This window comes from Kineococcus sp. AC630, assembly GCF_979255925.1.
This window is the reverse complement of record NZ_CEEDMJ010000005.1, coordinates 115,344-229,354: the sequence shown is the minus strand read 5'-3', so window position 1 is coordinate 229,354 and position 114,011 is coordinate 115,344. Positions and strand designations below refer to the sequence as shown.

Annotated in this window: 113 protein-coding genes, 5 tRNA genes, 1 pseudogene and 1 riboswitch (2 of these 120 cut by a window edge); of the genes and pseudogenes, 76 read left to right on the top strand and 43 right to left on the bottom strand. The window is 72.5% G+C overall.

The features are described from left to right. From AC0I8G_RS07720 to AC0I8G_RS07685, 8 genes are all read left to right on the top strand, one after another. Positions 1-250, top strand: partial view of a prephenate dehydrogenase gene (locus AC0I8G_RS07720; protein WP_471729392.1) — the 3' portion only. The gene continues 863 nt to the left of window position 1, outside the view; the window shows 250 of its 1,113 coding nt (coding positions 864-1,113); the start codon falls outside the window, past its left edge; the stop codon is at positions 248-250. A 136-nt stretch (positions 251-386) separates the two neighbouring features. Beyond that, positions 387-1,121, top strand: coding sequence for a (d)CMP kinase (gene cmk, locus AC0I8G_RS07715; RefSeq protein ID WP_380256046.1), 735 nt, complete (start codon positions 387-389; stop codon positions 1,119-1,121). After that, positions 1,118-1,873 (top strand): lysophospholipid acyltransferase family protein, encoded by a 756-nt coding sequence (locus AC0I8G_RS07710; protein ID WP_471729391.1) that lies wholly within the window; start codon positions 1,118-1,120, stop codon positions 1,871-1,873. Before cmk ends, AC0I8G_RS07710 begins: the two co-directional genes overlap by 4 nt. After that, entirely contained in the window at positions 1,870-3,357 is a 1,488-nt protein-coding gene (gene der, locus AC0I8G_RS07705; protein ID WP_328295781.1) for a ribosome biogenesis GTPase Der, read from the top strand. The genes AC0I8G_RS07710 and der overlap by 4 nt, the downstream gene beginning before the upstream one ends. Positions 3,358-3,415: 58 nt before the next feature. Further along, a tRNA-Pro gene (locus tag AC0I8G_RS07700) sits at positions 3,416-3,492 on the top strand. Between the two features lie 717 nt (positions 3,493-4,209). Further along, positions 4,210-4,896, top strand: coding sequence for a hypothetical protein (locus tag AC0I8G_RS07695; protein WP_471729390.1), 687 nt, complete (start codon positions 4,210-4,212; stop codon positions 4,894-4,896). Between the two features lie 259 nt (positions 4,897-5,155). Continuing rightward, positions 5,156-5,842: a hypothetical protein gene (locus AC0I8G_RS07690; RefSeq protein WP_471729389.1), complete on the top strand. Its 687-nt coding sequence runs from the start codon at positions 5,156-5,158 to the stop codon at positions 5,840-5,842. Positions 5,843-6,235: 393 nt separating this feature from the next. Continuing rightward, positions 6,236-7,756: an APC family permease gene (locus AC0I8G_RS07685; protein ID WP_471729388.1), complete on the top strand. Its 1,521-nt coding sequence runs from the start codon at positions 6,236-6,238 to the stop codon at positions 7,754-7,756. A 12-nt stretch (positions 7,757-7,768) separates the two neighbouring features. Here AC0I8G_RS07685 and AC0I8G_RS07680 read toward each other — a convergent pair whose 3' ends face one another. The 3 genes from AC0I8G_RS07680 to AC0I8G_RS07670 form a co-directional block, all read right to left on the bottom strand. After that, on the bottom strand, positions 7,769-8,344 hold the full coding sequence (locus AC0I8G_RS07680; RefSeq protein ID WP_471729387.1) for a TetR/AcrR family transcriptional regulator: 576 nt from the start codon (positions 8,342-8,344) through the stop codon (positions 7,769-7,771). A gap of 52 nt (positions 8,345-8,396) precedes the next feature. Then, positions 8,397-8,732, bottom strand: coding sequence for a YnfA family protein (locus tag AC0I8G_RS07675; protein ID WP_380256058.1), 336 nt, complete (start codon positions 8,730-8,732; stop codon positions 8,397-8,399). A gap of 71 nt (positions 8,733-8,803) precedes the next feature. Further along, on the bottom strand, positions 8,804-9,955 hold the full coding sequence (locus tag AC0I8G_RS07670) for a glycerol dehydrogenase (RefSeq protein ID WP_471729386.1): 1,152 nt from the start codon (positions 9,953-9,955) through the stop codon (positions 8,804-8,806). 127 nt (positions 9,956-10,082) lie between these two features. Here AC0I8G_RS07670 and AC0I8G_RS07665 point away from each other — a divergent pair, with 127 nt between their 5' ends. From AC0I8G_RS07665 to AC0I8G_RS07645, 5 genes are read left to right on the top strand one after another with little or no spacing between them, the layout of a single operon-like run. Then, a complete protein-coding gene (locus AC0I8G_RS07665) occupies positions 10,083-10,961 on the top strand; it encodes an ABC transporter ATP-binding protein (protein WP_471729385.1) in 879 nt (292 codons plus the stop codon). Then, positions 10,958-11,719, top strand: coding sequence for an ABC transporter permease (locus AC0I8G_RS07660; protein ID WP_471729384.1), 762 nt, complete (start codon positions 10,958-10,960; stop codon positions 11,717-11,719). The genes AC0I8G_RS07665 and AC0I8G_RS07660 overlap by 4 nt, the downstream gene beginning before the upstream one ends. Before the next feature lie 20 nt (positions 11,720-11,739). Beyond that, positions 11,740-12,837 (top strand): ABC transporter substrate-binding protein, encoded by a 1,098-nt coding sequence (locus AC0I8G_RS07655; protein WP_471729383.1) that lies wholly within the window; start codon positions 11,740-11,742, stop codon positions 12,835-12,837. Then, a complete protein-coding gene (locus AC0I8G_RS07650; protein WP_471729382.1) occupies positions 12,834-13,892 on the top strand; it encodes an LLM class flavin-dependent oxidoreductase in 1,059 nt (352 codons plus the stop codon). The genes AC0I8G_RS07655 and AC0I8G_RS07650 overlap by 4 nt, the downstream gene beginning before the upstream one ends. Further along, positions 13,889-14,524, top strand: coding sequence for a cysteine hydrolase family protein (locus AC0I8G_RS07645; protein WP_471729381.1), 636 nt, complete (start codon positions 13,889-13,891; stop codon positions 14,522-14,524). Before AC0I8G_RS07650 ends, AC0I8G_RS07645 begins: the two co-directional genes overlap by 4 nt. Here the strand turns inward: AC0I8G_RS07645 and AC0I8G_RS07640 are convergent. The 5 genes from AC0I8G_RS07640 to AC0I8G_RS07620 all read right to left on the bottom strand — a co-directional run bounded on the left by AC0I8G_RS07640 (position 14,514) and on the right by AC0I8G_RS07620 (position 18,063). Continuing rightward, positions 14,514-15,308 carry an anti-sigma factor domain-containing protein gene (locus AC0I8G_RS07640; RefSeq protein WP_471729380.1) on the bottom strand — a complete coding sequence of 265 codons (795 nt, stop codon included), beginning with the start codon at positions 15,306-15,308 and terminating at the stop codon, positions 14,514-14,516. The genes AC0I8G_RS07645 and AC0I8G_RS07640 overlap by 11 nt on opposite strands. Then, entirely contained in the window at positions 15,295-15,897 is a 603-nt protein-coding gene (locus AC0I8G_RS07635; RefSeq protein WP_380256070.1) for an RNA polymerase sigma factor, read from the bottom strand. Before AC0I8G_RS07635 ends, AC0I8G_RS07640 begins: the two co-directional genes overlap by 14 nt. Positions 15,898-15,947: 50 nt before the next feature. After that, positions 15,948-16,616 carry a class F sortase gene (locus AC0I8G_RS07630; RefSeq protein WP_471729379.1) on the bottom strand — a complete coding sequence of 223 codons (669 nt, stop codon included), beginning with the start codon at positions 16,614-16,616 and terminating at the stop codon, positions 15,948-15,950. Continuing rightward, positions 16,597-17,442 (bottom strand): DUF4397 domain-containing protein, encoded by an 846-nt coding sequence (locus tag AC0I8G_RS07625; RefSeq protein WP_471729378.1) that lies wholly within the window; start codon positions 17,440-17,442, stop codon positions 16,597-16,599. Before AC0I8G_RS07625 ends, AC0I8G_RS07630 begins: the two co-directional genes overlap by 20 nt. Before the next feature lie 129 nt (positions 17,443-17,571). Continuing rightward, positions 17,572-18,063 (bottom strand): hypothetical protein, encoded by a 492-nt coding sequence (locus AC0I8G_RS07620; RefSeq protein WP_471729377.1) that lies wholly within the window; start codon positions 18,061-18,063, stop codon positions 17,572-17,574. 222 nt (positions 18,064-18,285) lie between these two features. Between AC0I8G_RS07620 and hrpA the strand changes: the two genes are divergently transcribed. Continuing rightward, positions 18,286-22,437: an ATP-dependent RNA helicase HrpA gene (gene hrpA / locus AC0I8G_RS07615; protein ID WP_471729376.1), complete on the top strand. Its 4,152-nt coding sequence runs from the start codon at positions 18,286-18,288 to the stop codon at positions 22,435-22,437. 79 nt (positions 22,438-22,516) lie between these two features. Here hrpA and AC0I8G_RS07610 read toward each other — a convergent pair whose 3' ends face one another. Next, positions 22,517-23,272 (bottom strand): SDR family NAD(P)-dependent oxidoreductase, encoded by a 756-nt coding sequence (locus AC0I8G_RS07610; RefSeq protein ID WP_471729375.1) that lies wholly within the window; start codon positions 23,270-23,272, stop codon positions 22,517-22,519. Positions 23,273-23,468: 196 nt separating this feature from the next. On the opposite strand from AC0I8G_RS07610, the gene AC0I8G_RS07605 reads away from it, so the two are divergent. The 9 genes from AC0I8G_RS07605 (at position 23,469) to AC0I8G_RS07565 (ending at position 29,225) form a co-directional block, all read left to right on the top strand. Continuing rightward, entirely contained in the window at positions 23,469-24,053 is a 585-nt protein-coding gene (locus AC0I8G_RS07605) for a CDP-alcohol phosphatidyltransferase family protein (RefSeq protein WP_380256082.1), read from the top strand. Beyond that, positions 24,050-24,904, top strand: coding sequence for a DUF881 domain-containing protein (locus tag AC0I8G_RS07600; protein WP_471729374.1), 855 nt, complete (start codon positions 24,050-24,052; stop codon positions 24,902-24,904). Before AC0I8G_RS07605 ends, AC0I8G_RS07600 begins: the two co-directional genes overlap by 4 nt. A gap of 70 nt (positions 24,905-24,974) precedes the next feature. Next, a complete protein-coding gene (locus tag AC0I8G_RS07595; RefSeq protein WP_328295812.1) occupies positions 24,975-25,307 on the top strand; it encodes a small basic family protein in 333 nt (110 codons plus the stop codon). Next, a complete protein-coding gene (locus tag AC0I8G_RS07590) occupies positions 25,304-26,071 on the top strand; it encodes a DUF881 domain-containing protein (protein ID WP_471729373.1) in 768 nt (255 codons plus the stop codon). Before AC0I8G_RS07595 ends, AC0I8G_RS07590 begins: the two co-directional genes overlap by 4 nt. 41 nt (positions 26,072-26,112) lie before the next feature. Further along, positions 26,113-26,496: a glycine cleavage system protein GcvH gene (gcvH, locus tag AC0I8G_RS07585; RefSeq protein WP_328295814.1), complete on the top strand. Its 384-nt coding sequence runs from the start codon at positions 26,113-26,115 to the stop codon at positions 26,494-26,496. Positions 26,497-26,805: 309 nt separating this feature from the next. Beyond that, positions 26,806-27,222 carry an FHA domain-containing protein gene (locus tag AC0I8G_RS07580; RefSeq protein WP_471729414.1) on the top strand — a complete coding sequence of 139 codons (417 nt, stop codon included), beginning with the start codon at positions 26,806-26,808 and terminating at the stop codon, positions 27,220-27,222. Between the two features lie 41 nt (positions 27,223-27,263). Then, positions 27,264-27,977, top strand: a complete 714-nt coding sequence (ftsR, locus tag AC0I8G_RS07575; protein WP_380256092.1) for a transcriptional regulator FtsR — start codon at positions 27,264-27,266, stop codon at positions 27,975-27,977. A gap of 25 nt (positions 27,978-28,002) precedes the next feature. Then, entirely contained in the window at positions 28,003-28,482 is a 480-nt protein-coding gene (locus tag AC0I8G_RS07570) for a bifunctional nuclease family protein (protein WP_380156816.1), read from the top strand. A gap of 143 nt (positions 28,483-28,625) precedes the next feature. Next, positions 28,626-29,225 carry a MerR family transcriptional regulator gene (locus AC0I8G_RS07565; protein WP_380256094.1) on the top strand — a complete coding sequence of 200 codons (600 nt, stop codon included), beginning with the start codon at positions 28,626-28,628 and terminating at the stop codon, positions 29,223-29,225. 78 nt (positions 29,226-29,303) lie between these two features. On the opposite strand, the gene AC0I8G_RS07560 is transcribed toward AC0I8G_RS07565, so the two are convergent. Together AC0I8G_RS07560 and AC0I8G_RS07555 are read right to left on the bottom strand one after the other, a co-directional pair. After that, positions 29,304-29,969: an SMI1/KNR4 family protein gene (locus tag AC0I8G_RS07560; protein ID WP_471729372.1), complete on the bottom strand. Its 666-nt coding sequence runs from the start codon at positions 29,967-29,969 to the stop codon at positions 29,304-29,306. Positions 29,970-30,111: 142 nt separating this feature from the next. Beyond that, positions 30,112-30,873, bottom strand: a complete 762-nt coding sequence (locus AC0I8G_RS07555; protein ID WP_380256097.1) for a ParA family protein — start codon at positions 30,871-30,873, stop codon at positions 30,112-30,114. A 60-nt stretch (positions 30,874-30,933) separates the two neighbouring features. Continuing rightward, positions 30,934-31,035, top strand: a riboswitch (glycine riboswitch). A gap of 83 nt (positions 31,036-31,118) precedes the next feature. Between AC0I8G_RS07555 and gcvP the strand changes: the two genes are divergently transcribed. The 6 genes from gcvP (at position 31,119) to AC0I8G_RS07525 (ending at position 38,417) form a co-directional block, all read left to right on the top strand. Then, a complete protein-coding gene (gcvP, locus tag AC0I8G_RS07550) occupies positions 31,119-33,992 on the top strand; it encodes an aminomethyl-transferring glycine dehydrogenase (RefSeq protein ID WP_471729371.1) in 2,874 nt (957 codons plus the stop codon). 194 nt (positions 33,993-34,186) lie between these two features. Beyond that, positions 34,187-34,699 carry a VanZ family protein gene (locus AC0I8G_RS07545; RefSeq protein ID WP_471729370.1) on the top strand — a complete coding sequence of 171 codons (513 nt, stop codon included), beginning with the start codon at positions 34,187-34,189 and terminating at the stop codon, positions 34,697-34,699. 199 nt (positions 34,700-34,898) lie between these two features. Continuing rightward, positions 34,899-35,372, top strand: a complete 474-nt coding sequence (locus AC0I8G_RS07540) for an NfeD family protein (RefSeq protein WP_471729413.1) — start codon at positions 34,899-34,901, stop codon at positions 35,370-35,372. Further along, positions 35,372-36,442, top strand: coding sequence for an SPFH domain-containing protein (locus AC0I8G_RS07535; RefSeq protein ID WP_471729369.1), 1,071 nt, complete (start codon positions 35,372-35,374; stop codon positions 36,440-36,442). Before AC0I8G_RS07540 ends, AC0I8G_RS07535 begins: the two co-directional genes overlap by 1 nt. A gap of 56 nt (positions 36,443-36,498) precedes the next feature. Beyond that, complete coding sequence (locus tag AC0I8G_RS07530; RefSeq protein WP_471729368.1) at positions 36,499-38,013, top strand: cryptochrome/photolyase family protein; 1,515 nt, start codon at positions 36,499-36,501, stop codon at positions 38,011-38,013. Continuing rightward, the gene (locus AC0I8G_RS07525; RefSeq protein ID WP_471729367.1) at positions 38,010-38,417 is read left to right on the top strand and encodes a PPOX class F420-dependent oxidoreductase; all 408 of its coding nucleotides are present in this window, start codon (positions 38,010-38,012) and stop codon (positions 38,415-38,417) included. The genes AC0I8G_RS07530 and AC0I8G_RS07525 overlap by 4 nt, the downstream gene beginning before the upstream one ends. 37 nt (positions 38,418-38,454) lie before the next feature. Here AC0I8G_RS07525 and AC0I8G_RS07520 read toward each other — a convergent pair whose 3' ends face one another. From AC0I8G_RS07520 to AC0I8G_RS07505, 4 genes and pseudogenes are all read right to left on the bottom strand, one after another. Continuing rightward, on the bottom strand, positions 38,455-39,171 hold the full coding sequence (locus tag AC0I8G_RS07520; RefSeq protein WP_471729366.1) for a RibD family protein: 717 nt from the start codon (positions 39,169-39,171) through the stop codon (positions 38,455-38,457). A gap of 4 nt (positions 39,172-39,175) precedes the next feature. Beyond that, positions 39,176-39,766, bottom strand: a pseudogene (gene ribA, locus AC0I8G_RS07515) (GTP cyclohydrolase II); the annotation flags it as partial. Between the two features lie 76 nt (positions 39,767-39,842). Beyond that, positions 39,843-40,256, bottom strand: coding sequence for a SufE family protein (locus AC0I8G_RS07510; RefSeq protein ID WP_471729412.1), 414 nt, complete (start codon positions 40,254-40,256; stop codon positions 39,843-39,845). Between the two features lie 71 nt (positions 40,257-40,327). After that, the gene (locus AC0I8G_RS07505; protein ID WP_471729365.1) at positions 40,328-41,236 is read right to left on the bottom strand and encodes a sulfurtransferase; all 909 of its coding nucleotides are present in this window, start codon (positions 41,234-41,236) and stop codon (positions 40,328-40,330) included. 155 nt (positions 41,237-41,391) lie between these two features. Between AC0I8G_RS07505 and zapE the strand changes: the two genes are divergently transcribed. Next, positions 41,392-42,432: a cell division protein ZapE gene (gene zapE / locus AC0I8G_RS07500; RefSeq protein WP_471729411.1), complete on the top strand. Its 1,041-nt coding sequence runs from the start codon at positions 41,392-41,394 to the stop codon at positions 42,430-42,432. On the opposite strand, the gene AC0I8G_RS07495 is transcribed toward zapE, so the two are convergent. The 5 genes from AC0I8G_RS07495 to glgX form a co-directional block, all read right to left on the bottom strand. Then, on the bottom strand, positions 42,397-43,479 hold the full coding sequence (locus AC0I8G_RS07495; RefSeq protein ID WP_471729364.1) for a HoxN/HupN/NixA family nickel/cobalt transporter: 1,083 nt from the start codon (positions 43,477-43,479) through the stop codon (positions 42,397-42,399). The genes zapE and AC0I8G_RS07495 overlap by 36 nt on opposite strands. A 53-nt stretch (positions 43,480-43,532) precedes the next feature. Further along, positions 43,533-44,180 (bottom strand): NUDIX hydrolase N-terminal domain-containing protein, encoded by a 648-nt coding sequence (locus AC0I8G_RS07490; RefSeq protein WP_471729363.1) that lies wholly within the window; start codon positions 44,178-44,180, stop codon positions 43,533-43,535. A gap of 4 nt (positions 44,181-44,184) precedes the next feature. After that, on the bottom strand, positions 44,185-45,924 hold the full coding sequence (treZ, locus tag AC0I8G_RS07485) for a malto-oligosyltrehalose trehalohydrolase (RefSeq protein WP_471729362.1): 1,740 nt from the start codon (positions 45,922-45,924) through the stop codon (positions 44,185-44,187). A 97-nt stretch (positions 45,925-46,021) separates the two neighbouring features. Next, positions 46,022-48,445 (bottom strand): malto-oligosyltrehalose synthase, encoded by a 2,424-nt coding sequence (gene treY / locus AC0I8G_RS07480; protein WP_471729361.1) that lies wholly within the window; start codon positions 48,443-48,445, stop codon positions 46,022-46,024. 14 nt (positions 48,446-48,459) lie between these two features. Further along, the gene (gene glgX / locus AC0I8G_RS07475; protein ID WP_471729360.1) at positions 48,460-50,601 is read right to left on the bottom strand and encodes a glycogen debranching protein GlgX; all 2,142 of its coding nucleotides are present in this window, start codon (positions 50,599-50,601) and stop codon (positions 48,460-48,462) included. A gap of 199 nt (positions 50,602-50,800) precedes the next feature. Here glgX and AC0I8G_RS07470 point away from each other — a divergent pair, with 199 nt between their 5' ends. After that, on the top strand, positions 50,801-51,748 hold the full coding sequence (locus tag AC0I8G_RS07470; protein WP_471729359.1) for a YihY/virulence factor BrkB family protein: 948 nt from the start codon (positions 50,801-50,803) through the stop codon (positions 51,746-51,748). Between the two features lie 13 nt (positions 51,749-51,761). On the opposite strand, the gene AC0I8G_RS07465 is transcribed toward AC0I8G_RS07470, so the two are convergent. The 6 genes from AC0I8G_RS07465 to AC0I8G_RS07440 form a co-directional block, all read right to left on the bottom strand. Beyond that, positions 51,762-52,691, bottom strand: a complete 930-nt coding sequence (locus tag AC0I8G_RS07465) for a hypothetical protein (protein WP_471729358.1) — start codon at positions 52,689-52,691, stop codon at positions 51,762-51,764. 71 nt (positions 52,692-52,762) lie between these two features. Beyond that, positions 52,763-53,998, bottom strand: coding sequence for a glycosyltransferase (locus AC0I8G_RS07460; protein ID WP_471729357.1), 1,236 nt, complete (start codon positions 53,996-53,998; stop codon positions 52,763-52,765). Between the two features lie 216 nt (positions 53,999-54,214). After that, a tRNA-Val gene (locus AC0I8G_RS07455) sits at positions 54,215-54,289 on the bottom strand. Between the two features lie 35 nt (positions 54,290-54,324). Then, positions 54,325-54,398 (bottom strand) — tRNA-Cys (locus AC0I8G_RS07450). Positions 54,399-54,432: 34 nt separating this feature from the next. After that, positions 54,433-54,505 (bottom strand) — tRNA-Gly (locus AC0I8G_RS07445). 194 nt (positions 54,506-54,699) lie between these two features. Further along, entirely contained in the window at positions 54,700-55,128 is a 429-nt protein-coding gene (locus tag AC0I8G_RS07440) for an SsgA family sporulation/cell division regulator (RefSeq protein ID WP_328295838.1), read from the bottom strand. Between the two features lie 370 nt (positions 55,129-55,498). Here AC0I8G_RS07440 and AC0I8G_RS07435 point away from each other — a divergent pair, with 370 nt between their 5' ends. From AC0I8G_RS07435 to AC0I8G_RS07410, 6 genes are all read left to right on the top strand, one after another. Further along, positions 55,499-56,053 carry a TIGR02611 family protein gene (locus AC0I8G_RS07435; protein WP_471729356.1) on the top strand — a complete coding sequence of 185 codons (555 nt, stop codon included), beginning with the start codon at positions 55,499-55,501 and terminating at the stop codon, positions 56,051-56,053. A 70-nt stretch (positions 56,054-56,123) separates the two neighbouring features. Then, a tRNA-Val gene (locus AC0I8G_RS07430) sits at positions 56,124-56,195 on the top strand. Positions 56,196-56,212: 17 nt separating this feature from the next. After that, on the top strand, positions 56,213-56,767 hold the full coding sequence (locus AC0I8G_RS07425) for an MOSC N-terminal beta barrel domain-containing protein (RefSeq protein ID WP_471729355.1): 555 nt from the start codon (positions 56,213-56,215) through the stop codon (positions 56,765-56,767). Positions 56,768-56,818: 51 nt separating this feature from the next. Further along, positions 56,819-58,801 carry a threonine--tRNA ligase gene (thrS, locus tag AC0I8G_RS07420; RefSeq protein ID WP_471729354.1) on the top strand — a complete coding sequence of 661 codons (1,983 nt, stop codon included), beginning with the start codon at positions 56,819-56,821 and terminating at the stop codon, positions 58,799-58,801. A gap of 1 nt (position 58,802) precedes the next feature. After that, entirely contained in the window at positions 58,803-59,387 is a 585-nt protein-coding gene (locus AC0I8G_RS07415; RefSeq protein ID WP_471729353.1) for an HIT family protein, read from the top strand. Next, positions 59,384-59,752 carry a thiol-disulfide oxidoreductase DCC family protein gene (locus AC0I8G_RS07410; protein ID WP_471729352.1) on the top strand — a complete coding sequence of 123 codons (369 nt, stop codon included), beginning with the start codon at positions 59,384-59,386 and terminating at the stop codon, positions 59,750-59,752. Before AC0I8G_RS07415 ends, AC0I8G_RS07410 begins: the two co-directional genes overlap by 4 nt. Here the strand turns inward: AC0I8G_RS07410 and AC0I8G_RS07405 are convergent. Together AC0I8G_RS07405 and AC0I8G_RS07400 are read right to left on the bottom strand one after the other, a co-directional pair. Continuing rightward, entirely contained in the window at positions 59,701-60,561 is an 861-nt protein-coding gene (locus AC0I8G_RS07405) for a hypothetical protein (protein WP_471729351.1), read from the bottom strand. The two genes, AC0I8G_RS07410 and AC0I8G_RS07405, sit on opposite strands and share 52 nt — an antisense overlap. Beyond that, positions 60,558-61,028 (bottom strand): hypothetical protein, encoded by a 471-nt coding sequence (locus tag AC0I8G_RS07400; RefSeq protein WP_471729350.1) that lies wholly within the window; start codon positions 61,026-61,028, stop codon positions 60,558-60,560. The genes AC0I8G_RS07405 and AC0I8G_RS07400 overlap by 4 nt, the downstream gene beginning before the upstream one ends. Positions 61,029-61,128: 100 nt before the next feature. On the opposite strand from AC0I8G_RS07400, the gene pgsA reads away from it, so the two are divergent. From pgsA to AC0I8G_RS07370, 6 genes are read left to right on the top strand one after another with little or no spacing between them, the layout of a single operon-like run. Beyond that, positions 61,129-61,746 (top strand): phosphatidylinositol phosphate synthase, encoded by a 618-nt coding sequence (gene pgsA, locus AC0I8G_RS07395; RefSeq protein ID WP_471729349.1) that lies wholly within the window; start codon positions 61,129-61,131, stop codon positions 61,744-61,746. Beyond that, positions 61,743-62,687 (top strand): phosphatidylinositol mannoside acyltransferase, encoded by a 945-nt coding sequence (locus AC0I8G_RS07390; RefSeq protein ID WP_471729348.1) that lies wholly within the window; start codon positions 61,743-61,745, stop codon positions 62,685-62,687. Before pgsA ends, AC0I8G_RS07390 begins: the two co-directional genes overlap by 4 nt. A 3-nt stretch (positions 62,688-62,690) precedes the next feature. After that, positions 62,691-63,791, top strand: a complete 1,101-nt coding sequence (locus tag AC0I8G_RS07385; RefSeq protein WP_471729347.1) for a glycosyltransferase family 4 protein — start codon at positions 62,691-62,693, stop codon at positions 63,789-63,791. Beyond that, positions 63,788-64,321, top strand: coding sequence for a hypothetical protein (locus AC0I8G_RS07380; protein WP_471729346.1), 534 nt, complete (start codon positions 63,788-63,790; stop codon positions 64,319-64,321). Before AC0I8G_RS07385 ends, AC0I8G_RS07380 begins: the two co-directional genes overlap by 4 nt. Before the next feature lie 48 nt (positions 64,322-64,369). After that, positions 64,370-65,284 (top strand): pyridoxal 5'-phosphate synthase lyase subunit PdxS, encoded by a 915-nt coding sequence (gene pdxS / locus AC0I8G_RS07375; RefSeq protein WP_471729345.1) that lies wholly within the window; start codon positions 64,370-64,372, stop codon positions 65,282-65,284. Next, entirely contained in the window at positions 65,281-65,823 is a 543-nt protein-coding gene (locus AC0I8G_RS07370) for an NUDIX hydrolase (protein ID WP_471729344.1), read from the top strand. The genes pdxS and AC0I8G_RS07370 overlap by 4 nt, the downstream gene beginning before the upstream one ends. A gap of 2 nt (positions 65,824-65,825) precedes the next feature. Here AC0I8G_RS07370 and AC0I8G_RS07365 read toward each other — a convergent pair whose 3' ends face one another. Beyond that, positions 65,826-66,671 carry a PIG-L deacetylase family protein gene (locus AC0I8G_RS07365; protein ID WP_471729343.1) on the bottom strand — a complete coding sequence of 282 codons (846 nt, stop codon included), beginning with the start codon at positions 66,669-66,671 and terminating at the stop codon, positions 65,826-65,828. A 213-nt stretch (positions 66,672-66,884) separates the two neighbouring features. Between AC0I8G_RS07365 and AC0I8G_RS07360 the strand changes: the two genes are divergently transcribed. The 5 genes from AC0I8G_RS07360 (at position 66,885) to ruvC (ending at position 71,298) form a co-directional block, all read left to right on the top strand. Continuing rightward, positions 66,885-67,961 carry a lysylphosphatidylglycerol synthase domain-containing protein gene (locus AC0I8G_RS07360; protein WP_471729342.1) on the top strand — a complete coding sequence of 359 codons (1,077 nt, stop codon included), beginning with the start codon at positions 66,885-66,887 and terminating at the stop codon, positions 67,959-67,961. Continuing rightward, positions 67,958-69,130, top strand: a complete 1,173-nt coding sequence (locus AC0I8G_RS07355; RefSeq protein ID WP_471729341.1) for a glycosyltransferase family 4 protein — start codon at positions 67,958-67,960, stop codon at positions 69,128-69,130. The genes AC0I8G_RS07360 and AC0I8G_RS07355 overlap by 4 nt, the downstream gene beginning before the upstream one ends. Continuing rightward, a complete protein-coding gene (gene pdxT, locus AC0I8G_RS07350) occupies positions 69,127-69,807 on the top strand; it encodes a pyridoxal 5'-phosphate synthase glutaminase subunit PdxT (RefSeq protein WP_471729340.1) in 681 nt (226 codons plus the stop codon). Before AC0I8G_RS07355 ends, pdxT begins: the two co-directional genes overlap by 4 nt. A 21-nt stretch (positions 69,808-69,828) precedes the next feature. Then, the gene (locus tag AC0I8G_RS07345; protein ID WP_380256163.1) at positions 69,829-70,590 is read left to right on the top strand and encodes a YebC/PmpR family DNA-binding transcriptional regulator; all 762 of its coding nucleotides are present in this window, start codon (positions 69,829-69,831) and stop codon (positions 70,588-70,590) included. A 75-nt stretch (positions 70,591-70,665) separates the two neighbouring features. Beyond that, positions 70,666-71,298 carry a crossover junction endodeoxyribonuclease RuvC gene (ruvC, locus tag AC0I8G_RS07340; protein ID WP_471729339.1) on the top strand — a complete coding sequence of 211 codons (633 nt, stop codon included), beginning with the start codon at positions 70,666-70,668 and terminating at the stop codon, positions 71,296-71,298. On the opposite strand, the gene AC0I8G_RS07335 is transcribed toward ruvC, so the two are convergent. Continuing rightward, positions 71,217-71,933 (bottom strand): dienelactone hydrolase family protein, encoded by a 717-nt coding sequence (locus AC0I8G_RS07335; RefSeq protein ID WP_471729338.1) that lies wholly within the window; start codon positions 71,931-71,933, stop codon positions 71,217-71,219. The two genes, ruvC and AC0I8G_RS07335, sit on opposite strands and share 82 nt — an antisense overlap. Before the next feature lie 108 nt (positions 71,934-72,041). Here AC0I8G_RS07335 and ruvA point away from each other — a divergent pair, with 108 nt between their 5' ends. From ruvA to AC0I8G_RS07300, 7 genes are all read left to right on the top strand, one after another. Next, positions 72,042-72,632, top strand: coding sequence for a Holliday junction branch migration protein RuvA (gene ruvA / locus AC0I8G_RS07330; protein ID WP_328295856.1), 591 nt, complete (start codon positions 72,042-72,044; stop codon positions 72,630-72,632). Further along, on the top strand, positions 72,632-73,702 hold the full coding sequence (ruvB, locus tag AC0I8G_RS07325) for a Holliday junction branch migration DNA helicase RuvB (protein ID WP_471729337.1): 1,071 nt from the start codon (positions 72,632-72,634) through the stop codon (positions 73,700-73,702). Before ruvA ends, ruvB begins: the two co-directional genes overlap by 1 nt. A gap of 173 nt (positions 73,703-73,875) precedes the next feature. Next, positions 73,876-74,238: a preprotein translocase subunit YajC gene (gene yajC / locus AC0I8G_RS07320; protein WP_471729336.1), complete on the top strand. Its 363-nt coding sequence runs from the start codon at positions 73,876-73,878 to the stop codon at positions 74,236-74,238. Between the two features lie 95 nt (positions 74,239-74,333). Next, on the top strand, positions 74,334-76,343 hold the full coding sequence (secD, locus tag AC0I8G_RS07315; RefSeq protein WP_471729335.1) for a protein translocase subunit SecD: 2,010 nt from the start codon (positions 74,334-74,336) through the stop codon (positions 76,341-76,343). Further along, positions 76,343-77,335: a protein translocase subunit SecF gene (gene secF, locus AC0I8G_RS07310; protein ID WP_328295860.1), complete on the top strand. Its 993-nt coding sequence runs from the start codon at positions 76,343-76,345 to the stop codon at positions 77,333-77,335. The genes secD and secF overlap by 1 nt, the downstream gene beginning before the upstream one ends. Continuing rightward, positions 77,332-77,889: an adenine phosphoribosyltransferase gene (locus tag AC0I8G_RS07305; RefSeq protein WP_471729334.1), complete on the top strand. Its 558-nt coding sequence runs from the start codon at positions 77,332-77,334 to the stop codon at positions 77,887-77,889. The genes secF and AC0I8G_RS07305 overlap by 4 nt, the downstream gene beginning before the upstream one ends. Before the next feature lie 75 nt (positions 77,890-77,964). Then, positions 77,965-80,403: a RelA/SpoT family protein gene (locus AC0I8G_RS07300; RefSeq protein ID WP_471729333.1), complete on the top strand. Its 2,439-nt coding sequence runs from the start codon at positions 77,965-77,967 to the stop codon at positions 80,401-80,403. Here the strand turns inward: AC0I8G_RS07300 and AC0I8G_RS07295 are convergent. After that, the gene (locus AC0I8G_RS07295; RefSeq protein WP_471729332.1) at positions 80,375-81,004 is read right to left on the bottom strand and encodes a hypothetical protein; all 630 of its coding nucleotides are present in this window, start codon (positions 81,002-81,004) and stop codon (positions 80,375-80,377) included. The genes AC0I8G_RS07300 and AC0I8G_RS07295 overlap by 29 nt on opposite strands. Positions 81,005-81,066: 62 nt before the next feature. After that, a complete protein-coding gene (locus AC0I8G_RS07290) occupies positions 81,067-82,731 on the bottom strand; it encodes a DUF349 domain-containing protein (RefSeq protein ID WP_471729331.1) in 1,665 nt (554 codons plus the stop codon). 119 nt (positions 82,732-82,850) lie between these two features. Between AC0I8G_RS07290 and AC0I8G_RS07285 the strand changes: the two genes are divergently transcribed. Continuing rightward, complete coding sequence (locus tag AC0I8G_RS07285; RefSeq protein ID WP_380256187.1) at positions 82,851-83,543, top strand: MBL fold metallo-hydrolase; 693 nt, start codon at positions 82,851-82,853, stop codon at positions 83,541-83,543. 2 nt (positions 83,544-83,545) lie between these two features. Here the strand turns inward: AC0I8G_RS07285 and AC0I8G_RS07280 are convergent, their stop codons facing one another. After that, a complete protein-coding gene (locus tag AC0I8G_RS07280; protein ID WP_471729330.1) occupies positions 83,546-84,232 on the bottom strand; it encodes a pentapeptide repeat-containing protein in 687 nt (228 codons plus the stop codon). Between the two features lie 51 nt (positions 84,233-84,283). Continuing rightward, the gene (locus AC0I8G_RS07275) at positions 84,284-84,955 is read right to left on the bottom strand and encodes a hypothetical protein (protein ID WP_471729329.1); all 672 of its coding nucleotides are present in this window, start codon (positions 84,953-84,955) and stop codon (positions 84,284-84,286) included. A gap of 512 nt (positions 84,956-85,467) precedes the next feature. On the opposite strand from AC0I8G_RS07275, the gene AC0I8G_RS07270 reads away from it, so the two are divergent. Then, positions 85,468-85,629, top strand: coding sequence for a hypothetical protein (locus AC0I8G_RS07270; RefSeq protein WP_471729328.1), 162 nt, complete (start codon positions 85,468-85,470; stop codon positions 85,627-85,629). Positions 85,630-85,894: 265 nt separating this feature from the next. On the opposite strand, the gene AC0I8G_RS07265 is transcribed toward AC0I8G_RS07270, so the two are convergent. Next, entirely contained in the window at positions 85,895-87,625 is a 1,731-nt protein-coding gene (locus AC0I8G_RS07265; RefSeq protein WP_471729327.1) for an HD-GYP domain-containing protein, read from the bottom strand. Between the two features lie 258 nt (positions 87,626-87,883). Further along, positions 87,884-88,135, bottom strand: coding sequence for a GNAT family N-acetyltransferase (locus AC0I8G_RS07260; RefSeq protein WP_471729326.1), 252 nt, complete (start codon positions 88,133-88,135; stop codon positions 87,884-87,886). 13 nt (positions 88,136-88,148) lie between these two features. On the opposite strand from AC0I8G_RS07260, the gene AC0I8G_RS07255 reads away from it, so the two are divergent. The 7 genes from AC0I8G_RS07255 to AC0I8G_RS07225 all read left to right on the top strand — a co-directional run bounded on the left by AC0I8G_RS07255 (position 88,149) and on the right by AC0I8G_RS07225 (position 93,554). After that, positions 88,149-88,421 (top strand): hypothetical protein, encoded by a 273-nt coding sequence (locus AC0I8G_RS07255; protein WP_471729325.1) that lies wholly within the window; start codon positions 88,149-88,151, stop codon positions 88,419-88,421. A 158-nt stretch (positions 88,422-88,579) separates the two neighbouring features. After that, a complete protein-coding gene (locus AC0I8G_RS07250) occupies positions 88,580-89,092 on the top strand; it encodes a GNAT family N-acetyltransferase (RefSeq protein WP_471729324.1) in 513 nt (170 codons plus the stop codon). Between the two features lie 474 nt (positions 89,093-89,566). Further along, positions 89,567-89,935 carry a hypothetical protein gene (locus tag AC0I8G_RS07245; RefSeq protein WP_471729323.1) on the top strand — a complete coding sequence of 123 codons (369 nt, stop codon included), beginning with the start codon at positions 89,567-89,569 and terminating at the stop codon, positions 89,933-89,935. Between the two features lie 118 nt (positions 89,936-90,053). Continuing rightward, positions 90,054-90,653, top strand: coding sequence for a GTP-binding protein (locus AC0I8G_RS07240; protein WP_471729322.1), 600 nt, complete (start codon positions 90,054-90,056; stop codon positions 90,651-90,653). Next, complete coding sequence (locus AC0I8G_RS07235) at positions 90,650-91,039, top strand: roadblock/LC7 domain-containing protein (protein ID WP_380156736.1); 390 nt, start codon at positions 90,650-90,652, stop codon at positions 91,037-91,039. Before AC0I8G_RS07240 ends, AC0I8G_RS07235 begins: the two co-directional genes overlap by 4 nt. An 86-nt stretch (positions 91,040-91,125) precedes the next feature. Beyond that, positions 91,126-92,916 carry an aspartate--tRNA ligase gene (gene aspS / locus AC0I8G_RS07230; protein ID WP_471729321.1) on the top strand — a complete coding sequence of 597 codons (1,791 nt, stop codon included), beginning with the start codon at positions 91,126-91,128 and terminating at the stop codon, positions 92,914-92,916. Continuing rightward, positions 92,913-93,554 (top strand): phosphatase PAP2 family protein, encoded by a 642-nt coding sequence (locus AC0I8G_RS07225; RefSeq protein WP_471729320.1) that lies wholly within the window; start codon positions 92,913-92,915, stop codon positions 93,552-93,554. The genes aspS and AC0I8G_RS07225 overlap by 4 nt, the downstream gene beginning before the upstream one ends. Here the strand turns inward: AC0I8G_RS07225 and AC0I8G_RS07220 are convergent. The 6 genes from AC0I8G_RS07220 to AC0I8G_RS07195 all read right to left on the bottom strand — a co-directional run bounded on the left by AC0I8G_RS07220 (position 93,492) and on the right by AC0I8G_RS07195 (position 100,267). After that, complete coding sequence (locus tag AC0I8G_RS07220; RefSeq protein WP_471729319.1) at positions 93,492-93,722, bottom strand: hypothetical protein; 231 nt, start codon at positions 93,720-93,722, stop codon at positions 93,492-93,494. The genes AC0I8G_RS07225 and AC0I8G_RS07220 overlap by 63 nt on opposite strands. Before the next feature lie 129 nt (positions 93,723-93,851). Further along, the gene (locus AC0I8G_RS07215; RefSeq protein ID WP_471729318.1) at positions 93,852-95,924 is read right to left on the bottom strand and encodes an ArnT family glycosyltransferase; all 2,073 of its coding nucleotides are present in this window, start codon (positions 95,922-95,924) and stop codon (positions 93,852-93,854) included. Further along, on the bottom strand, positions 95,921-97,240 hold the full coding sequence (locus AC0I8G_RS07210) for a bifunctional glycosyltransferase family 2/GtrA family protein (protein WP_328295876.1): 1,320 nt from the start codon (positions 97,238-97,240) through the stop codon (positions 95,921-95,923). Before AC0I8G_RS07210 ends, AC0I8G_RS07215 begins: the two co-directional genes overlap by 4 nt. 86 nt (positions 97,241-97,326) lie before the next feature. Beyond that, positions 97,327-98,847 carry a sensor histidine kinase gene (locus AC0I8G_RS07205; RefSeq protein ID WP_471729317.1) on the bottom strand — a complete coding sequence of 507 codons (1,521 nt, stop codon included), beginning with the start codon at positions 98,845-98,847 and terminating at the stop codon, positions 97,327-97,329. Positions 98,848-98,875: 28 nt separating this feature from the next. After that, positions 98,876-99,631, bottom strand: a complete 756-nt coding sequence (locus AC0I8G_RS07200) for a response regulator transcription factor (protein ID WP_471729316.1) — start codon at positions 99,629-99,631, stop codon at positions 98,876-98,878. A gap of 159 nt (positions 99,632-99,790) precedes the next feature. Then, positions 99,791-100,267 carry an STAS domain-containing protein gene (locus tag AC0I8G_RS07195; RefSeq protein WP_471729315.1) on the bottom strand — a complete coding sequence of 159 codons (477 nt, stop codon included), beginning with the start codon at positions 100,265-100,267 and terminating at the stop codon, positions 99,791-99,793. A gap of 100 nt (positions 100,268-100,367) precedes the next feature. Between AC0I8G_RS07195 and AC0I8G_RS07190 the strand changes: the two genes are divergently transcribed. From AC0I8G_RS07190 to AC0I8G_RS07160, 7 genes are all read left to right on the top strand, one after another. Then, positions 100,368-101,747 carry a replication-associated recombination protein A gene (locus AC0I8G_RS07190; RefSeq protein ID WP_471729314.1) on the top strand — a complete coding sequence of 460 codons (1,380 nt, stop codon included), beginning with the start codon at positions 100,368-100,370 and terminating at the stop codon, positions 101,745-101,747. A 17-nt stretch (positions 101,748-101,764) separates the two neighbouring features. Further along, positions 101,765-102,304, top strand: coding sequence for a type II toxin-antitoxin system PemK/MazF family toxin (locus AC0I8G_RS07185; RefSeq protein ID WP_471729313.1), 540 nt, complete (start codon positions 101,765-101,767; stop codon positions 102,302-102,304). 155 nt (positions 102,305-102,459) lie between these two features. After that, positions 102,460-105,141: an alanine--tRNA ligase gene (gene alaS / locus AC0I8G_RS07180; protein ID WP_471729312.1), complete on the top strand. Its 2,682-nt coding sequence runs from the start codon at positions 102,460-102,462 to the stop codon at positions 105,139-105,141. A gap of 2 nt (positions 105,142-105,143) precedes the next feature. Next, entirely contained in the window at positions 105,144-105,710 is a 567-nt protein-coding gene (gene ruvX / locus AC0I8G_RS07175; protein WP_471729311.1) for a Holliday junction resolvase RuvX, read from the top strand. Between the two features lie 8 nt (positions 105,711-105,718). Then, entirely contained in the window at positions 105,719-106,813 is a 1,095-nt protein-coding gene (gene mltG / locus AC0I8G_RS07170; RefSeq protein WP_471729310.1) for an endolytic transglycosylase MltG, read from the top strand. Positions 106,814-106,834: 21 nt separating this feature from the next. Beyond that, positions 106,835-107,695 carry a shikimate dehydrogenase gene (locus tag AC0I8G_RS07165; protein ID WP_471729309.1) on the top strand — a complete coding sequence of 287 codons (861 nt, stop codon included), beginning with the start codon at positions 106,835-106,837 and terminating at the stop codon, positions 107,693-107,695. A gap of 134 nt (positions 107,696-107,829) precedes the next feature. Next, on the top strand, positions 107,830-108,378 hold the full coding sequence (locus tag AC0I8G_RS07160) for a Uma2 family endonuclease (RefSeq protein WP_471729308.1): 549 nt from the start codon (positions 107,830-107,832) through the stop codon (positions 108,376-108,378). Positions 108,379-108,384: 6 nt separating this feature from the next. Here AC0I8G_RS07160 and AC0I8G_RS07155 read toward each other — a convergent pair whose 3' ends face one another. Continuing rightward, complete coding sequence (locus AC0I8G_RS07155; RefSeq protein ID WP_471729307.1) at positions 108,385-109,023, bottom strand: hypothetical protein; 639 nt, start codon at positions 109,021-109,023, stop codon at positions 108,385-108,387. Positions 109,024-109,317: 294 nt separating this feature from the next. Here AC0I8G_RS07155 and AC0I8G_RS07150 point away from each other — a divergent pair, with 294 nt between their 5' ends. The 5 genes in view from AC0I8G_RS07150 to AC0I8G_RS07130 are tightly spaced (at most 48 nt apart) and all read left to right on the top strand, a layout consistent with a single transcriptional unit that may run on beyond the window. Then, on the top strand, positions 109,318-110,688 hold the full coding sequence (locus AC0I8G_RS07150) for a type IV pilus twitching motility protein PilT (RefSeq protein WP_471729306.1): 1,371 nt from the start codon (positions 109,318-109,320) through the stop codon (positions 110,686-110,688). Between the two features lie 13 nt (positions 110,689-110,701). Next, the gene (locus AC0I8G_RS07145; RefSeq protein ID WP_471729305.1) at positions 110,702-111,949 is read left to right on the top strand and encodes a type II secretion system F family protein; all 1,248 of its coding nucleotides are present in this window, start codon (positions 110,702-110,704) and stop codon (positions 111,947-111,949) included. A gap of 48 nt (positions 111,950-111,997) precedes the next feature. Then, a complete protein-coding gene (locus AC0I8G_RS07140; protein WP_471729304.1) occupies positions 111,998-112,630 on the top strand; it encodes a type II secretion system protein in 633 nt (210 codons plus the stop codon). Positions 112,631-112,652: 22 nt separating this feature from the next. Next, entirely contained in the window at positions 112,653-113,114 is a 462-nt protein-coding gene (locus tag AC0I8G_RS07135) for a type II secretion system protein (protein WP_471729303.1), read from the top strand. A 37-nt stretch (positions 113,115-113,151) separates the two neighbouring features. Beyond that, a protein-coding gene (locus AC0I8G_RS07130; RefSeq protein WP_471729302.1) for a type IV pilus modification PilV family protein crosses the window boundary here: on the top strand, positions 113,152-114,011 show its 5' portion. 370 nt of this gene lie beyond the right edge of the window; only the first 860 of its 1,230 coding nucleotides appear in the window; its start codon is at positions 113,152-113,154; the stop codon falls past the right edge of the window.

Sequence of the window (114,011 nt, the reverse complement as noted above, 5' to 3'; positions counted from 1 at the left end):
CCGGATCCCGGGCAAGCACGGCAGCGCGCCGACGGCCTACACCACCGTCGTCGTGGTCGTTCCTGACCGTCCCGGGGCGTTGGGACGGTTGTTGACGGAGGTCGGCGAGGCGGGCGTGAACCTCGAGGACCTGCGGCTGGAGCACTCCGAGGGGCAGGCCGTGGCGCTGGCCTCCATCGACGTCCTCCCCGCGTCCGCCGACCCGCTCACCGAGGCCCTGCGGGCGCGCGGGTGGACGGTTCCCCGCTGAGCCCGGCCACGACGCCGGGCCGGCCGGCGACGATTCACGGCGGGGTGCCCGCGTCGACTAACCTCGACCGGTGTCCTCCTCGTCCGCTGCCAGTGGCCCCGTCGCGTCCGCAACCGTCCCCGACGAGGTGTCCGTGGTGAGCAGTTCCCTCGTCGTGGCCGTCGACGGCCCCTCCGGCAGCGGCAAGTCCAGCGTGAGCCGCGCCGCGGCCCGTGCGCTCGGCGTGGCGTTCCTGGACACCGGTGCGATGTACCGCGCGGTGACCTGGGCGGCGATGCGGGACGGGATCGACCTGGGCGACGCGGCCGCCGTCGCCACGCACGTGCGCAGCGTCGCCCTCTCGATGGGCACGGACCCCGCGGCGCCCACGGTCGCCGTCGTCGGCGCGGACGGGGCCGAGACCGACCTCACCGAGGCCGTGCGCTCCGCCGAGGTCACCGGCAACGTCAGCGCGGTCGCCTCGGTGCCCGACGTCCGCCACGACCTGGTCCTGCGTCAGCGCGCGCTCATCGAGTCCGCCTGCGTCGCACCGCTCGCCGGACGCAACGCGGGGGTCGTGGCCGAGGGTCGCGACATCACCACGGTCGTCGCCCCGGACGCGGACGTGCGGATCCTGCTGACCGCCGACGAGAGCGTGCGCCTGGCCCGCCGTGCGCAGCAGGACCTCGGGGCGGCCGACGAGGCCGCCGTCGCGGCGACCCGCCACGCCGTCGTCGAACGGGACCGCGTGGACTCCCGCACGACGGCCTTCACCTCTGCCGCCGACGGTGTCGTGACGCTCGACTCCACCCACCTCGACTTCGAGGGCACCGTCGCCGCCGTGCTCGAGGTCGTCGCGCGGGCCACCACGCCCTCCGGGGAGCGGCCGTGAACAAGGCTCCCGTGGGCGGTTCGCACCCCGACGCGCCGAGGCCCTGGACCCGGGCCGTCGGCACGCTCTTCGCCAAGGGCCTCTGGAACTCCAGGGTCATCGGCGCGGAGAACGTCCCGACGACCGGTCCGGTGCTCTTCGCCGCCAACCACGCCTCGATCATGGACGGCCCGTTGCTGTACGGCATCACGCCGCGGGCCGCGCACTTCCTCGTGAAGAAGGAGATGTTCGAGGGCTCCGCGCTCAACCGCTTCGTCGGCTGGTCGCTCCTGCAGGCCGGGCAGATCCCGATCGACCGGACCCGCGGCGACCGCGACGCGCTGCAGTCCGTGCTCGCCGTCCTCGCCGCGGGCGGCGCCGCCGGGGTGTTCCCCGAGGGCACCCGCGGTCGCGGTGACGCCGCGAGCGTGCGCAGCGGCATCGCGTGGATCGCGTTGCAGTCCGGCGCCCCCGTCGTGCCCGTCGCCTGCCTCGGTGCGCACCGGGCCGGCGAGAAACCCCGCTCGGTGCCCCCGCTGCGCCGCAAGCTCAGCTTCTGCTTCGGCGAACCCTTCACCGTGGTGAAGGACCCCGGCGTACCAGGGCGTGTCGCCCTGGCCGACGCCGTCGAGCAGGTCCGGGTCAAGCTGTCCAGCCACGTGCTGGACTCCTTGCAGCGCACCGGCATCCAACTACCCGAAGACCAGGACGGTGTCGACGAGCTGGGGCTCGGCGAGATGGCGTCCGACGACGTGCCAGGAGGCACCCGGTGAGCACCACCCCCGAGAACCCCGAAACTCCCGACGAGACCCAGGTTCCCGACGAGAACGTCGAACGCGCCCTGCGCGTCGGCCTCGACGACTACGACCTCTCGCCCGAGGACGTCGCCCTGCTGGAGTCCGACGGCTCCGACGACGGTGACGACGCCCCCACCGGCCCGCTGCCGGTGCTGGCCGTCGTCGGCCGGCCCAACGTCGGCAAGTCGACGCTGGTGAACCGCATCATCGGCCGCCGCGAGGCGGTCGTCGAGGACGTGCCCGGCGTCACCCGCGACCGCGTCGCCTACCCGGCGAACTGGGCCGGGCGCGACTTCACCCTCGTCGACACCGGCGGCTGGGAGGCCAAGGCCGAGGGCCTCAACCTCGCCGTCGCCGACCAGGCGGAGCTCGCGATCGAACTCGCCGACGCGGTGATGTTCGTCGTCGACGGGACCGTCGGCGCGACGGCCAGCGACGAGCAAGTCGTCCGCCTGCTGCGCAAGTCTGGTCGTCCCGTGACCCTCATCGCCAACAAGGTCGACGGCCCCCGCCAGGAGGCCGACGCGACGGAGCTCTGGGGCCTCGGCCTCGGTGAGCCGCACCCCGTCTCGGCGCTGCACGGCCGCGGCACGGGCGACGCCCTCGACGCCGCGGTGAAGACGCTGCCGGCGGTCTCCGCGGTCGGTGGCGGCTACCAGCTGGAGGGTGGCCCGCGGCGCGTCGCGCTGCTCGGACGTCCCAACGTCGGCAAGTCCTCGATGCTCAACAAGCTCGCCGGGTCCGACCGCGTGGTCGTGCACCCCACGGCCGGCACCACCCGCGACCCCGTCGACGAGCTCATCGAGCTCGGTGGACGCACCTGGCGCTTCGTCGACACCGCAGGCATCCGTCGTCGCGTGCACCTGACCAAGGGCGCCGACTTCTACGCCTCGCTGCGCACCCAGACCGCGCTGGAGAAGGCCGAGGTCGCGGTCGTCCTCGTCGACGCCAGCGAGCCGCTGGCCGAGCAGGACATCCGCGTCATCTCCACCGTCGTGGAGTCCGGGCGTGCCCTCGTCGTCGCCTACAACAAGTGGGACCTGACCGACGAGGAGCGCCGGCACTACCTCGAGCGCGAGATCGAGAAGGAACTCGTCCAGATCCCGTGGGCGCCCCGCGTGAACGTGTCGGCCTTCACCGGTCGGCACATGGAGCGTCTCGTCCCCGCGATCGACATCGCACTGGACTCGTGGGAGATGCGCATCCCGACCGGGCGTCTCAACGCGTTCCTCGGCTCGATCGTCGCCGCCCACCCGCACCCGGTGCGGGGCGGCAAGCAGCCGCGCATCCTCTTCGGGACCCAGGCCTCGACCAAGCCGCCGCGCTTCGTCATCTTCGCCAGCGGCTTCCTCGAGGCCGGGTACCGCCGGTTCATCGAGCGTCGTCTGCGCGAGGAGTTCGGCTTCGAGGGCACGCCGATCGAGGTCAGCGTCCGCGTGCGGGAGAAGCGCAAACGATGAGGTAGGGTTCTACCCGGCCCGCAAAGAACGGGGCTGGGTGGTCGCTCCTCGGAGCGATCGGGCTGTGGCGCAGCTTGGTAGCGCACTTGACTGGGGGTCAAGGGGTCGCAGGTTCAAATCCTGTCAGCCCGACCAGCGGAAACGCAGGTCAGAGCGGGTGTTCGTCTTCGGACGGGCACCCGCTTCGTCGTTCCGACCGCAACGAGACGCGGACCGTGAGGTTCACCAGCCGGCGGCCTGGTCGAGGCGGTCTGCGGCCTCCGTCGGTCGAGTTCCCGAGGTGTGCAGGCTGACGTCTTCCCGCCCGCCTCCCTCTGCGCGCGACGGAGCGTCGGGTGACCAGCGCGCCGAGGTTCCGGGTCACCAGCCCGTCCTCACCGCGATGTCGAGGGAGTCCCGAGGGCGCGGTGCCCGGTGGGCAGGGCCGGCCCGACAGGAACGCAGTGCGCTTGACGACGATCAGCGTCTCGACGTCGGCCGGAGGCTCGACGCCCTCTTCCTGCCCGACAGCGGGACGAGGTGCTTCGTCGACGTCCCGCGTCCAGGTCTCAGGTGGGCCTCGCTCGACCACTCGCCCCGCGCTCGGTCACTCCCGCACTCTGCTGCGCCGAAGTCGATCCAGCTCCTCGGCTTCCACCGCAGGAACTCCTCGGCGAGACGGGAACGAACAGGAGGCCGTGGCCGGACGAACGCCCCGGGGCAGGGCCGACGGACACCGAGGCGGGGAGCCGGCAGTGGAAGCGAGCTGCTGGCGAATGCCCTGGCTGACCACAGGAGCACCACAGGCTCGACATCGATACATGGATCGAGGCGGGCCGGGACCGACCCGGCCACCCCGACGTGAGGAACACCATGAAGATCAGCAAGAGGTCCGTGGCGGCAGGCACCATCGGCGCAGTGGCCGCCAGTGGACTCGGGTTGGTGCTGCTGGGTGCCCCATCGGCCCTGGCCGCCGCCACCACCGACAGCTCCGGAACCAGCGCGAGCTCCGGCACCGACAGCCGCCTGCAGGCGATCGAGGACGCTCTCGCCGGACTGGTCACCGGTGGAACCCTGACGCAGTCCCAGGCCGACGAGGTCGCCACCACGTTGGACTCCTCCGACGCCCTGCGCGGCGGTGGTCGTGCTGGGCACGGCGGTGGCCGCGTCGTGGACCTGGACACCGCTGCCACCACGATCGGTCTCAGCACCGACGACCTGCGCACCGCTCTGCAGGCCGACGGCGCCACCCTGGTGACCGTCGCGAGCGACCACGACGTCACCGAGCAGATGCTCGTCGACGCCTTGGTGGCCGCGGCCAAGACCCACCTCGCCGAGGAGGTCACCGAGGGCGACCTGACCCAGGCCGAGGCCGACGAACGGATCGCCGCCCTGCCCACCACGGTGAAGCAGGCCGTGGAGTCCACCTTCGCCGGCCGCGGCGGCCACGACGACACCGACAGCACCGGAACGACCGGCACCGGAACGTCGAGCAGTTCCTCGAGCAGCTCCTCGAGCAACACCAGCCACACCACCACGGCCAAGGCCGTGTCGGTGTGAGGTAGCAGCTGGGCCCAGCCCAGACCGCGAGGACCCACCGCTTCTCCTCCTCCCGAGGCGGTGGGTCCTCGCCGGCGTCCCGACTCGAGCTCAGCGGATGCTGTTCCGGAGAGCCACTCAGCTCACACCAGCGGACAGCGCTGATCGCTCACCGGCGACGCTCAACGCCTCGTGGAGGCGGACGCCGCAGATCCTGCGAACACCCGCAGCCGGCGATGTCGACCCCAGTGGAGAGAGAATCCAGAGAGGACCTGCGGTCATGGGACACGAGCACGACTTCACGACAGGTCACCACGGCGAGGGGATCCCGGCCGCCTGGGGAGCATTCGGACTGATCGCGTCCCTTCTCGTCCTCAGCATCGTGCTGGCTCGCAACGCCGTGGTCAGAGCGCGTCTCCTGGCGTTCTGGGAGCTGGTGCGCCAGCATCCGGCCGTCACGGCCGTCTGGGGGAACGAGCGCCCTGCCGGTCAGCCCGTCACCGACGAGGGGAGAACGCTCGCTCCGGCTCCCAGCGCCTCGGCACCCGTCACCGCCGACCCTCGGCGGCTCGATCCCGTCGTCATCGCTCCGTTCCCGCCGGAGTTGCGCGAAGTTCTGCTGCGCACCGATGAGCTCGCCGCGGGATTGACCGTTCCCGCGGCCGAGGGGACCTGGCCGGGTCGGGCACTGGCTGAACACCGCTTGGAGACGGTCAGGGTCGCACTGGTCGACCTGGTCGACACCTTCGTGCAGATCCCTCCTGATCTCGCGGTCCAGCCTGCGGCCTGCACCGGTACCTCACCGCTGGAGGATGCGCTGGCCGCTGCCGGCCTGTTGGAGCAGGAGAGCAGAGACCTGCGCAACGATCTCCTGGCTGAGGTGGCCGCCGAGCTGAGGCGACAACGTGCGTTCCTGGCCGACAAGTACGGACCCTCGGAGGAGTCGTCAACGCTCCACCTGCCCTGACGGGCGCCGACCGTCCGCGGTCGGGAAGGACGCGGGATCGCGTGTGCGTCGGCTTTCTCCGCGGAGCCCTGGGCCGGTGGCGGAGCGGCTCAGGGGCGGGCCAGCCCGCCCACGACGAGCCCCGTGCCCTGCAGGTCGTGTCACTACCCCGCTGCGGGCGCGAACCCCGCACACACGCCGGAGGGGTCGAGGGGTAGCAGGTTCGAACCCTGTCAGCCCGACCAGCGGAAACGCAGGTCAGAGCGGGTGCCCGTCGTCGGACGGGCACCCGCTTCGTCGTTCCCGGGGTCTCCCTCCGGGCAGCGGCCGGCCACGGGGCGAACGGGTGGGTCCGAAACCTGCCGGAAACACGCTTGGGCCACACTGCGCTCCACCCTCGAGCATCGGAGCACAGTGACCCACGAACGACGCGGCGGCCCGGACCTGTCGGACCCGCTGGACCCGGTGCACGGCGTCCAGAAGAGCCGCCTGGTGAAGACGTTGCGACGCGGCGACATCGTCCTCTTCATCGTCGCCGCCGTGATCAGCGCGGACAGCATCGCCGTCCTGGCCGCCGGCGGACCCGAGGGTCTGGTGTGGTCGGCGTTCATCGGCATCGCCTTCCTCGTCCCGTCGGCCTTCGTCTTCGCCGAGACCTCCTCGACCTACCCGGAGGAGGGCGGCCCGTACCAGTGGGTGCGCCGGGCCTTCGGCCGGACCTGGGCCTCGATCGCGGTGATGCTCTACTGGATCACCAACCCGATCTGGCTCGGGGGATCGCTGGCCTTCATCGCCGGGTCGGTGTGGGCGGAGTACGTCACCCCGACCTCTGCGCTCGGTGACTTCGTCGTGAAGCTCGCCTTCGTCTGGGTCGCGATCCTGCTGGCCATCGTCAGCCTCAAGCGCGGCAAGCTCCTCATCAACGCCGGCGCCTACGCGAAGCTCTTCGTCCTGCTGAGCCTGACCGTCACGGCCCTCGTCCACGTCGCGCAGGTGGGCTCGGCCGGGATCGACTGGTCGAGCGCGCGCCCCACGGCCGCCGGGTTCCTCCTCATCGTGCCCGTGGCCCTCTTCGCCTTCGTCGGCTTCGAGGCGCCGAGCGCCGCCTCCGAGGAGATGCACGACGCGCAGAAGGACACGCCCGTCGCCATCGCCCGCGGTGCGGGAATCACGCTCATCGCCTACCTCGCCCCGGTGCTGGCGATCATCCTGGTCACCCCGGCCGACCGCACGGCCGACTCCGGAGTCATGCAGGCCATCGAGGAGAGCTACGCGGTGTTCGGGCCCGCCTCGGGGTTCCTGCTCACCGTGACGGGGCTGGCCTTCGTCTACGCGCTGCTGACCCAGGGCAGCGCCTGGATGATCGCCACCGACCGGATGCAGGCCGTGGCCGCGGGCGACGGCGCCTTCTTCACGACCGGGCTGGGCGAGTTCTCCCGACGCCTCGGCACCCCGGTCCGGATGAACCTGCTCTCCGGCTGCGTCGGGACGGTCTTCCTCGCCGCGGCCACGCTCCTGGTCCACGGGACGGCCGCCGCGGTGTTCGGGGTGGTGCTCACCCAGGCGGTGTCGACGCTGCTCATCAGCTACGTCATCATCCTGCCCGCGATGATGTGGTTGCGGCACAAGCACGACGTCCCGCGTCCCTACCAGGTCCCCGGCGGCCTCCGGGGCTACACCGTCCTGCTGACGATCATGTACGCCTTCGTGCTGCTCGGCTCCGTGGCGGCGATCGTCCCGGGCGTCCTGGAGGGCTGGCTGGGGCTCGACTACGACTTCCTCGACGAGTGGGGGGTCAGCCGGGGCAGCTTCGAGGTGTTCACCGTGGGCACCCTCGTCGTCGTGATCGTCGCGGCGCTCGTGGGTCGGGTCGTCGGCGGCGCCCGCGACGAACCTGCCGTGCCCGTCGCGGAACCGGAAGCGTCCCGCCGGTAGGGGCCGAGCGCCTCAGGCGGGGTGGTCGGGGCTCAGCGGCCACCACGGCGGCACGAGCAGGGCGAAGTCGTCGAGGAACGCCTCCGGGTCGCGGGGGGCTTCGCCCGCGAGCCACACCGAGACCGCGCCGACCGTGCCGTCAGCCACGAAACGGGCCACGAGTTCCGGGTCGGCGACGGGGGAACGGACCGCCCCGCGCTCGACGAGGAGGCGGATGGAGGCGCGGAAGTGCTCGCTGAGCAGGGAGCGCAGCGACGCGTCCGCGGCGCTCGCGAGACTGCGCAGGTAGACGTCGCGGTGGCTCTCGAGGTGGTGCAGCACCGCCAGCGTGGTGTCGCGGACGGCGACGTCCCACGCGCGCTCGTGCGCCCCGCCCAGGAAGCGTTCGCGGGCCTCGTCCAGCTCGCCGCGCAGCACCGCGCGGAGCAGGCCGGAGGGGGAGTCGCTGTGCTCGTAGAACGTGGACCGGTGCACCCCCGCGGTGCGGGCGATCTCCGCGACGGACAGGGTCTCCGGGTTCTTGACCGCGGCCAGTTCGAGCACCGCGGCCGAAAGGCGCTCGAAACTGCGCCGAGCTCGAGCGTCCACCACCCGACCCTACCGTTCGACGTGCGCGACGGGTGTCGGCGTCCGGGAGCCGCTACGACGGGCGCGGGGCGTACATGATCAGGCCCACGCCGACGAGGCAGACCAGTGCCCCGGCGACGTCGAAGCGGTCCGGGCGGTACCCGTCGACGAGCGCGCCCCAGAGCAGCGAGCCGGCCACGAACACCCCGCCGTAGGCGGCGAGGACGCGTCCGAACTGCGCGTCCGGCTGCAACGTCGCGGCGAACCCGTAGAGACCGAGGGCGATGACCCCCGCGCCGATCCAGGCGATCCCGCGGTGCTCGCGCACCCCCTGCCAGACCAGCCACGCACCGCCGATCTCGAGCAGGGCGGCGAGCACGAACAGGGAGATCGAGCGCAGGGCGTCCACGGGGCGGAACCTACCCGCGAACGCGCAACGGGACCGCTGCGGTGAGCGGTCCCGTTGCGCTGCGGACGTTCTCAGTGCCCGGCGACGTACTTCACCGGCGCGGGCAGGCCGGCTTCGGCGCGGACCCGCGTCGCGAAACCCTCGATCGAACGCAGGGCCGAGACGACGTCGGCGGGACGCACCGCGAACGGCATCGAGTGGATGGTCTCGCTCGGGACCGTCGCGGCCTGCGCGACCGCGGTGAGGGTGTCGACGTCGTCGACGCCGAGCCCGATCTCGGTGAGCGTGTTCGGCAGACCGACGCGGGTCGTGAACTCGACGAAGTCGCGGATCTCGGACGTGGGCGCACCCTCGAGGACGAGCTGGGCGAGCGACCCGATGTTGACCTTCTGCCCGTGCGCGAGGCCGTGCGCCTGCGGGGCGGCGGTCAGGCCGTTGTGGATGGCGTGCGCCGCGGCGAGCCCACCGGACTCGAAGCCGAGGCCCGAGAGCAGCGTGTTGGCCTCGATGACCTTCTCCACGGCCGGGGTGACGAGGTGGTCGCGCACGGCGTCGAGGGCGGGGAGGGCGTTCTCCCACAGGATGTCCCACGACAACCGGGCGAGCGCGGTGCCGGCCTGGGTGGGCAGTCCGCCGGCCATCGTCGCCGACCCGGACTTCGCGGTCGCGCGGGCCTCGAGCCACGTCGCGAGCGCGTCGCCCACGCCGGCGGCGAGCAGCTTCACGGGCGCGTTGGCGACGACCTGGGAGTCGATGAGGACGAGGTCGGGGTTGCGCGGGAAGAAGCGGTACTCCAGGAAGGCGCCCTCGTCGGTGTAGACGACGGCCAGCGCGGAGGTGGGGGCGTCGGTCGAGGCGACGGTGGGCACGCTGGCCCAGCGGATCCCGGCGAGGTGGCCGGCGGACTTCACGGCGTCGATGGTGGAGCCGCCGCCGAGGCCGACGAGGACGTCCGCCCCGGTGTCCGCCACTACCTGGACGAGGCGGTCGATGGTCCCGACCGTGGCCAGGCCGGAGAACACGTCGCGGTGCACGGGCAGCCCGGCGCCCCGCAGCGACGCCTCGACGTCGTGGCCGACAAAGCCCCAGACGACGTCGTCGGCGACGAGGACCGGGTTCTCGCCGACGGCGGCGAGGTACTCGCCGACCTTGGCGATGGCTCCCGGGCCCTGGACGTAGCGACCGGGGCTCATGACGGTGCGGATGGTGGTCTCGGCAGGCATGCCGACTCCTTCGACGATCGTCCTTCGTGGATGTTTCGTTCGCGAAGGAGCCTAGACCTCCTCCAAGCTTCAACCATCCGGGGGGTTCGCCGTCGGTCGCGGCCCGGCTCGTGAGTAGGGTCACCCCATGTTCTGCGAGCAGCCGTCCGAGGCCTCCGCCACGGCAGAGCTGCCGCCCTTCGTGGAGGTCCAGGACGCCTGCAAGACGTACCCGACCCGCGAGGGTGTCGTCCACGCCCTCGACCACGTCGCCCTGCAGGTACCGCGGGGACGCTTCGTCAGCGTCATCGGCCCCTCCGGCTGCGGGAAGTCGACGCTGCTGCGGATGATCGCCGGCCTCGAGCAGCCCGACAGCGGATCGGTCCGGATCTGCGGGCGCAGCGCCGCCGAGGCGGGGGCGGACAAGATGATCGGCTTCGTCCCGCAGGTGCCCGCGCTGCTGCCCTGGCTCGACGTCCTCGGCAACGTCCAGGTCCTGGACAAGGTGAACCGTGCGGGCACGGCGCGCCGTCGCCGCAGCACGCCCAGCACTCCCGGCGCGCCCGGACTGGCCTCCGACCCGGTGGCCCTGCTCACCCGCCTCGGCCTCGGTGACGTCCTGCACCGCAAGCCCCGGGCGCTCTCGGGGGGCATGCAGCAGCGGACGGCCATCGCCCGCGCCTTCGCCCTCCAGCCCGACGTGCTGCTGATGGACGAACCGTTCTCGGCCCTCGACGAGTTCACCCGCGAGGCCGCCCAGCTGCAACTGCTCGACGTGTGGCAGGAACTGCGGACGACGGTCGTCTTCGTCACCCACTCCATCGCGGAGGCCGTCCTGCTCTCCGACACCGTCGTCGTGATGGCCGCCCGGCCGGGACGCATCGCGGGCGTCGTCGAGATCGGGCTGGACCGGCCCCGCCACCACGGGTTGCTCGACTCCGCCGGCATGCACGAGCACGAGCACCGGATCCGCCAGGTCCTCGAGACCGCCTGGAACCCCCTCGACCCCTCCCAGGACGTCGCGTGAGGATCCTGCACCCCCGGTTCTGGCTCCCGACGGTGCTGGCGCTGGTCGTCGTCGCGCTGCTCTGGAGCTGGGTCGCGCAGGAGAACCCCTACGTCCTGCCGACGTTGTCGAGCGTGGGGCAGCAGTTCCGCGAGGACCCGAACCTCTACCTGAGCAACGCGGGGACGACGTTGCAGGAGGCCCTGGTCGGCCTGGTGCTCGGGACGGTCGGCGCGGTCGTGCTCGCCGTGCTGGTCGCCGAGTCACGGATCCTCTGGCGGGCGTCGATGCCGTTGGCGGTGATCCTCAGCGTCACCCCCGTCGTCGCGATCGCCCCGGCGCTCGTCGTCGCGTTCGGGTTCGGCATGACGCCCAAGTACATCGTGACCGGTCTCATCACGTTCTTCCCCGTCCTGATGAACACCGTCACGGGGTTGCGCTCCGTCGACCGGCACGTGCTCCAGGTCTTCCGGACGGTGAACGCGTCCCGCCTCGACGTCCTGGTCCGGTTGCGCTTCCCCAGCGCGTTGCCGTACCTGTTCACCGCCCTGCGGGTGGTGTTCCCGCTCTCGCTGGTGGGGGCCATCGTCGCGGAGTTCTCCGCCGCCGGGGCGAAGTCCGGGTTGGGCACGCTCATCAGCGTCGCGAGTTCGAACTCGCAGCTGGACCGGGTGTTCGCCGCCATCGCCTGTCTCGCCGCGATGGGTTCGCTGTTGTTGCTGGTCGTCACCACCGTCGAACGTCGTGCCCTGGCCTGGCACGAGTCGCAGTCCCGCTGAGAACCCCGAGGAGACCCCCTGTGAGCCGTCCCCGCACCCCGCTCGCCGTCGGCGCGATCGCCGCCCTGCTGCTCGCCGGCTGCGGTGGTTCCGACGACGGCACCGTCGACGGTGTCTCCACCCCCTCGGCGACGAAGGGTTCCGCGGTCTCGGCGGAACGGTGCAAGGAGAACGAGGCGGCGGGGAAGATCACCTACATCACGGGTTTCCAGTACCAGGCCTCGGCCGGCATCCTCGATCCCATCGCGGCGAAGGCGCTGGGCTACTTCGACGCCCTCTGCCTCGACGTCGAGATCCAGCCGGGTACTGGTGAGACCGCGCAGAACGCCCAGCTCGTCGCGGCCGGCACGGCGCAGATCTCCTCCATCGCCGGCAACGGCGACGTCCTGGTGAACGTCGCCAACGGCGTCGACGTGCAGGCCGTGGCGATGTTCGGCCACGTCCCGGTGGCGACGCTCATGACGAAGCCCGACATCACCGACCTCAAGCAGCTCGAGGGCACGACGCTGGGGCAGAAGGGCGCGTTGCCGGTCACCATCGAGGCCATGCTGCGCGCCGCGGGCGTCGACGTCTCGAAGATCACCCAGGTCGAGGTCGGCTACGACCCGACGGTGCTGGTCCGCGGGCAGGTGCAGTCCCTCACGGGGTACAAGTCCAACGAACCGCTGACCCTGGAGGCCAAGGGGGAGAAGGTGAAGCTGTGGAACCCGGAGGACTACGGGGTTCCCGGATCCATCGCGACGACCATCGTCAACCCGGCGTTCCTGAAGGACCACCGCAGTGCCGTCGAGGACTTCCTGCGGGCCCAGCTCAAGGCCTACGCCTACTGCGAGGACCAGGCGAGCGAATGCGTCGCCGACGCCGCGGAACTCTCCCAGGCCGGCTACGACGCCGACCACAACGTCCAGGTGTGGCAGACGGAGTCCAAGCTCGTCGACGACTCGCTGCCGCAGGGCCAGGTGCTCGGTCAGATCAACGACACCGCCGTCCGGACCGAGGGGGACTTCCTCGTCCGGATGGGACAGATCCCCGCGGTGCCGGACCTGACGACCCTCGTCGTGCCCGACCTCGTGACCTCGCTCTACGCCGGCGGTCAGCTCGTCTGGCCCGCACCGTGAACCCCACGGCGCAGACGGAGTTCGGCATCTTCCTGCCCATCGGCAACGGGGGCTGGATCATGTCCGACACGGCGCCGCATCCGCAGGCGACGTACGAGCACAACCGCGAGGCCGCGCTGGCGGCGGAACGCATCGGCCTCGACTTCGTGATGTCGATGGCGAAGTGGCGCGGTTACGGCGGTCGGACCGACCACTGGGGCCAGACCCTGGAGTCGATGACGATGATGTCGGCGCTGGCCGAGGCCACGCACCGGGTGAAGGTCTGGGCGACCGTCCACACGAACCTGTTCCACCCTGCGCTGGTGGCGAAGATGTTCGCCACCCTCGACCAGGTCTCCGGCGGGCGCTGCGGCATGAACGTCGTCGTGGGCGCCTACGAGCACGAGTTCTCCCAGATGGGGCAGTGGCGTGCGGACTTCAGCCACGACGACCGCTACCGCTACACCGAGGAGTGGATCGACCTCGTCGAGCGGTTGTGGACGGAGGACTCCGTCACCGCCCGCGGGGAGTTCTTCACCCTCGACGACTGCCAGTCCCGCCCCCACCCCGCCCAGCGGCCGACGCTCATCGCGGCCGGCCGTTCGGCGGCCGGGATGCGCTTCCAGGCGGCCCACTGCGACGGGTCCTTCCTCACCGCCGAGGACCTGCCGGGGTTGCGGGCGGCCAGCCGCGACGTCAAGGCGATGGCCGCGCTGCGGGGTCGCTCGATCAAGACCTACGCCATGCTCACCGTCGTGCTGGCCGAGACCGACGCGGCCGCGCAGGCGCGGTTCCGCGAGTACGGGCGCGGGTACGACGCCGAGGCCATCACGAACATGAAGCTGTCCTGGGGCCTGCCGCTGGAACGCGCGATGTCCATGACGGCCGGGGACGAGGCGCACGAGGCGTTCCAGACCGCCGTCGTCGTGGGTGGTCCGGACTCCGTCGTGCGCCAGATCCAGGAGGTGGTGGGGAAGACCGGTCTCGACGGCATGATGCTCATCTTCCCCGACTACCTGCCGGACCTGGCCGCGTTCGGCGAGCAGGTGCTGCCCGCGTTGCGGGCAGGGGCGTGAGCGACCCGCGGCTGGAACTCCTGCGCGACCTCCCCGGGGCGCTGCTGGTCGTCGACGTGCAGCGTTCCTTCGCCGATCCGGAGTTCCTGGCCCACCTGTCCGAGACCGCCCGCGCCGACGTCGCCGCCGCGGTGCAGGGGGTCCGGGCCGCGATCGACCTGGCCCGGGCCGGTGGGACGGCCGTCGTCTGGCTGCGGCTGCGGGTCCCGCCGGACGACCCGTGGCCGGCGTCGAACTGGTTCCGCGGTCAGGCCCCGGACGACCCGTGGCCGACCGCGTGGGAACCCTGCGTCGAGGGCACCGACGGCATCGAGTGGTACGACGTGGAACCCCTCGACGGGGAACTCGTCCTCGACAAGCGGACCTACGACGGTTTCGCCGGGACGGGGTTGGCGGAGACGTTGCACGGGCGGGGGACGGGGTGGGTCGCGGTCACCGGGCTCACCAGCGACTGCTGCGTCCTGGAGACGGCCGGGTCCGCCTTCACCCACGGTTTCCGGACCCTCGTGGTGGCCGACGCCACCGCCGCCCACGACCGGGCCACCCACGACGCGGCCCTGCGGGTGCTGGCCGAGCACAGCGCGGTGGTCGTGGACCTCGCCGAGATCGAGGACCTGCTGCTCACGCCCTGACGGTCAACGTCCCCCGCAGGACGCTGTCGGAGGAGTGACCGGGGTTCCCGTCGAGGGGTTCCCGGGAGACGTCGACGACGTCGAAACGGCCGAGGTCCAGGTCGGCGGGCAGCGTCACCGACATGGCCATGCCCGCCCCGGCGCCCGGGTCCGGGCTGAGGAAGCCCAACGGCACCAGGCCCCCGTCGGCGTCGAGCAGCCACGCCTCGAGGAAACCGTCGGGCACCGCCGCCACCCCGGAGATCCGCAGTTCCAGGCGTCGGCTCCCGCCGGCCTCGGTGACGTCGGCGCTGCCGCTGCCGGACCCGGCCAGCGGTTCCAGCGCGGCGGTGGACACGACGGCCTGCGGCGGCGCCGCGGTCGTGGGTTCCGCCGGGCCGGAGAGCGCCCTCGTCCCCAGCGCACCGACGCCCAGGCCGATGAGGGCGGCCGCGGCCACCGGCACCCACCGCGGCCGGCGGAGCGGACGCGGAGCGCCCGCCCGGCGCAGCGGGACGACGACCGGTGCGCTCGCCGTGGGTGCACCGGAGCCGGCGGGGTCGATGCCGAGCTCGTGGGCGACGTTCTCCCAGGTCCCAGCCGGGACCGGGACGGGGGTCACCGACTCCTGCGACCGGGCCGAGCCGACCACGCGGCTGATCTCGGCGACCTCGGTGCGACAGGTGGTGCAGGCCTCGAGGTGGGCGTGCACCTCCGGTGCGACCTCCTCACCCAGAGCGAGCAGCACGACGACGTCCTCGGTGAGGTGTTCCGCCGCCGTCGGGGGCGTCTCATCGATCGGCACTGTCGTCCTCCAGGCGCGATCGCAACCGGCGCAGGGACCGCCGGAGGTGGCTCTTCACGGTACCCACGGGCAGGCCCGTGCGTTCGGCGATCTGGACCTGGGTGAGGTCCTCGAAGAAGGCGAGGCGGACGACGGTGCGTTGCGGTTCCCCGAGGCCGTCGACCTCCGCGAGCAGGACGAGGCGGTCGGTCGCCACGTCCTGCGGTGCGGCGTCCAGCACGACGGTGCTGTCGCCCCCGCGCAGTAGTTCCGGGTCGGTCACGACCTCGGGGCGGTAGCGGGTGGTCAGGGCGTCGGCGATGCGGTGCCGGGCGATGCCCACGAGCCAGGCCGGGAACGAGGCCGCGGAGGGGTCGAAGCGTTCCCGGGACCGCCACGCCGACACGAACACGTTCTGCACGACGTCCTGCGCGTCGGCCTCGTCCAGACGTCGCCGGGCGAGCCCGTTGACGAGCGGGGCCCACCGTTCGAACGCCTCGCGCAGCCCGCGTTCGTCTCCCGCAGCGACGGCCCGGCCGACCGCGGCGTCGTCCCACGACGCGGGGTCAGTCCAGTCCGCCGCCGGCGACGGGCTCGGCCGGGGGCTCACGGGCACCACCGTAGGGGCCCCGACGGGCTGCGCCAGCCCACCGGTCCGGTTCAGAGGGCGGTCACGACGACGTTCTCGGCGTACGACCGGGTGGAGCGGTCGAAGTCACCCCCGCAGGTGATCAGCTCCAGGCGGGGGTCGCCGGTCCGGGCGAACACCTCCTCCGCGGGCAGGTCGGCCTTGAGGTAGGAGTGGCGCGAGGCGACCCGGAACTCCGTGACCCCGCCGTCGGAGCTGGTGACCCGGACCGTCGTCCCAGCCTCCAGCGACGCCAGGTCGATGAGGGCCCCCGGCCCGTCCGCGTGGGTGTCGACGTGCCCGGCCAGCACGGTCGCCCCGGCCCCACCGGGGACGGACCCCCAGCGGTACCAGCCGACCCGCTGCGGGTCCTCGGGGACGGCCAGCGCCCCGTCGGCGTCGACCCCGACGGGGACCACGGGGGCGTCCACCCCGAGGTCGGGGATCTCCAGGCGCACCGGGATGGGCGTCGGGGCCGGGGCCGAGGGGGCGGCGTCCCGGCGGCCCACCGCGGCCGGCCCGGTCGTCACCGGGGTCGGGGCAGGGCTCGCCGCGGGGACGGCCGGCAACGGCGCACCGAACCCCGCGGCCGGACGGGAGGACCACCACCCCACGACGAGGAAGACCCCCGCGACGGCCAGGACGACCGCGACGAGCGCGGCGCCCCGGGCGAGCCGTGCGTCAGCGCGTGGCGTGCGCACGCCGCGAGACGACGGTCGCCGCACCCGCACCGACCAGCGCCAGCGCACCGGCGCCGACCACCCAGCCGGACCACCCGTTCTCGGCGAGGCCACCGGAACCGGAGGGGACCCCGGACGGCGTGCCGGCCCCGCCGGTCACCTGCTGGGTCGCGAGAGCCAGGTTGGCGTCCGCGGCGGAACCCCAGGCGTAGACGATGGTCTGCGTCCCTTCGGGCAGGGTCAGGTCCGCCGGACCGATGGCGACCTGGTCGGTTCCCGCCAGGACGACGTCCGCGCTCACCGTTCCCGCGGGCACGGTGACGCTGGCCTCGTTCGGGTTGGTCAGACCGGTGATCACCGGTGTCCCACCGGCCCGGACGTCGACGGCGGGGGCCGCCGCGACGTGGCGGACGGTCAGTTCTGACTCCCCGGCCGCGAGGTCCGTGGGCGCGTTGACGAACGGCGTCAGCGCGGGAGTTCCGGCGGCGTCGAGGTGGGCGACCACGGTGACGTTCGCCCCGGCGGGGACCTGGACCCCCTTCGCCGAGATCGCGGGCTGCGTCGCGGCCGGGTCGGCACCGGCGGGGTAGACCGCGAGGTCGTAGCTGCCGGAAGGCAACTGCTGCGGGTCGGTCAGGGTTCCGGGGGTGAAACCGGGGACGAGTTCCTTGCCGTTGGCGTACACGTCGACGGTGAGGCCGGGAACCGCGTGCAGGATCGAGACGGTCGCGGTGTCGCTCGTCGCGGCCGCCGACGCCGTGCCCGCGGTGGCCAGCGCGGCCACCGGGACGGACAGCGCGATGAGCGGGGCGGCGACGAGGGCGGCGGTGCTGCGTGCAGTGCGCATCGTTTCTCCTCCAGGAGGGGCGGCGGGCCGCTCGGTGCGGCCCGTCACCCCCTCTTCCGGCCCGGGGAGGAGAACGGATGCAGTTCTCCCGAAGTTTCTCGGAGGTTCCCGGAGTTCTCCGCTCCCGGGTCAGACCAGCGGTGCGGCGAAGGAGTACGAGCTGTTCGGCCAGGACCGGTCGGTCCCGGTCACCGTGCCGTCGAACGCGTGGCGTGCGGAGGACAGGGCGGAGGACAGGTAGGTGATCTGGTATCGGTGGAACCCCGGTGCGCTGCCGGCGGCGCAGTCGAGGTCGGCCAGGTCGCCCGTCCGGTCGCGCAGGACGTTCTTGAAGACGACGGGGGCCGAGACCGTGGCCGCCGCCGGTTCCGCGACGGCGTCGACGTGGTAGCCGCTGCCGTTCCAGGGCGTGCCGTCCAGGGAGCCCGTGCGGACCCGCCGGGCGTGGACCGTGGTGCCGGCGACCACGGCGCCGTCGGTGGAGCAGCCCAGCGTGAGCTCGCCCTCCATCGTGGACTCGACGTAGCTGCGGTCGCCCGAGGGACCGAGGGCGCTGCGGACCGAGAGGTCGGTGCCGGAGACGACGAGGTGGCTCTCGACCTGTCCCGCCCGCAGGTCCACGTGGGCGGTCGGGTCGGGCGCTCGGTGGCGTCGGCGCCGGTCGCGGCCCCCACCGCGGCCGGGCCGGTGCCGAGGGCGAGTGCGGCCGCTGCGCCGACGGCGAAGCGGGCAGCGAGTCGCGCACCAGCGGAACCGCCCGATCGCTCCGCCGGATGTTCGACGGAGGGTGACGATTGCTCCGATCGGGTGCGGTCCGGGTGGGCCACCTAGACTCGGGGGGTCATGTCCCGGTCCTCCCAGCGGCGTTCACGTCCCGCGTCCCGCAACCCTGTCCGTTCCCGTCCCGGCTCGGCGCCGGGGGCGCTGCCCGACGACCCCCGCGCCTCGGCGCTGGCCGAGCGGCTGCGTGCGGTCTCGCTGCGCGACGAGGACCGCCTCCGTCGTCGACTCGCCGGTCTCGCCCGGCGCCCCGCGGACCTCGAGCAGGAGCTCCCGGGCCTCGAGGAGCAGACCGAGACAGCTGAACGCCGGGTGGCGGCCCGGGTGGCGAGCGTTCCCGCGCTGCACTACCCGGAGCAGCTGCCCGTCAGCCAGGAGAAGGACCGCATCGCGGACGCGCTGCGCGAGCACCAGGTCATCGTCGTGGCGGGGGAGACCGGATCGGGCAAGACGACCCAGCTGCCGAAGATCTGCCTCGAGATCGGCCGTGGTGTGCGCGGACGCATCGGGCACACCCAACCGCGACGCATCGCGGCCCGGGCCGTCGCCGAACGCGTGGCGGAGGAACTCGGCACCGAGCTGGGCGCCAGCGTGGGCTACGCCGTGCGCTTCACCGACACCGTCGGCGAGGACAGCCTCGTCAAGGTGATGACCGACGGCATCCTGCTCGCCGAGATCCAGCGTGATCCCGAACTGCTGCAGTACGACACGCTCATCATCGACGAGGCCCACGAACGCAGCCTCACCATCGACTTCCTGCTCGGCTACCTGGCCCGGCTGCTGCCGCGCCGGCCCGAGCTGAAACTCGTCATCACCTCCGCGACCATCGACCCGGAACGATTCTCCCAGCACTTCGGCGGCGCCCCGATCCTCGAGGTGTCCGGGCGGACCTACCCCGTCGAGGTGCGCTACCGGCCGCTGCTGGCGAGCGAACTGGCGGACGAGCTCGCCGGCGGCTCGGGTGAGGACGACGAGGGGGACTCCCTCGACGAACGCGACGAGGTCGTGGGCGACGACCGCGACCAGACCGAGGGGATCCTCGACGCCGTCCGTGAACTGGCGGCCGAAGGGCCCGGTGACGTCCTCGTGTTCCTGCCCGGCGAACGGGAGATCCGCGACACCGCGGACGCCCTGTCCGACCTGGTCCAGGAACGGGAGTTCCGCGGGACCGAGATCCTGCCGCTCTTCGCCCGGCTCTCGGCCGAGGAGCAGCACCGGGTGTTCCGGCCCCACGGCAACCGCCGGATCGTGCTGGCCACCAACGTCGCCGAGACCTCGCTCACGGTCCCCGGCATCCGCTACGTGGTGGACGCCGGGACGGCGCGCATCTCCCGCTACAGCCACCGCACCAAGGTGCAGCGGTTGCCGATCGAGCGGATCTCGCAGGCCTCGGCCAACCAGCGCGCCGGCCGTTGTGGTCGTGTCGCGGACGGCATCTGCATCCGGCTCTACTCCCAGAACGACTTCGAGTCGCGTCCGGAGTTCACCGATCCCGAGATCCTGCGGACCAACCTGGCGGCCGTCATCCTGCAGATGACGTCCCTCGGTCTGGGGGACATCGGGGCGTTCCCCTTCGTCGAGCCCCCGGAACCGCGGGCCATCACCGACGGCCTCGCCCTGCTGTCCGAGCTCGGCGCGCTGGAGACCGCGCGGGCGGGTGACCGCGGGCCGCGGCTGACCCGCACGGGCCGGGATCTGGCCAAGCTGCCCATCGACCCGCGGCTGGGCCGGATGGTCCTGGAGGCCCAGCGCAACGGCTGCCTGCAGGACGTCCTCGTGGTCGTGGCGGCGCTCTCGGTGCAGGACCCGAGGGAACGCCCCCTGGAGAAGCGCGAACAGGCCGCGCAGCTGCACGCCCGGTTCCGTCACGAGCAGTCCGACTTCCTCACGTACCTGAACCTGTGGTCCTACCTGCAGCACCTGCAGCGCGACCTGTCGTCCTCGGCGTTCCGTCGCCGGGTGAAGGCCGAGATGCTGCACTTCCTGCGCATCCGGGAGTGGCAGGACACCTACTCCCAGCTGCGCCGCGTGGCGCGGGAGCTGAAGTTCTCCGTCGAGACGCGGGAACCCGCGGAACTCGACGACGACCAGCTGTTCCCCGACCCCGGCTACGACGCCGACGCGGTGCACCGCTCGCTGCTGGCCGGGTTGCTGGGCAACATCGGCTCCAAGGACGTGCGCGAGGACACCTCGAGCGCCGGCAAGGGCCGTCGCGACTCCCGGCCCGCGCGCCAGCAGGTCGAGTACAACGGTGCCCGCGGGGCGAAGTTCGCGGTGTCGCCCGGTTCCTCGCTGGGCCGGCGCAGCCCGGACTGGGTCGTCGCGGGGGAACTCGTCGAGACGTCGCGGCTCTGGGCCCGCGTCGTCGCCGCGATCGACCCGCGCTGGATCGAACCGCTGGCGGAGCACGTGGTGCGCCGCGTCTACTCCGAACCGCGGTGGTCGCGCAGCCGGGCGGCCGTCGTCGCGACCGAACGCGTCACGCTCTACGGCGTCCCCATCGTGGTGGGCCGCAAGGTCGCCTACGGCGGGATCGACGCGGAACTCTCGCGTGACCTCTTCATCCGCGCCGCCCTGGTGGAGGGCGACTTCGAGACCCGCCACGAGTTCTTCCGGCGCAACCGGGAACTGCTCGACGAGGCCGAGGAGCTGGAGCACCGCGCGCGGCGGCGCGACATCGTCGTCGACGACGAGGTGCTGTTCGAGTTCTACGACGCGCGGATCCCGGCCGACGTCGTGTCCGGCCGCCACTTCGACGCGTGGTGGAAGGAGGCTCGTCGGGCGGACCCCGACCTGCTGACCTTCGACCCGGCGATGCTGGTGCGGGTGGAGGACACCGTCAGCGAGGAGCAGTTCCCGCGGGTGTGGCGCCAGGGCGACCTGGAGCTCGCCCTCGACTACGTCTTCGACCCCGGTTCGGCCGCCGACGGGTTGACCGTCGACGTCCCCGTCGAGGTCGTCAACCGCTTCGACGACCGGGACCTGCTGTGGCAGGTCCCGGGTTTCCGGCACGACCTGATCACGGCGATGATCCGGGCGCTGCCCAAGGAACTGCGCAAGAACCTCGCCCCGGCTCCCGACAAGGCGGCCCGCTTCCTGGAGAACGTCCGCCCGCACGTCGACCGGTTCTGGCCCGCCTTCGAGGCCGAGATGCCGCGGTTGGGTGACGGCACCGAGATCTACGCCGAGGACGTGGACTGGACCAAGGTGCCCGGGTACCTGCGCCCGACGTTCCGGGTGCTGGCGGGGGACGGGTCGACCATGGCGGTGGGCAAGGACTTCGCCCGGTTGCGCGCCGCGCTGGAGACCGAGGTCGTGGAGACCCTCACGGCCGCCGCGGACGACGTCCAGCGCACCGGGGCGACGTCGTGGGCGGACCTGCCCGACGAGGTCCCGCCGACCCACACCAGCGTCGTGCGCGGGACCGACGTGACCTCGTTCCCGGCGCTCGTCGACGAGGGGGAGTCCGTCGGGCTGCGGACGTTCCCGAACTCCGTGCAGGCCGCCGTCGCCCACCGCGAGGGGGTGCTGCGGTTGCTGACGCTCGCTCTGCCCTCTCCGGTGCGCACCGTGCAGAACTCCCTCGGCAACGACGCGAAGCTCCTGCTGGCCCGCGCTCCGCACGCCGACGCGAACGCGGTCGTGGCCGACTGCGCCCAGGCCGCCGCGGCGCAGCTGCTCGACGAGGCGGACGGCGGATCGGTCCGCACCGCAGCCGGTTTCGAGGCGCTGCGGACCCGGGTGGCGGGGCGCTTCGTGGACCTGACCGTGAGCGCCGTGGAGCGCACCCTGCGCGTCCTGCGCACCGCGGCCGCGGTGGAGAAGAACATCTCCCGCACCAGCAGCCTCGTCCTCGTGCCCTCGCTGGCCGACGTCCGGGAGCAGTTCAGCGGACTCGTCCACGCGGGTTTCGTCACCGACACGGGCGTCGACCGGTTGCCGGACCTGCTGCGCTACCTGCAGGGGATCGACCGCCGGCTGGCGACGATGCCGGAGAACCCCCAGCGCGACCGGGTGCGGATGGCGGAGTTCGCCCGGGTCCGCGAGGAGTACCTGAAGCGGGTGCGACGCGCAGGGTCCCCGGTGCCGCCGGACCTGGCGCGGATCCGCTGGACGCTGGAGGAACTGCGCCTGCAGAAGTTCGCCCCGGGTGTCCCGACGGCCCACCCGGTCAGCGACGAGCGGGTGCTGAAGGCCCTCGCCGACCTCCCCTGACCGACTCCTGGGGGACTTCCCACCCTTCCCGGGCCCGGGAAGGGTGGGAAGTCCCCCAGAAGTCGGTGGGTGGGGTGGGTCAGTGGGCGGCGTAGCCACCGTCGACGAGGTGGTACGAGCCGGTCACGAAGCTCGCGGCGTCGCTGGCCAGGAAGGCGGTCAGGGCCGCGACCTCCGCGGGGGTGCCGAGGCGGCCCACGGCGTGCTGGGCGGCGAGTCCCGCCTTCGCCTCGGCGGAGAGGTTCGCGTCGATCAGCGGGGTCTGGATGAACCCCGGGCCGACGGCGTTGACGCGGACACCCTGCCCGGAGTACTCCAGCGCGGCGTTCTTGGTCAGGCCGATGACGGCGTGCTTGGTGGTGACGTAGGCGCTGGAGCCCGGGATGCCGACGCTGCCGAGCACGGAGGCCATGTTGACGATCGAGCCACCGCCCGCGGCGAGCATGGCGGGGATCTGCGCCTTGAGGGCGTAGAACACCGCGTTGAGGTTGACGTTCACCACCTTGTGCCAGGAGTCGAGGGAGTACTCCGCGACCGGCGCGGCCTCGCCGCCGATGCCGGCGTTGTTGACGGCGACCTTCAGGGGGGCGAGTTCGCCGGCGGCGGCGACCATCGCGAGGTTGGTGTCGAAGTCGGCGACGTCACCGACGAAGGCCTTGGCGGTTCCGCCGGCCTCGGCGATCTCGGCGACGACCCCGGCGGCCGACGCCTCGACGAGGTCGGCGACGAGGACGGAGGCGCCGTTCCTCGCCAGTTCCAGCGCGACGGCGCGGCCGATGCCGGAACCCCCGCCGGTGACGACGGCGGAACGGTTGCTCAGGTCGTAGGTGGCCATGCTCGATCTCCTCAGATCATCTTGTGCGACATGTGTCGGACAACACGACGACAGTACGCCGGGCGAACGACCTGGGCGACCTCGCTCACGCGGGTGCCCGTCCGGCGTGTGACGGAGGGGAGAGGCCCGGCCACGTAGGCTGTTCTCCCGGTGCGCGTGCGCGTACGGGGCGACAGCGCGGGACGGGGTGGCAGGGGTGGCGACGGCGAGCGAACAGGTCGTCAGCACGCGCGTCCTCACCGTCCCCAACGCGCTCAGCTTCCTGCGACTGCTCCTGGTCCCCGTCTTCGGTGTCCTCATCACCAACGGTCAGGACGGCTGGGCGCTGCTCGTGCTCGCGGTCAGCGGGGCCAGCGACTACCTCGACGGCAACCTGGCCCGGCGCTGGAACCAGGTCACCCGCCTCGGGCAGGTCCTGGACCCCTTCGCCGACCGGCTCTACATCCTCACCACGTTGTTCGGGCTGGCCTACCGCGGCCTGATCCCCTGGTGGCTGGTCGTCGTGCTCGTCGCCCGCGACGTCACGATGATCGTGACCCTGCCGTTCCTGGCGAAGCTCGGCCACAGCGCCCTGCCCGTCCACTTCCTCGGCAAGGCCGGCACGTTCTGCCTGCTCGCCGCCTTCCCGCTCCTCCTCCTCGGTGAGGTCTCGCCGACGCTGTCGACGTACGCCGGCGCGCTCGGCTGGGCCTTCGCGTTGTGGGGCACCGGGTTGTACTGGTGGTCGGGGATCCTCTACGTCTCCCAGGTCGTCGGGTTGTGGCGCGCCGAACGCCGGTGAGTCCCCGCAGCGCCCGGCCGCAGGTGCCGCGCGACCCCGCGGCCAGCACGGCGCTGCTCACCGAGGTCATGACCCGCCCGCTGGACCCCGGCTACGCCGCGGCCGCCCGACGTCGCGCGGAGACGGGGGAGGAGCGCAGCCGCTCGGGGCGGGGCCTGACCTGGCTCGCGCTGCTGGTGATCGGCGGGCTGCTGGCCGTCGCCGGGGTGCGCGCCGCCGCGGCCGAACCCGCGGCCGACCGCGGCCGGCAGGCGCTGCTGCAGCGGATCGACGACAGCACCGGGCGTTCCGACCGGCTCACCGCGCAGGTCGCCCGCGCCCAGACCGACAACGCCGCCCTGGCCGCACGTCTCGGTGGGGCACCCGCCGCCTCCGCCGACGCCCAGGCCGGTGGGCTCGCCGTGGCCGCCGCCGCGACCGCCGTCACCGGCCCGGGACTGCAGGTCGTGCTCGACGACGCGCGCGGCGACGACTCCGGCTCCACCACGACCTCGGGACGGGTCGTGGACCGCGACGTCCAGATCGTCGTCAACGGGTTGTGGCAGAACGGCGCCGAGGCCGTCGCCATCAACGGGCAGCGGCTGAGTTCGCTGTCCTCGATCCGCGCGGCGGGGGAGGCCGTCCTCGTCGACTACCGCCCGTTGACCCCGCCGTACACGATCTCCGCCATCGGCGACCCCACCGTCCTGCAGACCGGCCTGGCGACGTCCGTCGCGGGTCGCTACCTGCAGGTGCTGCGCGACAACTACGGCATCTCCGCCGGCGTCGACACCCGCTCCGGCGACGACCCGATGACGTTGCCCGCCGCTCCCCGCCTCGATCTGCGCCTGGCCCACCCCTCCGCCCCGTGACCCCGCCGGGACCACGGACCGGGCGCGCGGCGGCTCGGGGAAGGCGGTGGGGGAGGTAGCGTTCCGCGACGTGATCGCAGCCGTCGGACTCGTCGTCGGGATCGTCGTGGGTGTGCTCCTGCACCCCGAGGTCCCGGTGTCCCTGCAGCCCTACCTGCCGATCGCCGTGGTCGCCGCGCTCGACGCGGTGTTCGGCGGTCTGCGGGCGGTGCTCGACGGGATCTTCGACGACAAGGTGTTCGTCGTCTCCTTCCTGTCCAACGCCGTCGTCGCGGCCCTCATCGTCTACCTCGGCGACCAGCTGGGCGTCGGCTCGCAGCTGTCCACGGGGGTCGTCGTCGTGCTCGGGGTGCGCATCTTCTCCAACGCCGCCGCCATCCGCCGGCACCTGCTGAACGCGTGAGCGAGCCCGCGGCCCCGCGCCGCTCGCCGTGGCGACGGTTGTGGCGCGCGGGCCGGCCCCGCGCCACGCGCGCCCAGGTCCTGGCCGGGATCCTCTGCGCCGCGCTCGGCTTCGGATTCGTGGTGCAGGTGCGTCAGACGAGCACCTCGGGTCTGAGCGACCTGCGCGAGACCGACCTGGTCCGGATCCTGGACGACACCACCGAGCGGGGGGACCGCCTGCAGGAGGAGCTCGACAGCCTCCAGGCGACCCGGCGTCAGCTCACCGAGGGGTCCGACTCCGCCCAGGCCGCCGCCCAGGCCGCCGAGCAGCGGGCCCAGGAGTACGGGCTGCTGGCCGGGACGCTGCCCGCGCACGGGCCCGGGATCGTCGCCACCATCACCGACCCCGACGCCGCCGTGCGCTCGACCAACCTCATCCAGTTCGTCCAGGAGCTGCGCGACGCCGGCGCCGAGGCGATCCAGATCGGCAGCACCCGCGTGGTGGCCGAGACCGCCTTCACCGACACCACCGGAGCCGTCCTGGTCGACGGGGCGACCGAGCGCGCGCCCTACGTCGTGAGCGTCATCGGCGACCCTGACACCCTCTCCACCGCCCTCGACATCCCGGGCGGGGTGCGCGAGACGCTGCGCTCCGCCGGGGCGGACCTCGAGGTCCGCAACGCCGCCGGTGCCGACGGGGTGCAGGTGGACGCCTTGCACGCCGTCTCCGCGCCTCAGTACGCTCGCCCGGCGTCACCGGAACCCTCCGCCAGCACCGGCTGAGTCCCCGTCCGGCCGTCCCCACCAGAGGAGTCAGTTCCAGCATGTCGAACGTCCCCGCCGACCTCCGCTACACCAGCGAGCACGAATGGGTGCGCGTCGAGGCGGACGGCACCGTCCGGGTCGGCATCACCGACCACGCCCAGGACGCCCTCGGGGACGTCGTGTACGTCTCGCTGCCCGCCGAGGGCGAGACCGTCGCCGCCGGCGGCGCCTGCGGTGAGGTCGAGTCGACCAAGAGCGTCAGCGAGATCACCGCGCCCGTGTCCGGCACCGTCTCGGGGCACAACCCGGGGCTGGAGACGCGTCCCGACCTGGTGAACACCGACCCCTACGGCGACGGCTGGATGTTCACCATCACGCCGAGCGACGTGGCGCAGGTCGAGGGCCTCCTCGACGCCGAGGCCTACACCGCCCACGCGGGCTGAGCGCTCCGCCACCCGTGTCGACCCGGTGACCTGACCTGCCGGGTCGGCACGGCTAGGGTGATCCTGGAAGTTCCAAGCGTGACCGCCCGCGTGCAGGGAGTTGCCTGCCCCCGGGAGTCACGTGTTCTGCCAGCGTGAGAGGTGGTGTCGATGTCTGCGTCGGGCACGTCGTCGGACGACGGGTTGGCTGCGTCGGACGACGGGTTGGCTGCATCGTCGACCGACGGGGCGGGTGCGTCCTCGGAGGGCGGGACGACCCCTGCGGCGACCCCCCGGGGTGGCGCGGCCGAGCGGCCGGTGGATTCCACCATGTCCTTCGCCGGTCTGGTCGTCCCCGAGGTCCACGAGTCCGCGGAACGCGGTCTCACCAGTGACGACCAGGAGGCCATCGACGCCCTGCCGGCCGGATCGGCGCTGCTCGTCGTGCGGCGCGGTCCCAACGCGGGGTCCCGGTTCCTCCTGGACGCCGAGCGGACCTCCGCGGGCCGCCACCAGACCAGCGACATCTTCCTGGACGACGTGACGGTCTCGCGCAAGCACGCGGAGTTCCTCCGCGCGCCCGACCCGGCGAGGGGTCCGGGGTTCCGGGTGCGTGACGTCGGCAGTCTCAACGGCACCTACGTCAACCGCGAGCGCATCGACGACGTGGTCCTGGCCGCCGGCGACGAGGTGCAGATCGGCAAGTACCGGATGGACTTCCACCCCAGCCCGCGAGGGGAGCAGTGAGCGCTGCCGGGGCGCGGTCCCTGGACCCGAGCCTGCCCAGGATGACGATCGGCGAGGTCCTCGCGATCCTGACGCCGGACTTCCCCGACGTCAGCATCTCCAAGATCCGCTTCCTCGAGGAGCAGGGTCTCGTCGAACCGGGCCGGACCCCCGCGGGGTACCGCAAGTTCTCCTCCGACGACGTCGACCGGTTGCGGTACGTGCTCTCCGCCCAACGCGACCACTACCTGCCGCTGAAGGTCATCCGGGAGAACCTCGAGGCCATGGACCGCGGCCTCGAGCCGCCGGAACAGCCCGGGGCGGCACCGCGCGTCCCCGAGGTCGTCGCGGCGGGCAGCGTCCCGGGGGCCGACCGGTTCGACGGCCACGCCGCCAACCTCCGGCTGACCCGGCTGGAGATCCTGCGCGAGTCCGGCGTCGACGCCGAGCTCCTCGACGCGCTCGAGGGGTTCGGCGTGCTCTCGCCCGCTCCCGGGGGCCCGTGGTACGACGGTGAGGCCCTGGAGGTGCTGCGCGCCGCGGCCTCGCTGGCGGCGCACGGCATCGAGGCCCGGCACCTGCGGATGTTCCGCACCGCCGCCGACCGTGAGATCGCTCTCGCGGAACAGGTCGCCGCGCCGCTGCAGCGCCTCGGGCAGCGAGGCGGTGGCGAGTCCGTCGACCGCGCCGACCAGGTCGTGCGGGAGATCGCGGCGGCCTGCCTGCGGCTGCACACCGCGCTCGTCGCCGGCGCGCTCGGCCGCGGCGCGCGCTGAGCCGACGCCGGGGTACGGTGATCGGGTGCGCGCGCTCGATGTCATCGGCGTCAGAGTCGAGATGCCTTCCAACAACCCGATCGTGCTGCTGCGCGAACGGGACGGCGACCGGTACCTGCCCATCTGGATCGGGGCTCCCGAGGCGAGTGCCATCGCCTTCGCCCAGCAGGGTGTCGTCCCGCCCCGTCCGCTGACCCACGACCTGCTCAAGGACGTCATCGAGGCCGTCGGCCGACGTCTGGAAGAGGTCCGGATCGTGGCGGTCAAGGACAACGTCTACTTCGCGGAACTCGTCTTCGACGGTGGCCTCACGGTCAGCTCGCGGACGTCCGACGCGATCGCCCTCGCCCTGCGCGTGGGCTGCCCCATCGTGAGCGCCGACCAGGTGCTCGACTCCGGGGGCGTCCCGGTGCCGGACGAGGACGAGGACGAGGTGGAGAAGTTCCGCGAGTTCCTCGACCACATCTCGCCCGAGGACTTCGAAGCCGATTCGGGCGAGGCCTGAACCGGGTTCTCCCGGGTCACGGATAGGTCACGGTCTGCGGCGCGCCGCGCGCCTCGTTGACGCTCCGGGGGTGCTCTTCTACGGTCAGTATGCAGAACGCTTCCGGTCGGTCCTCGACGGGTGGCGATGACGAGGAGGCCGGCGTGAGCAGTGGCGATGCAGTCGCAGGGTCGTCGCGGAAGTCGACCCCGCCAGTTCGTGCGCAGGGTCTGCTGTTCGCCGAGGACCTCCCCGACCTGGACGAAGAGGTCGGCTACCGCGGTCAGACGGCCTGCAAGGCCGCCGGCATCACCTACCGCCAGCTCGACTACTGGGCCCGCACCGGCCTCGTCGAGCCCGGTGTGCGCGGTGCCTCCGGCTCCGGCTCGCAGCGTCTCTACGGGTTCCGCGACATCCTGGTCCTGAAGGTCGTGAAGCGGCTGCTGGACACCGGCGTCTCGCTGCACCAGATCCGCTCGGCGGTCACCCACCTGCGTGAGCGTGGCGTCGACGACCTCGCCCAGATCACCCTCATGTCCGACGGTGCCAGCGTCTACGAGTGCACCTCGGCCGATGAAGTGATAGATCTCGTCCAAGGCGGTCAAGGCGTCTTCGGCATCGCCGTGGGCCGTGTCTGGCGCGAGGTCGAGGGGGAGCTGGCCTCGCTGCCGAGCGAACGTCCCGCCGACCGCGAGCCCGGTCAGACCGCCATGGTCCTGGCCGACGAGCTGTCCAAGCGTCGCGCCGCTCGCGAAGCCGGCTAGCCCCACGCCACGCACGAAAGCCGTGATCCTGCGGGGGGGACCCAGCGGGATCACGGCTTTCGTCGTGCGTGGGGTGGACTAGTCGAGGAGCTCGGCGCGGGGGAGAGCCTGCAGGGCGAAGGGGTCGGTCACCCAGTCGTGGGCGTCGGGCAGCCAGTGCACCGCGGCGAGCAGGGAGTCGGCCCAGGTGCTCAGCAGCTCGTCGAGACCGACGCGCCAGGAGTGCTGGTAGCCCTCGCCGTCCTCGGCCAGCACGATCTGCTCGACGACGGAGCGGCTGGAGCCCAGGCGCACGGCGATGAGTTCCTCGTCGCGGGCGAAGAGGGGCAGCAGGGCCGGCGGGGCGGTGAGGCCGGGACCCTGGCCGCTCGCGCGACGCACCGCCTCCTCCAGGGTCAACGGGACCCAGCCACCGGGCCCCACCGTCGGAGCACTCGTGCGGAAGGTGGTGCGGACGGGATCGACACCGTCGACCGCGCGCCACCAGGCCCGGGCGCCGCGGGGGATCAGCAGGCCCATCTGGCGTTCCACCGCGTCGAGGTGAGCCTCGCCGACCCCGGGGCGCAGGTGGCTGGCGATGTCCGCGCCGCAACGCGTCCACTGGGCGCGCAACCGCGTGACGATGCCGGTGATCCGGTCGGCCTCCGGGTCCGGAGCGGGCACGTGCGGTGCTGCGGTCGGAACCACCGCTCCGCGGACGGCGCGCACCACGCGGAGACGGTCGAGGGGTGTGTTGGGCGTCACGGAACCTCCTAGGGCCCGCGAAGAGCGCGGGGAAGAACGGGCGGCACCTGCGGGGACGAAACCCGGGTAGACCGACTTGTTGGAACTTAGGCGTTCGTCGGCGTTCCCGCACCTCGGACGGGGTACGGCCCCGTCCGGTTCCCTACGTCGTGCGGAGGATCCGGTCCAGCACCGCGTCGAACTGCTCCGCGACGGTCTTCGCCGCCTTGGCCCGCAACGAGTGCAGCGGAACCCCCGCTCCCTGCGACTGCGGCACGGCCACCCGGTCCGGCAGCGGTTCCAGCACCAGGTCGCCGAACATGGCCTGCAGTTCCTCGTAGCGGAAGCGCTGTTCCCCCGAGCGCTGGGTGTAGCGGTTGACCAGGACCCCGACGACCTCCGGGGAGCTGCGCAGGGCACGGACCTCCCGGATCGTGCGGTCGACCGCCGCCACGGAGAACCGGCTGGCGTCGGAGACCACGAGCACGGCGTCCGCCGCGCGCCACGCCGAACGCGTCAGCCCGTTGAGCGAGGGCGGGGTGTCCAGCAGGGCGAGGTCGTGGTCGTCGAGCTTGCCCAGGGCCCGGCGCAACGACTTCAGCGTCTCCTCGTCGGCCTCGGGGGTGTCCAGACCCGCGGAGGCCGCGGAACCGGTGAGGACGTCGAGCAGTCCCGGGTGGTCGTCGACCCACCCGCTGGGCGCGACGGCGTCCTCGGCGACGCGACGTCTCGGGGTGCGCAGCACGGCGGCGACGTCGTGGTCGCGGTGGGCGCTGACGTCGAGGCCGGACGTGGCGTCCGCCTGCGGGTCGAGGTCGACGACGAGGGTGCTGGTCCCGCGGTGGAGGGCGGCCGAGGCCAGCCCGAGGACGACGGACGTCTTGCCGACCCCACCCTTGGCACTGCAGACGGCGAGGGTGATCACGGCGGTCAACCTATCTTCCCGGGATCCGGGATCTCGTCCCGTAGGATGACGGCAGGCCGTTCAGCTCGTGTGGGAGAGACCCTGGTCGGGGAAGAGTCCGACCGCGGCGCCGAAGGGGCAACATCCCCGGAACCTCTCAGGCGGAAGGACCACGCGAGATCAGGCCGCTCTGGAGCACGTCCGCGCCTGCGCGGGTGGGTGACAGACGGGGAGGTACCTGCCCTCAGCGACCTCCGGAGCGTCCCATGACCTCGCCCACGCCCGTCCGCAGCGACCTGCCGGAGTTCTCCCCGGAGCCCGCGGCCCTGCCGTTCAGCGCCCGCCACATCGGCCCCGACGCCGCCGACGTCGCCCGGATGCTCGAGGTCGTCGGCCTCTCCTCCACGGAGGAACTCGTCGACCGCGCCGTCCCCGCCGGCATCCGCGACGGCGTGCTCGACCTGCCCGAAGCGCTCGACGAGACCGCCGTGACCGCCGCGCTGCGCGCGCTCGCCGGACGCAACCGCGTCGTGCCGTCGATGATCGGCCTCGGCTACTTCGGCACCCGTACCCCGGCCGTCGTGCGCCGCAACGTCCTCGAGGACCCCTCCTGGTACACGGCGTACACGCCTTACCAGCCCGAGATCTCGCAGGGCCGCCTCGAGGCGCTGCTGAACTTCCAGACCGCCGTCACCGACCTCACCGCGCTCGACGTGGCCAACGCCTCCCTGCTCGACGAGGCCACCGCTGCGGCCGAGGCCATGACCCTGGCCCGCCGGACCTCCAAGGCCCCCGCCGGTGCCGTGTTCGCCGTCGACGCCGACGTGCTCCCGCAGACCCTCGCCGTGCTGCGCACCCGCGCCGTGCCGCTGGGTGTCGAGCTCGTGAGCGTCGACCTCGACGACGCCGACCCGCTGGCCGTGGTGGGCGAGCGCGGGGTGTTCGGGGTGCTCCTGCAGTACCCGGGGACCTCCGGACGGGTCCGCGACCTCGCCCCCGTCGTCGCCGACGCCCACGCCCGCGGCGCGATCGCGATCACCGCGGCCGACCTGCTGGCGCTGACGCTGCTCGTCGCGCCGGGGGAGTTCGGCGTCGACGTCGCCGTCGGTTCCAGCCAGCGCTTCGGCGTCCCGATGGGTGCGGGTGGCCCGCACGCCGCCTACATGGCCGTCCGCAAGGGCCTCGAACGCTCCCTCCCCGGGCGCCTCGTCGGCGTCTCCGTCGACGCCGACGGCAACCGCGCGTACCGCCTCGCCCTGCAGACCCGCGAACAGCACATCCGCCGCGACAAGGCGACCTCCAACATCTGCACCGCCCAGGTCCTGCTGGCCGTGATGGCCGGCTGCTACGCCGTCTGGCACGGCCCGGAGGGTCTGCGCGCCATCGCCTCCCAGGTCGCGCGCCGCGCCGCGGCGCTCGCCGACGCGCTGCGCGCCGGCGGGGTCGAGGTCGTGCACGAGGCGTTCTTCGACACCGTCCTGGCCCGCGTCCCCGGCCGGGCGCAGGCCGTGGTCGCGGTCGCGCTCGAGGCGGGGGTGAACCTGCGCCTCGTCGACGTCGACCACGTCGGGCTGACCGTCGACGAGACCACCTCCGAGGCGCACGTCGCCGCGGCCCTGACCGGTTTCGGCCTGACCCCGACGGAGGCGACCGCCGACCCCGCACTGCCGTCCGCGTTGCGCCGCGGGTCGGAGTTCCTGACGCACCCGGTCTTCAGCCGGCACCGCTCCGAGACGGCGATGCTGCGCTACCTGCGCACCCTCTCCGACGCCGACTACGCCCTCGACCGCGGGGCGATCCCACTGGGCTCCTGCACCATGAAGCTCAACGCGACGACCGAGCTCGAGCCGATCTCCTGGCCCGAGTTCGCGGACCTGCACCCCTACGCCCCGGCCGACCAGCTCGCCGGCACCGCCGAACTCGCCGCCGACCTCGAAGGCTGGCTCGCCGAGGTCACCGGCTACGACGCCGTCTCGTTGCAGCCCAACGCCGGGTCCCAGGGCGAGTTCGCCGGACTGCTCGCCATCCGCGCCTACCACCTCGCCCAGGGCCACGGTGAGCGCACGATCTGCCTCATCCCCTCCTCCGCCCACGGCACCAACGCCGCCAGCGCCGTGATGGCCGGGCTGAAGGTCGTCGTCGTCCGCTGCGACGACGCGGGCAACGTCGACCTCGACGACCTGCGCGCCAAGGTCACCGAGCACGCCGACGACCTCGCCGCGCTGATGGTCACCTACCCCTCGACCCACGGCGTCTACGAGGAGTCCATCCGCGAGGTCTGCGGGCTCGTCCACGACGCCGGCGGCCAGGTCTACGTCGACGGCGCGAACCTCAACGCCCTCGTCGGCCTCGCCCGGCCCGGCAAGTTCGGGGCCGACGTCTCCCACCTGAACCTGCACAAGACGTTCTGCATCCCCCACGGCGGCGGCGGCCCCGGCGTCGGACCCGTCGCGGTCCGCTCCCACCTCGCCCCGTTCCTGCCCTCCACCGCCCCCGACGGCGACGGGGTCGGGATGGTCTCCGCCGCCCCGTACGGTTCCGCCGGGATCCTGCCCATCCCGTGGGCCTACCTGCGGCTGATGGGCCCCGACGGGCTGCGCGCCGCGACCGTCCAGGCCGTGCTCTCCGCCAACTACGTCGCCACCCGGCTGCAGGAGGCGTTCCCCGTCCTCTACCGCGGCCCCGGCGGGCTCGTCGCCCACGAGTGCATCCTCGACCTGCGCCCGATGACCAAGGCCACAGGCGTGACCGTCGACGACGTCGCCAAGCGCCTCATCGACCACGGGTTCCACGCCCCGACGATGTCGTTCCCCGTCGTCGGGACCCTCATGGTGGAACCCACCGAGAGCGAGGACCTCGCCGAACTCGACCGGTTCTGCGACGCGATGCTCGCCATCGCCGCCGAGGTCCAGGACATCGCCGACGGGCGCTGGGCCGTCGAGGAGTCTCCGCTGCGTCACGCCCCGCACACCGCGGTGTCCCTCGTCGGGGAGTGGAACCACCCCTACTCCCGCGAGGAAGCGGTGTACCCGAACGGGATGAACCCCCGCTCGAAGTACTGGCCCCCCGTCCGCCGCATCGACGGAGCCGCCGGCGACCGGAACCTCGTCTGCTCCTGCCCGCCGCTGTCGGAGTACTGAGTTCGTTCTCAGGCCCGCGTGGCCGGGGCGGGCGGACCGGGTGGGGTAGGCGCGCCGGATACTCCGTTCGCGCTGGTGGGTGCACCATCTCGCGCGGGTGCACCGGCGCTCACTTCGGACATCCGGCGCGCCTACCCCACCCGGACCGCCCTCCGTGCACCGCGTGCGTCGTCTCGAGATCGGTAGGTGACGCGGTGGGCTGGTTGCCGACGTTGCTGGTCGAGCACTCCGCGCTGGTGCCGCTCGGGGTGCTGGTCGTCGTGGTGGGGTCCGTCGCGTCGGGGTGGGTGGGCCGGAGGAGCCCACGCGTGCTGACCTGGCTCGTCGTCCTCGCCCTGGTGGGGGTCCTCGGTGTGACCCTGGCCCCGGACGACCGGGGGCGGGTGCACGAGGTCACGTGCGAGGTGGGGATCGACTTCCCGTCGTGGGGGAGCAGCGAACTGCTCGCCAACGTCGCCCTGTTCGTGCCGGTGACGGTGTTCGCCGTGGTGCGGTTCCGCCGCCCGGTCCTCGTCGGCCTCGGCGGGATCGTGCTGTCCGCGGCGATCGAGGGCACCCAGGCGCTCGCCGTCGTCCTCGGCCGCTCCTGCACCACCAGTGACTGGGCCACGAACACCGCCGGCACGGTGCTGGGCGTCGGAGTCGGGGCAGCCCTCCTCGTCCTGGACCGCACCCGCGCGGGTCGTGCAGGGGCCGCGACGAGGTGACGCCGAAGGGTCGGGCGGGGAGGGTCTCGGCGGATGTCCGAAGTGAGCGTCGGCCCACCCAGCCCGACTCGGTGCGGTACCCCGCGCGAACGGAGTATCCGACGAGACCCTTCGCGTTCGACCCGGACACGAACCCCGCCGACGTCCCAGCCCAGCACCACCCCGGGTTGGTAGGGTCCCCGGCGAGGGGGTGATCACGATGGAGTTCCTGGACGCGTTGCTGGACCGCAGCTGGTTGCTGTGGGTCGCGGCGGCCCTGGTCCTGGGGATCCTCGAGATCACCGCCATCGACCTGGTCTTCGCGATGCTCGCGGGCGGGGCGGTGGCGGGGGCGATCGCCGACGCGGTGGGGCTGTCGTTCGTCCCGCAGGTCCTCATCGCGGCCGTCGTGGCCGGGTTGCTGCTGGCCACCATCCGGCCCGTCCTGTTGCGCCGCCTTCGGATGCCGCCCACCGGGACGACCGGCTCGGCCGCCCTCGTCGGGCGCTCGGCGGTCGTCCTCGAACCGGTCACCCTCCGCGGGGGCCTGGTGAAACTCGTCGGGGAGACGTGGTCGGCGCGCTCGACCGGTCCGACGTTCGCCGCGGGTGACGACGTCGTCGTCACCGCGATCGACGGGGCCACCGCGGTCGTGGGGCCGATCGCACCACTCAGTACCACCGAGGAGAACTGATGGACAACGTCGTCACCCTTGTCGTGCTCGCGCTCGTCGTCGTGTTCGTGGTGACGGTGATCGCCCGCACGATCCGGATCGTCCCGCAGGCCACGGCCGTCATCGTGGAACGGCTCGGCCGGTACTCGCGGACGCTGGAAGCGGGGCTGAACATCCTGGTCCCCTTCATCGACAAGGTGCGGGCCAACGTCGACCTGCGTGAGCAGGTCGTCTCGTTCCCGCCGCAGCCGGTCATCACCTCCGACAACCTCGTCGTGAGCATCGACACCGTCATCTACTACCAGCCGACCGACCCGAAGTCCGCGACGTACGAGATCGCGAACTACATCCAGGGCATCGAGCAGCTCACCGTCACCACGCTGCGCAACGTCATCGGTTCCCTCGACCTCGAGCAGACCCTGACGAGCCGCGACCAGATCAACGGTCAGCTGCGCGGGGTCCTCGACGAGGCGACGGGCCGGTGGGGGATCCGCGTGAACCGCGTGGAGCTCAAGGCGATCGACCCGCCCGCCAGCGTGCAGGACTCGATGGAGAAGCAGATGCGCGCCGAACGGGACAAGCGTGCCGCGATCCTCACGGCCGAGGGTTTCAAGCAGTCGCAGATCCTGACGGCCGAGGGTGAGAAGCAGTCCTCGATCCTGCGGGCCGAGGGTTCCGCCCAGGCCGCGATCCTCGAGTCGCAGGGGCAGGCGAAGGCGATCACCCAGGTGTTCGACGCCATCCACCGCGGCGACCCGGATCCGAAGCTGTTGGCCTACCAGTACCTGCAGATGCTCCCGAAGATCGCCGACGGCAGCTCGAACAAGCTGTGGATCGTGCCGAGCGAGCTGAACGACGCCCTCAAGGGTTTCGGGAACATGTTCAACGCCCACGGCGGTGACTCCTCGGGTTCCGACGGGTCCACCGGGTCCCGGGCGCCCCGCCCCGCCGCCCCGGAGCCGACGACGGGTTTCGACGAGGTCGTCCTCGAGGACCCCGCGCAGGCGTTGAAGCGGGCCCGCGAGGAGGCTGCGGGTGCGGCCCGCGACGCCGAGGGGGTCACCCGGGAGACGCACCTCCCCGGGGACTGACGGGTCCCGCCCCGCTTCGGCGTGCCGAGCGGGCGTCGCTCTCCCAGAGTGGACGCGTGGACGTCGCCGCGCAGGAACTGCCCGACCGCTCGCCGGACACCCGGCGGTGGTTGTTCGCCGACCAGCTCGGCCCGCACTTCCTCGACGCCCCGGGGCAACCGGTGCTGCTCGTCGAGTCCACCGAGGTGTTCCGGCGTGCCCGCTACCACCGGCGCAAAGCGCACCTGATCCTCTCCGCGTTGCGGCACCGCGCCGCGGAACTCGGCGACCAGGCGGTGTTCGTCCGGTCGGGGACCTACCGCGACGGGCTCGCGGCGTCGGGGGAGCCGGTGAGCGTCTGCGACCCCACGTCCTACCGTTCCCGCCGCTTCGTCCGGCGGGTGCCCGACCTCGAGGTGCTCGCCTCGCGGGGTTTCGTGGTCTCCGAGCGGCAGTTCGCCGGGTGGGCCGACCGGCGGGGCGGGAAGCGACTCCTCATGGAGGACTTCTACCGCGACGTCCGTCGCCAGCACGGGTTGTTGATGGACGGTGCCGAACCGGTCGGCGGTTCGTGGAACTACGACCACGACAACCGCGAGGCGCCGCCGAAGCAGGCGACGCTCGACGTCCGCGAACCCTGGTGGCCCACGGAGGACGCGATCGACGACGAGGTGCGCGCCGACCTCGACCGGATGGTGCGCGACGAGGGCGTCGAGTTCAGCGGCAACGACGGGCCGCGTCGGTTCGCGGTGACCCGCCGGGAGGCGCTGAGCGCGCTCCGCCGGTTCCTGTCCGAGCGGTTGGAGCAGTTCGGCGTCTACGAGGACGCCATGCTCACGGCCGATCCGTGGATGGCGCACTCGATGCTCTCCGTCCCGCTGAACCTCGGCCTGCTCGACCCGGTCGAGGTGGCCCGCCGGGCGGAGGAGCACGGCCGTGAGCACCGGGTCCGGCTGGCCTCGGTCGAGGGTTTCGTGCGTCAGGTCGTGGGCTGGCGCTCCTACACCTGGCACCTGTACTGGCACCTGGGGGAGGACTACAAGGGCCGCAACGCGATGGGGGCGACGTCGCCGCTCCCGGACTGGTTCGCCGACCTCGACGCCGACGCGGTGGAGGCGAACTGCCTGCACCACGTCCTGGCCGGCGTCCGCGACGAGGGCTGGGCCCACCACATCCCGCGGCTCATGGTGCTGGGCAACTGGGGTCTGCAGCGCGGCTACCGGCCGGCGGAACTCGCCGACTGGTTCTGGCGCAACTTCGTCGACGGCTACGACTGGGTCATGACGACGAACGTCGTCGGGATGTCCCAGCACGCCGACCACGGTGTCCTCGCCACCAAGCCGTACGCCTCGGGCGGCGCGTACATCGACCGGATGAGCGACTTCTGCGGGGGTTGTCGCTACGATCCCAAGGTCCGGGTGGGCGAGGACGCCTGCCCGTTCACCGCGGGGTACTGGAACTTCCTGGCCGGCCACCGGGAGGAACTGGGAGGCAACCGGCGCATGTCCCGGGCCCTGGGGGGCCTGGACCGGTTGCGGGACCTCGACGGTGTGCTCCACCAGGAGGCCGAGAGAGGTAGTGGTCCACCGTGACCGACGTCCAGCGAGCGACGGAACTGCTGGGGAAGTCCTCCTACGTGCTCCTCACCACGTCCCGTCGTGACGGGCGCCTCGTGCCGACGCCGGTGTGGGCGGCGCCGTACGGCGACGGTCGCCTCGTCCTGGTCACCCAGGACACCACGGGGAAGGTCAAACGCCTGCGCCGGGAACCTCGGGTGCTCCTCGCTCCCTGCAGCAACCGCGGGAAACCCTACGGCCGCCCGGTGCGCGGCACGGCGGAGCTGCTCGGGCCGGGGGAACTGCCCGAGGTGGAGAGGGTCCTCGCGGCCAAGTACGGCCTCCAGTTCCAGCTGTTCGCCCGGGTCGAAGGGTTCATGCAGCGCCGCGGACGCATGCAGGGCGATCGGGTCGGGGTCGTCCTCACCGTCACCGACTGACCCTCGGCGCCGCGCTGGGTCCTTCCCCGACCACCGATCAGGCGCGGAGGTCGAGCTCGAAGCAGACGTCGTCACCGAGGAGGTGACGACGGGCGGGTGGACGCAGGCAGTCGGTGAGGGGTTCGACGTCGGGCAACGAGATCCCCCGCCGACCGCCGCGGCCGACGACGAGCGGGGCGACGGTGAGGTAGAGCCGGTCGACCAACCCGGCCGCGACCCAGTCGCTGACCGTGGCTCCGCCGCCCTCGACGAGGATCCGGCGCAACCCCTGCTCCCGCAGGGTCTTCAGGACGGTCCGGGGCGAACGGGCCTGCTCGCCGACCAGGTGGACCGTGGCGGGGTCCCGCAGGACCCCGCGGTCGAGCAGGGTTCCCCGCGGGTCGAGGACGACCCGCACCGGGTTCGGCCCCTCGACGGCCCGCACGGTCAGCTGCGGGTCGTCGGTGTGGACGGTGCCGGGCCCGACGACGACGGCGTCGACCAGTGCGCGCAACCGGTGCAGGTGCTCGCGGTCGGCTTCGCCCGTGACGAAGTGCGAGTCGCCCGAGGCCGTCGCGATGCAGCCGTCGAGGCTCTGCCCGAGCTGGGCGACGACCCCGGTGCGCCCCGCGAGCAGCAGCGGCGCGTAGCGGTCGACGAGGTCGCCGCCGGAGCGTTCCTGCAGCCCCGCCCCGACGAGGACCTGGTCGTCCTCGCGCGCCAGGCGCAGCAGGGTGTCCCAGTCGCCGAGGCGGACTGGTGCGTCGATGCTCACCGGGTCAGCTCACACCGGGGAGGCGGTGGCCCATCCGGTCGCGCTTGGTCCGCAGGTACCGGACGTTGTCGAGGGTCTGGGCGACGGGCAGGTCCCGACGGCGCAGGACCGGCACGCCGTGGGTCTCCAGCGCCTCGACCTTCACCGGGTTGTGGGTCATCAGCTCCACGTCGCGGACGCCGAGGTCGCGCAGGACGGCGACGGCCCCGGCGTAGTCGCGGGAGTCGACGGGCAGACCGAGGTCGAGGTTGGCCTCGACCGTGTCGCGACCCTGCTCCTGCAACGCGTAGGCCGCGATCTTCTCGGCCAGCCCGATGCCGCGCCCCTCCTGACCACGCAGGTAGAGCACGACCCCGCGGCCCTCCGCGGTGACGGCCTCCAGCGCGGCGTGCAGCTGCGGACCGCAGTCGCAGCGCAGTGAACCGAGGACGTCGCCCGTCAGGCACTCCGAGTGCATCCGGACGAGGACGTCGTGCCCGTCCCCGATCTCGCCGGCGACGAGCGCGAGGTGCTCGATCCCGTCGGCCTGGCGGTAGGCGACGGCCCGGAAGGTGCCGAAGGTCGTGGGCAGTCGTGCTTCGGAGATCCGCGTCACCGGTAGGGCACGGTTGTCCTCCGCCAGCAGCTCGTGGCTCGACTCCTGGGTGTACGTCACGTCCTCGTCCCTCTCCTCAGGTGACGGTGGCGACGCGCACCTGGCGCTTCACCCGCGCCAGCATCCCCGTCATCCCCCTCATGCGCAGCGGACTGACGGCTCGGTCGAGCCCCAACCGGGAACACACGTCACCCGGCAGGTCGAGCACCACCGCCGCGGGCAGGCCGTCCAGACCCTCCTGCAGCACCCCCGCGAAACCGCGCGTGGTCGGCGCCTCGGGTGGCGCCGAGACGTGCAGGTGCACGGCGTCGGCGTCGTCGACCTCGACGTTGATGAAGACGGGGGACTGGCACTCGTCCACCCGCTCCATCTTGTCGAGGTGCCCCTCGAACTGCGGGGGCAGCGGCTTCAGGCCCTGGCTGAACTCGAGCAGCAGTTGCAGCCGCTCGCGCTCGGGCAGGGCCTGGAAGTCCTCGACGATCTCGGCCATCGGGGCCGGCAGCCCTGCGGTCGGGTCGTCGCTGAGGTCATCCCTGAGGTCGGCGCCCGACGCGTCGGCGGTCACTGGGCCGAACCCTTGTCGGACCCCTTGGCGATCGGGACGCGCACGGCGTTGCCCCACTCCGTCCAGGACCCGTCGTAGTTGCGGACCTGACCGAAACCGAGCAGCTGGGAGAGCACGAACCAGGTGTGGCTCGAGCGTTCCCCGATGCGGCAGTAGGCGATCACGTCGTCCTCGGGGGAGAGGCCCTTCTCGTCCTGGTAGATCGCGGCGAGTTCCTCGCGGGAGCGGAAGGTGCCGTCCTCGGCTGCGGCGCGAGCCCACGGGACGCTGTCGGCACCGGGGATGTGGCCGCCGCGGACGGTGCCCTCCTCGGGGTAGTCCGGCATGTGCGTGCGTTCGCCCGTGTACTCCTGCGGGGACCGCACGTCGACCAGCTTGCCGCCGCTGCCGGTGCGGATGTGCGCGAGCACGTCCTCCTTGAAGGCGCGGATCGAGGTGTCCTCGCGTTCGACGACGGGGTAGTCCGCCGCGGGACGCGCGGGGGCCTCGGTCGTCATCTCCCGGCCCTCGGCGACCCACTTCGCGCGGCCGCCGTCGAGCAGGCGGACGTCGGGGTGACCGAAGAGGGTGAAGACCCACAGCGCGTACGCGGCCCACCAGTTGTTCTTGTCGCCGTAGATCACGACGGTGTCCTCACGGCGGACGCCCTTGGCCGACATCAGCGCGGCGAAGCCGGCGCCGTCGACGTAGTCGCGGGTCACGGAGTCGTTGAGCTCGGTGTGCCAGTCGACCTTCACCGATCCGGGCACGTGCCCGGTGTCCCAGAGCAGGACGTCCTCGTCGCTCTCGACGACGACGAGGCCCGGCTCACCGAGGTGCTGCGCCAGCCAACCCGTCGTCACGAGCTTCTCGGGGTGGGCGTAGGCGGCGAGCTTCTCGTCGGTGTCCAGGGGCAGCGTGCTCACGGTGGTTCCTCCAGCGGTCGTCGTCCTTGCAGCAACGTCCCGGCGCGGTCCGTCGTTCCCAGCCGTGGTCGTTCCCGCTGGCCGCGATCCTGCCAGACCCCACCGCCGCCCCCACCGACCGCTCACTACTGTGGAGCACTGTGACCGGCTCTCAGATGCGTCTGGACTCCCTGGCAGACCGCAACCCGCGGGTACCCCCGCAGCAGCTGGTCGCGGAGCTGGTGCCGCCGCCGCGCTTCGCCGACGTCCGCTTCGCCAGCTACGTCCCCGCCCCCGAGCACCCCAGCCAGGCCGAGGCCGTCGCGGGGATGAGTGCGTTCGGGGAGCGCGTCCTCGCGGGCGGAGCGCCGGCGAAGGGCCTGGCGGGCCTCTTCAAGCGCAAGGCCGCGCCGAGCGGTGCGCCGGGGATGTACCTCGACGGTGGCTTCGGGGTCGGCAAGACCCACCTGCTGTCCTCGCTGTACCACCAGGTCGTCACCGAGGGTGGCCGCACCGCCGCCTACGGCACCTTCGTCGAGTACACCAACCTCGTCGGTGCGTTGGGCTTCCTGCCCGCCGTCGAGGCGCTCGCGCCGAACGCCCTGGTCTGCATCGACGAGTTCGAGCTCGACGACCCGGGTGACACCGTCCTGATGTCGCGGTTGATGCGCGAACTCGTCGACCGCGGGGTGAAGCTGGCGGCGACGTCGAACACGCTGCCGGGGGCCCTGGGCGAGGGGCGCTTCGCCGCGCAGGACTTCCAGCGCGAGATCCAGGCCCTGGCCGGGCAGTTCGACGTGCAGCGCGTCGACGGCGAGGACTACCGCCACCGCGGCTTGCAGCCCGCGCCCGCGCCGCTGTCCGACGAGGACGTCGAACGCGCCGCCGCCGCCCGCCCGGGCGCGACGTTCGACGACTTCACGACCGTGCTGAACCACCTGGCCCAGGTCCACCCCAGCCGCTACGGCGCGATGGTCGGCCAGACCACGGCGGTCTGCCTCCGTGGGGTCAGCACCGTCACCGACCAGATGGTGGGTCTGCGCCTCGTCGTCCTCGCCGACCGGCTCTACGACCGGGACATCCCCGTCGTCGCGTCCGGAGTCCCCTTCGACGCCGTGTTCACCGACGAGCTGATCAACGGCGGGTACCGCAAGAAGTACCTGCGCGCGGTGTCGCGGTTGTCAGCCCTCGCGCGCGAGGGTGCGGCGCCGGCCTGAGCGTCGCCACCACACCAGCGCGACCGCCCACACGAGCAGGAACAGCCCGGCGACGGCGTACCCGACGTACTCCGTGTCGAGGCCGGAGATCCACGTCGCGGCGCCGCCGAGGCCGAGTTCGTCGTGCAGGACCGACACCAGCTGGAGGGTGCCGATGCCCAGCGCGACGACCACCGAGACCCCCGTCACCACGCCGTTGTAGGTCAAGCGCCGCAACGGGTTCGCCAGGGCCCAGTCGTAGGCGAGGTTCATGAAGGCGCCGTCGAGGGTGTCGAACAGGCTCATGCCCGCGGCGAACAGGACCGGGAGCACGAGGACCGCGTACCAGGGCAGGGTCACGGCCGCCGTCCCGGCGAGCACGAGCAGCGCGACCTCCGTCGCCGTGTCGAAACCCAGACCCATGAGCAACCCGGCGGGGTAGATCTGGCGGGGGGAGCGGATCCTCGCGGTGAAACCCCGCAGCAACCGGGCCACCGCACCGTCGAGGGCCAGTCGCTGGTGCAGAGCCGCGTCGTCGAGTTCCCCGCGACGGCGCATCCGGGCCGTGCGCAGGATCCCGACCAGTGCGGCGAGGTTCACCAGCCCGATGACCCAGAGGAAGATCCCCGCGGCGCTCGTGCCGAACACCCCGAGGGCGTCGTGCACCGGACTGCCCTCGGTGACGAGCCCGGAGGCGAACCTCGCGCCCGTGGCCACGACGACGGCCATCACGAACACGACGCTGGAGTGGCCCAGGGAGAACCAGAAACCCACCGACAGCGGACGCTGGCCGTCCCCCGTGAGCTTGCGCGTGGTTCCGTCGATGACGGCGATGTGGTCGGCGTCGAAGGCGTGCCGCACCCCGAACACGTAGGCCGTCAGTCCCAGCCCCCAGCCGAAGACCTGCTCGCCCACGGAGAACTCGTGCGGCACGACGAGGAGACCCAGGACACCCCACCCGAGCACGTGCAACCCCGCGACGACGGCCAGCAGACGCAGCAGGCGTCGGGTGTCGAGGCCGCTCCAGGAGCGGCCGGCGGCGCGGGACGGCTCGGACAGGACGGACACGCTCACTCCTCGCTTGTTGCAAGTCACTGGCAACAAGCGGGGAGCCTAACGCGTCAGTCCCACTCGGTGGGCAGCGACGGGTCCAGGTGGTGGGCCATCATCCGTTCCAGCTCCCAGCGGTTGATGCGCCGCTGCGACAGCTCCGGCAACTCGTCCAAGCCGAACCAGCCGACGTCCAGGGTCTCGAGCTCGCTCGCCGCGACGCGGTCCCCGGAGACGGTGCAGAGGAAGTACAGGTGGAAGACGCTCACCGGCATCGGCGGCTGCTTGCCGCGGGCGTCACGCTCCCAGACGCCCACGACCTTGACCACCTCGACGGGGTAGCCCGTCTCCTCCAGCACCTCGCGGACCGCCGCCTGGGCCGGGCGGTCACCCGGGTCCGCCCAGCCCCCCGGCATCGACCAGAGCCCGTCGCTGCGCTCGCGCAGCAGCAGGAACCGACCCTGGTCGTCGATCACCCCCGCCCGGACGTCGACCTTGGGTGTCGCGTACCCCGCGTCGGTGTCCAGGAGCGCCCGCAGGACCTCGCGGGGCGAGGTGGAGACCGCGGCCAGCAGATCCGCCGCGAGCTCGGTCAGCTCCCGGTAGCGGGCCGCGTCGTAGTCCTTGGCGGGGTCGCCGATCGCGAAGGTCAACCCGTCCTGAGCCAGGGCCGCGATGCGGACGGCGGCCGTGCGGACCAGGTCGGCGGGTTCGCTCACCCGATCACGCTACCCGCAGCACCACCACCGACTCCGCGGACGTGCGCACCCCTTCGCCGAGCAGCTCGGCGACCGGGCCGTCGCTGAACTGGGCGACGACCTCGAGGGGACTGCCCTCGATCTCGACGTCGGCGCCTTCCCCGAGGGTGACGACGACCCGGTACCGGCCCCGGTGCAGGACCAGGGCGTTGCCCGCGACGTCCACCCGGACCTCGCGCAGGTCCGCGGCCGCGAAGTCCGGCACGGCGCGACGCAGTCCGGTCAGCGTCCGGTACCAGGCCAGCATCCGCGCGTGCGGCTCGGCGTCGATCTCGTCCCAGCGCAGGACCGAGGCCTCCTTGGTGGCCGGGTCCTGCGGGTCGGGGACGTCCTCGGCGTCCCAGCCGTGCTGGCCGAACTCCGAGCGGCGCCCGGTGCTGACGGCCTTGCCGAGGTCGGGGTCGGGGAAGGAGGTGAAGAACTGCCACTTCGTCGAGGCGTTCCACTCCTCACCCATGAACACCATCGGCGTGAAGGGGCCCAACAGGTACAGCGCCGCCCCGGCCGCCTGCGCGGTGGGGGAGAGCAGGTGCCCGATCCGGTCGCCGACGGCGCGGTTGCCGACCTGGTCGTGGGTCTGCAGGTACCCCAGGAACGCCGTCCCCGGGACGTTCGCGCGGTCGACCTTCTTCCCCCACTGCTCCCCGCGGAAGGTGGAGAACCGCTCGGCGTGGAAGAACGCCTCCTCGAACGTCGTCTTCACGACCTCGGCGTCGCCGAAGTCGGCGTAGTAGCCCTGGCGTTCCCCGGTGAGCCAGGCGTGCAGGGCGTGGTGCACGTCGTCGTCCCACTGCGCGGTCATCCCCTGGCCACCCTGCGCCGTGGGGGAGACCATGAACGCGTCGTTGAGGTCGGACTCCGCCACCAGCGACAACGGTCGGCCGAGCTGGCGGGCGAGTTCCGCGACCTCGTCCGACAGCTGCGCCAGGACGTGGCGGGGGGAGTCGTCGACGAGGGCGTGCACGGCGTCCAGGCGCAGGGCGTCGACGTGGAAGTCGCGGAACCAGCGCAGCGCGTTGTCGACGATCCAGCGACGGACCTCGACCGACCCCTCGTCGTCGAGGTTCACGGCCGCGCCCCATGGGGTGTCGTGCTTCTCGGTGAAGTAGGGCCCGAACTCCGCCAGGTAGTTCCCGCTGGGCCCGAGGTGGTTGTAGACGCAGTCGAGCGCGACGGCCAGACCCTTCGCGTGGCAGGCGTCGACGAACGCGGCGAAACCCTCCGGACCGCCGTACTCGTGCTGCACCGCGTAGGGGGCGACGCCGTCGTACCCCCAGTTCCACGGCCCGTCCCACGCCGACACCGGCAGGACCTCCACGACGTCCACGCCGAGGTCGACGAGGTGGTCCAGCTTCTGCGCCGCCGCCGCGAACGTCCCCTCGGGGGTGAAGGTCCCGATGTGCAGTTCGTAGAACACCGCTCCGCGGGCGTCCCGGCCGGCCCAGTTCTGGTCCGTCCAGGTGAAGAGCGACGGGTCCACCACGGCGCTCGCGGCGTTCACCCCGTCCGGCAGCCAGCCGCTGCGCGGGTCGGGGCGCGGGTCACCCCCGTCGAGGGAGAACGCGTAGCGGGTGCCGTCCGCGCCCTCGGCCTCGACGCTCCACCACCCCGGACGGGGGGAGTCGCTGCGCCACATCGGCACCCGTCCCGCGTCGAGGACGAGCTCCACCTCTTGCGCCGCCGGCGCCCACAGTTCGAACCGCATGGTGCACAGCTTGTCGGAGCCCGCGCCCCCTTGCGACTTCTGGGGGACTTCCCACCCTTCTCACGCGGCGGAAGGGTGGAAAGTCCCCCAGAAGTTGCTAGGCGCGGACGAGCAGCGCCACCGGGAGGTCGGTGAGGACGTCGGCGATGCGGGCGGCCCCACCGGGGACCTCGGCGCCGGTGAAGACGTTGCGCCACAGGCCCTCGGGGAGGGTCAGGGTGTGCTCGCCCCAACCGCCGAGACGTTCCAGCGACACCGGGAGGCGGGTCGCCACCGCCACCACGGCCGGGTTCTCCGCCGGGCCGCGGGAGAACGCGACGGCGTTGCCGTTGGTCGTGGGGACCGGGGAGTAGGCGCCCATGAAGACCTCGGGGTGGTCCCGGCGCACCCGCAGGGTCCGCGAGACCACGAGGAGCTTCTCGTCGTCCAAGTCGGTCGGCTCCGAGCCCGCGTCCAGCGCCGTCAGGCGGCGGGCGCGGTCGGCGAAGTCGACCGGGCGGCGGTTGTCGGGGTCGACCAGGGACAGGTCGACGAGTTCGGTGCCCTGGTAGACGTCGGGGACACCCGGCATCGTCAGCTGCACGAACTTCTGCCCCAGCAACGCGACCCGCGCCGCGGGGCCCGTGAGCTCGACGAACTCGGCGACGGCGGCCAGAACCTCGGCGTCACCGAGGACCCCCGTCGCGAACCGTTCCACCGCAGCCTCGTAGGCCTCGTCCGGGGCGGTCCACGTGGTGTGGTCCTTGGCCTCGCGGGTCGCCTTCTGGAGGTAGCCGAGGAGGCGTTCCGCCGCGATCGGACCCGAACTGCCCCAGGTGCCGACGAGCGTCTGCCAGATCAGCAGTTCCGTCCGGGCGTCCAGTTCCGCGGCCCGGTGCGTCGTGGCCAGCTCCCGCCACGTGGTGACGGCGGCCGCCCACTCGGTGGTGAACTCCGACAACGTCGACAGGCGGGCGCGGACGTCCTCGCTGCGCTTGGTGTCGTGGGTGGAGAGCGTCGTCATCGTGGCCGGCCAGTCGCGCGCCAGCGCCGAGGCGAAGGAGTGGAACTCCTCCGGGGAGGTCCCGAACCTCGTGGGTTCGCCGCCGACCTCGTTGAGCGAGCTCAGCCGGAACCACCGGTAGAACGCGGTGTCCTCGATGCCCTTGGCCATCACCGGGCCGCACGTCTGCTGGAACCGGACGATGAACTCCGCCGCGCGCGCGTCGTCGGTCGCGACCCGGCCCAGCGCCAGGTCCACGACGACCGCGAGGGTGTCGTGGCGCTCGGCGGGCAGGCGGGCTCCGGCGACCTCGGCGGCGTGCTCCAAGACCTCGACGGCCACCTCCGGTGCCGCCTCGCCCGGGACCACGTAGGCGCGGTACTGCTCGATGGAGACGAGCAGCTCGAGCACGCTCTCGTGCAACCCGCGACGGGTGTGGTCGCGCAGGTCGACGTGGTCGTGGCAGATGCCGGCGAGGAGCTCCACCAGGCGGTGGACCTCGGCGTAGAGGCCGAACTCCGCGACCTCGCGCTTCGCCTCGTCGACGATGGTGGAGAACGGCCGGTTCTCACCGGTCACCGCGGCGTACTGCGCGGACAGCGGTTCGGCCCCGGCGGAGTCCAGGAAGAGCCCGCCGATGCGCTGCAACGCGTCGTAGCCGGTGGTCCCGGCGCACGCCCAGTCCTCGGGCAGGGTCTCGTCGCCCTCGAGGATCTTCTCGACGACGACCCAGGCGCTCGAGTCCCCCTCGCGGGTGACCTCGGCCAGGCGGCGCAGGTAGCCGCGGGGGTCCGCGAGACCGTCCGGGTGGTCGATCCGCAACCCCTGCAGGTCACCCGCGCGCAGCAGCTCCAGCAGCAGGGCGTGCGAGGCGTCGAAGACGGCCGGGTCCTCGACCCGGATCGCGGCGAGGGTGTCGACGTCGAAGAAGCGGCGGTAGTTCAGCTCCTCGTCGGCCACCCGCCAGTGCGCCAGCCGGTACCACTGGCGGTCCACCAGCTCGGCCAGCGGCAGGTTCTCGGTGCCGGGACGCACCGGGAACACGTGGTCGTAGTAGCGCAGGACGAGCTCGTCGCCGGAGTCGTCCAGGGCCAGCTCGCCCGCGGCGAGGACCTGCCCGATCCGCTGACCGAGGACGGCCATGAGGATCGCCCGGTCCGGCACCGACCAGTCGACGTCGAACCAGGAGGCGAAGGGCGAGTCCGGACCCTCCTTGAGCACCGACCACAGCTGCGCGTTGTCGGAGGCGGGAGTGGGCACGGCCATGTGGTTGGGGACGACGTCGGCCACCGCGGCGAGACCGGCGGAACGCAGCGCGGCCACCAGCCGGTCGAAGCCCTCCCGACCCCCGGCCTCGGGGTTCAGGTGGGAGTGGTCGACGACGTCGTAGCCGTGCTCGGAGCCCTTCGCGGGCGCCAGCACCGGCGAGAGGTAGGCGTGCGAGACGCCGAGGGTCGCCAGGTACTCCGCCTGCGCGGCGGCGTCGTCGAAGGTGAAGGCCGGCTGCACCTGCAGCCGGTAGGTGCTCCCGGGCACCACGGTCGGACGGTAGGTCACTTCTCTCCCAGTGGTCCACGAGCGAGCACGAGCACCGAGCGGGCCGCCACCGGCAGCTTCGCGCCCGGGGAGAACGCCGATTCCTCGGTGAAGATCGAGACGATGCCGACCTGGTCGTCGGCGGTGTCGAGGCGGGGGGCCCAGTCGTCGCCGTAGACCTTCTCGGGCAACGTGAACTCCACCGCCTCGTGCCACGGGTTCCACAGCACCAGGAACGAGTCGCCGACGATGCGCTCCCCGCGCTTGTCCGGTTCGGGGATCGCCTCCCCGTTGAGGAACACCATGACGGTGTGGTTGGACCGGTCGGCCCAGTCCGCGGCGGTCATCTCGGTGCCGTCGTTGGTGAACCACTCGATGTCGCCGACCTCGCTCTCCCCGCCGTGCGAGGCGTCACCGGCGAAGAAGCGCCGGCGCTGGAAGACGGGCTCGGTGCGGCGCAGGGCGACGATGCGCTGGGTGAAGGCCAGCAGCTCCTTCTGGGGGTCGTCGAGGTCCCAGTCGACCCAGGACAACTCGTTGTCCTGGCAGTAGACGTTGTTGTTGCCCCGCTGGGTGCGGCCGAGCTCGTCGCCGTGCAGGAGCATCGGCACGCCCTGGGAGAGCAACAGCGTCGTCAGCAGGTTCCGGTGCTGGCGGGCCCGCAGGGCGATGATCTCGGGGTCCTTCGTCTCGCCCTCGACCCCGCAGTTCCAGGAGCGGTTGTGGCTCTCGCCGTCGTTGCCGCCCTCGCCGTTGGCGGCGTTGTGCTTGTCGTTGTAGGACACCAGGTCCCGCATCGTGAAGCCGTCGTGGGCGGTGACGAAGTTGATGCTCGCGATGGGCTTGCGCCCGGAGTGCTCGTAGAGGTCGGAGGAACCGCTGATGCGGCTGGCGAAGTCGCCCAGCGACTCGGGCTCCCCGCGCCAGAAGTCGCGCACGGAGTCGCGGTACTTGCCGTTCCACTCCGTCCACAGCGGGGGGAAGCCGCCGACCTGGTAGCCCCCCTCGCCGATGTCCCAGGGCTCGGCGATGAGCTTGACCTGGGAGACGATCGGGTCCTGCTGCACGAGGTCGAAGAAGGCGCTGAGCCGGTCGACCTCGTGGAACTGGCGGGCCAGCGTCGCGGCGAGGTCGAAGCGGAAACCGTCGACGTGCATGTCCGTCACCCAGTAGCGCAGCGAGTCCATGATGAGCTGCAGGACGTGCGGGTGGCGCATCAGCAGGCTGTTGCCGGTGCCGGTGGTGTCGAAGTAGTGCTTCTGGTCGCCGTCGACGAGGCGGTAGTAGGCCTGGTTGTCGATGCCGCGCATGCACAGCGTCGGGCCCATGTGGTTGCCCTCGGCGGTGTGGTTGTAGACCACGTCGAGGATGACCTCGATGTTCGCCTGGTGCAGCGCGAGCACCATCGACTTGAACTCCTGCACCTGCTGACCGCGCTGGCCGTTGGAGGAGTAGGCGTTGTGCGGGGCGAAGAACCCGATGGTGTTGTAGCCCCAGTAGTTCGAGAGGCCCTTGTCGACGAGGTGGGTGTCCTGCACGAACTGGTGCACCGGCATGAGCTCGACGGCCGTCACCCCGAGGGAGGTGAGGTGCTCGATGATCGCCGGGTGCGCCATCGCGGCGTAGGTGCCGCGGATGTCCTCGGGCACGTCGGGGTGCTGCATCGTCAGACCCTTGACGTGGGCCTCGTAGATCACCGACTCGTGGTACTCGTGGCCGGGGCGGTGGTCGTTGCCCCAGTCGAAGAAGGGGTTCACGACGACCGAGAGCATCGTGTGGCCGAGGCTGTCCTCGACGTTCACCTCGTCCGGGCGGTCGAAGTAGTAGGAGAACAGCGACTCGTCGCCGTCCACCTGGCCCTCGATGGCCTTCGCGTAGGGGTCGAGCAGCAGCTTCTCCGGCTGGCAGCGCGATCCGCTCTCGGGGTGGAACGGGCCGTGCACGCGGAAGCCGTAGCGCTGACCGGGCATCACCGAGGGCAGGTACGCGTGCCAGACGAACCCGTCGACCTCGGGCACGTCGAACCGCTGCTCGGTGCCGTCGTCGGCGATGAGGCACAGCTCGACCCGTTCGGCCACCTCCGAGAAGAGGGCGAAGTTCGTCCCGGCGCCGTCGTACGTGGCGCCGAGGGGATAGGGCCGTCCGGGCCAGATCTGCATCGCGGGGTTCCCTCCGGAAGGGATTCGAAGTGGGCGTGACCGGCCCATCATGGCGGGTCGGGGACCGTGCCACCTCCCGGGGCGCCTCCCGCGGCCGGGCTCCGGGCCCGGTTACGGTGTCCGGACGCCTGCGGACCCGCCGTGTCCGGCGAGCGAGGCGGACCACCGTCTGGACCACCTGCGGGACCCCGAGGAGACGATGCACCAGCAGCCTGTCCTGACCCTGTCGTGGCCGGGGAGGGTGTGGCGCGACGCCCGGGCCCTGGCCACCGCGACCGTCGGGGCCTGCATGCGCTTCCGGGTCACGGGTCTGGCGGCGGAGGGCGGGTTCTTCGCCCTGCTCTCGTTGCCGCCGCTGGTCTTCGGCGTCGTCGCCAGCCTGGGCTACCTCGGGCGCTGGCTGGGAGCCGACGACGTCGCCGCCGTGCGCGAGCAGCTCGCCCGGATCACCGAGGCCGTCTTCACGTCCCAGGCCATCGCCGACGTGATCCTGCCGACCTTCGACTCCGTCACCACGCAGGGCCGGGCCGACCTCACGGTGCTCGCGTTCCTGGTCAGCGTGTGGTCGGGCTCGCGCGCCCTCAACGTCTACGTCGACACCATCGCGATCATGTACGGGCTCGGCGGGCACCGCGGCATCGTCCGGACCCGGATCCTGTCGCTGTCCACCTACCTGGTGGCGCTGCTCGTGGGGGTCGTCGTCGTGCCGCTGGTGCTCGTGGGCCCGCGCCTGCTGCAGGAGTGGCTGCCCGCGAACGTGCGGGTGCTGTCGCACCTCTACTGGCCGGTCGTCCTGGTGCTCTCGGTCTTCTGCCTCACGACGCTCTACCACCTCTCGACGCCCGTGCGGTCCCGCTGGTGGCGCGACCTGCCCGGGGCGCTGCTGGCGCTGCTGGGGTGGTTCCTCGTCTCGTGGGTGCTGCGCCGCTCGCTGGCGCTCTCGATCGCCGGCCCCTCGACCTCGATCTACGGGCCGCTCGCAGCACCCGTCGTGGTGCTGATCTGGTTCTACTTCCTGGCCATCTCGGTGCTCATCGGCGCGGCCCTGAACTCGGCCGTGGACCGGGTGTGGCCGGACCCGACGAAGACCGCGGCCCGCGAGGCCGCCCGGCGCCAGGCGGCCGAGCGGCGTCGCTGGGTCCCCTGATCCCCCGCAGGGGTCAGCGCACGACCCGCACCCGGGCGTAGCGGTAGCCGACCATGCGCTGGAAGTGGCGCAGGCCGTTGGACAGCTGCGGCGGCGGGGTCGAGTCCACGAGGTGGCGCACCCCGCGCTCGGCCAGGGCCGAGACCAGGGCCGGCATCAGCAGGTAGCGGGCGTCGCTGTGGGCGGGGGAGGCGCCCAGGGTGCGGAAGTAGCGCAACAGGGCCCACTCGCCGTCGACCGGGGTCACCGACAGCATGATCGCCTCACCGTCGGCGTCGGTCGCCACCAGCCAGAGGTCGTGCAGCAGCAGGTCGGAGTTGTCGGGGGTGTCCACCCGGTACTGGGTGTCGGCGTGCGCCTGCTCGGCCGCGTTGGCGCGCTCCAGCAGGGCCGCGCGCTCCGCCGGGTCCTCGACGAAGCGGAACGCCACGCCCTTCTTCTGCGCCGCCCGCACCTTGCGGCGCAGCGTCTGACGGGCCGCGCCCAGCACGTAGTCACCACCGTCGGCGGGCACGTCGAGGACGGCGACCCCGGTCGAGGCGACCGTCAGTCCACCGAGGTGGCGGGCCAGCAGCGTGGAGCGGAGGATCTCGCCGGCCGGTCCGTCCCCCAGCGCCGCGGGGGCGACGGGCAGGCGCAGGACGGCTCCGACGGCGCCGAGGGTGGCCGAGGGGTGGTGCAGGGCGTAGCGGAGCGCGTGCCGCCCGCCCTCGGTGGCGCCGCTCTCGCGGTCGTCGACGTAGGCGGTGAGGAACGCGGCGAGGGAGGCTTCGGTGGTGCGTTCGCGCAGTTCGCGGGGAACCTCGGTGCGGACCGTGCGGCCCGCCTCGAGCGCCCTGGTGGCGGCGCCGGCGAGACGGGCTCGCAGGGCGGTGGGGGTGTCGGGGGCGGTGCGCGTCGTTGCGCTGGTGGAGAGGAAACGGACCAGGTCGAGCGCGCGCACGGTGAGGAGCTCCTAGGGCTTCGAGGGATGCGGTGGTTTCGATGGGTCGGTCGGGCGGGACGTGCGGTGGGTCAGGTGGTGCTGCCGAGGGACGGACCCCGGTGCGTCCTCAGCAACGTGTCCCCGGTGGCGACGGGCAGCGGCGCGAACGCGGGCAGCGGTGCTCCGCTGATCCGGGACAGCAGCGCGAGGTGCTCGCGGGCGAGGCGACGCGGTTCGAACCGCCGGGCGAAGGCCGGTCCGGCCGCGGCGGCGTGCCGCAACCGCCGCTGGTCGCCCAGGTGGGCGGCGATCGCCTCGGTGAGGGCCTCGACGGACTCCGGCGCGACGAGGTCCCCGTAGCGACCGTCGTCCAGCAGCAGTCGCGAGCCCTCGCAGCAGTCGGTGGCGACGACGGGGACGGCCAGGGCCAGGGACTCCAGCAGCGTCAACGGCATCGCCTCCGTGCGGGAGGAGGAGACGAAGAGGTCGGCCTGGGCCAGCAGGGCCGCCGGGTTCTCCACGAACCCGGGCAGGCTGACGTGGTCCGCGCCCAGTTCGGCGGCGAGCTGCTCGAGGGCGGCCCGGTCGGGGCCCTCGCCGGCGATCACGAGGTCGTGGTCGAACCCGCGGTCGCGGACACCGACCGAGGCGCGCAGCAGCAGGTCGAAGCCCTTGTGCGAGGTGAGCCGGCCGATCGCCAGCAGGCGCGGCCGCCGGGGCACCGGGTCGGGGGCGGCACGGTCGGTCACGGCCCGTTCCTGCACCTCGTCCACGTCGACGCCGTTCACGACGACGTGCACGCGCTCGGCGGGGAGGCCGTTGGCCAGCAGACCCGGGACGAGACCGGGGGAGACGGCGATCACCGCGTCCGCGTGGCGGTGCACCCACCGCGTGGCGGACTGCAGCTTGGCGGGGACCCAGGCGGCGATCGCCTGGTCGAGGTCGCCCTGGGCCAGGACCACGAAGGGCTTGCCGAGGGTGCGGGCGACCAGGGACGCCGCGAGCAGGCCGTGGCCGATCTCCGAGCCGGAGACCACGACGTCGTAGCCGCGGGCGGTGCGCAGCAGGGCGAGGAGCCCGGTGGGCAGCCGGCGGGCGGCCGGGAGGGCGTGGTGGGCGCCGTAGCGCAGCGCGACGCCGTCGGGGGGGAGCGCCACGGCCTCCTCGCCGTCGACCTCCTCCAGGGCGAAGACGCCCGTCCGGACCCCGTCGGCGCTGAAGCGGGCCGCCAGGGCGTTGACGACGCGGAGGCCGCCGTTCTCCCGGAGGTGGCCCTGGACGAACAGCACGCGCAGCGCCGGGCGGCCGGGGTGTGCGGAGGACATGGCCGTCACCGTACGTACTCCGCGGCTCCGTGACAGGCGTGTTACGAATTCGTTAACCCGTTGGCAGGCAAGGCGTTGGTCCGCGTGGGTGAACTTTCGTGACTCTCCGCGGTTTCACTGGCGAGACCGTGTACCGGAACCCGGGAGGCGTCGCGGGGGCGGCCGGGACGACGAAGAGGGTCGGGTCCGTTTCCGGACCCGACCCTCTTCACGTGCTGGTGGGCGATACTGGGATCGAACCAGTGACCTCTTCCGTGTCAGGGAAGCGCGCTACCGCTGCGCCAATCGCCCTCGGTACCCACGGTCGGGAGCTACCCGACTGCGAGTGGAGGTGGAGACGGGATTCGAACCCGTGTGGACGGCTTTGCAGGCCGCTGCCTAACCTCTCGGCCACTCCACCGTAGAGGCTCACGGCCCCGTTGTGCCGACTTCCGAGCGGACGACGAGACTCGAACTCGCGACCCTCACCTTGGCAAGGTGATGCGCTACCAACTGCGCTACGTCCGCATGCCCTGGTTTCCCTGCCGTTCCCGGCCGGTTCCCCGTGGCGTTGAAAACATTAGCCGACGTCGGCCACAAGGCCAAATCCCCTCCCGGCTCACGCGGCCGCAGGGAACGGAAGAGCTGCGACACGGGAGAACCCGCCGCGGCGACAGTGCCGGGGCGGGTTCGCTCGCGTTCGTGCGTCGTCTGCCGGTGCGTCAGGACACCAGGCGAGCGATGAGCTCGTCCAGGTCCAGGTGGCGGGTCTCGCGGCCCGGGGGGACGAGGGCGTCGGCACGGCGCAGGAAGCGCCGGACGTCGGCCTCGTCGGCTTCGAGTTCCGCGTTGCCGTCCGGGGACGACAGGCGGAGCAGGACCCGGGGGCGGCCGTCGAGGGTGTCGGAACAGGGCCGCACCTGCACGTCGCCGGTGCCGGCGGGTGCGGTCAGTCCTTCCCTCAACAGGTCCCGTGCGAAGACCCACTCCACGTCCGTGTCGCCACCGCGGAAGACCGCGTGGATGGCGTACGGGTCGTCAGCTCCGTAGTGGAGGCTGGCGGGGACGGGGAGTCCCGGACCACTGGTGGTCCGGAGGCGCAGCGACACGTCGACGTCGACCTCGGTCTTGCGGTGCGGCAATGCAGGCACGTCGACCTCCGTGTGTGCTCATGGCCGCTGACGGGCTCCAGCGACCGTGTCCATGAGTTTCCCACCAACTGCGCGCTTGAAACACCCGAACGACGCAAGTGGGACGCCGGCGTGTCGCCCGAGGTTCCCCCACCGTTCGGCCACGGCGGGGTCGTGGGCCTACGAGGGGGTGTCTGCGCAGGTCAACGGCCGTCCGGTGGGCCGCTGTGACGGTTCTCACCACGGGTCGACGCGAAACCTCCACCTCCGGCGGGAGCGTCGCGACCCGTCCGTGCGTTGGAGGAGTCGGCAGGTCGTGGACGGAGGGTGAGCGGTGCGGACGGTGCACGAACACGGACGTGGGGACCAGGACGGCGCGGTGGAGGGGCGAGTGGACGGGCAGCTGGACGGGCAGCTGGACGGGCGGGTGGAGCACCGGGCGCGCGCCGGGGGGGCGTCGCTGCCGTCGCCACCGACCGCGCCGCACCCCGTGGTGACCGGGGTGGACGCCCCGGTCAGTGCCCACCAGCACCGGGTGCGGCGGACCCGGGCCGCCCTGCACGCCCAGCGCGAGCGGATCCGCGCCGACACCCGCAAGAACCGGGTCTACCGCGCCGTCGTCGGGGCCGTCGGCGCGTTCGTCGTCCTGCTCGGCCTCGTGCTGGTGCCGCTGCCCGGCCCCGGCTGGCTCGTGGTGTTCCTCGGGCTCGCCGTCCTCGGCACCGAGTTCTCCTCCGCCCAGCGGCTCAAGCACTTCGGGGAACGTCAGGTCCACCGCTGGGCCCGGTGGCTCGCGCGCCGCTCCCTGGCGACCCGCGCGGCGCTGGGGACGGGAACCGCCGCCGTCGTCGCGGCCCTGCTCTGGGGCTACCTCGCCTGGCAGGGGCTGCCGGCGTGGACGCCCGAGGTCGTCACCGCCCAGCTGCAGTGGGTCCCCGGCCTCTGACCGCGGCGGTCGAGAGCACGGTCCGAGTCACGGTATGGTTCTCGGGCCGGACGCGCTCAGCGCGACGTTCGGGCGATTAGCTCAGTGGTAGAGCACTTCGTTCACACCGAAGGGGTCACTGGTTCGAACCCAGTATCGCCCACCCAGCATCATCAGGACATGACCCTCGTCGGCGTCCTGCGCGAGATCCACCTCTTCCCGGTGAAGTCCGTCCCGGGGCTCTCCCTCACCACGGCCGAACTCGGCCCCGACGGCCTCCTGGGTGACCGCGGCCACGCGGTCGTCGACGAGGCGGGCCACGTCCTCGCCGCCAAGCGGCACCCCGCGCTGCGCGGGCTCGCCCTCGCCGGGGACCCCCTCGAACCCCACCTGCGCACCCCCGACGGGACGGTGCTCGCGGACTTCCTGGCCGTGCCCGGGGCACGGCTCGCGCCCGTCGACGGCGGAGCGCGGCAGGTGGCTCCCGTGCACCTCGTCAGCCTCGGCCAGCGACGGGAGCCGGACGCCGGGGACTCCTCGCGGGCCAACCTCGTCGTGGAGTTCGGCGCCGACGAACCCCCGGCCGCGGACCTGCAGGGGTGGACCTGCTCGATCGGCGCGGCGGTGCTGCGGCTGGGGGGAGCGCCCCGGCACTGCGCGGGGCTGTTCGCGCAGGTCGCCACGGGCGGGGTGCTGCGGGTGGGGGACGAGGTCCGCGTGCACCCCCCTGGGTAGAGTCGAGCGGTCCGTCCCAGCACCAGCAGCCCAGACCAGCGGAGGCCCCACGTGTCGGCCCAGTTCAGCATCACCCGATCCGGGGAGACCCAGCAGGTGGCCGCCGGCACCACGGCAGGGGAGCTGTTCGCCGACGACCGCGCCGTCGTCGTCGCGAAGGTCAACGGCGAACTGCGCGACCTCTCCCACGTCCTCGCCGAGGGCGACGACGTCGAGGGCGTCCTCATCTCCTCCGACGAGGGCCTCGCCGTGCTGCGCCACTCGACCGCGCACGTCATGGCCCAGGCCGTGCAGCAGCACTTCCCCGAGGCCAAGCTCGGCATCGGCCCCCCGATCCGCGACGGCTTCTACTTCGACTTCGACGTCGAGCGCCCCTTCACCCCCGAGGACCTCAAGGTCATCGAGAAGACGATGCAGCGCATCGTCAAGGAGGGGCAGCGCTTCGCCCGTCGCGACGTCTCCGACGACGAGGCCCGCGCGGAGATGGCCGACGAGCCGTACAAGCTGGAGCTCATCGGCCTCAAGAGCGCCGCCCCCGGTGGTGTCGCGGACGCGGCCGAGGGCGCCTCGGCCGAGGTCGGCGAGGGCGGGCTGACCATCTACGACAACCTCAAGCGCGACGACTCCGTGGCCTTCAAGGACCTCTGCCGCGGCCCGCACCTGCCGACCACGCGCCTCGTCGGCATCGGGTTCAGCCTGACGCGCTCGGCCGCGGCCTACTGGCGCGGGAGCGAGAAGAACCCGCAGCTGCAGCGCATCTACGGCACCGCGTGGCCGTCCAAGGACGAGCTCAAGGCCTACCAGGAACGCGTCGCGGAGGCCGAACGTCGCGACCACCGTCGCCTTGGGGCGGAACTGGACCTGTTCTCCTTCCCCGACGAGATCGGGTCCGGCCTGGTCGTCTTCCACCCCAAGGGCGGGGTGATCAAGCGGGAGATGGAGGACTACGTCCGTCGCCGCCACATCGAGGAGGGGTTCTCCTACGTCGGGACCCCGCACATCTCCAAGGGCGGTCTGTTCGAGACCTCCGGGCACCTGCCGTACTACGAGGACACGATGTTCCCCGGCATGGAGCTGGAGAACTCGAAGTACTACCTCAAGGCCATGAACTGCCCCATGCACAACCTGATCTTCCGTTCGCGCGGTCGGTCCTACCGGGAGCTGCCGCTGCGGTTCTTCGAGTTCGGGTCCGTCTACCGCTACGAGAAGAGCGGCGTCGTGCACGGCCTCACCCGCGTCCGCGGGCTGACCCAGGACGACTCGCACTCCTACGTCACCCAGGACCAGGCACCGGGGGAGATCAAGCACCTCCTCGACTTCGTCCTCGGCCTGCTCAAGGACTTCGGCCTCGACGACTACTACCTCGAACTCTCCACCCGCGGGGACTCGGCGAAGTTCATCGGCTCCGACGAGGAGTGGGAGAAGGCCACCGCGGTCCTCGAGACCGCGGCGAAGGAGACCGGGCTGGAACTCGTCGCCGACCCCGGCGGGGCCGCGTTCTACGGACCGAAGATCTCCGTGCAGGCCAAGGACGCCATCGGCCGCACCTGGCAGATGTCGACCATCCAGTACGACTTCAACCAGCCCGCCCGCTTCGAGCTGGAGTACACCGCCGCCGACGGCACCAAGCAGCAGCCGGTGATGATCCACTCGGCCAAGTTCGGTTCGCTGGAACGCTTCTTCGGCGTCCTCGTCGAGCACTACGCCGGGGCGTTCCCCCCGTGGCTGGCCCCCGTGCAGGTCGTGGGGATCCCCGTCGCCGACGCGCACGTCCCGCACCTGCAGGAGGTCGCGCAGAAGCTGCGCGCCGCCGGGATCCGGGTCGAGGTGGACGACGCCGACGACCGGATGCCGAAGAAGATCCGCACCTGGACCAAGCAGAAGATCCCGTTCCTGCTCATCGCCGGGGCCGAGGACGTCGAGAACGGAGCGGTGTCCTTCCGCTTCCGCGACGGCTCCCAGGAGAACGGCGTACCCGTCGACGACGCGGTCGCGCGGATCGCCGCCGCCGTGCGTGACCGGGTGCAGGTCTGACGTGAGCGGTGACCCGATCGACGACCCGATCGGCGACGAGGCGGTGGGGGTCGAGCCGGCCGAACGGTTCGCGGGGGAACCCGACGGGTTCGCCCGGTTGTGGACCCCCCACCGCCTCGCCTACATCCAGGGCGAGAAGAAGCCGGCCGACGGGGAACCGGGCAGCTGCCCGTTCTGCCGGGCGCCCGGCCTCGCCGACGACGCGGGGCTCATCGTGCACCGCGGCGAGCACGTCTTCGCCGTGCTCAACCTGTTCCCGTACAACCCCGGGCACCTCATGGTGTGCCCGTACCGGCACGTCTCGGCCTACGTCGACCTCCACACCGACGAGCTGGCCGAGTTCACCGCCTTCACGCGGGCCGCGATCCACACGCTGACCGCCGCCTCGAACCCGTCGGGGTTCAACGTCGGGATGAACCAGGGCGCGGTCGCCGGGGCCGGGATCGCCGCCCACCTGCACCAGCACGTCGTCCCGCGCTGGGAGGGCGACGCGAACTTCCTGCCCGTCGTCGGGCGGACCAAGGCGATGCCGGAACTGCTGGAGGACACCCGGTCACGGCTCGCCCAGGCCTGGACCCGCGGGTGAAGCCGGTCCTGGTCTTCGACGGGGACTGCGGGATCTGCACCCGCCTCGCCGGATTCGTCCCGGCGTTGCGGGCCGACGTGGACGTCGCGGCCTGGCAGACCCTCGACCTCTCCTCCCTCGGGTTGACCCCCGAGGCCTGCGACCGGGCGTTGCAGTTCGTCGACGCGCAACGGTGGATCTCCTCGGCCCAGGACGCGGTGGCGGTGCTGTTGCGGCACGGCGCCTTCCCACTGCCGGTGGCCGGTCGCCTGCTGCAGCTCCCGGGGCTGAACGCCCTGGCCGGGTTCGGCTACCGCTGGGTCGCCCGGAACCGTCAGCGCCTGCCCGGCGGGACCCCCGCCTGCGCCCTGCCCGCCCAGCGCTGACGCAGACCCCGCACCGACAACCGTTCCAACGGCACGAACGCCAGCAGGCAGACCACCGTGGGCAGGAAGTGGATGCCGAGGGTCAGGTAGGTGCCCAGGTGGAAGAACCCCCAGAACAGGATGGCCGCGGCGAGCGCACGGCCCCGCAGCCACAGCATCACCGGGGAGCAGAACTCCGCGACGATGACGATCCACTGGATCCCGACGACGAAGAACGGGATCCGCTGCAACGCGTCGGTGAGCCCGTTGCCCCGGCGGGAGAACGCCCACGTCGTCACCGCCCCGTTCGCCCAGTCCCAGCCCCCGAAACGCACCTTGGCCAGCGAGGCGAGGAAGTACGTGCAGACCGTCGCGACCTGGATGCAGCGCACCGCCCAGCCGGCGGACTCGCTCGGCCCGCCGCGGGTACCCGCACGGCCCACGGTCGGCAGGACCAGCAACGCCACCAGCAGGGCGACGTGGTCGTGGTCGATCTTGGAGTAGCTGAAGCCGTTGCCCAGCCAGTACAGGTACGCGATCGCGCAGACCGCCCCGGCCACCCGGGGCAGACGTCCGCTCGCCGCCACCAGTGCGGTGACGGTCAGCACCCACAGGTCGAGGTGGGTGACCACGTGCGTCGGCGCCGGCACGTGCAGCGCACGGAAGAGCAGGATCGGGCGGTACAGCTGCGCCGGCACGTCCCCGTGCGACAACGGCCACGTCGTGATCCGCCACGCGTCCCAGACGACGAAGGCGTACAGCAGGACCCGGAGCGCAGCGATCCGCCGCAACGGGACCGCGGGGAACCACCACGTGCGCCACGCGCTCACGAGCAGCACCCCAGCGGGTGCCGCGGATCGGGGACGGCCCAGGTGGAGAGGACCTCGGTGCTCTTCCCCACCACCGTCCCGTCGTGCAGCGCGCTGACGTCCTGGACCAGGATCACCTCCGCGTAGCGCGGCGCGCCGGGGTGGCGCGTGGCGTAGGCCGCCGCGATCGCCTCCAGCAACGACGGGTCGTCGACGAAGCGGCGCAACTGACCCTCGACCTCCGCCCGGCGCAGCCCGACTCCCCCGGGGGAGAGCGGCACGTCGACCTCGGCGCCGTCCACGGTCACGGCCTCCACCCGCGTCGAACGGATCTCGCCGTTCAGGTCCACCCCGAAGGCGTACTGCGACATCGGGGCGAACGGCCAGCGGTCGTCGTCGAAGCGGAGGGTGCCCAGGACCAGCGCGACCAGGAACGTCAGGGCGAGAGCGGTGCGCCACCACCGGGCGGGACGGGACAGGTGGTGCACAGCCCGAACCCTAGTGATCGCGCCACCCGGCGCGGGCGACCGGAGCGTGGGCGCGCCGACGCTACCCTGGAGCCCCCCGACCCCGACGGACGACGAGACGATGCTCAACAGGTACGCGCGTGCGGTGGTCACGAAGGTCTTCACCCCGTTGGCGCGGCTGCTGCTGCGGCTGGGGGTGACCCCGGACATGGTGACGGTCTTCGGCACGGTCTGCACCGTGCTCAGCGCCCTCGTCCTCTACCCCACGGGGCACCTGTTCTGGGCCTCGCTGGCCGTGACGGTCTTCGTGCTGTTCGACACCATCGACGGGATCATGGCCCGCATCCTCGGCCGGTCCGGCAAGTGGGGCGCCTACCTCGACTCCAGCCTCGACCGCTTCGCCGACAGCGCCGTCTTCGGTGGGCTGGTCATCTGGTTCGCCCGCGGCGGGAACGACGAGCTCACCGCCGGGCTCGCCCTGGCCTGCCTCGTGTTCGGCAGCATCGTGTCCTACGTGAAGGCCCGCGCCGAGGGCCTCGGCTACACGGCCAACGTCGGCATCGCCGAACGCGGTGAGCGTCTCGTCGCCGTCCTCGTCGGCGCCGGCTTCGTCGGCCTCGGTGTCCCGTTGCCCTTCCTGCAGGTCGTCCTCGGTCTGCTCGCCCTCGCCAGCGTCGTCACCATCGTGCAGCGCATGTCGACGGTCCGCCGGCAGGCGCTGGCCGACCACCCCGCATGACCCCCCGCACCTCCCTGCGCCGCACCCGCGACCGGTTCGTGACCACCGCCTTCCGGCTCGGCTGGCGCCTGGCCCGCAGCGTCCCCGAACCCCTCGCCGTCGCCGCCTGCACCCGGGTCGCCGATCGCGTCACCGCCCGCGGTGGGGAACGCGTGGAGCAGTTGCGCCGCAACCTCTCCCGGGCCCGCCCCGAGGCGACGCCGGCCGAGCTCGACGCCCTCGTCCGCGACGGTCTCCGCAGCTACACCCGCTACTGGCTCGACGCCTTCGCGCTACCCGGGTGGAGCCGGGAGCGCATCGTCGACACCGTCCGCATGGACGGGGGGGAAGCGCTCCGGACCGAACTCGCCGCCGGTCGGGGCGCCGTCGCCTTCCTCGGTCACCTCGGCAACTGGGACCACGCCGCCGCCTGGTCGGCCCACGACCTGCACCACGTCGTCACCGTCGCCGAACGGTTGCGGCCCGAGGAGGTCTACGAGGAGTTCCTCGCCTTCCGCCGCGGCCTCGGGATGGAGGTCCTCCCGCTGGGGGACCCGGCGACGTTCCCTACCCTCGTGCGCCGGCTGCGGGCCGGTGCCCTCGTCCCGCTGCTCGCCGACCGCGACCTGTCCGCCACCGGCGTCGAGGTCGACTTCCTCGGCGACCGCGTCCGGATGGCCCCGGGACCCGCGGCGCTCGCCGTCCTCACCGGCGCCGGGCTGTTCCCGATGACCCTGCACCACGAGGTCGGAGCGCAGGGCCGGGTGCTGGTGGTCGTGACCCACCCGCGGGTGGAGGTCCCGGTGCGCCGGACGGGGGAGTCCGTCCGGGGCCACCGCGACCGGGCCATCGCCGCGATGACCCAGACCTGCGCCGACGTGCTCGCCGCGGCCGTCCGGGCCCACCCCGACGAGTGGCACGTGCTGCAACCGGTGTTCCCCGCCGACCTGCGGAACGGGTGAGCGGTGCGGATCGGGATCGTCTGCCCCTACTCCTTCGACGTGCCCGGTGGGGTGCAGTTCCACGTCCGGGACCTCGCCGAGCACCTCATCGGCCTCGGCCACCACGTCCGCGTGCTGGCCCCCGCCGACGACGAGTCGACCCTGCCGAGCTTCGCCGACCCGGGCGGCAACGTCGTCGCCGTGCCCTACAACGGCTCCGTCGCGCGACTCTCCTTCGGGCCGGTGACCGCGGCCAAGGTGCGCCGCTGGGTCGCCGAGGGGGACTTCGACGTCCTGCACGTGCACGAACCGCTCTCGCCGAGCACCTCGCTGCTCGCCCTGTGGGCGGCGAGCGGACCGCTGGTCGCCACGTTCCACACCGCGAACCTGCGCTCACGGGCGATGCAGGCCGCGTTCCCGCTGCTGCGGCCCAGCCTGGAGAAGATCTCGGCCCGCATCGCGGTCAGCGAGGACGCCCGGCGGACCGTCGTCGAGCACGTGGGCGGCGACGCCGTCGTCATCCCCAACGGGGTCTTCACCGACGTCTTCGCCCGCGCCGAGAGGCGTCCGGAGTGGACCGGGACCCCCGGGGCTCCCGTGATCGCCTTCGTCGGCCGGCTCGACGAACCGCGCAAGGGGCTGCCGCTGCTGTGCCGGATCGTGCCGCTGGTGCGGGCGGTCGTGCCCGGGGCGCGCTTCCTCGTCGCCGGACGCGGTGACGTCGAGGCCGCCCGGGCACTGCTGGACGACCCGTCCTCGGTGGAGTTCCTCGGCGCGGTGGACGACCCGGCGAAGGAGTCGCTGCTGGCCAGCGCCGACGTCTACCTCGCCCCGCACACCGGCGGGGAGAGCTTCGGCATCGTCCTCGTCGAGGCGATGGCGGCGGGGGCTCCCGTCGTCGCGGCCGACCTCGGTGCGTTCCGGCGGGTGCTGGGCGACGGGGAGTTCGGGCGGGTCTTCACCCTCGGCGACGCGGCCTCGGCGGCGGCGGCGGTCCTCGACCTGCTGGCCCACCCCGCGCAGCGCCTCGCCCTCGGGGCCGCCGGTCAGCGGGCCGCCGCGCGCTACGACTGGTCCGTCGTCGCCGCCCAGGTGCTCACCGTCTACGAGACGGTGGTCGCGTGACCCCGGTGGTCTCGACCCTGGTCGTCCTGCTGCTGCTGACCGTCCTCGCCTGGTACCTCTCGGCCACGGCGCAGCGCGTCGACCGGCTGCACCGTCGGGTCGAGACCAGCCGGGCCGCCCTCGACGCCGAACTGACCCGGCGCGCCTCGGCCGCCCTGGAGTACGCCACCTCCGGCGAGCTGGACCCCGCCTCGTCGTTGGTGCTGGCCGACGCCGCGACCGCGAGCCTGGACGCCCCCCGCACCCCGGCGGCGCTGCGCGACGCCAGCGACGCCGACGACGCCCACCGCTGGCGGGTCGAGAGCGACCTGACCCGGGCGATGGAGGTCGCCCTCCCCGACCAGGACGGTCCCGGTCTCGCCCGGGTCGCCGACGCGGAGCACCGGGTGGAACTGGCCCGGCGCTTCCACAACGACGCCGTCGTCCAGACCCGGCGGCTGCGGGCCAAGCGGGTCGTGCGCTGGGCCCGGCTGGCGGGGTACGCCCGGCTGCCCGAGACGGCGGACTTCCTCGACGGTTCCGACTCGTAGGATGACGAGCGCCTGAACTCTCTCCTTCTGAATCGCGAGGCGACGACCGTGAGCACCGACAGCACCGAGCAGACGAACGCACCGGCGGTCGGCACCAGCCGCGTCAAGCGCGGCATGGCCGAGATGCTCAAGGGCGGCGTGATCATGGACGTCGTCACCGCCGACCAGGCCCGGATCGCGGCCGACGCCGGCGCCGTGGCCGTGATGGCGCTCGAGCGGGTCCCCGCCGACATCCGGGCCGAGGGCGGGGTGTCCCGCATGTCCGACCCGGACATGATCGAGCAGATCATCGCGGCGGTCTCGATCCCGGTGATGGCCAAGGCCCGCATCGGCCACTTCGTGGAGGCCCAGGTCCTGCAGTCCCTCGGCGTGGACTACATCGACGAGTCCGAGGTCCTCACCCCGGCCGACTACACCCACCACATCGACAAGCACTCCTTCACGGTCCCCTTCGTCTGCGGGGCGACGAACCTCGGAGAGGCGTTGCGGCGCATCACCGAGGGCGCGGCGATGATCCGCTCCAAGGGCGAGGCCGGCACCGGTGACGTCTCCAACGCGGTCATGCACATGCGCACGATCCGCGCCGAGATCAACCGGCTGCGTTCGCTGGAACCCGACGAGGTCTACGTCGCGGCCAAGGAGATGGGTGCGCCCTACGACCTCGTGAAGGAGATCGCCGAGACCGGCAAGCTCCCCGTGGTCCTCTTCACCGCCGGCGGGATCGCGACCCCGGCCGACGCGGCGATGATGATGCAGATGGGCGCCCAGGGGGTCTTCGTCGGTTCCGGCATCTTCAAGTCCGGCAACCCGGTCCAGCGGGCGGAGGCCATCGTCAAGGCCACGACCTTCCACGACGACCCCGACGTCATCGCCAAGGTCTCGCGCGGTCTGGGCGAGGCGATGGTCGGCCTCAACGTCGACCAGATCCCCGAACCGCACCGGTTGGCGACCCGCGGCTGGTGAGCAGCCGCCCCGGCCAGGGTGACGACCCGCTGGGACCGGAGTGGGGTTTCGGCCCCGACGGTCTGCGCACCCGCAGCGCGTCCCGCGTCGTCGTCCTCGACGACGCGGGACGCGTGCTGATGCTGCGAGGGTGCGACCCGGCGACCCCGGGCAGCGACTGGTGGTTCACCGTCGGCGGCGGTCGGGCGCCCGGGGAGGACGCCCGCGTCGCGGCGTGCCGGGAGCTGCGCGAGGAGACGGGGCTCGACGTCGACCCCGCCGAGCTCGTCGGGCCGGTGTGGGTGCGCAGCGCGGAATTCCCCTTCCTCGGCGCGCGGTGCCGGCAGGCGGAGGAGTTCTTCGTCCTGCGCGTGGGGGAGGGTTTCACCCTCGACGCGGCCGGCTGGACGGACCTGGAACGGGAGTCGGTCAGCGAGTGGCGCTGGTGGGCACCGGCGGACCTGGCCGCCGCGGGGACGACGTACTACCCGGGCGACCTCGTGCGTCTCGTCGGGGAACTCCCGGTGACCTGGACGGGCGACCCGCTGCCCATCGTCTGAGCTCAGCGCTCCCGCACGTCGGCGAAGACGTCACCGAGCGGCCGTCGCGCCGGGACGGCACCCCGCTGGACGAACCACTCCCGCCCGGCGAGGACCCGGAAGACGGGACGCGGGAGCAGCAGCAGCAGGCCGAGCCCCCGCACGCCGCGCGCTCCACCCGTCTCGGACTGGCTGGCGTGCGCGGCGAGGGCTGCGCGCTTCGCCCCCGCGTGCGCGCGCACGTCGACGCGGTGGGTGATGTCGGCGCGCGCGGTGAAGGCTCCGCGGACCCGTTCCGCCGTCACGTCGCCGACGACGCCCGGCAGCAGGGACACCACGCGCATCGCCCGGTGCAGCAGCGTCCGGTCCACGGTCGCCTCCAGGACCACCGGGGTACCCGCGAGCTCGGCGGCGAGCGCCCCGACGCGGTGGACCTGCACGTGGTCGGGGTGGCCGTAGCCGCCCCGGGCGTCGTAGCTGGTGAGGACGTCCGCCTCCTCCTCGCGCAGGACCTGCGCCACCTCGGCGGCGACGACCTCGACGGGCAGGTCGCTGAAGACCGGCTCCCCGTCGCCCGACGCCGCCGTGAGGTAGCCGCTGTCCCGGTGCCCGAGCCGCACGACGCGGGCCACCCCGAGCGCCCGGGCCGAGCGGTGCAGCTCCTCGACCCGGCGGGCGGCCAGGGCGTCGGTGGGACCGTCGGCGAGACCCGCCGCCCCGTCGGTCGCCACCACGAGCACCACCCGGTGGCCCTCCGCCGCGGCGCGCGCCAACGTCCCGCCGGTCAGCAGCGCCTCGTCGTCGGGGTGGGCGTGCAAGGACACGAGCACGCGGGTGCCGTGCTCGCGGGTCTGCGGGTCGTGGCGCACCGATCCACCCTGGCACGGGCCGGGGGCCGCCCGGGGCGTTCGCGCCCGCGTCGCGGTGAAGATCATCCCGAGGGTGGACAACCCCCGGCCGTAGGGGGTGCGTGCGGCACCCTGGTAGGACCGCAGGGCGGCACCGGGGACCGATGACGGCCCCTGGTCACCTCCGCCACCGTGGGTACCCGGTGCGAGCGAGGAGGACCAGTGGTGGTGGTGATGGAGCGACCGGACGTGGTGCCGGAGCGCCCCCGGCGCTCGGGGACCCGGGTCGCAGCGGGTCTGGCGACCAGCGCGGCGGCCGTGGTGGCCGTGGCGGTGCTGCCCCGTCTCGTCGGGGCCAGCTGGCACGAGGTCGCCGCCGCGGTCGCCGGGGTGGGCGCGGGGCAGGTCGCGGTCCTGGTCGTGGTGTGGGCCGCCGGCCTGCTGGTGTGCGCCGGGGTCCTGACGGCGTCGCTGGCCGGGTTGTCCCGGCGTCGCGCGGTCCTGCTCAACCTCTCCGGCAGCGCCGTGGCGAGCGCGCTGCCCTTCGGCGGTGCCGTCGGCGTCTGGCTCAACTCCCTGATGCTGCGCCGCTGGCGCTTCTCCGGCCGCGACGTCGCCTCCTTCACGATCACCAGCAACGGTGTCGACCTGGTGGGGAAGTTCGCGGTGGCCCTACCGGCACTCGCGATCGCCCTGGCCACCGGGGGGATGCCCCGGCTGCCGCACGCCCAGGGGTGGTCGATCGCGCTGGGGTCGAGCGTGCTCGCGGGGGCGCTCGTCGTGGTCGCGGCGGGCACGAGCCGCGGTCTGCGGACCCTCGCGGGGGCGCTCGCCGGCGCGGACCGGCTGCTCGCGCGCTCGCCTCGTCGCGCTTCGGCCCCGCGCGTCGCGGCGGAGTGGTTCCTCGGTCTGGACGAGGTCCGGACCACCGTGCTCGCGCGGGTGCGCGCCGAGTGGTCCCGGTTGACCTTCGGGGTGCTGGGCTACGTCGCCCTGCAGGGACTGCTCTTCGTGCTCTGCCTGCGGGCGGCCGGTGTGCACTCCGCGGCGACCGTGGTCCTCGCGGCGTTCGCCCTGGACCGGGTGGCGAGCAGCGTTCCCCTCACCCCGTCGGGGACGGGGATGGCAGAGGCCGCGGCCTGCGCCGTGCTCATCGGGGCCGGGGCTCCCGCCGTGCCCGTCCTGACCGGTGTGCTGCTGTACCGGTTCCTGATCGTGGTGCTCGAGGTGCCCGTGGGGGGGATCGCCCTGGGCGGGTGGCTGCTCGCGCACCGCGGTGAGCGCAGCGGTGACGTGAGGGGTGTGCGATGAGCGTCCTCACGCTGCCGCCCGCGCTCGTCCGCGCGGCCCGGACCCCGACCTCGCGCGTCCTGCTCGTGGCCGACAGCTACCTGCCCCGCCTAGGGGGGATCGAGCTGCACGTGCGCGACCTCGCGACCCGGCTGTCCGAGCAGGGGCACGCGGTGACGGTCGTGACGGCCACGGGCGCGCTGCCGGACGAGGTCCCCGCGGCGCCGTTCCGGGTGACCCGGCTGCAGCCGGCCGGCGCGGTCGGGGTCGTCGACCCGGTGCTCTGGAGCGGCGCCGGTCGCGCCGAGCTGCACGAGCTGGTGGCGGCGGCCGACGTCGTGCACGCCCACTCCTCGGTCGTCTCCCCGCTGAGCTGGGCCGCGCTGCGCGCCGCGCACCGGCTCGGGGTCCCGGCGGTCGTCACCGTGCACTCGATGCTCCCGCGCGGCAGTGCCGTCCCGCTCGCGCTGGCCCTCTCGTCGCGGCGGGCGGGGTCGGTGCGCTGGACCGCGGTCAGCGAGGCCGTCGCCGCACCGCTGCGCCGGGCCACCGGGGCGCCGGTGGCCCTGCTGCCCAACGGCATCGACCCTGCCCCCTGGCGCGGCGCCCCGCGGTCGTCGGGGTCGGAGCCGTTCACGGTGGTGACGGCCGGGCGCTTCGCCGCCCGCAAGCGGGTCCTGCCGCTGCTGGGGGCGCTGCGCGACCTGCACGCGTCGCTGCCCCGCGACGTCCCGCTGCGGGCCGTCCTCGTCGGGGACGGACCGCAGCACCGCGCGGCCCGGGCCTTCGTGCAGCGCCACGACATGGGCGACTGGGTGTCGCTGCCGGGGCGCCGGACGCGTCCCGAGCTGGCTGAGCTGTTCGCCACCGCCGACGTCTACGTCGCCCCCGCGGTGTGGGAGTCCTTCGGCCTGGCCGCGCTGGAGGCGCGGTGCGCCGGGCTGGCCGTCGCGGGGATGGTGGGCAGCGGGCTCAGCGAGTTCGTCACCGACGGGGTGGAGGGCGCGCTGGCCCGCGACGACCGGCACCTGGCCGAGGTCCTGGCCGGCTGGGCGCTGGAACGCGGACGGGTGGACGAGATCCGCCGGCACAACGCCACGACCGATCCGCGGGTGACGTGGGCGCGGGTCCTGCCCGCCACCCTGGCCGCGTACGAGGCGGCCGGGGCGCGGCCTAGTCTTCGCGCGTGAGCGTTGGAGGAACCGGATCGGGAGGGCCTGACGTCGTCATCGGCGTCCTCGCCCTGCAGGGCGACGTCGGGGAACACGTCCGCGCGCTGGGCGCCGGGGGAGCGCGGGTCGTCACCGTCCGTCGCCTCGCCGAGCTGGAGAGCGTCGACGGTCTGGTCCTGCCCGGGGGCGAGTCGACGACGATCGACCGGTTGCTGCGGGTCTTCGAGCTCCGCGACGCCCTGCGGGCCCGGATCGCCGACGGGTTGCCGGTCTACGGCTCGTGCGCAGGGATGATCCTGCTGGCCGACCGGATCCTGGACGGGGGGAAGGGCCAGGAGACCCTCGGCGGGATCGACATCACCGTGCGGCGCAACGCCTTCGGACGCCAGGTCGACTCCTGGGAGGAGCTCCTCCCGCTCGAGGAGGTCACCCGCGGCGGACCGGCGGTCGAGGGGATCTTCATCCGGGCGCCGTGGGTCGAGGAGGCCGGTCCGGAGGTCACCGTGCTCGCCCGACTGAGCGCGGGGCCCGCCGCGGGTAGGATCGTCGCCGTGCGACAGGGCCGTCTGCTCGCCACGTCGTTCCACCCGGAGATCACCGGGGACGACCGGGTGCACCGCTACTTCGTGGAGATGGTCCGCGACAGCGTGGCGGCGACGACGGCCCGAGCGCACACACGTTTTTCGAGCAGGTAGAGCAACGGCGGAGGGAAGCAGATGTCCGGCCACTCCAAGTGGGCGACGACCAAGCACAAGAAGGCCGTCGTCGACGCCAAGCGCGCCAAGAGCTTCGCCCGACTGATCAAGAACATCGAGGTCGCGGCGCGCACGGGCGGCGGCGACGTCTCGGGCAACCCGACGCTCTTCGACGCGATCCAGAAGGCGAAGAAGACCTCCGTGCCCGCCGACAACATCGACCGTGCCGTCAAGCGCGGCTCCGGTGCCGAGGCCGGTGGCGCGGACTGGCAGACGATCATGTACGAGGGCTACGGCCCCAGCGGCGTCGCGCTCCTCATCGAGTGCCTCACCGACAACAAGAACCGTGCGGCCATGGAGGTCCGCACGGCGATGACCCGCAACGGCGGCTCGCTCGCCGACCCGGGGTCGGTGGCGTACATGTTCACCCGCAAGGGTGTCGTCGTCATCGGCAAGGAGGGCACCGACCTCACCGAGGACGGCGTCCTCGAGGCCGTGCTCGAGGCCGGGGCCGAGGAGGTCACCGACCAGGGCGACACCTTCGAGGTCGTCAGCGAGGCGACCGACCTGGGCGCCGTGCGCGACGCGCTGAAGGCCGCGGGGATCGAGTACGACTCCGCCGACGCCAGCTTCGTGCCCAGCGTCGAGGTGCCGCTGGACGCCGAGGGCGCGACGAAGGTCTTCCGCCTCATCGACGTGCTCGACGACTGCGACGACGTGCAGAACGTCTACGCGAACTACGACGTGTCCGACGACGTGATGGCGGCCCTCGAGGACGCCTGACCCACCGCCTCGACGCGCGCCGCTCCCCAGCGCGGCTCCCGGCCCCCACGACCGCTCCGTGCGATCGTGGGGGCCGTGCGTGTTCTAGCGGTCGACCCCGGGCTGACCCGGTGCGGCGTCGGGGTGATCGACGCGGTCCGCGCCGGACGTCGCGCCGAGCTCGTCGGCGTCGGCGTCATCCGGACCCCCGCCACCGATCCCGTGGCCTCCCGGCTGCTCGCGATCAGCGAGGGCCTCGACGAGTGGCTCGACACCCACCGCCCCGACGTCGTCGCCGTCGAACGCGTCTTCGCCCAGGCCAACGTCCGCTCCGTCATGGGGACCGCGCAGGCCGCCGGTCTGGTCCTCGTCGCCGCCGCGCGCCGGGGACTGCCCGTGGCGATGCACACGCCGAGCGAGGTGAAGGCCGCGGTGACCGGGTCGGGGCGGGCCGAGAAGGAGCAGGTCACCGTCATGGTCACCCGCATCCTCGGTCTCGACGCCCCGCCCCGGCCCGCGGACGCCGCCGACGCCCTCGCGCTGGCGTTGTGCCACCTCTGGCGGGGCGGGGCGACCTCCCGGCTGGAGGCCGCCGCGCACACCGCCCTCGTCACGGGCCGGCGCAACGCCTACGCGGAGGCGGAGGCTCAGGCGCGCTCGGCCGCGAGCCGACCCCGCAGGAAGTCCGTCGTGCGTTCCCAGGCCAGCTCGGCCGACTCGGGCCGGTAGCTCGGGCGTTCGTCGTTGTAGAACGCGTGCGGGGCGGGGTAGACCTCCATCGTCACCTCGACCCCCGCCTGCTCGCGGATGCGGGCCTCGGTGGCGCGCACACCCTCCAGCGGGACGGAGGTGTCCTCGGCGCCGTAGTGGCCCAGCACCGGCGCTCGCAGGCCGGAGTAGTCGGTGTCCGGGCCGGGGAGCCCGTACCAGGGCACCGCCGCGCCGATCCGGTCGCCCTGCTGCGCGGCCAGGGTCAGCACGAAGCCCCCGCCCATGCAGAAGCCGACGACCCCGGCGCGTTCCGAGGTGGTCCCGGGCAGGTCGAGCAGGTAGGTGACGGCCCCGGCGAGGTCGCGGGCCGCGTCCTCGGCGGGCAGGTCGGTGAGCAGCTGCGCCGCCTCGGCGGAGTCGTGGGTCGTGCGCCCGCCGTAGAGGTCCGGGGCCAGCGCCACGAAGCCCTCGCGGGCGAGGCGGTCGACGATGCCGGCGATGTGGTCGGTGAGGCCCCACCACTCCTGGACGACGATGACGCCCGGGCCGCTGCCGGACTCGGGGACGCGGAGGTAGCCGTGGGCGTGGCCGGACTCGGTGGCGCTGTCGAAGGTGACGTTCTGGCGGGGGTTCGCGGTCTTCTCGTGGGTCACGGCAGCACTCTGCCCCCAGGGTCTGCGCGGCGCGCCTGAGGGGTCGTGTCGCAGGGGCCGTCTAGCCTCTCGTACAAGTGTTCGTCGGGTGTCTCGGAGGTCGTGCTGGTGATCGCGTCGGTGCGTGGGCAGGTGCTCGCGGTGCGGCTGGACTCCGCGGTCGTGGAGGTGGGTGGCGTGGGGATGTTCGTCCTGGCCGCGCCCGCCACGCTGGCCGGTCTGCGCGTGGGCCAGGAGGCGTTGCTGCACACCACGTTGGTGGTGCGCGAGGACTCCCTGACGCTGTTCGGCTTCGCCGACGCGGACGAGAAGGAGGTCTTCGAGGTCGTGCAGACCGCCTCCGGGGTCGGGCCGAAGATGGCGCTGGCCATGCTGGCGGTGCACCGCCCCGACGGGATCCGCGCGGCCGTCGCGTCCGAGGACCACGCGGCCCTCGTCCGGGTGCCGGGCATCGGCAAGAAGACCGCCCAGCGCATCTGCCTGGAACTGGGGGACCGCCTCGGACCGCCCTCGGGGTCGATCGCGCCGGCGGCCTCGCCCTCGGGTGGGGACGCGCGCAAGGACCGGGTGGTCGAGGCCCTGGTCGGGCTGGGCTACCCGCTCAAGCAGGCCGGTGACGTCGTGGAGGTCGTGCTCGACGACGACCTCGACGTGCCCGGCGTCCTGCGGGCGGCGCTGCGCCACCTGTCGGGTCGCTGATGGAGGACCGGCTGGTGACGACGGGGGCCGACGAGCGTGAGCGCGCGGCCGAGTCCGCGCTGCGCCCCCACGGCCTCGACGAGTTCGTCGGGCAGAAGGTCGTGCGGGAGCAGCTCGCGCTCGTCCTCGACGCCGCCAAGGCGCGCGGGATGCCCAGCGACCACGTCCTCTTCTCCGGTCCGCCCGGGCTGGGCAAGACGACGCTGGCGATGATCGTGGCCTCCGAGATGGGCGCCCCGCTGCGCCAGTCCAGCGGTCCGGCGATCCAGCACGCGGGGGACCTCGCGGCGGTGCTGAGCTCGCTCGACGAGGGTGAGGTGCTGTTCCTGGACGAGATCCACCGGATGGCGCGCCCGGCCGAGGAGATGCTCTACATCGCCATGGAGGACTACCGCGTCGACGTCATCGTCGGCAAGGGCGCGGGGGCCACGGCGATCCCGCTGGAGCTGCCGAAGTTCACCCTGGTCGGGGCGACGACGCGGGCGGGCCTGCTCCCGGCGCCGCTGCGCGACCGGTTCGGCTTCACCGGCTACCTCGACTTCTACACGCCCGCGGAGCTCGTGCAGGTGTTGCGCCGCAGCGCTTCCCTGCTCGGGGTGCAGCTCACCGCGGAGGGGGCCGCCGAGATCGGCGGCCGCTCGCGGGGGACGCCCCGCATCGCCAACCGGTTGCTGCGCCGGGTCCGCGACTGGGCGCAGGTGCGGGGGTCGGGGATCGTCGACCGGCACGCGGCCCGGGCGGCGCTGGAGGTCTACGAGGTCGACGAGCGCGGCCTGGACCGCCTCGACCGGGCCGTGCTCGACGCGCTGTGCCGGCGCTTCGGCGGTGGACCGGTGGGCCTCTCGACCCTGGCCGTCGTCGTGGGGGAGGAGGCCGAGACCGTCGAGACGGTCGCCGAGCCCTTCCTGGTGCGCGAGGGGCTGCTGGGACGGACCCCGCGGGGTCGGATCGCCCTGCCCGACACCTGGGCCCACCTGGGACTCACCCCGCCCCGCGACGCGCCCGTGGGGGCGGCCTGGGCGTTCGCTCCCGAGGGTGACGAGGCCGACGAGGACCCCTCGCAACCCTGAGCGTCGCTGGGCTGGGCCGGACGGGTGAGCCTCTAGACTCCACGGGCGAGTCGGTCCCGGGTGGGTCCCTGCGGAACCTCACAGGGCCTCACCGCGTTGGGCCGGCCGTGCCGGCACCGGTCGGCGCAGGCACCGGTGAGTCGTCGATCCCGCCGGTGCGGAGAGGTTTTGTCGTGGGTGGTGGCAGCAGCCGGCTGTTCTTCCTGCTGATCATGGTCGCCCTGTTGGTGTTCATGTTCAGCCGGACGCGCAAGCAGCAGAAGGCTCAACAGCAGATGCAGTCCGGGGTCGCGCCCGGGGCCAGGGTCATGACGACCTCGGGCATGTTCGGGACCGTCGTGGAGATCGAGGGTGACGAGGTCGTCCTCGAGATCGCCCCCGGCCTGCAGACCCGGTGGACCCGCCGGGCCGTCGCCCGCGTGGTGGCGCCGACCGAGGTGGCTCCCCTCGAGGAGAGCGTGGACCCGGGCGACGGTGGTCTCAGCCTGCAGAAGCGCGACGACGACACCGCGGGCGGTGCCCCGCGCGCACAGTGACTACTGATAAGACAGCAGTCGTCCACTAGCAGTGACAAGCTTGCGCTGACCGGGTGAACATCCGTCACCCGGTGAGCGCCGTCCCGAGGTATTGAGTGTCCAACGACAGGCCGACGTCCACCAGCGGGTCCCCGAACCGGCCGCCCCGCGTGCGCCGCGGTGCGCCCATCCGCCGACCCCACCCGGGCCGCACCCTCGCGGTGCTGGTCCTCGTCGTCGTCGCGATGTTCGCGTCGGTGGCCGCCGGTTCGATCTGGAGCACCGCGAAGTGGTCGCCCGGTCTGGCCCTCGACCTCGAGGGCGGGACGCAGATCGTCCTGACGCCCCGTTCGACCAACGGCGGGACGGTTCCCACCGAGCAGGTCCAGCGCGCGGCCGAGATCATCCGGCAGCGCGTCGACGCCACCGGACTGAGCGAGACGGAGGTCTCCGTCCAGGGCGGGCAGAACATCTCCGTCTCCATCCCGGGCCAGGCCACCCGTGAGCAGCTCAACCTCATCTCGCAGTCGGCGCAGATGCGGATGCGGGTCGTCCTCTTCGACGAGGCCGTCACCCCGCCCGCCACCGACGCGCCCACCGAGGGGGCCACGCCTACGGACGGGGCCACGCCGACCGACGGTGCGTCGGCGAACCCCACGGGCGGGGCGACGCCCACCGACGCGGCGACTCCGACGGGCGCAGCCACGCCCGAGCCCACGCAGAGCGCGGACGGCGCGGCCGCCCCCGCCGCCCTGCAGGCCGCCACGACCGCTCCCACGGAGGCGCCCTCCGCTGCGGTGACGCCGCCGACGCTCGCCGACATCGCGACCCCGACCGCCACCCCGGGGCCGGGGCAGCCCAGCGGCACCCCGGCGGCCTCGCCGACCGACGCGAGCGACTTCGACAACTACAAGACCATCCCGGACCTCCCGGCCCTGTTCCAGAACCTGGACTGCTCCGACCCGGCCCAGCGCGCGCGGGGCATCGCCGACGACCCGACCAAGGTCCTCGTCACGTGCAGCCAGGACGGCAGGGACAAGTACGTCCTGGGCCCGGCCGAGCTCGAGGGCACGCAGCTCACCAGCGCGGTCGCCACGACCGCGACGAACAGCTCCGGGGTGAACACCGGCCAGTGGGTCGTGCGGCTGAAGTTCAACAGCGCGGGTGCCGACGCGTTCTCGAAGCTCACCACCCGCATCTCCACGCTGCCTTCGCCGCAGAACCAGTTCGCGGCGGTCCTCGACGGTCTCGTCATCACCGCCCCCACGGTGTCCCAGCGCTTCGGCGCCGACGTCGACATCGAGGGGAACTTCACCCAGGCCAGCGCCGAGGCCCTGGCCCAGCAGCTGCAGTTCGGCGCGCTGCCGGTGTCCTTCGTCGTGCAGACCCAGGAGCAGGTCTCCGCGACCCTCGGCTCGGAGCAGTTGCGCCACGGGCTGCTCGCCGGGTTGATCGGTCTGATCCTCGTCGTCGCCTACTCGCTGGTCCAGTACCGCGCGCTGGGCCTGGTGACCATCGGCAGCCTCGTGCTGGCGGCGGCGCTGAACTTCGGGGTCATCCTGCTGCTGAGCTGGCTGCAGGGCTTCCGGCTCAGCCTGGCCGCGATCGCCGGGCTCATCGTCGCCATCGGCATCACGGCCGACTCGTTCATCCTGTTCTTCGAACGCGTCCGCGACGAGATCCGCGACGGCCGCATCCTGTCCTCCGCCGTCGAGGCCGGCTGGTTCCGCGCCCGGCGCACGATCCTCGTCTCCGACGCGGTCAGCCTGCTCTCGGCCGTCGTCCTCTACGTCCTCGCCGTCGGCAACGTCCGGGGGTTCGCCTACACCCTGGGCATCACGACGATCATCGACGTCGCGATCGTGATCCTCTTCACCCACCCCGTCGTCGCGCTGCTGGCGAGGACGAAGTTCTTCGGTGGTGGGCACAAGTGGTCCGGTTTCGACCCCGAGCACCTCGGGTCCGTCGTGGCCCGGGTCGCCCTGCACCACGGCGAGCACCGGCCCACCGTGGCCGAACGCCGTGCGGCGGAACGGGAGAAGGCCCGGGCGACATCCGGGTCGGGCGGCGGTCAGGGTGAGGGCGAGCCGGACTCCGGCCGCGACGAGAACGAGGCGGGTTCCTGATGGGCATGGCGCAACTGGGCAACCGGCTCTACACCGGTGAGTCCTCCTTCGACTTCGTCGGCCGCCGCAAGCTGTGGTTCCTCATCGCGGGTGCGCTCGTGCTGATCTCGGCGATCCTGCTGGTCAAACCCGGACTCACCTACGGCATCGAGTTCGAGGGGGGCGCGGAGTTCCGCGTCTCCGGGACCACGAACCAGGACGCCGCCCGCGAGGCGGTCCAGGCGGTCCTCCCGGACGCCGTGCCGACGGTGACCACCGTCGGCGGGAACGGGCTCCGGGTCCAGACCGAGACGGTCAGCACGACGCAGCTCGACGAGATCCGGGCCGAGCTCGCGCAGAAGCTCGGGGTCTCCCAGAACGACGTGAACCCCTCGAGCATCGGTCCGAGCTGGGGCGCGGACGTGACCAACAAGGCCCTCACCGGTCTGATCGTCTTCCTCGTCATCGTGTCCATCGTCATGGCGCTGTACTTCCGGGCCTGGACGATGGCGATCGCCTCGCTCGTCGCGCTGTTCCACGACCTGCTGATCACCGCCGGGGTCTACGCCCTCGTCGGCTTCGAGGTCACGCCGGCCTCGGTGATCGGGTTCCTGACGATCCTCGGCTACTCGCTCTACGACACCGTCGTGGTCTTCGACAAGGTCCGCGAGAACACCGACGGCGCCTTCCTCAAGAAGGACCGCACCTTCGGTGACGCGGCCAACCTCGCGATCAACCAGACCGTCGTGCGTTCGGTGAACACGACCGTCGTGGCCCTGCTGCCCGTCGCCGCGATCCTCTTCATCGGGGACCTGCTGCTCGGCGCGGGCACGCTGCGCGACATCAGCCTCGCGCTGTTCGTCGGCATGCTCGTCGGGGCGTACTCGTCGATCTTCGTCGCCACGCCGCTGCTGGTCGTGCTCCGTTCCCGTGAGGCGCGGGTCAGGCAGCTCGACCGCGACGTCCGCGAGGGCGTCACCGCCGAACCCGTCACCGCGGGCGACCCGGCGTGAGCCGGGTGCTGACCGTGCCCGACGCCGAGCGCGTCGCGGCCACGGTGGTCGCCGGCTTCCGCGACGTCCCCGACTTCCCCGAACCGGGGGTCGTCTTCAAGGACATCACCCCGCTGCTGGCCGACGCGTCGGCGTTCGCGACGGTCGTCGCGGCGCTGGCCGAGGTGGCCCGGGCGGCCGGCGCCACCGCCGTGGCGGGGATCGAGGCCCGCGGGTTCATGCTCGCCGCCCCGGCCGCCGAACGCGCCGGGCTGGGGTTCTGGCCCATCCGCAAGGCCGGGAAGCTGCCCGCGCCCGTGCACCGGCGCGACTACGCCCTGGAGTACGGCACCGCCGCCCTGGAACTGTCGGCGCACACCGTCGGTGCGGGGGAGCGGGTCCTCGTCGTCGACGACGTCCTCGCCACCGGCGGAACGGCCCGCGCGGCGTGCGAGCTGCTGGAGGAGGTGGGGGCCGAGGTGGTCGGCCTGGCCGTGCTGCTCGAGCTTGGGTTCCTCGCCGGTCGTCCGCAGCTGGGCGAGCGTCCCGTCGTGGCCCTGCACACCGAGGCCTGAGCGCAGGTCGGCCCGTCCTCCTCCCCTTCCGTCCGCGTTCACCTAGACTGGTGCCCGGACGAACGGAGGGGCGACATGGCCGACGGCACCGAGACTCACGCCACTGCCACGAGTGCGCCCGACACACCGGCGCAGGTGGAATCCCCGACGCAGGGGTCCGTGGTCCCCGCACCGGCACCGCAACGCCGTCCCCCCACGGGTCGACCCAACGGGCCGGAACGACGTCGCGGCACGGAGGCGCAGCACACCGGTCCGGTCACCGCCGGGCGGATGCTCTCGCGCCTCGCGCGCTTCGGCCAGCACCGCCAGTCCAGCGTCTCGCCGGTGCTGGAACCGTTGCTGCGCACCGTCTCCAACACCCACCCGAAGGCGGACCTGTCCGTCGTCGAGAAGGCCTTCGACCGCGCCGAGCGCGCGCACGACGGCCAGCGCCGCAAGAGCGGCGACCCCTACATCACCCACCCCGTCGCGGTCGCGACGATCCTCGCCGAGCTCGGCATGACCCCGTCGACGCTCGCCGCGGCGCTGCTGCACGACACCGTCGAGGACACCGACTACACGCTGGCGAACCTGCGCGCCGACTTCGGTGACGAGATCGCCGTCCTCGTCGACGGCGTCACGAAGCTCGACAAGGTCACCTACGGCGACGCCGCGCAGGCCGAGACCGTCCGGAAGATGGTCGTGGCGATGGCCAAGGACATCCGCGTCCTGGTCATCAAGCTCGCCGACCGCCTCCACAACGCCCGGACCTGGCGCTACGTGTCGGCGGCCTCGGCGGAAAAGAAGGCCCGCGAGACCCTCGAGATCTACGCCCCCCTGGCCCACCGGCTGGGCATGAACACCATCAAGTGGGAGCTGGAGGACCTGTCGTTCGCGACGGTCTACCCCAAGGTCTTCGACGAGATCGTCCGCCTCGTGGCCGACCGGGCGCCCGCGCGCGAGGAGTACCTGCAGGGCGTCCGCGCGCAGATCGAGGACGACCTCAAGAGCGCCCGGGTGCGGGCGACGGTCACCGGCCGGCCCAAGCACTACTACTCGATCTACCAGAAGATGATCGTGCGCGGCCGCGACTTCGCCGAGATCTACGACCTCGTCGGGGTGCGGGTCCTGGTCGACTCCGTCCGCGACTGCTACGCCGTCCTCGGTGCGCTGCACGCGCGCTGGAACCCGGTACCCGGCCGGTTCAAGGACTACATCGCGATGCCCAAGTTCAACATGTACCAGTCGCTGCACACGACGGTCATCGGACCCGAGGGCAAGCCCGTCGAGATCCAGATCCGCACCTACAACATGCACCAGCGCGCCGAGTACGGCGTCGCGGCGCACTGGAAGTACAAGGACGACCCGAACGCCGTCGGCGGCGGCGGGGCGCAGAACGAGATGGACTGGCTGAAGGCCGTCGTCGACTGGCAGCGCGAGTCCGCCTCCAGCGACTTCCTCGACGACCTGCGCTGGGAGATCAACGCCGGTCAGGTGTTCGTCTTCACCCCCAAGGGCGACGTGCAGGAACTGCCGGCCGGCTCCACCCCGGTCGACTTCGCCTACGCCGTGCACACCGAAGTCGGCCACCGCACGATGGGCGCCCGCGTCAACGGCCGCCTCGTCCCGCTGGAGTCGACCCTCGACAACGGCGACCTCGTCGAGATCTTCACCTCCAAGGCCGACGGTGCCGGGCCCAGCCGTGACTGGCTGCAGTTCGTCAAGAGCCCGCGGGCGCGCAACAAGATCAAGCAGCACTTCTCGAAGGAACGGCGCGAGGAGGCGATCGAGGACGGCAAGGACGAGATCGCCCGTGCGATGCGCAAGCAGCACCTGCCGTTGCAGCGTCTGCTGTCCCACGACTCGCTGCTCGTCGTCGCCCGCGAACTGAACCACCCCGACGTCTCGGCGCTCTACGCGGCGGTGGGGGAGCGTCACGTCTCCGCGGCCCACGTCGTGGAGAAGCTCATCGCCGCCGTCGGCGGGGAGGCCGCCGCCGAGGAGGACCTCGCGGAGGCGACCACTCCGGGGCAGGCCCGGCCGAGTCGCAGCAGCGGTGGCGCCGGGGTCGTCGTGGCCGGAGCGGACGACGTGTGGGTCAAGCTCGCCCGCTGTTGCACTCCCGTGCCGCAGGACCCGATCGTCGGGTTCGTCACCCGGGGTGCCGGGGTCTCGGTGCACCGGGAGGACTGCGAGAACGTGACGATGCTGCGCAACGAGCCCGAGCGGATCGTCGACGTGCAGTGGGCCTCGGCCATCGCGACCGGTCAGACCCGGCTCTTCCTGGTGCAGATCCAGGTGGAGGCGCTGGACCGAGCACGTCTGCTCTCCGACGTCACCCGAGTCCTCTCGGACAACCACGTGAACATCCTGTCCGCGACGGTGTCGACGAGCCGGGACCGGGTGGCTCTGTCGAAGTTCTCCTTCGAGATGGCCGAACCCAACCACCTCAGCCAGGTGCTGAACGCGGTGCGCCGCGTCGACGGGGTCTTCGACGCCTACCGGGTCATGGCGTCGCGTCCGACGAAGGCCTGACCTCCTCCCGCGGGCGGGGTGCCCGCGGGAGGTCGAGGGCCCGGCGGGCGGTGCGCACCCCGCCGCGCCCGCGCGCCCGGTCGCTGGCGTCCTGGAGGTCCCCGTCCGACAGGAGTCCCGCGTCGAGCATCCGCTCGCGCAGCCACGGTGCGCGGTGGGGTCGGACGGCGGCGACGTCGAGCAGCGTGCGAGCGGGTGTCGTGAGGGCCAGCCCGGCGAGTTCCTGCACGTCACCAGGTGCGGGCCGCACGCGGGAGAAGCTCAACCGCAGCGGAGCGTGGGGGAGTTCGGGGAGGCGCCCGCCCGCGACCTGGACCTCGTGCGGTGCGGGCAGCGGTCGGCCCAGGTGCACCCAGGCCGCGGCGTCGGCGATGACCACGACACCGGCGGGGACGAACAGAGCGAGGGCGCGGGCGCGCAGAGTCGCGTCCAAGGCCACGTCGGCCGCGAGGACCACGTCCCCGACGACCTGCTGCAGGAGCCCGTCGCGGACCTCACGGTCAGCCGCCGCCGCTGCGGCCCGACCCTGCGGTCGCCACGGGGTGTCACCGCTGCCGACGGCACCTCGGACCAGGACGGAGGTCAACCACTCGTCGCGCACGCCACCCAGTCCACACCGTGGACGGGAGCGTGCGCGACGAGCGCCTCGGACCTGTGGACAGCTCAGGCGTCGCGCAGGGTGGCCTGGGCGGCGTCCAACCAGGCGCGACGGGCCCGGAGGGCTTCCTCGGCGCGGGCCAGCGCCCGGGCGTCACCCTTGGTGCGGGCCTTCTCGACGTCGGCCTCGAGGTCGCGGATGGCGTTCTCGAGCTGGCTGGCGAGGCCACCGGCCCGGGCCTGGGCCTCGGGGTTGGACCGCGACCAGCGGGCCTGCTCGGCGTCGCGGACGGCGGTCTCGACGGCGCGCAGGCGACCTTCGACCCGGCCGAGGTCGGTGCGCGGCACCTTGCCCGCGGCCTCCCACCGGTCCTGGATGGAGTTGAGGGCCTTCTTGGTCGCGTTGAGGTCCTTGATCGGCAGCAGCGCCTCCGCCTCGAGCAGCAGAGCCTCCTTCGCGACGAGGTTCTCGCGGAACTCCTCGTCCACCTCGTCGTTGGCCGCGGTGCGCGCGGCGAAGAAGACGTCCTGGGCCGCGCGGAAGCGGTCCCACAGGGTGTCGTCGTCCTTGCGGCCGAGGCGACCCGCCGCCTTCCAACGGTCCATCAGGGCGCGGTAGGCGTTGGTCGTGCCGCGCCAGTCGGTGGAGGTGGACAGCGCCTCCGCCTCGGCGACGAGGGTCTCCTTCTCGGAGCGGATGGTGCTGCGTTCCTCACCGAGGGCGGCGAAGTGGTGACGGCGCATCTTGTCGAAGGCGCTGCGGGCGTGGCTGAAGCGCTTCCACAGGTCGTCCTCGCTGCGCTTGTCGAGGCGACCTTCGCGCTGGGCGGCCTTCCACTCCTCGAAGAGGGTGCGCAGGCGTTCGCCGGAGGAACGCCACTGGACCTTCTCGGGGTCCTGACCGGCGATCTGCTCGGCCTCCTCGACGATCGCGAGCCGACCGGCGCGCAGTGTCTCGCGCTGGGCGGCGCGGGCGCGGTCGGCGGCGGCCCGGGCCTCGTCGGCGACGGTGGCCAGCGCCTCCACGCGGGCGGCGAGGGCGTCGAGGTCACCGACGGCGCGGGTCTCGGCGAGCGCGGTGCGCAGCGTGGCGACCCCGGAGACGATGTCCTTGCCGGCCAGTTCGGTGCTGCGCAGGCGCTGCTCGAACAGGTCGACCTGGGCGACGACCTCCCCGTACTTGCGCACGAAGTAGGCGATCGCCTCCTCGGGCGTCGCGTCGGGGTAGGCGCCGACCTCGTGCTCACCGTCGGCGCGGCGGACCCAGACGGTGCCGTTGTCGTCGACGCGCCCGAAGGCGGCGGCCGCCTCGCGGTCCACCGAGGTCAGGTGCCCGACCTCGGGGCCCGCCTCGGTGGTCGACGGTGCGACGACGGCCGGGGCGGGGGTGGGACGCGGGGTCGGGCGCGGCACGGCCGGCGTCGGGCGCGGGCCGGGGGCCGGAGTGGGGTCGACCGGCTGCTCCGCCGGGGGGCCGGCTTCGGGCTGCGGCTCCGCCGTCACCTCGGAAGGTTCCTCCGACGACGCCTCTGACGACGCCTCCGACGGCGCCTCCGACGAGGACTGCGGCGCCTCCGACGCGGGGTCGGCCTCGGCCGCCGGCGTCTCGGCCGCCGTCACGTCCTGCTGCGCGGCAGCCGTCTCCGGTGCCTCCGGGGTCGCTTCGGTCGGGGTCTCGGGGGTGTCCGCCACGTCCGTGAGGGACGCCGGCTCCTGGGGCTGCTCGGTCACCCGCCTGATTCTAGGTCCCTCGGGCCCCGATCGGAGCAGGCAGTCACGGCGTGCCCGGTCCTGATCGCGGGGTGTGAGCGACGTCGTCCCCGTCAGCGGCGCGAACTAGGGTGCGTGACGTGCTCATCGACACGGTCGAGGCGACCGTCTTCGGGACCAACTGCTACGTGGTCGCACCCCGGGCCGGGGAGGAGTGCGTCGTCGTCGACCCGGGCGTCGACGTGGCCGACCGCCTGGCCGAGGTCCTGCGCCGGCACCGGTTGAAACCCGCCGCGGTCCTGCTGACCCACGGGCACCTCGACCACACGTACTCCGTCACCCCCGTGTGCGGGGCGCACGGTGTCGCCGCGACGATCCACCGCGCCGACGCGTACCGGCTGAAGGATCCGCTGGCCGGGATCGGGGCACCCCTGCGCCACGCCCTGGAGGCCACGACGGGCACCGTGCAGTGGCGCGACCCCGACGACGTCGTGACCGTCGAGGACGGGGCCTCCCTGCAGGTCGCGGGCCTCTCGATCGCCGTCCAGCACGCACCCGGGCACACCGAGGGGTCCGTGCTCTTCTCGGTCGACCGGGCCGGAGAGCCCGACCTGCTGCTGTCCGGGGACGTGCTCTTCGCCGGCTCCATCGGACGGACCGACCTGCCCGGCGGGGACCACCAGGCGATGCTGCGCAGCCTGCTGACGCGGGTGCTGCCGCTGGAGGACGCCACCGACGTGCTGCCGGGGCACGGGCCGGCGACGACGATCGCCCGCGAACGCGCGACCAACCCCTACCTGCAGCAGCTGGCCCGTCTCGCCGGCGGGTCCTGAGGTCAGTCCGCCACCCGCAGCCCGAGGTGCTCGGCGAGCAACGGCGCGAGGCGGAGGAGCTGGAGCTCGCTGATCCGGGCGCCGCGCAGCGACCCGACCCCGCTGACGGCCTCGACGTCGGCCCCGCTCAGGTCGACACCGCTCAACCGGGCCGAGGTCACGTCCAGGTGCCCGATCCGGCAGTCGAGGAACCGCACCCGCGTGAGGCCCGCGCCGGAGACGTCGACCTCACGCAGGTCGCACCCGGTGAAGGTGACGTCGGTCAGCGACGCCTCGCGCAGGTTCACGAAGTCGAAACGGCCACCGCGGACCGCCACGCGCGTCCACTGCGCCGCGGAGAGGTCCCACGCGCCGATGCGGCAGTCCTCGACGACCACCTCCTGCCAGGTGGAGGAGCGCCACGGCGCCTCGGTCGCGGCGAGCGCGGCGATCCGCACGTCGACCAGGCGGGCCCCCGCCAACGCCAGCCCGTCGGCGCGCACCCGGGACAGCACGCACCCCAGGAACCGCGCGTCCCGGGCGTCGACGCCGCTGAGGTCCCCGCAGGTCGCCTCGCCGAAGAGGAGTCCGTCGTGGGACTCACCCGCCCTCGGCGGCCGCGTCGCCGCCTCGAGGGTGGACTCGTCGAGCGGGAGGTCGGGGGTGGGCGTCGCCGGCTCCTCGGAGCGGCGGCCGGGCTTCTTCGGCACAGCGCCACTGTGCCCGATCAGCCGCGGTGCCCGATCAGCCGCTGTGCCGGACTAGCCGACGCCGACGTCCTCCGCCGCGAAGCCCAGCACCCGCGCGCCACCGCCGGGGCCGTTGAGGACGCGTCCGCGCGCGACGACCATCCCGTGCCGCGGCGGCGCGATCCGGAAGCGCACGTCGTAGGGCAGTCCGGTCGAGGCGGAGGAGCGCAGCGCCGAGGAGACGAGTGAGCGGTCCTCGTCGTGGACGCTGCGCCGCAACCACTCCGGCAGCGACGCGACCCCGGGGTGCTGACCGAGGCCGTAGAGGACGCCGCTGCGGGCGTCCCAGGCGACGGTGTCCGCGGTGGCGTCGTACTCCCACGCCCCGGTCGACTCGCTCGGCAGCGCGGCCTCACCGGCGACCCGCAGGTCGATGAGGCGGCCCGTCGGCGGCAGCACACCGGCGAGGCGGGCCCGCAGGGCGGGCGGCACGAGGTGCAGGGTGGCGGAGCTGCGGACGTCGGCGAGGACCCGGGCCAGCGCCTCGTAGCCCAGGCCGTCCCCCTGGACGACGAGCCGGTCGTCGACCCCGTGCTGGTCGTCGACGGCGACGGCGTCCACGAGCACGGTCAGCACCGGGTCGGGAGCCTCGGGGAGCTCGTCCCCCCAGAGGGCCTCCAGGTCCGCGCGCACGCGCTCGGCGCGGTGCCGCAGGTGGTGCTCGCGGCTCAGGGCGTCCGACACGCAACCTCCCAGGGACGATCGACGTCGGACATCCCCCAGCCGACGCGCGCAGCCGTCCGAGCGCAGGCTCCAGCGCGGCTGGGGATCAGTCAACCGTTCCCGCGACGCTCCGACAAGAGGTGCGCGCCGGGGGGTGCGCCACCCGGGGTGGTGCCGCGGGGGATGCCGGTGACACGCCGGCCGGCCTGGGCGCGGCGGGGGCTCACGCGGTGGCCGGCTCCTCGCCCCTCCGCCATCGCCGTCCCCCACCCGCACCGGGGCGCCGTCGTCTCCTCCGCCCGTGTCGTGGTCCCGTGCTCGACCGCGTCCGTGCCCCGTCGTCGCCACCACGCTGCTCCCGGCAGCCGAGCCCGTCGGAGACCTCGTCCCGATCCCTCGACCGTCACCGCCGGCCCGAGACGCCACGGTCGACGCTTGCAGCCGCGTCGACCTGCCTCCTGCACCAGACGAGCTCCTGCAGGACGAGGGCGCAGTCGGCGGGTGGCCAGGGGATCGCTCAGGGCACCGTTCCCGTGCCAGGCACCACCGAGCGCGCCCGCGTGGAGGAGGACGCCGCGGCGGCGCAGGTGGTCCTCACCGGTCAGGCCCTGCTCGACATCGACGAGACCGTCCCCGGCGGCAGCGTGACCGGAGCGCGCACCACCGACGCCGCGCTGGCCAGGGACCGTCTGTGAACCACCGTCGCCGAGGCGGGGCGATGACCCGGTGGCTGATCACCGCACCACACCGCCCCGGCGCTGCACACGGGGCGTCCTGCTGCAGGTCCTGGTCCTGACGCCGCTGGTGTCGGCGACGGTGTTGAGGTTCGCCCCCTCGGCGCCGCGCTGCCGACCTGGAGCTGCGACCGTTGACGTCGCCCACTGCGTGCGAACGACCTGACGACTTCACGGTCTCCCCTCGAACAGCGCGCTCGCGCGCCGTGAGCTGAACTTCCCGGGCTCAGTGGCCGCACTTGTCCTTGTTCTTGTTGTTGGCCGCGCAGGTGCTGGTGCTCGCCGAGGGGGTAGGGGTCGTGACCGGCGTCGTGGTGGCGGTCACCGTGCCCGTCGGGGTCCCGGTGGGTGTCCCCGTGGCGGTGACGGTGGGGGTGGCCGTCCCGGTCGGGGTGCCCGTCGGCATCGCCCCGGGCCCCGTCGGCGTCCCCGTGGGGGCAGCGGTCGTCGATGATCGAGGACTGGGCGGTGAGGGGGTGGACGGGCGCACCGGAGCGCTCGTGCTCACCGCGGGGGCCGGGGTGCCCGTCGCCGACGCAGGACGAAGGCCCGTCACGGCGTGGGCGGCGGTGGACAGGGTCGTGCGGGCCGCCGGCGACGTGGTCGTGGCCGCGGGCGCCGCAACCGGCACCGCCGCAACAGGCACCGCCGCCGCGGCAGCGGACGGGGGAGTCGACGGCAGGAGCGACGGCAAGGTGGACGGCGTCACCACGGACGCCGTGAGGGCCGGAGTCGCGGTGGACGTCGCGGCGACGGCCCGGCCGGAGGGGACCGGGGCGGTGGCGACGGTGCCCGGGGCGCGCGTCTCGGCGGCGGCGGAGGTCGAGGCGGCGGTGATCGCGGCAGACCCGGCGCCGACCCCCACGGCTGCGGACAGCAGCGCGGCCGCGACCTGGCCGCCGGCGGTCTGCGCGACCGACGCGGTAGTGGACAGCGCCTGCGCGGGGGCGGCCCCCACCCCCGGCAGGGCCGCCAGCACGGTCGCGGGGCCGGCGATCCGGCGCAGGCGCCCGATGCCGACGGAGAGGAACGCGCGCACGACCTCAGGGTCGAACTGCTGCCCCGCGCAGCGGGTGATCTCGGCGCGGGCCTGCTCGGCGGGCATCGGCTTCTTGTAGGCGCGGGCGGAGGTGATGACGTCGTAGGTGTCGGCCACGGCGATGACGCGGGCGGCGAGGGAGATCTCCTCCCCGGCGAGGCCGTGGGGGTAGCCGCCGCCGTCGAAGCGTTCGTGGTGCTGCTCGACCCCGTCCAGCCAGTCCCCCAGCCACCCGCGCAACGGCTGGACGAGTTCCCCGCCGTGGTGGGGGTGCTGCTGCAGTTGCGCCCACTCCTCCTCGGTGGGGCGGCCGTCCTTGTTGATGATCTCCACGGGGACGTGGACCTTGCCCACGTCGTGCAGCAGGGCCACCCAGCTGAGGCGGTCGACGTCCTCGTCGGACAGGCCCAGCTCGCGCCCGATCAGCGCCGCGTAGGCCTGGACCCGCTCGCCGTGGGCGCGGGTGCGGTCGTCGTGGCCGGCGAGGGTGCCGACGAGGGCCAGCAACCGCTGCGCGGTGCTCTCCTCGACGGCCCCGGCCTTGCCCGCCGGCTTCCTGCCCCCCTCCAGCGCCGCGGGGGTCCAGGTACGGCGGGCCACCTCGAAGCGGCTGGGCACCCGGTCGGGCAGCACCAGGCTCAGGCGCAGCAACGCCGACAGCGGCAGCAGTCCGCGCAACCAGCGGGAGACCAGGACGAGGACTCCGGTCGAGACCCCCACCACGAGCAGCAGCCACACCGGCCAGGGCAGTCCGGTCGCCGTCGCGGGCAGCCAGTGCGCGGCCCCGGCGCCGACGATCAGGGCGATCACCAGCGGCCCGGACGTGGACGCTGCCCGCACCAGGGCAGCCGCCAGAGGTCGCGGCCGCCAGGTGGTGGAGGCCTGGTCTCCGTAGTTCTGCGTGGGTCCAGTGGCCATTGACGAGGAATCGAACGGGAAGGGCGGGAACCTGAGGGACTGCAGCGGTACTTCACCCGTGTGGACGGTGCCGATCCACCGAACGGTCGCCCTCCACCGCGGATGCCTCGACCGCTGCCGGGACAGCTCGGGGTCCTCCCCAGGAGGTGGCTCGGTCTCGAGGAAGAGCGCCAGGTCGCTGGTCCGAGACGCGGCGCAGAGGCAGGTGCTGCTCAGGAGCGAGGTAGATCCGCACCCGGTGACGACGACCGTCCGGAGTCAGCCGGTCAGCATCACGCCGGTCCACCAACCGCCACCCGACCGTTCGTAGAGCCCGACCGCCGGGCCGCCGTCGTCGACCACGTCGAGCATGAGCTGGAGCTCTCGCTCCTCGCTCGAGCGCTGCGCCTCGGCGAGCAGCGCAGCACCGAGACCAAGACCTCGACCCCGGGCGGCCGGAGACACGAACAAGCGCGAGACGCTCGACCGGGACCCCGAGCAGGGCGGCCACCACCGGGTCGTCGACGTCACCTACCACGCAGACGTGTCCCAGCACGATCCTGTCGTCGTCGAGGCCGACCCACGCAGCGGCACATCCGGCAGGACTGAGCCAGCCCGCGGGATCGTGCGGCCAGTACGTCGGGTAGACGTCGAGGACGTGCACCGCCTCGAGCGCCTCGACGCAGGTGGACAGGTCTTCGTCAGCACGCCCGCGAACGATCACGAGCCGAGGATGGCGGACGCGCGATGCGGAGCCCAGCCTGTCGACGTCACGGACACGGCGAGAGTCAACCCTGGGACCGGCTACCTGGACTGAGCGTTGCTGCGGTACGCCGCCCTGCGCCCGACGTCACGGTCATCCCGCGTCGTGAGCGCTGTCGCCGGCGGCCGCGACGCTGCGGCCTCGCCGAAGAGCAGACGCGCGACGCAGGCGCGGTGTCCCGAGCGAACGGCACCCTTCCCTAGGGTTCGACGATGACCGAGGTGAGGCCCGCCGTCCTCGAGGACGCCGACCAGCTCGCACGCCTCCACGTCGACACCTGGCGCGCCACCTACACGGGCCTCGTCCCCGACAGGGTGATCGCGGGACTGTCGCTGAGCAGCTCCGTCCAGCGGTGGCGTGACGTACTGCCCACCACCCCACCACGACACTGCCTCGTCGCTCTCGACGTCACCGGAGACGTCATCGGCTTCGTGCGTCACGGCCCCAGCCGCGACGAGGGAGCAGCACCCACCACCGGTGAGGTCCAGTCCCTCTACGTCCACCCCGAGCACTGGAACACCGGGGCCGGGCGAGCACTGCTCGACACCGCCACCGCCGAGCTGCGCGATGACGGCTTCACCGACGTGACCCTGTGGGTCCTGACCGGCAACGCCCGCGCCCGGCGCTTCTACGAACGGTGCGGTTGGCACACCGACGGACGCACCCAGCAGGACCACCGACGAGGCGTCGTCCTGGACGAGGTGAGCTACCGGCGCGGCCTCTGACCCACTGACATCCATCCGGTCATCCCGCGGTGCGCGCGGTGGCTCCGGACCACCACCCCCGGTCGGTGCGGCGCTGCGCCGACCTCCACGCCCGGGGCGCCCACGTGCCGGTCGAGCACCGGTCCGCGTGGTCACGGTGTCGCCCGCGGGCCGCGGGACCGTCCTCCGGCGGACGAGCGCGCAGGAGGGCGAGTTCCCCCTCGGGGCCGCGCCGGAACGGAGCTCCGCAGACGCCACGTCGCGCTACGTCGGGCCACGTCGGGCCACCCGGCCTCTCCCCACCGGCCTCTTCCCGCCGGGACTCCAGGACGTCGTGGGCCTCAGCGGGTCTCACCCGTTCGTCCGAACTCGATTCACCCGTTCACCGACCCCGTTCTCGGTTCAGACCGGGACGTTGAGGGCCGAAGTAACAGGGGACACCACCGGGCAGCGGATCGACCGCCGTCCGCAGCCCCACCTACGGAAGGACCTGACGTGACCAACGTCGACGCCACCCTGAAGGCCTGCCTCGAGATCGACGGCGCCACCGCCGCGGCCCTCGTCGACTACGAGTCCGGCATGTCGCTCGGTCAGGCCGGGGGCGGCGCCCTCGACCTCGACGTCGCCGCCGCCGGCAACACCGACGTCGTCCGCGCCAAGCTGCGCACCATGCAGCGCCTGGGCCTGTCCGAGCAGATCGAGGACATCCTCATCACCCTCGGCACCCAGATCCACCTGATCCGTCTCATCCAGTCGCAGTCCGGCCAGGGCCTGTTCCTGTACCTGGTGCTGAAGAAGGACTCCTCGAACCTCGCCATGGCCCGTCGCCAGCTGACGATCCTCGAGCGCGACCTCGCGATCTGACGATCCCCCCGCACGACCGCACCACCGCACCACTCGTCGGCGGTCGGCCGGACGCCTCACCGCGTCCGCGTCCGACCGCCGACGCGCGCAGCACCCACCCCGCCTCCCGAGGAGCTCCGTGAGCAGCCCCGCCCGCAAGATCGTGGTCACCGGACCCTTCGGGGCCGGCAAGACCACGTTCGCCACCACCGTCACCGAAGGCCTCGGTGGGGGGACGCTCGTGACCACCGAGACCGGGGTCAGCGACGAGACGGCCGCGCTCAAGGCCTCCACGACCGTCGCGATGGACCACACCAGCTTCACGGTGCCCGCCCCCGCCACCGCCGGCTGGGGCGACGTCAAGGTCAACCTCTTCGGCACCCCGGGCCAGGAACGGTTCTCCTTCATGTGGGAACTGCTGGCCCGGAACATGGACGGCTACCTCGTCCTCGTCGACGCCAGCCGCTCCACCAGCATCGAAGCGGCCGCCGACATCGTCGGGGCCTTCCAGCGCATCGCCCCGGCCGTCCCGCGCCTGGTCGCGGTCAGCCGCTGGGCCGACCCCGCGGGCACCCGCGCGCGACTGGGGCAGCTCCTCGGCACCTCGCCGTCGGCGCTCATCGCCTGCGACCCCCGCGACCTGTCCCAGTGCACGGCCGTCCTGACCGTCCTGCTCGACGGCGTCCACACCCTCGAGAGCCGCCGCGTCGCCGCCGGCACGGACGGAGTCACAGCATGATCGTGAAGCAGCACGCGATGCGGGTCAGCGGCGCCCTCAAGCGCGACATCCCGGGGCTGCGGCGGATCCTCGTCGCCCGCACCGACGGCCTCGCCTTCCACGACGACGGCCCCGAACGGGACCACGAGTCCGCGGCGGCCATCGTCGCGACCGTCCTCGGCATCGCCCAGCGCGCCGCGGACGCCAACGTCCTCGGCCCGTTCCAGTCGACGACCGTCAAGGGCACCGACGGCGCTCTCGTCGTGTACGCCATCACCACCAGCCACATCCTCGCCGTCGTCACCGACCCCTCCGTCAACCTCGTGCTGCTCGACCGCCTCGCCCTCAAGCTGGTCGCCGACCTCGCCGGCGCCGAGTCCGGCGCGACACCGGCCCGCGCCCGCTGACCCCTCGGGGGAGTGCTCCCCGGGGTGTGGCGTTCCGTAGGATCGTCCGTGCGCACACCGCGCTCTGACGATCGAAGGGACCTCCCGTGCTCCGCACCCACGAGGCCGGCAGCCTGCGCGCCGGTCACGCCGGACAGACCGTGACGCTCACCGGCTGGGTGGCGCGTCGACGGGATCACGGGGGAGTGGCCTTCCTGGACCTGCGCGACGCCTCGGGTGTCGTCCAGGTCGTCGCCCGCGACGAGATCCTCGACGCCGGTGGTGCCCGCGACCTGCGCAACGAGTACTGCATCCGCATCACCGGCGACGTCCGGCTGCGCCCCGACGGCAACGACAACGCCAACATCCCCACGGGTGCGGTCGAGGTCGACACCACGGCGCTGGAGGTCCTCTCCGAGGCCGCGCCGCTGCCGTTCCAGATCGACGACCACCTCACCGTCGGTGAGGAGGCCCGGCTGAAGTACCGCTACCTCGACCTGCGCCGCACCGGCCCCGCGAACGCGTTGAAGCTGCGCTCGGCCGCGAACAAGGCCGCCCGCACCGTGCTCGAGGAACACGCGTTCACCGAGGTCGAGACCCCGACGCTGACCCGGTCGACCCCCGAGGGGGCGCGTGACTTCGTCGTCCCCGCGCGCCTGTCCCCGGGCTCCTGGTACGCCCTGCCGCAGAGCCCGCAGCTGTTCAAGCAGTTGCTGATGGTCGCCGGCATGGAGCGCTACTACCAGATCGCCCGCTGCTACCGCGACGAGGACTTCCGCGCCGACCGGCAGCCGGAGTTCACCCAGCTCGACATCGAGATGAGCTTCGTCGAGCAGGACGACGTCATCGCCCTCGGCGAGCAGATCGTCTCCGCGCTCTGGAAGCTCATCGGCTACGACGTGGCGCTGCCGATCCCGCGGATGACCTTCGAGGAGGCCATGCGCCGCTACGGGTCGGACAAACCCGACCTGCGCTTCGGCATCGAACTCGTCGAGTGCGCGGAGTTCTTCGCCGACACGAGCTTCCGGGTGTTCCAGTCGCCGTACGTCGGTGCCGTCGTCATGCCGGGCGGGGCCTCCCAGCCGCGCAAGACCCTCGACGCCTGGCAGGAGTGGGCCAAGCAGCGCGGAGCCCGCGGGCTGGCCTACGTCCTCGTCGGCGAGGACGGCGAACTCGCCGGTCCGGTCGCCAAGAACCTCTCCGACACCGAACGTGCCGGTCTCGCCGCGCACGTCGGCGCGAACCCCGGCGACTGCATCTTCTTCGCCGCCGGCGCCGTGAACCCCTCCCGGGCCCTCCTCGGAGCCGCACGCGCCGAGATCGCCCGGCGCACCGGCGCGATCGACGAGAACGCGTGGTCCTTCCTCTGGGTCGTCGACGCACCCATGTTCAAGTCCGCGGCCGAGGACGACGACGTGTCGATCGGCGGCGGGAGCTGGAACGCCGTGCACCACGCCTTCACCGCCCCGAAGCCCGAGCACCTCGACACCTTCGACACCGACCCGGGGTCCGCGCTCACCAACGCCTACGACATCGTCTGCAACGGCAACGAGATCGGCGGCGGCTCGATCCGCATCCACCGTCGCGACGTCCAGGAACGCGTCTTCGCGGTCATGGGCATCTCCGAGGCCGACGCGCGGGAGAAGTTCGGCTTCCTCCTCGACGCGTTCTCCTTCGGCGCCCCGCCGCACGGCGGGATCGCCTTCGGCTGGGACCGCGTCGTCGCCCTGCTCACCGGTTCCGACTCCATCCGCGAGGTCATCGCCTTCCCCAAGTCCGGCGGCGGCTACGACCCGCTGACGGCCGCGCCCGCGCCCATCACGGCGCAGCAGCGCCGCGAGGCCGGGGTCGACTTCAAGCCCGAGGCCAAGAAGCCGGCGGAGACCGTCGAGGCGTGATCCGGTCCGCCCTGGGGTGTGCCGTCCTGTTCGTGGCGCTCGCGGTCCTCGTGACCACGGGCGCCACGGCGCGTCCGGACCAGTTCCTCTCCGAGCTCGGGACGGCGGCCGCGGGCGCCCACCCCGGGCTCACCCGCGTCGCCCAGGTCGTCGAGGCCGTCACCCAGCCCGTGTGGGTGTACCTGGCGGGTCTGCTCGGCGTCGTGACCGTCTGGCGCCGCGGACGTCGGCGGGCCGCGGTGGCTGCGCTGGTCGCGGGTGCGGTCGCGTCGGTGACGTCCCCGGCGTTGAAGGCGGCCTTCGACCGGGGACGTCCGGCCGTCGACCTCGGGTACACCACCGCCGGCGGCGGGTCGTTCCCCTCCGGGCACGCCCTGGCCTCGGGGACGGTGGTGCTGCTGTTCGTGCTCGTCCTGGTGCCCGCCCGGTGGCGTTCCCGCACGATCGTCCTGGGTTCCCTGGAACTCGGGGTGGTCGCGGTGGACCGGGTCTGGGTGGGCGCGCACTGGCCCAGTGACGTGCTGGCCGGGTTCCTGCTGGCGGGTCTGATCGTCCTGCTCGCCGCCCGGTCCGCGTCAGAGGCTGACGGTGACCCAGCCGGTGCGGCGGGTGGTCCCGGTCCCGAGGTTCGCGGGTAGCGCCGCGGGGGACACCTCGCTGACGCGCACCGGCGCGCGGTGGCCGGCGTCGACGGTCGTGGGTTCGGCCTGCGCCGCCCCGGCGAGCCCGAGGCTGCCCACCCCGGTGACGAGGCCGACGGCGAGGAGGCGGCGGGGGAGGCGGTTCGTGCGGGTGCGCTGCGTCATGACGTCATCCTGGGCCCGGGGGTTCTGCGCGGCCCGGGAGGTTCCTGTGCGGTGGCCCAGCCCGCACCCGGCTCCCGACGACAGCGAGCGTGGTCCCGCGGGACCACGCTCGTTGTCGTGCCGACCGGGTCAGGAGGCCGTGAGGTCGTAGACCGTGGTGCCGTCGACCGTGGTCGCGGTGAAGTTCGCCGCGACCCACTCGGAGATCTCGTTGGCGTCGTCGCTGCCCCCGGAGGTGGTGGAGGCCATCGAGGAACTCGCGACGTAGTAGTGGATGTCGCCGGCCGCGACGTGGGCCTGGAACTGGGCCAGGGTCGGCGCCGGGTCGGTGCCGTTGAACCCGCCGACGGCCATGACCGGTTCCTGGGTGGCGAGCTGGTACCCGGCCGCGTTGTTCGAACCCGTCGTGGCCGCGACCCACGCGTAGGAACCGGCGTCGGCCTCGAGGAGGGCGGTGAGCGCGGCACCGGGGGTGCTGGCGCCCAGCAGGCCACCGGCCCCGCCACCCCGCGCGGACCGCGTCCCGAGTCCGGTGCCGGCGGAACCCGTCGTGCCGCCCGTCCCGGTCGGCGGCCCGAACGTCCGCTGACCGCTCTGACCGCCGGCCCCGCCCTGGGCGAACATCCCGCTGAACTGACCGCCCCCGCGGGTGCCGGGCACCCCGCCGGCCATGCCGAAACCGGAGGACACCGTCGGACCCGCGGAGACGATCGCCCCGGTGTGGGCGCTCGACGCCGTCTGCAGGGAGTACGCGGTGGGACCGGCGAGGACCGCGATGGCGGTCGCGACGGCACCGGCCTGCCGCAGTGAACCGGCCAGCGGGCCACGGACGAACGCCGCCGCGACGAACCCGGCGACGGCCAGGACCCCGGCGACCAGGACGACCCAGCGCAACCACGGGACGAAGTCGGCGCTGCGGGAGAGCAGGACGACGGACCACGCCGTGCTGACCGCGACGACGACCGCGAGGACGGGGAGCGCCCACCGGGCCGACCGCAGCCGCCACAGGTCCACCGCACCCGTCGCGACCAGAGCCGCGACGGCCGGGGCCAGGGCCACCGTGTAGTAGGGGTGGATGATCCCGGACATGAAGCTGAAGGCCACGAACGTGACCAGCAACCAGCCGGCCCAGGCGAGGTAGCCGGCGCGGTGGACGTCGGTCCGCGGGGCCCGTCGGGTCACGACGAACCCGGCGATCGCGAGCAGGAACGCCGCGGGCAGCAACCAGGAGACGTTCCCGCCGAACTCGGAGGAGAACATCCGCCCGAGACCGGTCTCGCCCCAGCCGTGGGTGGCCCCGACGCTCCCGGTCTCGTCGCCGGTCAGGCGACCGAAGCCGTTGTAGCCGAACGTCAGTTCCAGGAACGAGTCGTCCTGCGAGCCGCCGACGTAGGGGCGCCAGGAGTCCGGGACGAGTTCGACGACCGCGACCCACCAGCCGCCGGCCAGCACCACCGCGCCACCCGCGACCAGCAGGTGCCGGACGCGACGGCCGAGGCCGTGCGGCGCCGCCCACAGGTAGGCCAGTCCGAGGCCGGGCAGGACGAGGAACACCTGCAACTGCTTGGTGAGGAAACCCAGGCCGATGAACACCCCGGCCCAGCACAGGAACCGGGCCCGGCCGGTGTCGACCGACGTCAGGACCGCCCAGGTGGCGGCGATCATCAGCAGGACCAGCAGGGCGTCGGGGTTGTTGAAGCGGAACATCAGGACCGCGACGGGCGTGGTGGCCAGCAGCGCTCCGGCGATCAGACCGGCCGCGGGGGTGCTGCGACGGCGGACGGTGGCGTACAGCAACGCCACCGCGGCGACGCCCTCGAGGGCCTGGGGCACGAGGATCGACCACGACGACAGCCCGAAGACGCGCACCGACAACCCGGTGACCCACAACGCCGCCGGGGGTTTGTCGACGGTGATGGCGTTCGCCGCGTCGGAGGAGCCGTAGAACCAGGCCTCCCACGACTGCGACCCCGCCTGCGCGGCCGCGGAGTAGAAGGGGTTCGCCCACCCCGACGCCGACAGCCCCACCACGTAGAGGACGCCGGTGGCCAGGAGGAGGGCGAGCAGGGCGGGTCGGACCCAGCGCGGATCGGCGTCGCGACCCCGCCAGACCGACGTCGTCGCGCGTCGCCACCGCCCGGTGCCCGGCGAGGTGGCGGCGGTGCGCTCGAACCGCGGGACGGCGTCGGAGGTGGTGCTCATGCGTGCTCCTGCGGGGTGTCGACGGCCTGCTCGGCCCCGGGTTGGTGGTGCCTGCGGCTGCGGAACACCCAGGAGCGCAGCAGCAGGAAGCGGACGACCGTCGCCGCGAGGTTCGCCGCGGTGAGGACCGCGAGTTCGACCCCGCGACCGGCGTCGGGGTTTCCCGCGTGCAGCGCCGACAGGCTGCCGGCGGTGATGGCCCAGCCGAGCAGGAACACGAACAGCCCCTGCGCCTGGTGGCGTCCCGCCCCGTCCCGCCCGCGGACCCCGAACGTCACGCGACGGTTCAGGGCGGTGTTCCCGACCGCGGTGACGAGGAGGGCGACGAAGTTCGCGACCTGGGCGCTGCCGAACTCCTGGAACAGCAGGTACAGCAGGGCGTAGGCGGCCGTGCTGGTCAGCCCGACCGCGATGAACCGGGTGAGCTGCCCCGCGAGCGAGGTCGGGACACCGGCGAGGGCGGCGGGCTGCGGGCCGCGGCCAAGGCTGGCGCGGATCTCCTTCAGCGGCAACCGGCCCGAGGCCATCGCCCCCGCGAGCCGGCGGATCCCGCGCAGGTCGGCCACCGCGGTGGCGACGATGTCGACGGTGCTGTCGGGGTCGTCGACCCAGTCGACCGGGATCTCCTGGATCCGCAGGCCGGACCGTTCGGCGAGCACCAGCACCTCGGTGTCGAAGAACCAGCCGGTGTCCTCGACGAGGGGCAGGATCTCCCGGGCCACGTCGGCGCGGAGGGCCTTGAAACCGCACTGGGCGTCGGTGAAGCGCACCCGCAGCGTGCCGTGCAGGATCAGGTTGTAGCAGCGGGAGATGATCTCGCGCTTCGCGCCGCGGACGACGTGGGAACCCTTCGCCAGCCGCGAACCGATGGCGACGTCGGAGTGGCCGGAGAGCAGGCCCGCGACCAGCGGCAGCAGGGCCGCGAGGTCGGTGGAGAGGTCGACGTCCATGTAGGCGAGGACCTCGGCGTCGGAGGCGGACCAGACCCGGTTCAGCGCCCGCCCGCGCCCCTTCTCCTCGAGCCGGACGTGGCGGACGTCGGGGAGTTCCTCGGCCAGGGCGCGGGCGACCCGCGGGGTGCCGTCGGTGCTGGCGTTGTCGGCGACGGTGATGCGGGTGCGGAAGGGGAAGCGGGCCACGTGCGCGTGCAGGCGGCGGACGCAGGGTTCGAGGTCGGTCTCCTCGTTGAAGACGGGGACCACGACGTCCAGGACGGGAGCCCCGGAGGTGGCGGCGGTCGTGCCCCAGGTGGCGGTGTCCGCGGCCGGCCGGGGCCGGGGTGGCGTCGTCCCCGTGGAGGAGGTGGTCGCTGTCATGGTCCCAACCTGCTCCTGCGACCTCCGGGTGCCGTGGGCTACCGCTGTGGTCGGCCTGTGAGACCCCGCGCCCGCCACCACCGGTCTCAGCTCGAGGGCAGGGTGACGCGGAACGCCGTGCGACCGGGGCGGCTGTCCACCGTCACGGACCCGTGGTGGGAGGTCACCACGGCCTGCACGATCGCCAGTCCGAGGCCGGTGCTGCCGGCGGCCCGGGAACGCGAGGAGTCCGCGCGGGCGAACCGTTCGAACACGCGGGGGAGCACGTCGGGGTCGATGCCCGGACCGTCGTCGACGACGTCGAGGTGGGTCCTCGCGCCGTCCGGCACGATCCCGACGGTGACCGTCGTCCCCGGCGGGGTGTGGGTGCGGGCGTTGGCGAGCAGGTTCGTCAGCACCTGGTGCAGCCGGCCGGGGTCACCGACGACCTCGACGGCCTCGTCGGGCAGGTCCAGGCGCCACCGGTGGTCGCGCCCGGCGACCTGCGCGTCGCTCACCGCGTCGAGGACGGTCATCGTGAGGTCGACGGGTTCGCGGTCCAGCGGACGGCCGGAGTCGAGGCGGGCCAGCAGCAGCAGGTCCTCGACGAGACCCGTCATGCGGACCGCCTCGGACTCGACCCGGCCCATGGCGTGCGCGACGTCGGGCGGGACCTGGTCGCGGGAACGGCGGGTCAGCTCGGAGTACCCGCGGATCGCGGCCAGCGGGGTGCGGAGCTCGTGGCTGGCGTCGGCGACGAACTGCCGGACCCGTTGTTCGGACGTGTGCCGGGCTTCGAGGGCGGACCCGACGTTCTCCAGCATCCGGTTCAGCGCGAGGCCGACCTTGCCGACCTCGGTGGCGCCGTCGGCGTCGGCGTCGGGGACGCGCAGCGAGAGGTCGACCTCGCCGCGGTCCAGCTCGAGTTCGGAGACCCGGGCCGCCGTGGTCGCGACCCGTTGCAGCGGAAGGAGATCACGTCGCACCAGGAAGGAACCCACGACGGCCGCGACGGCGACGCCGCCGAGGATGACGGCGATCTCGACGCCCACGACGGTGAGCAGGGTCCGGTTCACGTCGGCCAGCGGCAAGCCGGTGACCTGCAGGGATCCGTCGATCAGGGTCTTCGCGGTGATGAGGTAGGCACCGAGGTCGGGCAGGTCGACGCGGAACCTCTCGCCGTCGGTGATGTTCTCGAGGATCTCCGACTGCGCCGAGGTGAGCGGTACGACGCAGGTTTCGCGGGCGGTGGTGTTGGAGTCGTCGAAGACCCCGGACTGGTCGGTGACGAGCGCGCCGTCGGAGTACAGGGCGTACAGGGTGCCGTCCGGTTGCCCCGGACGGGCCGCGAAGGACGGAGTGGTGCCGTCGACGCAGGTCTGCTCGAACTCCGTCGGCGGTGGGAGGTTCCCGTCGCGGCCGTCGCCCTGACCGGGGTAGTGCTGCGCGGAACGGGTCGCCGTCCGGTCCAGCTGGTCCTGCACCTGGCCCATGAGCGAGAAGTAGAGCGCTCCCGCCGTCACCACCCCGATGACGAGTCCGACCGCGACCAGCAGTGCGCTCGTCGTGAGCACGAGCCGGCTGCGCAGGGTCTGGGGCCGGCGCAGCCGGGGGAACGGGGAGGGCACCCGGGGATCAGCTCCGACGGATCGAGGGTCAGCTGGCGACGGCGACGACACCGTCGGCGGGCTTGAGCACGTAGCCGGCGCCGCGGACGGTGTGGATCATCGGGTTGCGGCCGGCGTCGAGCTTGCGGCGCAGGTAGGAGATGTAGAGCTCGACGATGTTCGCCTGGCCGCCGAAGTCGTAGTTCCAGACGCGGTCGAGGATCTGGGCCTTGGACAGCACCCGGCGGGGGTTGCGCATGAGGTAGCGCAGCAGTTCGAACTCGGTGGCGGTGAGCTTGATCTCCACGCCGTCGCGGGTGACCTCGTGGCTGTCCTCGTCGAGGACGAGGTCCCCGACGGCGAGGACGGGTTCCTGCTTCGCCGCGGCGAGACCGGAACGACGCAGCAGGCTGCGCAGCCGGGCCACGACCTCCTCCAGGCTGAACGGCTTCGTGACGTAGTCGTCACCCCCGGCGGTGAGACCGGCGACGCGGTCCTCCACGGCGTCCTTCGCGGTGAGGAAGAGGACGGGGACGTCGGTCGCGTCGGCGCGCAGGCGGCGCAGGACCTCGAGACCGTCGATGTCGGGCAGCATGATGTCGAGGATCACGGCGTCGGGACGGAACGTCCGGGCGGCGCGGACCGCGTCGAGACCGTTGCCGGCCGTCTGCACCTCCCAGCCCTCGTAGCGCAGGGTCATGCTGAGCAGCTCCGACAGCGTCGACTCGTCGTCCACGACGAGGACCCGCAGGGCGGTGCCGTCGGGGCGGGTGAGTTCCGATCGGCGGTTGGTGGTCGCGGTCATGGCTCCATGCTCGACCCTCAACCTGCCAGCTGTCGTGGGAAACCCTGAGACGGACCTGTGTGTCGTCACTGGATCGGACCAGTGAGGACCCTGTGACTGCTGGTGCGCCACTCCACCCATTCACCACGCTTCTAGGGCCCTGTCCCGCAACCCCTCTGCTCAGGAGGCGGCGAGTTCCCCGTCGACGACGGGCCGGGCCAGCGCGAGGACCTGCTCGACCGCGGGGCGGGCGGTCGAGGTCGTGCACTCGGCCCCCCACGCGGCGCAGAGCCGGCGCACCCGCTCCACGAAGCGGAGGGCGCTCGCGTCCACGGCGGTCACCTCACGGACGTCGAGGTGCACGCGGGCCCGGGGAGTCGCGAGGTGGGCGCAGTGCTGCTCCACCTGGCGGACGACGAGGGCGAGTTCCTCGGCCAGGACGAGGTCGACGTCGCCGGTGAGCGTGACCGTGAGCCGGTCCCCGTCGGTGCGGGTGCTCACGCCGGACACCGCGACGGCGTCCCGGGTCTCGGCAGGGGACTCGGCGGGGGTCTCGAGCGGGGCCCAGGTCCGTGTCGCGCCCGGGAGCTCGGCACCCCGCAGGGTCCCGGTGTCCGAGCAGGTGACGAGGTGGATGCGGAGGGGTGTGTGGGTCATCGCGGCAGCCTCGCTGCGCGGTGTGGGTGGGAGTGCGGAGGAACCTGTGACTCGGCTGCGTGCTGCGTGCCGTGTCCCGGGGAGCACGTACCTTGTCCGCGTGGCCGACCTCTTCTCCAGTGCGAGCGCGGAGGACTCCGTGGGGGCGGACGGGAGCACGACCCCGTCGGTGCTCGCCGGTGCGCCGCTGGCCGTTCGGATGCGACCGCGCTCGATCGACGAGGTCGTCGGTCAGCAGCACCTCCTGCAACCCGGCTCACCGTTGCGCCGCCTCGCCGCCGACGGCGACCTCGGTCGCGCCGGTCCGGCCTCGGTGATCCTCTGGGGCCCCCCGGGAACGGGGAAGACGACGCTGGCCAACGTCCTCGCGCACTCCGGGGGCCGCAGGTTCGCGGAACTCTCCGCGGTCACGGCGGGGGTGAAGGACGTCCGCAAGGTCATGGAGGCCGCCCGCGACGACCGCGACCTCTACCGCCGTCAGACCGTGCTGTTCCTCGACGAGATCCACCGCTTCACCAAGGCCCAGCAGGACGCCCTGCTGCCCGGGGTGGAGAACCGCTGGGTGGTGCTCGTCGCCGCCACCACGGAGAACCCGAACTTCTCCGTCGTCACCCCGCTGCTGTCCCGCTCGCTGCTCCTGACCTTGCAGCCGTTGACGATCGCCGACGTGGAGGGGTTGCTGCGCAAGGCGGTCGAGGACCCCCGCGGGCTCGCGGGGGAGGTCACGATCGACGACGACGCGCTCGCCCACCTCGTGCGGGTCGCCGACGGCGACGCCCGGCGCGCGCTGACGGCGCTCGAGGCCGCGGCCGGGACGGCGCTCGACGACTCCGCGGCCGGGACGGCGCGGATCACCCTCGTCCACGCCGAACGCGCCCTGGACCGCGCCGCCGTCCGCTACGACCGGCAGGGCGACCAGCACTACGACGTGGCCAGCGCCCTCATCAAGTCGATGCGCGGTTCCGACGTCGACGCCGCCCTGCACTACCTGGCCCGCATGATCGAGGCGGGGGAGGACCCCCGCTTCATCGCCCGGCGGATCGTCATCGCGGCCTCCGAGGACGTCGGGATGGCCGACCCGTCGGCCCTGCAGACGGCCGTCGCCGCGATGCACGCCGTGGCCCAGATCGGGATGCCGGAGGCGCGGATCGTCCTGGCCCAGGCCGTCGTGCACAACGCGACGGCGCCGAAGTCCAACGCCTCCTACCTCGGCATCAACGCGGCGATCGCCGACGTCCGTGCGGGTCTCGGCGGGTCGGTCCCCCCGCACCTGCGCGACGCGCACTACTCCGGCGCGCAGAAGCTCGGGCACGGCAAGGGCTACGTCTACTCCCACGACGTCCCCGCCGGGGTCGCGGAGCAGCAGTACGCCCCCGACGAACTCGTCGGCAAGGACTACTACGTCCCGACCGACCGGGGTTTCGAGAACCAGGTCCGCGAGCGCCTCGCCCGGCTGCGCCGGATCCTGCGGGGGCGCTGAGCCGGTACGTTCCCCGCGTGCCCGGTCTCCGTTCCGCCCTCACCCGCCTCCTCGCGATCGGCGGCCGCGCGGCGCTGCGCGAGCTCGAACGCCAGACCGCCGCGCCCCGGCGGACACCCACCTCCGCCGACGCCGGTCGCGAACGTCCCCGTCCGCGTCGCGGCGGTGCCGCGGTGGCCTCCGGCGGGGTGGCGATCGAGTACGCGCCCCGCGCGGACGGTCGCCCCGACCCGGGCGAGGTCGTCTGGGCGTGGGTGCCCTTCGAGGAGATGGACGGGCGCGGCAAGGACCGCCCGGTGCTCGTCGTCGGTCGCTCCGGCGACGACCTCGTCGGGCTGATGATGACGAGCAAGGACCACGACCGCGACCCCGCGGACGGCCGGGTCTGGATCGACGTCGGCTCCGGCCCCTGGGACCGCCAGGGCCGCCCCAGCGAGGTCCGCGTCGACCGCGTGCTGACCGTCTCCCCGCGCGACGTGCGCCGCGAGGGTTCCGCGCTGGAGCGCGCCCGCTTCGACGCCGTCGTCGCCGAAGGCCGCCGACTCCACGGCTGGTGACCCCCCACCCGTGATCTTGCGGGGATTCCCCGCATGATCACGGGTGGGATGGGGGGTGGCGGCTCCACACGAGGTGGTGGGCGGGGACGGGTAGGGTCGAGGGCTGTACTGAGCATTCCCGGCACAGCTCCACCCAGCAGCAGGAGGCACGTCCGATGCAGACGGCAGAGATCCGTCGTCGGTGGCTCGACTTCTTCGAGCGCAAGGGGCACACCATCGTGCCCAGCGCCTCGCTGGTGTCGACCGACCCGAGCCTCATGTTCACCGTCGCCGGGATGGTGCCGTTCATCCCCTACCTCACCGCTCAGGTGCCCGCGCCGTACAAGCGCGCGACGAGCGTGCAGAAGTGCCTGCGGACCCTCGACATCGAGGAGGTCGGCAAGACCACCCGGCACGGCACGTTCTTCCAGATGAACGGCAACTTCTCCTTCGGCGACTACTTCAAGCGCGAGGCCATCACCTTCGCCTGGGAACTGCTGACGACGCCCGAGGCCGACGGCGGCCTCGGCTTCGACCCGACGCGGCTGTGGACCACGGTCTACCTCGACGACGACGAGGCGTTCCGGCTGTGGCAGGAGATCGGCATGCCCGCCGAGCGCATCCAGCGCCGCGGCAAGGCCGACAACTACTGGAACACCGGCCAGCCCGGCCCCGGCGGCCCCTGCTCCGAGATCTACTACGACCGCGGTCCCGAGTTCGGTGCCGAGGGCGGCCCCGAGGCCGACGAGGACCGCTACATCGAGATCTGGAACCTCGTCTTCATGCAGTACCAGCTCTCCGCGGTGCGCTCGAAGGTCGACTTCGACGTCGAGGGCGAGCTCCCCGCGAAGAACATCGACACCGGCATGGGGCTCGAACGCGTCGCCTTCCTCAAGCAGGGCGTCGACAACATGTACGAGATCGACGAGGTCCGCCCCGTCCTCGACTACGCGGCGCTCGCGGCCGAGAAGGACTACGGCGCCAACCACGAGGACGACGTCCGCATGCGCGTCGTGGCCGACCACGTCCGCAGCGCCCTCATGCTCATCGGCGACGGCGTCACCCCCGGCAACGAGGGCGCGGGCTACGTGCTGCGTCGCCTGATCCGTCGTGCGGTCCGCGCGATGCGCCTGCTCGGTTTCGAGGACGAGGCGCTGCCGATCCTGCTGCCCGCCTCGATGGAGGTCATGAGCGCTTCCTACCCGGAGCTGCGCACCGACTTCGACCGGATCTCGAAGGTCGCCTACGCCGAGGAGCAGGCGTTCCGGCGCACCCTCGTCTCCGGCACTGCGATCTTCGAAACGGCTGTGGCGCAGACGAAGGCGGCGGGCGGTTCGACGCTGACGGGCGACCGCGCGTTCCAGCTGCACGACACCTACGGGTTCCCGATCGACCTCACCCTGGAGATGGCGGCCGAGGCCGGCGTCACCGTCGACGAGCCGGGTTTCCGCACGTTGATGGCCGAGCAGGTCGGCCGGGCGAAGGCGGACGCGAAGGCGAAGAAGCTCGGCGGGCTGGACCTGTCGATCTACCGTCAGACGCTGGAGCAGCTGACCGCGCCGGTCACCTTCACCGGCTACGAGCTCGCCGAGGGCGAAGCGCGGATCTCCGTGGTGTTGCAGGGCGGGGTCTCCACGCCGTCCGCCCCGACCGGCAGCGACGTCGAGATCGTGCTCGACCGCACGCCGTTCTACGCCGAGGGCGGTGGTCAGCTCGCCGACCACGGCACCATCACCACGACCGGTGGCGCCGTCGTCACCGTCACCGACGTGCAGCAGCCCGTCCGCGGGCTCTACGTCCACAAGGGCAGCGTCACCAGCGGTGAGGTCGTCGCGGGGGACGGCGCGCACGCCGTCGTCGACGCGAACCGCCGTCGTGCGGTGAGTCGTGCCCACACCGCGACGCACCTCGTGCACCAGGTCGTGCGTGAGCACCTCGGTGACACCGCCACCCAGGCCGGGTCGCAGAACGCCCCGGGCCGGATGCGCTTCGACTACCACTCCAGCTCCCAGGTCGCGGCGGCCCTCGTGCGCGACATCGAGGGCGTCGTCAACGAACGGGTGGCCGACGACCTGCCGGTGTCCGCGGCGATCATGGACCGGGAGTCGGCGCTGAACTCCGGGGCCATGGCCCTCTTCGGCGAGAAGTACGGCGACAAGGTCCGCGTCGTCTCCATCGGCGAGAACTGGTCGAAGGAACTCTGCGGGGGGACGCACACCCTGACGTCGCAGCAGGTCGGGCTCGTCTCGATCGTCTCGGAGTCCTCCATCGGCTCCGGTGCGCGCCGCATCGAGGCCCTCGTCGGCACCGACGCGTACGCGTTCCTCACGCGTGAGCACCTGCTGGTCAACCAGCTCACCGAGGTGGTAAAGGCGCGGCCGGAGGAACTCGCCGACCGCATCGGTTCGCTGCTGACCCGTCTCGGCGACGCCGAGAAGGAGATCGCGAAGCTGCGCGCGGGCCAGGTCCTCGCGCTCGCGCCGACGATCGCCGCCGATCCCGTCGACAAGTTCGGGGTCCACGTCGTCACCTACGACGCCGGGACGGTCTCGGCCGAGGACCTGCGCACGCTCGTCCTCGACGTCAGGTCGCGGCTCGGGGACGCACGGCCCACGGTCGTCGCGATCGCGGGGGTCGCCAAGGACCGTCCGGTCGTCGTCGTGGCCACCAACGCCGAGGCGCGCCGCTGGGGCGTCAAGGCCGGTGAACTCGTGCGCGGCGCCGCGCAGACCCTCGGCGGGGGCGGTGGCGGCAAGGACGACCTCGCCCAGGGCGGTGGTCAGGACGCGACCAAGGTCGTGGCCGCGCTGCAGGGGATCGAGGACTTCGTCGGCGCCCGCGTGACCGGCTCGGTCTGAGGGTGCGGCCAGGCGCCCGACTCGCCGTGGACGTCGGGAGCGTCCGGGTCGGCCTCGCGGCGTGCGACCCTGCAGGCGTGATCGCCTCACCCGTGCGGACCCTCGTCCGCGATCCGGAGCGCGACGGGGACGTCGCTGAGATCGCGGCCGAGGCCCGCGCGCGGGGGGCGGTCGAGATCGTCATGGGTCTGCCGCTGTCGATGGACGGGTCGCAGGGCCCGGCGGCCTTGCGCGCGCTCGACTACGCGGCCAAGATCGTCCGAGCCGTCCCGGAGGTGCCGGTCCGACTCGTCGACGAGCGGCTGAGCACCGTCGACGCGCACCGGCTGCTGCACGCCGCCGGCAAGAAGGAGAAGCAGTTCCGCGCGGTGGTCGACCAGGCCGCCGCGGTGGTGCTGCTGCAGTCCGCGTTGGACGCCGAGCGTGCAGGTCACGCGCCCGGACGGGTGATGGAAGGACCGAAGGGGCGCCGCAAGGCCCGCCACCGCGGGCACGGTGTGACCTCTGAGGGTCAGCAGGCCGCGGAAGGACAGGCACGTCCCGACGCCACGGAGGGCAGGGGCTCATGATGGACCTGATGGATCTTCCCGACACCCGCTCGGACGGCGCGCGGCGACGACGCCGCCTCCGTCGTCGACGCGCGCTCGTCGCGATCGTCGCGGCGTTGGCCGTCATCGGGGGCGGGACGTGGGCGGCCTGGGGCACCCTCGGGCCGGTCGTGGCCCACTTCACCGAGAGCGACGACTGGGACGGCACGGGCACCGGGAGCGTCGACGTCAAGGTCGCCAGCGGTGACACCGGCCGGGCCATCGGGCGCACCCTCGTCGACGCGGGTGTGGTGAAGACCCAGAACGCGTTCGTGGCCGCTGCGCAGGCCCAGCCGAAGTTCTCCGGGATCCAGCCGGGCACCTACCGGCTGAAGGAGCACATGTCCGGCACCGCCGCCGTCGCGCTGATGCTCGACCCGAGCGCCAAGGTCACCACCAAGCTGACGATCCCCGAGGGGCTGCGGGCCGAGCAGGTCTACGCGCTGATCGAGAAGAACACCTCCATCGCCGACGCCGACGTCCGGGCGGCGCTGGCGAACCCGGCCGCGCTGGGTCTGCCGGCGTCCGCGAACGGCAACGTCGAGGGCTACCTCTTCCCCGCGACCTACGACGTCGACCCCGACGAGACCGCGGTGGAACTGCTCACCGCGATGGTCGCCCAGTCGACGAAGGTGATGGCCGACCTCGGCGTCACCCCCGAGCAGATGCACGACGTCGTGGTCGAGGCGAGCATCGCGCAGAAGGAGGCGCGCAGCGCCGAGGACATGACCCGGGTGACGCGCGTCCTCGACAACCGGATGGCGATCGGGATGAACCTGCAGCTGGACTCCACGGTCAGCTACGCGGTGAACTCCTCCAACGTCGTGACGACCACCGCCGAGCAGCGGGCGACCGACTCGCCCTGGAACACCTACCTGCACCCCGGCCTGCCCGCCGGACCGATCAGCAACCCCGGCGCGGACGCCTTGCGCGCCGCCCTGGCCCCCGCTGACGGCCCATGGCTGTTCTTCGTGACGGTGAACCTCGAGACGGGTGAGACCCGTTTCGCGACCACCATCGAGGAGCACAACGCCAACGTCGCGTTGTTCCAGCAGTACCTGCGGGAGCACCCGGAGGGCAAGTGACGTCACGATGAGGGCCTCACCATGAAGGCCGCGGTCTGCGGTTCCCCCATCCGGCACTCGCTCTCGCCCGCCCTGCACCGCGCGGCGTACGCGGCGCTCGGGCTGGAGGGGTGGAGCTACGACCTGCTCGAGGTCGACGAGGAGCGGTTGCCGGCCGTGATCGGCGACCTCGACGCCGGGTGGGCCGGGCTCAGCCTGACGATGCCGCTCAAGCAGGCGGTCGTGCCGCTCGTCGACGAAGTCAGCGACTTCGCCCGCGCCGTCGGCTCCGTCAACACCGTCGTCGTCACCCCTCGACTGGACCGGCGCAACACCCCCGGGCGGCGCGGGGTGCGGTTGCGGGCCGAGAACACCGACGTCATCGGTCTGGTGACCGCGCTGGCCGAAGCCGGCGCGTCGCAGATCCGCCGGGGCGTCGTGCTGGGCGGGGGAGCGACCGCGCGTTCCGCCGTCGTGGCCCTGCTGCAGGCCGGTTGTCCCCGTCCCGTCGCCGTGGTCAGGTCCCCCGACCGGGCGACGGAGCTGCGTGGGGTCGCCGCCCGCCTCGGCGGCGAGGTGGAGATCCGCGACTGGTCCGAGCTGGCCGTGGCGTTGTCCGCGGACGTCGTCATCTCGACCGTCCCCATCGGCGGCTCGGACGCGATGACCGACGCCGTCCTCGGTGCCTTCCGCCCGGTGTGGTGGCCGCTGCTGCTCGACGTGGTCTACGCGCCGTGGCCGACTCCCGTCGCGCAACGCTGGGGCGGGGTCGTCGTCGGCGGGTTCGAGATGCTGCTGCACCAGGCCGTCGCCCAGGTGGAGCTGATGACCGGACGGGACGGGCCGGTGGAGGCGATGCGCGCGGCCGGGTTGGCGGCGCTGGCGGAGCGGGCGCGCGCCTGACGACGTGCGTGAGGACGAAGGCGGCCGTTCCTGACCTGCGGTGGTGGAGGCCTCCGCGCGACCTTCCCCCGGTCGGTCACCCGCCCGCCTAGACTCACCGGAGAGTTCACCGACCGGGTAGGAGGCGACGCGCGATGACCGTCCTCAGCTCCCTTCCCGCTGGGCAGGTCATGACCTGGGCCGAGTACGACGCACTGCCGGAGGATCCCCGCCGTGAGTACATCGACGGGCGCGCCGTCGTGACCCTTGGGCCTGACGTCGACCACCAGGACATCTCGTTCACGCTGGTCGCCCTCCTGCGGGCCGCTCTCCCACCCACGCACAGCGCCTCCTTCGCGTGGGCCTGGAAACCGGCCGACGACGAGTTCATCCCCGACGTCATCGTCTACGCCCTCGCGGACCGGACCGACGGGCGCCGGTTCACCGCCATGCCGGCGTTGGTCGTGGAGATCCTCTCGACCAACCGTGGCGATGACCTCTTCGTGAAGATGAACCGCTACGCGGCAACGGGTCTGGACCACTACTGGATCGTCGACCCGCGCGAACGGACGATGACCGCCTACGTCCTGGACGACAGCGGGGTGTACCGACCTGACCGCGTCCTGCACGAAGGTGACCCCGCGGTCCCGCTCGACCTCGGCGTCGCCCGTCTCACCCTGGCCGTGGACCACCTGCTGCCCTGAGCGGGTTCAGGAGGCGGTGAACCGCGCCTGCGAGAGGTCGACGGTGAGCTGCGCGGCCGGCGGGGTCGTGCGGTCCGGGTCGGTGGTCGCGCTGGCCACGGTCCACACCGCCAGCGTCGCCGGCCCGTCGCCCCAGGCCGCGTCGCGGGCGAAGACGTGCTTGTCGGTCACGGGCCGGTCGACCGCGACGTCCAGGGATCCGGTCGTGGGGCACGAGGCGCTGCTCTGCTCCGACGCCGACGCCGCGAGGGCGTCCGACGTCGCCCACCACGACCCACCGGGGGCGGAGTCGCTCGCGCACGAGAGCTGGACGTCCCGACCGGTCGTCGTGGACCAGGTCAGCGCCACCGAGACCGTCCTCGCCGACACGACCACCGACGTCGCCTCCACGCGCACCGCGCCGTCGTCGACGGAGGCGGTGCGGCCCTCGCCGGGCTGGGTGGTGAGGTCGTACGTCCCGAGCTGGGGGAGGTGCTCCCCAGCGCGCGCCACCTCGTGCGCCTCGCGGGCCGAGCGGACCAGCAACGACGCGATCGTGACCAGGACGCCGACCGCGACGACGGCCGCGATCCCGCCCAGCCACACCAGCGGCCCACCCCGCTGCCGCCGCGTCGTGCCCCGGTCGTCCGTCGCCTGCTGACTCACTGCTGTCCCCTCGGATTCCCTGCCCTGCGTGCGGGCACCAGCTTCCACCCGTCGCCTGGGAGGCGCCGGACGGAGACCGCGGCGGCGCACGTGACCTTCGTCGCGTCCACCGAAGAGGTGCACCACCCGAACGGGCCAGCGTCGTGATCGTCGCTCTCAAGCGGGTCCCCACCCCGACCGATGAGCACAGGGGAGTGCTGGAGGTCAGCGCTCTCCTTCGTCGTGGTCGTGTGTGTGGGGAGCGAGATGGACAACGCTGGTCAGGGCGGACAGCCCTCGGAGGCTTACGTCCCGGTGAACTTCCGACCGGGCGGGGGCGACGGGGTGCCCTCGGCGCGCCCGAACATCAGCGCGCTCCTGAAGCAGCTGGAGAGCGACGAGGCCGTGATCGCCGCGCCGCCCGCTCCCGCTCCCCAGGAGTTCCAGCTGGCGCCCGTGGTGGAGGAGGTGCCCCGGCACTCCTCCGCGCCCCTCGCCGTCCAGCCCGTCGCCCCGGTGCCCGTCGGTGTGCCCCTCGTGGCGCAGCTCGTCCCCGAGGCCCGGACCGAGCACCCCGAACCCGAGGCGCTCGTGACCTCGGGTGCGGACGCCGACCGCGGCGCGACCGTCCGCATCAACGAGGTCCTCATCCGCGCGTTGGAACTCGGGGCCTCCGACGTCCACTTCACCGTCGGGACGCCCCCCTCCGTCCGGGTCTCCGGCGAGGTCGAGCCGATGGACGAGTTCCCGCGGATGACGACGAACGTGCTGCAGGAGATGATCTACGCGATCCTCACCCAGAAGCAGCGCGAGACCTTCGAGGCCAACCTCGAGCTCGACTTCGCCTACCAGGTGCCCGGGCACTCCCGCTTCCGCGTCAACGTCTACCGCCAGCGCGAGTCGACCGGGGCGGCGTTCCGCCAGATCCCCTTCGACATCAAGCCCCTCGAGGACCTCGGCGTCCCGCCCGTGGTCGGTTCCTTCGCGAGCCTGCAGCGCGGGTTCGTCCTCGTGACAGGTCCCACCGGTTCCGGGAAGTCGACGACCCTCGCCTCGGTGGTGGACCTCGCGAACCGGACCCGCAAGGACCACATCATGACCGTCGAGGACCCCATCGAGTTCCTGCACCGGCACAAGAGCTGCATCGTCAACCAGCGCGAGGTGGGCGAGGACACCAAGTCCTTCGCCAACGCGCTGAAGAGCGTGCTGCGCCAGGACCCCGACATCATCCTCGTCGGCGAGATGCGCGACCTCGAGACGATCTCGGTGGCCCTCACCGCCGCCGAGACCGGTCACCTCGTCTTCGGCACCCTGCACACCTCCAGCGCCGCCTCCACGATCGACCGCGTCATCGACGTCTTCCCGCCCCACCAGCAGACCCAGATCCGCACCCAGTTCGCCGGCGCGATCCAGGGGATCGTCTGCCAGACCCTCTGCAAGCGCGCTGACGGCCGCGGCCGCGTCGTCGCCACCGAGGTCCTCGTCGCCACCCCCGCCATCCGCAACCTGATCCGCGAGGGCAAGACCCACCAGATCGGGACCGCCATGCAGGCCGGCGCCCAGTTCGGGATGCACACCCTCGACCAGCACCTGGCCGAACTCGTGAAGACCCGCCAGATCACGTTCGAACACGGCCTGGAGAAGTGCTCCGCCGCCGACGACTTCCGTCGCCTGACCGGGCGCTGAGAGAGGACCAGAGATGGCCACCGCCACCAAACCCCGATCCGGGCACACCACCTTCGAGTACTCGGCGCGCGACCGGTCGGGCAAACTCGTCAAGGGCACTCTCGAAGCCAACGATTCCGGGGCCGTCCTCGGGCGCCTCAAGAGCCAGGGCCTGGCCCCCGTCTCCGTCTTGGAGTCGAAGGCCGGCAAGGGCGTCAACATGGAGATCACTCTGCCCGGGTCCAACCGGGTGGGGTTGAAGGACCTGGCGCTGATGTCGCGGCAGTTTGCGACGATGGTGTCCTCCGGGCTCTCACTCATCAAGGCGCTCACGATCCTCTCCGAGCAGACGGAGAGCAAGAAGTTGGCGGAGACCTTGGGGGAGGTGCGCGCAGAGGTCGAGGCCGGCACCTCGCTCTCGACGGCCCTCGGGCGACACATCAACGTCTTCCCGCCGCTGATGGTCAACATGATCCGCGCGGGTGAGGTCGGCGGTTTCCTGGACCAGGTCCTCGTGCAGCTGGCCGAGAACTTCGAGGCCGAGGTGAAGCTCAAGGCCAAGGTCAAATCGGCGATGACCTACCCGGTCGTCGTGTTCGTCATCGCCATCGTGGCGGTCGTCGGCATGCTGTTGTTCATCGTCCCGGTGTTCACCAAGATGTTCTCCGACCTGGGTGGAGAGCTTCCATTGCCGACGAAGATCCTCGTCTTCCTCTCGGCGGCGATGAAGTGGGTTGCCCCGATCGGCCTGGTGCTGTTCATCGTCTGGTCGATCACCTGGAAGCGCGTCAAGCATAACGACGCCGTCCGCAACGTCGTCGATCCGTTGAAGCTCAAGATGCCGATCTTCGGCATGCTTACGCAGAAGATCGCTCTCAGCCGGTTCACCCGCAACCTGGGCACCATGCTGCGGTCTGGCGTCCCCATCCTGCAGAGCCTCGAGATCGTCGGGGGAGCCGCAGGCAACGTCGTGATCCAACGGGCTTCCACCGACGTCATGGAGAGCGTGCGCTCGGGCCAATCCCTCGCCGGCCCGTTGGCCAAGCACGCCATTTTCCCGGCCATGGTCGTGCAGATGATGAGCGTCGGCGAGGACACCGGGGCGTTGGACACCATGCTGCACAAGATCTCCGACTTCTACGACCAAGAGGTCGATGCGACCACTGACGCCCTGACCAGCCTCATCGAACCGCTGATGATCGCTGTCCTGGGTGGCATCATCGGCGCCATGATCATCGCCCTCTACATGCCCATCTTCGGGGTCTTCAACCTCATCAACTGAGCCCTGGGCCGTTGCCGCATCGGCCCCACCTCGTCATGACCACGGCCCGTGAGCTTCCCGCTCACGGGCCGTTGTCATCCATCGCCGTGGTGGTTGGTCCCAACGGGTGATCACCCGAATCTTCTCCTCAAGCCCGGCGGACAGCCAGCCGAAGCACTAAGTGTCAAGAGCCGCCACACCGGCCAGCCGGTGCGCGACCAGCGAGCGGCTCCAGATCTCACCGAAGGGGAGCATCCGATGCTCGCTCGCATCCGCAAGTCCATCGAAGACAAGGACCAGGGCTTCACCCTGATCGAGCTCCTCGTCGTCATGATCATCATCGGCATCCTCGCCGCGATCGCCATCCCGGTCTTCCTGTCGCAGCGCAACAAGGCCCGCGACACCGCTACGAAGTCCGATGTCTCGACCATCGGCAAGACGCTGGCCAGCTACTACACCGATGGCGTTGGTGCTCCCGGCTTGACGATCACCGGAAACTCCGGAGCCGTCACCGGCGGCGGCGCCGCCATCGAGACCGTCAAGGTCAGCGACGGCACCGTCCTCTCCAAGATCGGTACGGTCGGTACCGGCGCGGCCGCCGACACCTGGTGCGTGGCTCTGAAGAACTCCACCACGAACAAGGTCTTCCAGTACTCCGCCGCTGGCGGCCTCGAGGCCGTCGCTTCCGGCACCGGCTGCTGAAGCACATGAAGGGGGCGGCGCGGTGCGCCGCCCCCTTCTTCGCATCGAGGAGCAGGCGGCCATGAAACACAGGCAGGACGACGGTTTCACCCTGATCGAGTTGTTGGTCGTCATGATCATCATCGGTATCCTGGCTTCAATTGCCATTCCAGTCTTCCTCTCTCAGCGAGAGAAGGCTCGTGATGCGGCGACGAAGTCGGATGTTTCTAGGGTCGGCAAGGAAGTCGCCGCGTACTTCGTAGACGGGACGGGAACCATCTCCCTGGACTTCACGACCAAGTCCGGATTCGTGATTGTCAAAGATGGTGGATCCCCGGCCTACTCGGCCGAGGTCCAGTTGACGGGCGGTACGAAAGCTGCAACGCCAGCCATCGTTGACGGCGGTAAGTCGACCGCCTGGTGCGTTGCGCTCCAGAACCCCGCAGGTAGCAAACAGGTCTACAAGTACAGCGCAGCCGGCGGTCTCGCCGAAGGCGTTTGCTGACCATCTGAACCGACCGACACCACCCGAGGAGCGCCGAGTGAACGCGCCACACGACGAGGACTCCGGGTTCTCGCTCATGGAGACGATCATCGCGATGGTCATCTTCGCGCTCGTGGCTGTGGCCACCGCGGGAGTCCTCGTCAAGGCGGCGTCGCTCACCGGCGACAACCGCGGTCGGGCCACCGCCTCGAAGCTGGCCGCGGCTCAGATGGACGCGCTTCGTGGCGACGCCTACTCGGACCTGGTCAGCGACTCCCAGTCGGTGACCAGGTCCGGACGTGCGTTCACGATGAACACCCTCGTCACCCCTGTCTTCGACGACGGCAAGGGGGGGACGCGTGCGTGCACCGCGGGCGGCGTCGGCGGTGAGCTGTACAAGCGGGTCAGCGTCTCCATCAGCTGGCAGAACTCGAGCCAGGTCAAGCAGATCCGCAACGACACGATCATCCAGAACCCGGGGACTTCGGTGGACAGCACCAAGGGAGCCATCGCGGTCACGGTGATCGATTCCGGTGTCGGCAAAGCCTACCCGGAGCCGGTCACCCAGCAGGCGGTGTCGCTGAGCACGGGGGAGACGCGCTACACCGACGACTCGGGGTGCGCCTTCTTCGAGAACCTGGCCCCGATGGCGAGCCGGACCGTCACGGTGAGTTCGCCCGGGTGGGTCGACAACGCTCACAAGGCGCCCGCGACGAAGACGGTCGGCGTCACTGCCGGGATCATCGCCGCGACCTCGATCAGCTTCGACCAGGCGGTGACTCTGGGGCTGTCGTTCGCCCCGGTGGCTCAGACCCCGGGTGCCTACCAGATTCCGGCTGGTCTCAAGTACACCGTCGTCCCGCAGTTGTCGTTCAACGACCAGACCTTGCGCGTGCCGACGACCATTACCGGTGCCGC

Coding starts and splice junctions, on each gene's coding strand:
- AC0I8G_RS07695 (WP_471729390.1), top strand. CDS start 4,210: ATGAAGATCAGCAAGAGGTCCGTGGCGGCAGGCACCATCGGCGCAGTG.
- AC0I8G_RS07690 (WP_471729389.1), top strand. CDS start 5,156: ATGGGACACGAGCACGACTTCACGACAGGTCACCACGGCGAGGGGATC.
- AC0I8G_RS07670 (WP_471729386.1), bottom strand. CDS start 9,955: ATGCCTGCCGAGACCACCATCCGCACCGTCATGAGCCCCGGTCGCTAC.
- AC0I8G_RS07665 (WP_471729385.1), top strand. CDS start 10,083: ATGTTCTGCGAGCAGCCGTCCGAGGCCTCCGCCACGGCAGAGCTGCCG.
- AC0I8G_RS07625 (WP_471729378.1), bottom strand. CDS start 17,442: ATGCGCACTGCACGCAGCACCGCCGCCCTCGTCGCCGCCCCGCTCATC.
- hrpA (WP_471729376.1), top strand. CDS start 18,286: ATGTCCCGGTCCTCCCAGCGGCGTTCACGTCCCGCGTCCCGCAACCCT.
- AC0I8G_RS07610 (WP_471729375.1), bottom strand. CDS start 23,272: ATGGCCACCTACGACCTGAGCAACCGTTCCGCCGTCGTCACCGGCGGG.
- gcvH (WP_328295814.1), top strand. CDS start 26,113: ATGTCGAACGTCCCCGCCGACCTCCGCTACACCAGCGAGCACGAATGG.
- AC0I8G_RS07580 (WP_471729414.1), top strand. CDS start 26,806: ATGTCCTTCGCCGGTCTGGTCGTCCCCGAGGTCCACGAGTCCGCGGAA.
- ftsR (WP_380256092.1), top strand. CDS start 27,264: ATGACGATCGGCGAGGTCCTCGCGATCCTGACGCCGGACTTCCCCGAC.
- gcvP (WP_471729371.1), top strand. CDS start 31,119: ATGACCTCGCCCACGCCCGTCCGCAGCGACCTGCCGGAGTTCTCCCCG.
- AC0I8G_RS07540 (WP_471729413.1), top strand. CDS start 34,899: ATGGAGTTCCTGGACGCGTTGCTGGACCGCAGCTGGTTGCTGTGGGTC.
- AC0I8G_RS07535 (WP_471729369.1), top strand. CDS start 35,372: ATGGACAACGTCGTCACCCTTGTCGTGCTCGCGCTCGTCGTCGTGTTC.
- AC0I8G_RS07510 (WP_471729412.1), bottom strand. CDS start 40,256: ATGGCCGAGATCGTCGAGGACTTCCAGGCCCTGCCCGAGCGCGAGCGG.
- zapE (WP_471729411.1), top strand. CDS start 41,392: ATGCGTCTGGACTCCCTGGCAGACCGCAACCCGCGGGTACCCCCGCAG.
- treZ (WP_471729362.1), bottom strand. CDS start 45,924: ATGCGGTTCGAACTGTGGGCGCCGGCGGCGCAAGAGGTGGAGCTCGTC.
- glgX (WP_471729360.1), bottom strand. CDS start 50,601: ATGCAGATCTGGCCCGGACGGCCCTATCCCCTCGGCGCCACGTACGAC.
- AC0I8G_RS07470 (WP_471729359.1), top strand. CDS start 50,801: ATGCACCAGCAGCCTGTCCTGACCCTGTCGTGGCCGGGGAGGGTGTGG.
- AC0I8G_RS07460 (WP_471729357.1), bottom strand. CDS start 53,998: ATGTCCTCCGCACACCCCGGCCGCCCGGCGCTGCGCGTGCTGTTCGTC.
- AC0I8G_RS07425 (WP_471729355.1), top strand. CDS start 56,213: ATGACCCTCGTCGGCGTCCTGCGCGAGATCCACCTCTTCCCGGTGAAG.
- pgsA (WP_471729349.1), top strand. CDS start 61,129: ATGCTCAACAGGTACGCGCGTGCGGTGGTCACGAAGGTCTTCACCCCG.
- AC0I8G_RS07390 (WP_471729348.1), top strand. CDS start 61,743: ATGACCCCCCGCACCTCCCTGCGCCGCACCCGCGACCGGTTCGTGACC.
- AC0I8G_RS07360 (WP_471729342.1), top strand. CDS start 66,885: ATGGAGCGACCGGACGTGGTGCCGGAGCGCCCCCGGCGCTCGGGGACC.
- AC0I8G_RS07355 (WP_471729341.1), top strand. CDS start 67,958: ATGAGCGTCCTCACGCTGCCGCCCGCGCTCGTCCGCGCGGCCCGGACC.
- AC0I8G_RS07345 (WP_380256163.1), top strand. CDS start 69,829: ATGTCCGGCCACTCCAAGTGGGCGACGACCAAGCACAAGAAGGCCGTC.
- ruvB (WP_471729337.1), top strand. CDS start 72,632: ATGGAGGACCGGCTGGTGACGACGGGGGCCGACGAGCGTGAGCGCGCG.
- secF (WP_328295860.1), top strand. CDS start 76,343: ATGGGCATGGCGCAACTGGGCAACCGGCTCTACACCGGTGAGTCCTCC.
- AC0I8G_RS07300 (WP_471729333.1), top strand. CDS start 77,965: ATGGCCGACGGCACCGAGACTCACGCCACTGCCACGAGTGCGCCCGAC.
- AC0I8G_RS07265 (WP_471729327.1), bottom strand. CDS start 87,625: ATGGCCACTGGACCCACGCAGAACTACGGAGACCAGGCCTCCACCACC.
- AC0I8G_RS07250 (WP_471729324.1), top strand. CDS start 88,580: ATGACCGAGGTGAGGCCCGCCGTCCTCGAGGACGCCGACCAGCTCGCA.
- AC0I8G_RS07235 (WP_380156736.1), top strand. CDS start 90,650: ATGATCGTGAAGCAGCACGCGATGCGGGTCAGCGGCGCCCTCAAGCGC.
- AC0I8G_RS07220 (WP_471729319.1), bottom strand. CDS start 93,722: ATGACGCAGCGCACCCGCACGAACCGCCTCCCCCGCCGCCTCCTCGCC.
- AC0I8G_RS07215 (WP_471729318.1), bottom strand. CDS start 95,924: ATGAGCACCACCTCCGACGCCGTCCCGCGGTTCGAGCGCACCGCCGCC.
- AC0I8G_RS07210 (WP_328295876.1), bottom strand. CDS start 97,240: ATGACAGCGACCACCTCCTCCACGGGGACGACGCCACCCCGGCCCCGG.
- AC0I8G_RS07200 (WP_471729316.1), bottom strand. CDS start 99,631: ATGACCGCGACCACCAACCGCCGATCGGAACTCACCCGCCCCGACGGC.
- AC0I8G_RS07195 (WP_471729315.1), bottom strand. CDS start 100,267: ATGACCCACACACCCCTCCGCATCCACCTCGTCACCTGCTCGGACACC.
- alaS (WP_471729312.1), top strand. CDS start 102,460: ATGCAGACGGCAGAGATCCGTCGTCGGTGGCTCGACTTCTTCGAGCGC.
- mltG (WP_471729310.1), top strand. CDS start 105,719: ATGGATCTTCCCGACACCCGCTCGGACGGCGCGCGGCGACGACGCCGC.
- AC0I8G_RS07165 (WP_471729309.1), top strand. CDS start 106,835: ATGAAGGCCGCGGTCTGCGGTTCCCCCATCCGGCACTCGCTCTCGCCC.
- AC0I8G_RS07160 (WP_471729308.1), top strand. CDS start 107,830: ATGACCGTCCTCAGCTCCCTTCCCGCTGGGCAGGTCATGACCTGGGCC.
- AC0I8G_RS07145 (WP_471729305.1), top strand. CDS start 110,702: ATGGCCACCGCCACCAAACCCCGATCCGGGCACACCACCTTCGAGTAC.